The organism is Heyndrickxia acidicola, from assembly GCF_001636425.1.
GTDB classification, from domain to species: domain Bacteria; phylum Bacillota; class Bacilli; order Bacillales; family Bacillaceae_C; genus Bacillus_AE; species Bacillus_AE acidicola.
In genome coordinates this window covers 3,548,162-3,663,504 of the sequence record NZ_KV440953.1, presented here as the reverse complement: position 1 = coordinate 3,663,504, position 115,343 = coordinate 3,548,162, and the positions used below count along the sequence as shown (strand labels likewise).

General features: G+C 41.2%; 96 protein-coding genes, 10 tRNA genes, 3 rRNA genes, 2 pseudogenes, 2 riboswitches and 1 other annotated feature (1 of these 114 cut by a window edge). Of the genes and pseudogenes, 27 read left to right on the top strand and 84 right to left on the bottom strand.

The annotated features are described in order from the left end of the window. The 4 genes from A5N88_RS17165 to A5N88_RS17150 form a co-directional block, all read right to left on the bottom strand. A protein-coding gene (locus A5N88_RS17165) for a DUF4084 domain-containing protein (protein WP_066268193.1) crosses the window boundary here: on the bottom strand, positions 1-356 show its beginning. Its footprint begins 2,005 nt before the window's first position; the window shows 356 of its 2,361 coding nt (coding positions 1-356); the start codon lies at positions 354-356; its stop codon lies beyond the left edge, outside the window. A 578-nt stretch (positions 357-934) separates the two neighbouring features. Continuing rightward, the gene (locus A5N88_RS17160) at positions 935-1,393 is read right to left on the bottom strand and encodes a GNAT family N-acetyltransferase (protein WP_066268191.1); all 459 of its coding nucleotides are present in this window, start codon (positions 1,391-1,393) and stop codon (positions 935-937) included. Between the two features lie 141 nt (positions 1,394-1,534). Then, positions 1,535-2,185: a VC0807 family protein gene (locus A5N88_RS17155; protein WP_066268189.1), complete on the bottom strand. Its 651-nt coding sequence runs from the start codon at positions 2,183-2,185 to the stop codon at positions 1,535-1,537. A 261-nt stretch (positions 2,186-2,446) separates the two neighbouring features. After that, complete coding sequence (locus tag A5N88_RS17150) at positions 2,447-2,719, bottom strand: YbyB family protein (protein WP_066268188.1); 273 nt, start codon at positions 2,717-2,719, stop codon at positions 2,447-2,449. 212 nt (positions 2,720-2,931) lie between these two features. Here A5N88_RS17150 and A5N88_RS17145 point away from each other — a divergent pair, with 212 nt between their 5' ends. After that, entirely contained in the window at positions 2,932-3,420 is a 489-nt protein-coding gene (locus A5N88_RS17145) for a C40 family peptidase (protein ID WP_232317590.1), read from the top strand. Between the two features lie 904 nt (positions 3,421-4,324). Continuing rightward, entirely contained in the window at positions 4,325-4,819 is a 495-nt protein-coding gene (locus A5N88_RS17140) for a hypothetical protein (protein ID WP_066268187.1), read from the top strand. A 242-nt stretch (positions 4,820-5,061) separates the two neighbouring features. Here the strand turns inward: A5N88_RS17140 and A5N88_RS17135 are convergent, their stop codons facing one another. From A5N88_RS17135 to A5N88_RS17060, 16 genes are all read right to left on the bottom strand, one after another. Then, positions 5,062-6,684 (bottom strand): S53 family peptidase, encoded by a 1,623-nt coding sequence (locus tag A5N88_RS17135; RefSeq protein WP_066268186.1) that lies wholly within the window; start codon positions 6,682-6,684, stop codon positions 5,062-5,064. Positions 6,685-7,187: 503 nt separating this feature from the next. Next, complete coding sequence (locus tag A5N88_RS17130; protein WP_083953189.1) at positions 7,188-7,670, bottom strand: STAS domain-containing protein; 483 nt, start codon at positions 7,668-7,670, stop codon at positions 7,188-7,190. Positions 7,671-7,847: 177 nt separating this feature from the next. Beyond that, positions 7,848-8,105, bottom strand: a complete 258-nt coding sequence (locus tag A5N88_RS17125; protein ID WP_066268184.1) for a hypothetical protein — start codon at positions 8,103-8,105, stop codon at positions 7,848-7,850. 226 nt (positions 8,106-8,331) lie between these two features. Next, positions 8,332-9,405, bottom strand: a complete 1,074-nt coding sequence (gene fni, locus A5N88_RS17120; RefSeq protein ID WP_066268182.1) for a type 2 isopentenyl-diphosphate Delta-isomerase — start codon at positions 9,403-9,405, stop codon at positions 8,332-8,334. Positions 9,406-9,766: 361 nt separating this feature from the next. Next, positions 9,767-10,378, bottom strand: a complete 612-nt coding sequence (locus tag A5N88_RS17115) for a DUF5673 domain-containing protein (protein WP_066268180.1) — start codon at positions 10,376-10,378, stop codon at positions 9,767-9,769. Positions 10,379-10,740: 362 nt separating this feature from the next. After that, the gene (locus tag A5N88_RS17110) at positions 10,741-11,124 is read right to left on the bottom strand and encodes a YidH family protein (RefSeq protein WP_066268178.1); all 384 of its coding nucleotides are present in this window, start codon (positions 11,122-11,124) and stop codon (positions 10,741-10,743) included. A 94-nt stretch (positions 11,125-11,218) separates the two neighbouring features. Then, positions 11,219-12,115 (bottom strand): alkaline phosphatase family protein, encoded by an 897-nt coding sequence (locus tag A5N88_RS17105; RefSeq protein WP_232317589.1) that lies wholly within the window; start codon positions 12,113-12,115, stop codon positions 11,219-11,221. Between the two features lie 422 nt (positions 12,116-12,537). Beyond that, a complete protein-coding gene (locus A5N88_RS17100; RefSeq protein ID WP_083953188.1) occupies positions 12,538-13,485 on the bottom strand; it encodes an RnfABCDGE type electron transport complex subunit D in 948 nt (315 codons plus the stop codon). After that, positions 13,457-14,392 (bottom strand): FAD:protein FMN transferase, encoded by a 936-nt coding sequence (locus A5N88_RS17095; protein WP_066268176.1) that lies wholly within the window; start codon positions 14,390-14,392, stop codon positions 13,457-13,459. The genes A5N88_RS17100 and A5N88_RS17095 overlap by 29 nt, the downstream gene beginning before the upstream one ends. A 17-nt stretch (positions 14,393-14,409) precedes the next feature. Continuing rightward, positions 14,410-14,925: an FMN-binding protein gene (locus tag A5N88_RS17090; protein WP_066268175.1), complete on the bottom strand. Its 516-nt coding sequence runs from the start codon at positions 14,923-14,925 to the stop codon at positions 14,410-14,412. Between the two features lie 374 nt (positions 14,926-15,299). Further along, positions 15,300-16,565: a sensor histidine kinase gene (locus A5N88_RS17085; RefSeq protein ID WP_066268173.1), complete on the bottom strand. Its 1,266-nt coding sequence runs from the start codon at positions 16,563-16,565 to the stop codon at positions 15,300-15,302. Continuing rightward, complete coding sequence (locus tag A5N88_RS17080) at positions 16,558-17,244, bottom strand: response regulator transcription factor (protein WP_066268168.1); 687 nt, start codon at positions 17,242-17,244, stop codon at positions 16,558-16,560. The genes A5N88_RS17085 and A5N88_RS17080 overlap by 8 nt, the downstream gene beginning before the upstream one ends. A 478-nt stretch (positions 17,245-17,722) precedes the next feature. Further along, positions 17,723-19,159 (bottom strand): proline--tRNA ligase, encoded by a 1,437-nt coding sequence (gene proS, locus A5N88_RS17075; protein ID WP_066268166.1) that lies wholly within the window; start codon positions 19,157-19,159, stop codon positions 17,723-17,725. Between the two features lie 50 nt (positions 19,160-19,209). Continuing rightward, positions 19,210-19,434, bottom strand: a binding site (T-box leader). A 129-nt stretch (positions 19,435-19,563) separates the two neighbouring features. Next, positions 19,564-20,589, bottom strand: a complete 1,026-nt coding sequence (locus tag A5N88_RS17070; RefSeq protein ID WP_066268164.1) for an AI-2E family transporter — start codon at positions 20,587-20,589, stop codon at positions 19,564-19,566. 249 nt (positions 20,590-20,838) lie between these two features. Further along, complete coding sequence (locus tag A5N88_RS17065; protein WP_066268163.1) at positions 20,839-21,744, bottom strand: TIGR01777 family oxidoreductase; 906 nt, start codon at positions 21,742-21,744, stop codon at positions 20,839-20,841. 35 nt (positions 21,745-21,779) lie between these two features. After that, on the bottom strand, positions 21,780-22,238 hold the full coding sequence (locus A5N88_RS17060; RefSeq protein ID WP_066268161.1) for an SRPBCC family protein: 459 nt from the start codon (positions 22,236-22,238) through the stop codon (positions 21,780-21,782). Positions 22,239-22,581: 343 nt separating this feature from the next. Here A5N88_RS17060 and A5N88_RS17055 point away from each other — a divergent pair, with 343 nt between their 5' ends. Further along, positions 22,582-23,349 carry an SDR family oxidoreductase gene (locus A5N88_RS17055; RefSeq protein ID WP_066268159.1) on the top strand — a complete coding sequence of 256 codons (768 nt, stop codon included), beginning with the start codon at positions 22,582-22,584 and terminating at the stop codon, positions 23,347-23,349. A gap of 19 nt (positions 23,350-23,368) precedes the next feature. Next, entirely contained in the window at positions 23,369-23,944 is a 576-nt protein-coding gene (locus A5N88_RS17050) for a GNAT family N-acetyltransferase (protein ID WP_066268157.1), read from the top strand. Between the two features lie 128 nt (positions 23,945-24,072). On the opposite strand, the gene A5N88_RS17045 is transcribed toward A5N88_RS17050, so the two are convergent. The 3 genes from A5N88_RS17045 to A5N88_RS17035 all read right to left on the bottom strand — a co-directional run bounded on the left by A5N88_RS17045 (position 24,073) and on the right by A5N88_RS17035 (position 27,104). Next, positions 24,073-24,705, bottom strand: coding sequence for a YdeI/OmpD-associated family protein (locus A5N88_RS17045; RefSeq protein ID WP_083953187.1), 633 nt, complete (start codon positions 24,703-24,705; stop codon positions 24,073-24,075). 114 nt (positions 24,706-24,819) lie between these two features. After that, the gene (locus tag A5N88_RS17040) at positions 24,820-25,656 is read right to left on the bottom strand and encodes an STAS domain-containing protein (RefSeq protein WP_066268152.1); all 837 of its coding nucleotides are present in this window, start codon (positions 25,654-25,656) and stop codon (positions 24,820-24,822) included. A 629-nt stretch (positions 25,657-26,285) separates the two neighbouring features. Further along, on the bottom strand, positions 26,286-27,104 hold the full coding sequence (locus tag A5N88_RS17035; protein ID WP_066268151.1) for an alpha/beta hydrolase: 819 nt from the start codon (positions 27,102-27,104) through the stop codon (positions 26,286-26,288). A gap of 366 nt (positions 27,105-27,470) precedes the next feature. After that, a riboswitch (SAM riboswitch) is annotated at positions 27,471-27,582 on the bottom strand. A gap of 465 nt (positions 27,583-28,047) precedes the next feature. On the opposite strand from A5N88_RS17035, the gene A5N88_RS17030 reads away from it, so the two are divergent. Both A5N88_RS17030 and A5N88_RS17025 read left to right on the top strand, forming a co-directional pair. Then, the gene (locus tag A5N88_RS17030) at positions 28,048-28,629 is read left to right on the top strand and encodes a CBO0543 family protein (protein WP_083953186.1); all 582 of its coding nucleotides are present in this window, start codon (positions 28,048-28,050) and stop codon (positions 28,627-28,629) included. A gap of 511 nt (positions 28,630-29,140) precedes the next feature. After that, positions 29,141-29,536 (top strand): annotated as a pseudogene (locus tag A5N88_RS17025) (NAD(P)H-binding protein); the annotation flags it as partial. Positions 29,537-29,867: 331 nt separating this feature from the next. On the opposite strand, the gene A5N88_RS17020 reads toward A5N88_RS17025, so the two are convergent. Next, positions 29,868-31,097 (bottom strand): MDR family MFS transporter, encoded by a 1,230-nt coding sequence (locus A5N88_RS17020; protein WP_066270628.1) that lies wholly within the window; start codon positions 31,095-31,097, stop codon positions 29,868-29,870. Between the two features lie 239 nt (positions 31,098-31,336). On the opposite strand from A5N88_RS17020, the gene A5N88_RS17015 reads away from it, so the two are divergent. From A5N88_RS17015 to A5N88_RS17005, 3 genes are all read left to right on the top strand, one after another. Then, on the top strand, positions 31,337-32,470 hold the full coding sequence (locus tag A5N88_RS17015) for an NADH-dependent flavin oxidoreductase (RefSeq protein WP_066268149.1): 1,134 nt from the start codon (positions 31,337-31,339) through the stop codon (positions 32,468-32,470). A 169-nt stretch (positions 32,471-32,639) separates the two neighbouring features. Further along, positions 32,640-33,104 carry a YndM family protein gene (locus tag A5N88_RS17010; protein ID WP_066268147.1) on the top strand — a complete coding sequence of 155 codons (465 nt, stop codon included), beginning with the start codon at positions 32,640-32,642 and terminating at the stop codon, positions 33,102-33,104. A 1,000-nt stretch (positions 33,105-34,104) separates the two neighbouring features. Continuing rightward, on the top strand, positions 34,105-35,364 hold the full coding sequence (locus tag A5N88_RS17005) for an ATP-binding protein (RefSeq protein ID WP_066268145.1): 1,260 nt from the start codon (positions 34,105-34,107) through the stop codon (positions 35,362-35,364). Between the two features lie 116 nt (positions 35,365-35,480). Here the strand turns inward: A5N88_RS17005 and lepB are convergent, their stop codons facing one another. From lepB to helD, 4 genes are all read right to left on the bottom strand, one after another. Continuing rightward, positions 35,481-36,020: a signal peptidase I gene (lepB, locus tag A5N88_RS17000; protein WP_066268143.1), complete on the bottom strand. Its 540-nt coding sequence runs from the start codon at positions 36,018-36,020 to the stop codon at positions 35,481-35,483. Between the two features lie 137 nt (positions 36,021-36,157). After that, entirely contained in the window at positions 36,158-36,583 is a 426-nt protein-coding gene (gene fosB / locus A5N88_RS16995; RefSeq protein ID WP_066268139.1) for a metallothiol transferase FosB, read from the bottom strand. Between the two features lie 592 nt (positions 36,584-37,175). Further along, complete coding sequence (locus A5N88_RS16990) at positions 37,176-37,802, bottom strand: DUF975 family protein (RefSeq protein WP_066268137.1); 627 nt, start codon at positions 37,800-37,802, stop codon at positions 37,176-37,178. 591 nt (positions 37,803-38,393) lie between these two features. After that, complete coding sequence (gene helD / locus A5N88_RS16985) at positions 38,394-40,733, bottom strand: RNA polymerase recycling motor HelD (protein WP_066268135.1); 2,340 nt, start codon at positions 40,731-40,733, stop codon at positions 38,394-38,396. Between the two features lie 519 nt (positions 40,734-41,252). Here helD and A5N88_RS16980 point away from each other — a divergent pair. Then, complete coding sequence (locus tag A5N88_RS16980) at positions 41,253-42,152, top strand: cation diffusion facilitator family transporter (protein ID WP_066268133.1); 900 nt, start codon at positions 41,253-41,255, stop codon at positions 42,150-42,152. A gap of 266 nt (positions 42,153-42,418) precedes the next feature. Here the strand turns inward: A5N88_RS16980 and A5N88_RS16975 are convergent. The 4 genes and pseudogenes from A5N88_RS16975 to A5N88_RS16960 form a co-directional block, all read right to left on the bottom strand. Beyond that, positions 42,419-43,628 (bottom strand): annotated as a pseudogene (locus A5N88_RS16975) (ammonium transporter). Between the two features lie 224 nt (positions 43,629-43,852). Further along, complete coding sequence (locus tag A5N88_RS16970; RefSeq protein WP_198160311.1) at positions 43,853-44,425, bottom strand: ferric reductase-like transmembrane domain-containing protein; 573 nt, start codon at positions 44,423-44,425, stop codon at positions 43,853-43,855. A 23-nt stretch (positions 44,426-44,448) separates the two neighbouring features. Then, a complete protein-coding gene (locus A5N88_RS16965) occupies positions 44,449-44,760 on the bottom strand; it encodes a hypothetical protein (RefSeq protein WP_157090700.1) in 312 nt (103 codons plus the stop codon). A 240-nt stretch (positions 44,761-45,000) separates the two neighbouring features. Then, positions 45,001-45,939, bottom strand: coding sequence for an FAD:protein FMN transferase (locus A5N88_RS16960; protein ID WP_066268127.1), 939 nt, complete (start codon positions 45,937-45,939; stop codon positions 45,001-45,003). A gap of 248 nt (positions 45,940-46,187) precedes the next feature. Between A5N88_RS16960 and A5N88_RS16955 the strand changes: the two genes are divergently transcribed. Continuing rightward, positions 46,188-47,345, top strand: a complete 1,158-nt coding sequence (locus A5N88_RS16955; protein WP_066270626.1) for an iron-containing alcohol dehydrogenase — start codon at positions 46,188-46,190, stop codon at positions 47,343-47,345. A gap of 203 nt (positions 47,346-47,548) precedes the next feature. Further along, positions 47,549-48,142 carry a hypothetical protein gene (locus tag A5N88_RS16950; RefSeq protein ID WP_066268125.1) on the top strand — a complete coding sequence of 198 codons (594 nt, stop codon included), beginning with the start codon at positions 47,549-47,551 and terminating at the stop codon, positions 48,140-48,142. A gap of 128 nt (positions 48,143-48,270) precedes the next feature. On the opposite strand, the gene A5N88_RS16945 is transcribed toward A5N88_RS16950, so the two are convergent. Further along, positions 48,271-49,671 (bottom strand): amino acid permease, encoded by a 1,401-nt coding sequence (locus tag A5N88_RS16945; protein WP_066268122.1) that lies wholly within the window; start codon positions 49,669-49,671, stop codon positions 48,271-48,273. Between the two features lie 571 nt (positions 49,672-50,242). Continuing rightward, positions 50,243-50,716, bottom strand: coding sequence for an NUDIX hydrolase (locus A5N88_RS16940; protein ID WP_066268121.1), 474 nt, complete (start codon positions 50,714-50,716; stop codon positions 50,243-50,245). A 166-nt stretch (positions 50,717-50,882) separates the two neighbouring features. Between A5N88_RS16940 and A5N88_RS16935 the strand changes: the two genes are divergently transcribed. After that, positions 50,883-51,635 carry an MBL fold metallo-hydrolase gene (locus tag A5N88_RS16935; RefSeq protein WP_328006921.1) on the top strand — a complete coding sequence of 251 codons (753 nt, stop codon included), beginning with the start codon at positions 50,883-50,885 and terminating at the stop codon, positions 51,633-51,635. 289 nt (positions 51,636-51,924) lie between these two features. Continuing rightward, positions 51,925-53,451, top strand: coding sequence for an MDR family MFS transporter (locus A5N88_RS16930; protein WP_066268120.1), 1,527 nt, complete (start codon positions 51,925-51,927; stop codon positions 53,449-53,451). A 274-nt stretch (positions 53,452-53,725) separates the two neighbouring features. Here A5N88_RS16930 and A5N88_RS26300 read toward each other — a convergent pair whose 3' ends face one another. The 6 genes from A5N88_RS26300 to A5N88_RS16895 all read right to left on the bottom strand — a co-directional run bounded on the left by A5N88_RS26300 (position 53,726) and on the right by A5N88_RS16895 (position 62,937). Continuing rightward, positions 53,726-55,354: a sensor domain-containing diguanylate cyclase gene (locus tag A5N88_RS26300; protein WP_066270624.1), complete on the bottom strand. Its 1,629-nt coding sequence runs from the start codon at positions 55,352-55,354 to the stop codon at positions 53,726-53,728. A gap of 734 nt (positions 55,355-56,088) precedes the next feature. Continuing rightward, entirely contained in the window at positions 56,089-57,570 is a 1,482-nt protein-coding gene (locus tag A5N88_RS16915) for an amino acid permease (RefSeq protein ID WP_066268116.1), read from the bottom strand. 316 nt (positions 57,571-57,886) lie between these two features. Next, a complete protein-coding gene (gene bcaP / locus A5N88_RS16910; RefSeq protein WP_066268114.1) occupies positions 57,887-59,284 on the bottom strand; it encodes a branched-chain amino acid transporter BcaP in 1,398 nt (465 codons plus the stop codon). Positions 59,285-59,599: 315 nt separating this feature from the next. Further along, complete coding sequence (locus A5N88_RS16905) at positions 59,600-60,352, bottom strand: class I SAM-dependent methyltransferase (protein WP_198160310.1); 753 nt, start codon at positions 60,350-60,352, stop codon at positions 59,600-59,602. Positions 60,353-61,240: 888 nt separating this feature from the next. Beyond that, positions 61,241-62,050, bottom strand: a complete 810-nt coding sequence (locus tag A5N88_RS16900; RefSeq protein WP_066268112.1) for an ABC transporter permease subunit — start codon at positions 62,048-62,050, stop codon at positions 61,241-61,243. After that, the gene (locus A5N88_RS16895; protein WP_066268110.1) at positions 62,050-62,937 is read right to left on the bottom strand and encodes an ABC transporter ATP-binding protein; all 888 of its coding nucleotides are present in this window, start codon (positions 62,935-62,937) and stop codon (positions 62,050-62,052) included. Before A5N88_RS16895 ends, A5N88_RS16900 begins: the two co-directional genes overlap by 1 nt. A gap of 147 nt (positions 62,938-63,084) precedes the next feature. Here A5N88_RS16895 and A5N88_RS16890 point away from each other — a divergent pair, with 147 nt between their 5' ends. Then, entirely contained in the window at positions 63,085-63,681 is a 597-nt protein-coding gene (locus tag A5N88_RS16890) for a TetR/AcrR family transcriptional regulator (RefSeq protein WP_066268108.1), read from the top strand. A gap of 434 nt (positions 63,682-64,115) precedes the next feature. On the opposite strand, the gene A5N88_RS16885 is transcribed toward A5N88_RS16890, so the two are convergent. The 5 genes from A5N88_RS16885 to A5N88_RS16865 form a co-directional block, all read right to left on the bottom strand. Continuing rightward, complete coding sequence (locus A5N88_RS16885) at positions 64,116-65,171, bottom strand: ABC transporter substrate-binding protein (RefSeq protein ID WP_412733828.1); 1,056 nt, start codon at positions 65,169-65,171, stop codon at positions 64,116-64,118. A gap of 14 nt (positions 65,172-65,185) precedes the next feature. After that, entirely contained in the window at positions 65,186-65,992 is an 807-nt protein-coding gene (locus A5N88_RS16880) for an ABC transporter permease (protein ID WP_066268104.1), read from the bottom strand. Then, positions 65,989-66,804, bottom strand: a complete 816-nt coding sequence (locus tag A5N88_RS16875) for an ABC transporter permease (protein ID WP_066268102.1) — start codon at positions 66,802-66,804, stop codon at positions 65,989-65,991. Before A5N88_RS16875 ends, A5N88_RS16880 begins: the two co-directional genes overlap by 4 nt. Further along, positions 66,797-67,888: an ABC transporter ATP-binding protein gene (locus A5N88_RS16870; RefSeq protein WP_066268100.1), complete on the bottom strand. Its 1,092-nt coding sequence runs from the start codon at positions 67,886-67,888 to the stop codon at positions 66,797-66,799. The genes A5N88_RS16875 and A5N88_RS16870 overlap by 8 nt, the downstream gene beginning before the upstream one ends. Before the next feature lie 241 nt (positions 67,889-68,129). After that, complete coding sequence (locus tag A5N88_RS16865) at positions 68,130-68,672, bottom strand: helix-turn-helix domain-containing protein (RefSeq protein WP_066268099.1); 543 nt, start codon at positions 68,670-68,672, stop codon at positions 68,130-68,132. A gap of 349 nt (positions 68,673-69,021) precedes the next feature. After that, positions 69,022-69,213: riboswitch (Lysine riboswitch) on the top strand. Between the two features lie 135 nt (positions 69,214-69,348). Between A5N88_RS16865 and A5N88_RS16860 the strand changes: the two genes are divergently transcribed. Beyond that, complete coding sequence (locus A5N88_RS16860; protein WP_066270620.1) at positions 69,349-70,788, top strand: amino acid permease; 1,440 nt, start codon at positions 69,349-69,351, stop codon at positions 70,786-70,788. 275 nt (positions 70,789-71,063) lie between these two features. Here the strand turns inward: A5N88_RS16860 and A5N88_RS16855 are convergent, their stop codons facing one another. After that, entirely contained in the window at positions 71,064-71,483 is a 420-nt protein-coding gene (locus A5N88_RS16855; protein WP_328006922.1) for a GtrA family protein, read from the bottom strand. Then, complete coding sequence (locus A5N88_RS16850) at positions 71,480-72,487, bottom strand: glycosyltransferase family 2 protein (RefSeq protein ID WP_066268098.1); 1,008 nt, start codon at positions 72,485-72,487, stop codon at positions 71,480-71,482. The genes A5N88_RS16855 and A5N88_RS16850 overlap by 4 nt, the downstream gene beginning before the upstream one ends. Before the next feature lie 699 nt (positions 72,488-73,186). Between A5N88_RS16850 and A5N88_RS16845 the strand changes: the two genes are divergently transcribed. The 7 genes from A5N88_RS16845 to pabB all read left to right on the top strand — a co-directional run bounded on the left by A5N88_RS16845 (position 73,187) and on the right by pabB (position 80,234). Continuing rightward, complete coding sequence (locus tag A5N88_RS16845) at positions 73,187-73,732, top strand: RNA polymerase sigma factor (protein WP_066268096.1); 546 nt, start codon at positions 73,187-73,189, stop codon at positions 73,730-73,732. Then, on the top strand, positions 73,725-74,228 hold the full coding sequence (locus tag A5N88_RS16840) for an anti-sigma factor family protein (RefSeq protein WP_066268095.1): 504 nt from the start codon (positions 73,725-73,727) through the stop codon (positions 74,226-74,228). The genes A5N88_RS16845 and A5N88_RS16840 overlap by 8 nt, the downstream gene beginning before the upstream one ends. A 16-nt stretch (positions 74,229-74,244) precedes the next feature. Next, positions 74,245-75,093 carry a bactofilin family protein gene (locus A5N88_RS16835; protein ID WP_066268094.1) on the top strand — a complete coding sequence of 283 codons (849 nt, stop codon included), beginning with the start codon at positions 74,245-74,247 and terminating at the stop codon, positions 75,091-75,093. 229 nt (positions 75,094-75,322) lie between these two features. Then, positions 75,323-76,555, top strand: coding sequence for an MGDG synthase family glycosyltransferase (locus A5N88_RS16830; RefSeq protein WP_066268093.1), 1,233 nt, complete (start codon positions 75,323-75,325; stop codon positions 76,553-76,555). A 31-nt stretch (positions 76,556-76,586) separates the two neighbouring features. After that, positions 76,587-77,321, top strand: a complete 735-nt coding sequence (locus A5N88_RS16825; protein WP_328006923.1) for a polysaccharide deacetylase family protein — start codon at positions 76,587-76,589, stop codon at positions 77,319-77,321. Positions 77,322-77,851: 530 nt separating this feature from the next. After that, the gene (locus tag A5N88_RS16820; protein ID WP_066268091.1) at positions 77,852-78,457 is read left to right on the top strand and encodes an anthranilate synthase component II; all 606 of its coding nucleotides are present in this window, start codon (positions 77,852-77,854) and stop codon (positions 78,455-78,457) included. Positions 78,458-78,461: 4 nt separating this feature from the next. Next, positions 78,462-80,234, top strand: coding sequence for an aminodeoxychorismate synthase component I (gene pabB, locus A5N88_RS16815; protein ID WP_066268089.1), 1,773 nt, complete (start codon positions 78,462-78,464; stop codon positions 80,232-80,234). A gap of 253 nt (positions 80,235-80,487) precedes the next feature. Here the strand turns inward: pabB and A5N88_RS16810 are convergent, their stop codons facing one another. The 4 genes from A5N88_RS16810 to A5N88_RS16790 form a co-directional block, all read right to left on the bottom strand. Next, positions 80,488-80,859 carry a cyclic-phosphate processing receiver domain-containing protein gene (locus tag A5N88_RS16810; protein ID WP_066268088.1) on the bottom strand — a complete coding sequence of 124 codons (372 nt, stop codon included), beginning with the start codon at positions 80,857-80,859 and terminating at the stop codon, positions 80,488-80,490. Between the two features lie 322 nt (positions 80,860-81,181). Next, entirely contained in the window at positions 81,182-81,619 is a 438-nt protein-coding gene (locus A5N88_RS16800) for a GNAT family N-acetyltransferase (protein WP_198160309.1), read from the bottom strand. A 240-nt stretch (positions 81,620-81,859) separates the two neighbouring features. Then, the gene (gene galU / locus A5N88_RS16795; RefSeq protein WP_066268079.1) at positions 81,860-82,750 is read right to left on the bottom strand and encodes a UTP--glucose-1-phosphate uridylyltransferase GalU; all 891 of its coding nucleotides are present in this window, start codon (positions 82,748-82,750) and stop codon (positions 81,860-81,862) included. Positions 82,751-83,220: 470 nt separating this feature from the next. Next, positions 83,221-84,237 carry an NADP-dependent oxidoreductase gene (locus tag A5N88_RS16790; RefSeq protein ID WP_066268074.1) on the bottom strand — a complete coding sequence of 339 codons (1,017 nt, stop codon included), beginning with the start codon at positions 84,235-84,237 and terminating at the stop codon, positions 83,221-83,223. A 269-nt stretch (positions 84,238-84,506) separates the two neighbouring features. On the opposite strand from A5N88_RS16790, the gene A5N88_RS16785 reads away from it, so the two are divergent. Continuing rightward, positions 84,507-84,962: a PepSY-associated TM helix domain-containing protein gene (locus A5N88_RS16785; RefSeq protein WP_066268073.1), complete on the top strand. Its 456-nt coding sequence runs from the start codon at positions 84,507-84,509 to the stop codon at positions 84,960-84,962. A gap of 39 nt (positions 84,963-85,001) precedes the next feature. Here the strand turns inward: A5N88_RS16785 and A5N88_RS16780 are convergent, their stop codons facing one another. The 12 genes from A5N88_RS16780 to sigW form a co-directional block, all read right to left on the bottom strand. Next, on the bottom strand, positions 85,002-86,261 hold the full coding sequence (locus A5N88_RS16780; RefSeq protein ID WP_066268071.1) for a sensor histidine kinase: 1,260 nt from the start codon (positions 86,259-86,261) through the stop codon (positions 85,002-85,004). Positions 86,262-86,264: 3 nt separating this feature from the next. Beyond that, the gene (locus tag A5N88_RS16775) at positions 86,265-86,942 is read right to left on the bottom strand and encodes a response regulator transcription factor (protein WP_066268069.1); all 678 of its coding nucleotides are present in this window, start codon (positions 86,940-86,942) and stop codon (positions 86,265-86,267) included. A gap of 357 nt (positions 86,943-87,299) precedes the next feature. Then, positions 87,300-88,478, bottom strand: a complete 1,179-nt coding sequence (locus A5N88_RS16770; protein ID WP_367593434.1) for an ABC transporter permease — start codon at positions 88,476-88,478, stop codon at positions 87,300-87,302. Next, the gene (locus A5N88_RS16765) at positions 88,447-89,157 is read right to left on the bottom strand and encodes an ABC transporter ATP-binding protein (RefSeq protein WP_066268067.1); all 711 of its coding nucleotides are present in this window, start codon (positions 89,155-89,157) and stop codon (positions 88,447-88,449) included. The genes A5N88_RS16770 and A5N88_RS16765 overlap by 32 nt, the downstream gene beginning before the upstream one ends. 2 nt (positions 89,158-89,159) lie before the next feature. Next, complete coding sequence (locus tag A5N88_RS16760; protein WP_066268066.1) at positions 89,160-90,152, bottom strand: efflux RND transporter periplasmic adaptor subunit; 993 nt, start codon at positions 90,150-90,152, stop codon at positions 89,160-89,162. A gap of 626 nt (positions 90,153-90,778) precedes the next feature. Continuing rightward, positions 90,779-91,273, bottom strand: coding sequence for a GNAT family N-acetyltransferase (locus A5N88_RS16755; RefSeq protein WP_066268064.1), 495 nt, complete (start codon positions 91,271-91,273; stop codon positions 90,779-90,781). A gap of 235 nt (positions 91,274-91,508) precedes the next feature. Further along, on the bottom strand, positions 91,509-93,311 hold the full coding sequence (glmS, locus tag A5N88_RS16750; protein ID WP_066268062.1) for a glutamine--fructose-6-phosphate transaminase (isomerizing): 1,803 nt from the start codon (positions 93,309-93,311) through the stop codon (positions 91,509-91,511). 583 nt (positions 93,312-93,894) lie between these two features. After that, on the bottom strand, positions 93,895-95,244 hold the full coding sequence (glmM, locus tag A5N88_RS16745; protein WP_066268060.1) for a phosphoglucosamine mutase: 1,350 nt from the start codon (positions 95,242-95,244) through the stop codon (positions 93,895-93,897). 36 nt (positions 95,245-95,280) lie between these two features. Next, positions 95,281-96,528 carry a CdaR family protein gene (locus A5N88_RS16740; protein WP_066268058.1) on the bottom strand — a complete coding sequence of 416 codons (1,248 nt, stop codon included), beginning with the start codon at positions 96,526-96,528 and terminating at the stop codon, positions 95,281-95,283. Then, on the bottom strand, positions 96,521-97,342 hold the full coding sequence (cdaA, locus tag A5N88_RS16735) for a diadenylate cyclase CdaA (protein WP_066268056.1): 822 nt from the start codon (positions 97,340-97,342) through the stop codon (positions 96,521-96,523). Before cdaA ends, A5N88_RS16740 begins: the two co-directional genes overlap by 8 nt. A gap of 378 nt (positions 97,343-97,720) precedes the next feature. Further along, positions 97,721-98,335: an anti-sigma factor family protein gene (locus A5N88_RS16730; protein WP_232317588.1), complete on the bottom strand. Its 615-nt coding sequence runs from the start codon at positions 98,333-98,335 to the stop codon at positions 97,721-97,723. A 17-nt stretch (positions 98,336-98,352) separates the two neighbouring features. Continuing rightward, a complete protein-coding gene (gene sigW, locus A5N88_RS16725; protein ID WP_066268053.1) occupies positions 98,353-98,916 on the bottom strand; it encodes an RNA polymerase sigma factor SigW in 564 nt (187 codons plus the stop codon). Between the two features lie 206 nt (positions 98,917-99,122). On the opposite strand from sigW, the gene A5N88_RS24450 reads away from it, so the two are divergent. Beyond that, complete coding sequence (locus A5N88_RS24450; RefSeq protein WP_083953178.1) at positions 99,123-99,293, top strand: aspartyl-phosphate phosphatase Spo0E family protein; 171 nt, start codon at positions 99,123-99,125, stop codon at positions 99,291-99,293. Positions 99,294-99,536: 243 nt separating this feature from the next. On the opposite strand, the gene rocF is transcribed toward A5N88_RS24450, so the two are convergent. From rocF to A5N88_RS16650, 15 genes are all read right to left on the bottom strand, one after another. After that, a complete protein-coding gene (gene rocF / locus A5N88_RS16720; RefSeq protein ID WP_066268051.1) occupies positions 99,537-100,436 on the bottom strand; it encodes an arginase in 900 nt (299 codons plus the stop codon). Between the two features lie 280 nt (positions 100,437-100,716). Next, positions 100,717-100,789, bottom strand: a tRNA-Ala gene (locus tag A5N88_RS16715). Positions 100,790-100,794: 5 nt separating this feature from the next. After that, positions 100,795-100,869 (bottom strand) — tRNA-Gly (locus A5N88_RS16710). 22 nt (positions 100,870-100,891) lie between these two features. Further along, positions 100,892-100,964 (bottom strand) — tRNA-Lys (locus A5N88_RS16705). Between the two features lie 199 nt (positions 100,965-101,163). Then, positions 101,164-101,238 (bottom strand) — tRNA-Gln (locus A5N88_RS16700). A 73-nt stretch (positions 101,239-101,311) separates the two neighbouring features. Continuing rightward, a tRNA-Tyr gene (locus A5N88_RS16695) sits at positions 101,312-101,395 on the bottom strand. 9 nt (positions 101,396-101,404) lie between these two features. Beyond that, positions 101,405-101,480 (bottom strand) — tRNA-Thr (locus A5N88_RS16690). Positions 101,481-101,486: 6 nt separating this feature from the next. Continuing rightward, positions 101,487-101,562 (bottom strand) — tRNA-Val (locus tag A5N88_RS16685). A 22-nt stretch (positions 101,563-101,584) separates the two neighbouring features. Further along, a tRNA-Glu gene (locus tag A5N88_RS16680) sits at positions 101,585-101,659 on the bottom strand. A gap of 23 nt (positions 101,660-101,682) precedes the next feature. After that, positions 101,683-101,755: transfer RNA gene (locus A5N88_RS16675), tRNA-Thr, on the bottom strand. 1 nt (position 101,756) lies between these two features. After that, positions 101,757-101,831 (bottom strand) — tRNA-Asn (locus A5N88_RS16670). A gap of 8 nt (positions 101,832-101,839) precedes the next feature. After that, positions 101,840-101,956 (bottom strand): 5S ribosomal RNA (gene rrf, locus A5N88_RS16665). A 314-nt stretch (positions 101,957-102,270) separates the two neighbouring features. After that, positions 102,271-105,209: ribosomal RNA gene (locus tag A5N88_RS16660) — 23S ribosomal RNA — on the bottom strand. Between the two features lie 303 nt (positions 105,210-105,512). Next, positions 105,513-107,065, bottom strand: a 16S ribosomal RNA gene (locus A5N88_RS16655). The 16S, 23S and 5S rRNA genes sit together here with 10 tRNA genes alongside, the layout of an rRNA operon. Before the next feature lie 229 nt (positions 107,066-107,294). Beyond that, on the bottom strand, positions 107,295-107,522 hold the full coding sequence (locus A5N88_RS16650; RefSeq protein ID WP_066268049.1) for a hypothetical protein: 228 nt from the start codon (positions 107,520-107,522) through the stop codon (positions 107,295-107,297). Between the two features lie 133 nt (positions 107,523-107,655). Here A5N88_RS16650 and pdaB point away from each other — a divergent pair, with 133 nt between their 5' ends. Then, positions 107,656-108,405 (top strand): polysaccharide deacetylase family sporulation protein PdaB, encoded by a 750-nt coding sequence (gene pdaB / locus A5N88_RS16645; protein ID WP_066268046.1) that lies wholly within the window; start codon positions 107,656-107,658, stop codon positions 108,403-108,405. Positions 108,406-108,449: 44 nt separating this feature from the next. On the opposite strand, the gene gpmA is transcribed toward pdaB, so the two are convergent. Together gpmA and A5N88_RS16630 are read right to left on the bottom strand one after the other, a co-directional pair. Continuing rightward, positions 108,450-109,196, bottom strand: a complete 747-nt coding sequence (gene gpmA, locus A5N88_RS16640; RefSeq protein ID WP_066268045.1) for a 2,3-diphosphoglycerate-dependent phosphoglycerate mutase — start codon at positions 109,194-109,196, stop codon at positions 108,450-108,452. Between the two features lie 349 nt (positions 109,197-109,545). Beyond that, positions 109,546-110,214: a KinB-signaling pathway activation protein gene (locus tag A5N88_RS16630; protein ID WP_066268041.1), complete on the bottom strand. Its 669-nt coding sequence runs from the start codon at positions 110,212-110,214 to the stop codon at positions 109,546-109,548. Between the two features lie 192 nt (positions 110,215-110,406). On the opposite strand from A5N88_RS16630, the gene gerD reads away from it, so the two are divergent. Continuing rightward, positions 110,407-111,012: a spore germination lipoprotein GerD gene (gene gerD / locus A5N88_RS16625; RefSeq protein ID WP_066268039.1), complete on the top strand. Its 606-nt coding sequence runs from the start codon at positions 110,407-110,409 to the stop codon at positions 111,010-111,012. A 266-nt stretch (positions 111,013-111,278) separates the two neighbouring features. Here gerD and salA read toward each other — a convergent pair whose 3' ends face one another. The 4 genes from salA to A5N88_RS16600 form a co-directional block, all read right to left on the bottom strand. Next, positions 111,279-112,340 (bottom strand): iron-sulfur carrier protein/transcriptional regulator SalA, encoded by a 1,062-nt coding sequence (gene salA, locus A5N88_RS16620; RefSeq protein ID WP_066268031.1) that lies wholly within the window; start codon positions 112,338-112,340, stop codon positions 111,279-111,281. Positions 112,341-112,553: 213 nt separating this feature from the next. Further along, positions 112,554-113,264 (bottom strand): N-acetylmuramoyl-L-alanine amidase CwlD, encoded by a 711-nt coding sequence (cwlD, locus tag A5N88_RS16610; protein ID WP_066268027.1) that lies wholly within the window; start codon positions 113,262-113,264, stop codon positions 112,554-112,556. 66 nt (positions 113,265-113,330) lie between these two features. Continuing rightward, positions 113,331-113,774, bottom strand: a complete 444-nt coding sequence (locus A5N88_RS16605) for a YbaK family protein (RefSeq protein ID WP_066268026.1) — start codon at positions 113,772-113,774, stop codon at positions 113,331-113,333. 168 nt (positions 113,775-113,942) lie between these two features. Further along, on the bottom strand, positions 113,943-115,220 hold the full coding sequence (locus A5N88_RS16600; protein ID WP_232317587.1) for an ArnT family glycosyltransferase: 1,278 nt from the start codon (positions 115,218-115,220) through the stop codon (positions 113,943-113,945). Positions 115,221-115,343: the final 123 nt, after the last annotated feature.

Sequence of the window (115,343 nt, the reverse complement as noted above, 5' to 3'; positions counted from 1 at the left end):
ATCATAGCAGCAAAAAACAAAATGACTTCTGCTCCCCCAAAAACATGCGATGCCCCAAAACCGGGCGGTTCTATCTTTAAAAACCATTCATCCATATTCCAAACGGATTGGGCCAGGAAGAAACAAATACTTCCCATCCCAATCATCAGCCAAAAAACATGATCCTTTCGACTTTTTTTATATCCATTTCGAAAAATATAATAAGCGGAGATGACAGGGGCCGTAATTTGGAAAGTGTCCCCACCAGCCATCAGTATCCCATGCTTTCCCTTAAAATAGATAAGCCAGACGTAATAGAAAAGGATATGAATTGCCATTACGCTCAAGGCCTGCTTTTGTTCTTTATTTGCCTGCATCGTTTGACCTCAATTTTTATTTTCAGTGCTCTTAACAGTTTTAAAATGCTGCTCCCAATTCCTTGTTGGAGCAAGTGGAGAATTTCTCTCTTAATCTATCCTTTAAACAAACCCTCTCTATCTTTATCGGTACAAATTACCTATTTATAAGACGAATTTTACCTTTTTATTTCATTTGCCTCGGGCAGTTAGGGTCCCCCTTAACGCACTTTTCCCGCAGGAGTCTTGTGCCTTCTGCTTCAATCAACAAAGGGCGTGGCTTCTGTTGAGTTTTTTGTTTAGCTCTCTTTTTCCTGATCGCTGCATTCTTAAGTCAATATCTACATTGAGCATTTGCAAAGCTTTAGTTCTAATGGAATTCTGTAAGTTGAAGGAATTAAAAACAAGATGACGCATATTCCTAGAAAGGAGGTGTACAAAGTCGTACATAAATTTAAAAGCAGACGCAGTACGCGCATATCGCCACATCCTGGAATCCTTTAGGACCTTGTCTATGAGGGTGCATTTTTTATGAGAACGAATAGAAAAAAAGTCTCGTATAAGCTTGAAAGACTCAACGAGACTGCTTTAGAAAACCCTTATACGGATAGCTTCATCACTTCCTCTTCCCCCATTTTTTCACCGGTTTGAACAAAGCCAATGCTCCTATATAGACCTTTTGCCGTTTGATTATCCGGATGGACAGTCAGCTGAATGGCGCGGCACTGAGGAAATTGCTTCTGAATCCAATGAATCATTGCGTTGATTGCTGCTTTTCCATATCCTTTCCCCTGAAATCTGCGGTCAATCAAAAATCCATTCATCCAATACATATCGTCTGTCTGTTCTACAAACGCATGCATGATAAAGCCTGCCATTTGATTGCTTGCATAAACAGCAAACGGGAGATACTGCACATTCTCTCCATCCGGTTTTATATAAACCTTTGCTAGCGACACAGCGACAGAGGGGACAAACGGCTTTTGTTCTTCCAAAACTTCCAGCGACAATGCCTCTTCCCAGTTTTCTCTGGAGACAGGAACAAGACTAATTCCCATTGCTTTCACTCCTTTTATACAGTTTTTTACCATAGCTGTTGGTTTTCGTACAATCAGCAAGTCCGTATTTTGCTTGTCTTACGCCGTTTAAATCAGCGCAGAAATATTGTTGCTGCGAATAGAGACGCAATCAAATTAATACTAAGCCTTATTCGCTTCCTCTTTATTGAGAGCTGGGGGCGGGGGCTTTTGTTCGTTCAGCTTTTTCGAAATATAGATGAAGCCAAAAACGGCAAGTGCAGATATTCCCCAATTCAGAATTTGCTTTTCAATAATCCCCTTATTGAATGCGTCTGCTCCATACTCAGATACCAGCCACATCTTCAGAATGCCTCCCAAGAGCTCTCTTAAAATGAATAAAGAAGTAATCAGATTAAAGATTCGTAAGATCTCTTTCCTGTAAAAGAGCGGTTTCATTTTTTTACGATTATGTCCCTGCAGTTCAGTAAAATCGAGGCAGAAATACAGCACAATAGGCTTGTTTATGAATATAGTAAAACCAAAAAACACTCCCATGATGATAGAATAAACAGCCTCATTCCATAGCATTTGAGTGCCTGACCCGGCTGTCACATCAACCAGCGTCCCAATCACCAGATCTGTCACCATAAAAATACCGAAAATATTCATTTTCCGAACGGCAATAAACCGGTAAACCGTATAAAGAATACCTGGAATAGATGATACAAGCATTGCAGGATAATCTCCCAGCATGCTTCTGCATACATGCCAAATCACCAGTGGAAAAATCAAATAGCATATTATATCCGAAAGTACGATTTGCTTGTTCAAGACCCTGCCCCCCGCTCTCTCTTCCTAGATACAGGTATATTCAAACAAAGCTCTTTTCATCACTATACCATAATTTAGAAACTAAGAATCTGGCAATTAAATATTTTAACGCATTAACGCACAAAAGGGGTCAGACCCCTTTCGTGCGTTAATGCAATAAAAAAACAGTGCGATTCATGGCTCGAATCCACTGCTTTTTGACAATTTCAATCCCCGTATATTTTTGTATGAGTAGAACGGCTTATTAGAGCACGTCCCAGTTTAATTTTGTTGTTTTTCTTTATTATAGTAATGAACGCTATACTGGGCACCTTCATCGACCATTTTATTATCTGCTACATCCATTGGGTCAGGATGGCCGGCTTTGGTCATCGTGTTATTTGGATGTTTTTGTTTATTCATCCATGACTCTGCCCGTTTTTTCAAGTTATTAAATGTGATCATTGTTTTATGTCTGTTCTCTTTAGAAGAAAAATAAGAAATCCCTGCGACACCAAGCCCAGCTAAGACATATGCACTTTTTTTTGCCATCATTATCTTCCTCCTTGTCTTTACTAGATATATACCCGTTTTCATTATAAATACACTCTTTATTCATTACATTGTGATAACAAAGTGTTAACAATTAATCTTGAATGAGGATAAGAGATCTCGTTTTTAGAAAATTACAACTTTGGAATCTTCTGGATAATGCACACATAAATTGAAACGTATTAAACAGAACAAAGATAATAGGGGGAAAAGAGATGATGATTTTACAGGTAAGAAAAACAAAATCCTTCATTGCCATTGCTGCCATTTTTGCATTGGCTGCAGCTTTTTTGTATACTCCACTAGCCAAAGCCTCAGCATCAATTAACTATGGCGAAGAAGTAGGAGCCGTGTCTAAGCTGTATGAAGGAAAAACCTATCAATATGGTGGCACCAGCCCAAGCGGATTTGATGCAGGCGGCTTTACCCAATATATCTATAAAAAAGCAGCAACAAAGCTGTTTATTCCGCGCACTAGCGCAGATCAGTATAAAATAGGGAAAGCCGTCAGCCTCAAGAATTTAAAACAAGGCGATTTGGTCTTCTATGCAACTGGCCCAGTAAAAGGGAAGGTCTCCTTCGCAGCGATTTACTTGGGAGGAGGAAAATTCATTGGAGCTACTTCTAAAGGGGTAAAAACAGTGAACATGTCTGATAAATATTGGAAAGACCGCTATATTGGCGCTAAACACATCCTCAAATAAGGATTTAATCAAACGTTTAATTAAGGATGTTTTCGCATAGATTGTTGCTTTACGTACAAAGGATTATTCCGTGTGTTGTCTATCTTCGTGGCATCTTTTCGTATGTTTTTTACAAGTTTTATTACGGAATATATATTTAAAATGATATTTTCATGTCCAATAGAAACAAAGTTTACGAAAAGAGCCTTAATTAAAGCTTTTTACCGTGTATCACCATAAATCGGATCCGGCGGGATCCGATTTTTAATTAACCAGCCCTTATAAACATAAAAAAATACATACCTAAAACGGCATGCATTTAAATGTAAGAATGTATTAAAAAAGGAGGAATAAGCGTTGCTATTAAAATGGATCCTCTATCTCAGCCATTATTTGAAGATGGTTAGGTTAAGACGCTATAACCTCGCTTAAAAGCTCAATGTCTGTACATATTTCTCTTTTTATTCCAGGATCAGAACACTTCTCATAATCCCGGAATAATCGGCTTAATTCTTTCATTATAAGTAGATATTCGTAGGTGTCCATACAATTATGCACCTCATTTTCATATAACTTCTCCGAATAATTATTTACCCATTATAATCAAATATAACCTGCTTTTTGAAAAAATAATATCAAATAATACCATTTTGAGCGCCCTTGCTATAGCTGCCTTTACATCTGCGATATCTCATCGGACAATCGCAACAAAGTGAATCCTTTATTACTTTACTGCACAAAAGGAGTCTGACCCCTTTTGTGCAGTAAAGTATAGAAACATTCTCCCATTAGGGGTATGATGATATTAGGAAAATTGGTAAGGATATAAAATAACTAAAAATTAATGTTTTTGTGATAACCATACAAAGAAAGTTCACAAAATATACCGTTATATTTGCGGAATTACTTGAGAAGGATGAAAGTCATGAGAAAAATTTGTACAAGTGTGATTGCAGCAGCGTTAGCTATCGGTTTAGCTGGCTGCACAGGACAAAACGGAAAAACAAACACCCCTCCCCCTCAAGCGGAAGGAAAAAATACCAAAACAACAAGCACCTATCCTTTTCCTAAAAATCCCGTTCAAAAAGGAAAAGCCCAATTAATTTTAAGTAACCAAAATGGAGATACGTCGAGGAATAAAGCCGTTATTGTAGATGCAAAAAAGACAGACATTGTGGATCAGCTGGGAACCTATTACACAAACTTTGACGGCAGGCTCTTAACTTTCCTTTATATTAACCAAACCTTCGCATCAACCGAAGAAGTAACCGGAGATACTCAATCCTTCGTCAATCTATCGGGAGATGACTTGAAGCCGGGTACATATACCGTTACAGCTGTTCAATTCAAAGATAACGACCCTACCAGTACCGTTATCAATCTAACCCAGGCAAAATATAAAGTGGTTGATACCAAGTAGAAAGGTTTCAACGTTTAATTGGATAAATGTCTGACTGATTGAAAAAAAAAGACAAGTCTGCAGTCTCCTTGAGCCAGTTACTGGACAAAGAACCTTGCTCCTGCTAAACAGAAAGAGTCCCTCTTTACACTGAAGAGGGACTCTTTCTTTTAAATATTCTCTTGCACTCTTTTCGTCAGCACTTTGATGGTCTTTATTTAAAAGCTGACTTTTTCTTGTACTACTAAAATCCTTTAAAAGCATCACACTTCCGCAGGCTGCATCGCCTGCAAGGCTTGAAGGAGGTTTACTCCATTAGGGCTGCCCCAGCCTGTACATGCATCCCATCCTGGCCCGGAGGTATAAGAGCCGCTTCCGGATGTATCATTGTTTCCGCTTGTGATATCGCGGAAGCTTCCTCCCTTTTGCCCAATTTGATAGAGGGCCGGATTCAAAAAGCCTACTGGACGTCCAAGCTGCTGATTAAAAATGGCTACCAGACCTGCCCAAAGAGGGGCTACAGCGCTGGTCCCTCCAATAACAAAGGACTGGCCATCCACTAAGACTTCGTATCCTGTTACAGGATCTGCGTTTCCAGCAATATCTGGAACCCCGCGGCCTTTATTGCCGCCATTGCCTGCCAGCGCAGGAACACCGGCATTTGTTTGATAATCCGGAAGGCTGAATACAGTGCTGACACCCCCGCCTGTTGCACCATTATTCTGTTCATTCCAGACCACTTCACTTGAAATGGTTTGGCCAGATCCCTGCAGCTTAGTACCGCCGCAGGCTAAAACGTACGGGCTGGATGCTGGGAAATCAACATGAACCGAACCGTCGTTTACCCCGTCTGAGGATCCATTATCTCCTGCAGCACTGCAAATGGTGACCCCAAGAGCAGCGGCATCATGGAATGCCTGATTCATGGCCTGAATAGCCTGGCTGGTCCAATTAGCCTCCGCGGAACCCCAGCTGATGGAGATGACGGAAGGGTTATTTTTCTTATCATGGATAGCAGTTGTGATGGCATTTAAAAAACCAGCATCCGTATTAGGTGCAAAATATACAGCAATTTTTGCTCCAGGTGCCACAGCGGCAGCTACCTCAATATCCAGCATGACTTCTCCGTCTGCACCATTTGGATTTCCCTCCGGAGCATTTTTTCCTCCGTTCACGCTTACAGCGGTTACCTCAGGCATTGGCATACCAAGATTAGAAAAATACTGTTGTAAATCATTATCTGTATAGCCCCCGCCTAATTCAATAATGCCAATACATTGTCCGCTGCAGTCAACGTTTTGCGGAAAATTATAAAGCTCAGCAATTTGCACTGGCGTATAAGAGCTTCTTGAAGCTTGGCTGCGAGCGAAGTTTCCCGTCCTGGATTCACTCAGCACCCGAAAATGCGGCCTTGTTTGCGGGCGGTTATCCAGCCCCAGCACAGCAAGGACAATATCACTCAGTCCTTCAGGTACCTCAATTGGACCTGTACGTCCGCGGTATTTGAAATCTGGATGCTCATATTCTGAAAGCTCCACATTAAAAGCTTTGTTAAAATTTTCTACTGTTCCACAGAGCATAATAGTACCAGAAGCCGTATTTGTTTCTTTTACCTTCAAATTATATTCTCGGGCAAATTCTTCAACCCTTTTTACAGACTCGTCTTCAAGTCCATATTTTTGTTCAAATTCACTTCTGGACAGGTATTGTTGGGAGAATGGCCTTTCCGCCATATTTTTCATCATCTCAGTCAAGTCTTCATTCCCTGAGCTGCGACGGAGATAAACCGTTACAGTAATCTCATGATCCAGCATTGCTGGACCTGTTTTTTTCGCTTTCGGCAATGCAGACCTTTCACTTCCTGGAATCTGAATACGTTTAACCATAGAAGACAGCTCCTTTCTCCTCTTTATGCTATTTTACAACTCTCGCTATAAAAAACGCCAATTATTAACTGAATCATACCATTATTCAGTTATTTATACCTATAATTTTTATCTATATTTGGTAAATCTGTATGTCTCTCATATTAAATTATTCGTTCGAAGCCTGTCTGATTGGGAGATTGTTCTAATAAATGGAAATTATGTTTCAGCCACAGGACAGATTTCACATTAAACAAATGTTGATTTATAGGTACCAACCGTTCTTTTTCAAAAGGAATCATTTTCAGACCTCTTTCTATTATTTCCCATAGTGTAACAGACGAGGTAAAACATCCCTCAGCAAAAACACCCACAAGTCCTTTTGCAGGTGTTATTACTGTTTTTCGTTCAATGGACAATTCTGTACCTTGCCCATCGTCGCGGCATCATTTCGTCCATTATTTTAAGCATTTACATACTAAACTATTATTAATAGAAGCAATGTTTTTATAAAAAGAGCCTTGTTATATAATGCTCTCAAATTTTAAACCCTTTTGTTTCATTAAAAATTGAAGGGCTGACCGAAAACTCAGGAAAGTTTTCAGTTCACCAAGCACAGTCAGCTTAGATTTGACCAGGACCCGTGTAATAGAAGGTGAAAACCCGACAAAAATCACTTGAACACCCATTAACCCCAAGGAAGAAATCAATTTTTCAATATTCCTTCCCAGAACCTCTATTTCTCCGGCTTCCTTTTCCGTAATGGCAGTAAAATCAATAATGACCGTGCCGACTTGCTTTGTATGTACAGTATCCAGTATCTTTTGTACAATTATGTGAAATCTATCAGTTGACAATCGGCCAGTAATTGGAACCAAAATCGTATCTGGCACTACAGATGGAATAATGGGAGCGGATATGTCTTTAATAAGATGTTCATATTCGCTTATTTGTTCTTTAAGCTGTCTAATCTCTTCTCTCATCCATTCTAACTCACTCTTTATCATAGCCCCTAATAAGCTCCTCAATATTTTAAATACTATGTATGTCTTTAACATTATTCTATTAACCTATTTCCCACTCTTTTAAACCTTTCTTCAGAAATAATTCTCATTAGAGTTGATTCGGACCGGGAAAAAATAAAAAAACTTCCATATACAGAAACATATATGGAAGCAAATTTTTTACTTTATAAAAATTTCAATGAGATTCAATATAATGGCTGCAACAAGCATCAGGACTAAAAAACCAATGGCTCCAAGGCCAATACGGCGAATTTCCTTCGGCATCACAGGTGTCCCTGTTTTTTTAGAAAAAATTCCTTTCCGATTCAGTTTAAACTCCATATCTGTCATTGCATTTCCCATTTTCCTACCATACCCTTGCACCCTGTCAGCTTTATCAGGATGCCAAAAAATAGGTTCCGGTTCAGGATCAGGCATATTGTTACCCCCAATAAATTATGTTTTATAAATCTTTATTACATTGTATCCGCATATTAACATATAATGCAGATTTTTTAAAATTTTCATTGCATTAAATGTAAAGACTATGCTGGAAGCCTTTCTATTATACACCTTTTTCAAACGTTGTTAAAGGGACATGCGGTACTAATTTTATTCATATAAGACAATTTTTGTATTGCAGGTGAAATAAACCCCATCGAAATCAATTCAGGCTTCTCGAAGCGAGTATACCTGCATCCAATCCGCGGAGATCACACCACTCGCGAACATTCTTTGTCACAATGATTGGACATTTGGCGATGTGTTCCAAAGACTGTGCACCCTGCATTAGAAAAATCATCCTCAGATGCTCCTTCCATGCTTTCATTTCCTCTACTAAGCCTTCTGTGCCGCACTTATCTAAGACCCTCAAAAAAGCCCCTGCCACTCCGGCCGCCGATGCCCCCAGAGCCATCGATTTAACAGCATCCAGTGGATTTCGAATTCCTCCTGAAGCAAGAATCGTCATATCCTTCAGAAATGGCTGAGCCTCAAGCAGAGAAATAGGGGTTGATTGTCCCCAGCCCTTTAGATAGCTATAATCTCTTTTTTCCCGCCGCTCATTTTCAATATGAACAAAATTAGTTCCTCCTCCTCCGCCTACATCTACAAATTGAACGCCGCATGTTTTTAGCTGCTCCAGTGTTTCCCTGCACATGCCAAAACCGGTCTCCTTTATGATGACGGGGATGGAGGTTTTTTTTATAATGGTTTCTATTTTCTTAAGTATTCCTGAAAAATGCCTATCTCCCTCAGGCATCACAACCTCCTGCGGAACATTTAAGTGAATCTGAAGAGCATCTGCCTCTAGCATATCAATGGCTCTCAGGGCATAATCCAATGGTGCATCCGCTCCTACATTGCCAAAAATGACTCCATTCGGATTCTTCTTGCGGACAATCCTGTAAGTATCAGCTACCTTTTCATTGCGCAGGCCGGAATGCTGTGAACCAACAGCCATTGCAATGCCCGTTTCCTTTGCTGCTTCAGCCAAGGCAGCGTTGATGGCTCCTGTTTTCTCACTCCCGCCTGTCATGGCATTAATATATATCGGAAATGCTAATGTTAAATTGCCCAAACGAGTTCTTAAATCAACCTCTTCTTTATCCAACTCGGGAAGTGAACGGTGTACTAAATAGAGAGCATCAAAGTCCGATGGCTGCGTTTGATTTGTATTTAAAGCCAAGCGAACATGTTCATCCTTGCGCTTTTCACGTATTGATGGTTGTTCTTCCATAGCGCACTCCCCTACCTCAGCGATTCGTTAATTGTTTCACTCCACCGTTTGATGACTTGCTTAAAAATCCTGCCGTCCGTCTTTTATTACCATTACATCATGCTGTTTTCTTTTAATTTTTCCCCATTGCGCCATTCAAAAAGCATTGAAGATATTTCCTGTAAAAAGAGCAGCTGTTCAGATACTTAAAGCAGATATCTGTCTCTTATTGTCCGCTTGCTTTTAGCCGGGCATATTTCAAGGCTGACCAATCTGAATATTGGTTTATGATGCAATGAATAACAAACTTCCCTCTAATAGGATTGTAGTTGCTGTGGGACACAAGCAAAAGCGGCGATGATCGATTACGCCTCTTTTTTGATTAGTATGCGAAGGTATTATCAGCCTTCTTCTCTACTGTTTTTATGCCGTAATGTTCAAGGAGTGTTTCAATTTTAGCTTTTTGCTCCTCTGTTACAACAAGCACTCTAGTCATTTTTTTATCCTCATAGTTATTGAAATGCATGGTAAAACAGGTTTCTTCAGGACTTGTCTGTGTGTAGTGGGTATGATAAACACCAATATACTCGAATGTGCAGGAGCCTATAGCAGACCATTTAATAAAGCGGCGAAAGACGATTCCATCCTCCCTGATTTCAAAAGGCAAGTAATATGGAAGGATAATTAGTGACGGAATAACGGCAGCATAAAAGTCTGTCAGCTCAGGCACTCTTCCTGAAAGGCACAGGAACATCAACACTATACTGATTCCAACGCCAAAGACAAGAATAATCAGGAATAATCGCATTTTTCCTTGAGGGTACGTTTTTAGCCGCAACGGAAAATTATGGGGATCTTTTAACTGAATAGGTTTATCCGGATATAGTATTTTTCCTTTTTTAAGCTGCAGCATCCCCTGTTGGTAGAAAACAAAAAGATAATAAGCCAGCAGCGCTGCTGAAACGGCTAAACCAATTATAGACTCCCTGGACATCTTCAAGCGCCCCTTTGCCATTATGAATATCTATATCGTACCAGTTTAATGGAATAAATTATATGCAGTTAGAGATTTTTAGTACTCTGTTTATACTTTGCTGCTCTGAGAAGACTGAATGTATCTCCGCAGGCCTTTGCAAAAGAAAATTTCACACGTAATATAAGCTCCTAGGGCTCTCCAAACAGACTTACGGGCGAAAAATAAGATTTACGGGCGAATTAGGTAAATAGACCTAACCAAGACCACTATCTTACTTTACTACTTTACTCCACTAAAAGGGTCAGACCCCTTCTTCGCTTTACTGTATTAAAGCGATAACACCAATAAAAAAAACCTTCCCAGCAAGGAAGGTTAACGGGTTAATGGGCTGTTTCCCACACAAACAGGTAGTAGAAACCAAAGACCGCTATCACAAGGGCTGTTGAGACGGCGAGAAGTAAGACGAGCGTTTTCGAAAAGCGAATGGTTTGTTCATTAATGTCTATGCTTTTTTTGAAATAGCTGAACTTTGCCATTCCTACTATGATGACACCCAATACAAAAGAACAAATGCCAATAGCTTTTGCCAGGGTGCCCCCTCTCTCAAGCTGCACCCACTGAGCAGAAAAATGCAGATTTGACATTAAAAATCCAACCCCGACCAACGCAAGAGCAGTCCGGACCCATGCTAAAAAGGTGCGTTCATTCGCCAGATGCTGCTGTATATACTTTGAATCAATCGTTTTGCGTTCATCTTCATTCATTGTACTACCTCATTGATCCATTATTCTCAATCCAAAATCATTAGCCTAAGTCTTGTCTCTCCAACCATTTCAAGCCCTAAAAAAGGTAACATTATTAAGGCTTCCAGATTCCAAGAACAGGCGCTTCATATTGGCTGTTCTTTAATGCTGGCAATCCATACATGTCTTCTATGGTTCTGAGAATGGAGTATAAATTGTACTTTTGATCCGTTTTGCCCGATTTCACCATCTGTCCCGCAAAAATGGTCGGAATCTTATTTTCGGTACTGGAATGGTCATCTTCATCCCAGGTTAGGATGAAAAGGCTGTTGTTCTTATTGGCCCATTTAATATAAGGATCGATATTCGTTTTTAACCATTTATCCGCTTCTTCTATTGTTCCATTATGCATATCGTTGTTCAGGTTAGGAATCACAAAGGACACCGTTGGAAGCTTGGAATAATCGCTCGGGAACATGGAAAACGGCTTATTCACACTAGCCGGGAGATTGGTAAAGTTGACCCAGGGACTATGCTTCCGATAATACAATCCGGAACTGCAGCCTTTAAACCCAACGGTTGGAAGATCCTCAGAATAGCCTGCGAAGCTTTTGCCTGCCTTTGTTAGTTCCTCAGCCATATTCGGTGCATTAAAGGAATGTGGGCAGCTGTCGCTTGTTACGCCCTGTGTGCTTCCTGAAAACAAAGCGATATAATTTGGCTGGCTTGGGTGTGTAATCGCATGCATATTGGTGAAGTTCATTCCCATTTTAGCAAGCTTATTCATATAAGGGGCTTTGGAATTCCCTATAATCTCTTGATCCGAATGGTTTTCTTCCATTACGATGACAATGTGTTTAGGTACAGGCAGCGATTCCTTTTTTACATATTTCACTTTTTTCCCTGGTGCCATTACATTCTGCATGTCACGCCCTGGCATTAAGACAATAAATAGAACGGCTGCACAAAGTACGGCTACTACGACAACGTATATCCAATTTTTCCTTTTCACTGGTGGCCTCCTATAGTCGTCAGCATTAGTACAAGCTGCTTTTAGAATGAATATACTATAGATTTTCCCTATTCACTAGAGAACATAACCATTCTTTTAGCTTGCCCTGTTGATTTCCGATGCAGGCACTTGCTATCCACTGATGTTAGGGGAGCCCTGGGTATACGTTCAATTTATATGATTAAAAAATTTGCATTGAGTCTTTACAGATCATTTGCTTTGAAGATTTTAAAAAAGGAACCCTTTTTCCAAGTCCCTATAAAACCATTTAAACTGTGGATTCTCATTAAGCAAAGCATCCAGCATCACCAATTGACCTTCTTCCTTTAACACTGTTTCCTTCTCCAAAGCAAAACCCTCTTTTTAATAATTTATCATTAAAAAGAGGGTTTTATTGGAAATGAATGGATCCATATCCTTCGTTAGGCAAGCTGTTTTTGCTTTCTTAACTGGCCTGCCTTCTTCGCTTTCCACGCCTTCCAGCCGTTGGAGACAAGTAATCCAATAAACAAGTAGGATAAACCTCCAAAAAAGACATAGCAGCCTACACTTATAATGGCAGCAATCAAGCTGAAGATCACTTGATCCTTGTCTTTCCCGGGCGAGGTTGGAGGATCTGTCAGCATGAAAAATGCTAAGAATAGGGCCGAGTTAATAAATGGAGAAAGAAAGACCTCACTTACGTCCTTATAATGCGCTAAGCTAATGACTAAAAACAAACCAAGATACACTCCTAAGAATGTCAGTATCTGAGGGAACTTTTGAACCTTATTGGTTATGATAAACCCTCCAATAATGACGACAAAAGTAAACCACCATGGCTGCAGGGTGAGGCTTCCCCACCAGCTTTCATCACTTTGGAATAAAAGAAGAGCTAAAAATAAACCGAAGGCTGCCGGATTAAAAATAGGCTTTCTTCCCGTAACAAAAACGTGCTTTGAGATAAGCGCAAAAATTACAGCGGCAACGGTCTGATACCAGGGTACATCTGAGCCCAGCACCATTGCGATAATCAAACCGGTTAACACTGCCCCATCCGGAAAAATCCTCTTTCTTTTTTGATAAATTGAAACGCCCATATCTACTATAAGACCAGTGACGACTGCAATCACCATGTTTTTCAGCCCACCTGCGGGATCTGAATTCCACTCTCCCACAATCGCCAAAACTAACAGAATGCCAAGTAAATAACCTTTTGGGGACCTTCTAAAAATTTGTAACTGACTGGGCTTTTTCTTTTTTTCAGGCATCACCCTTGTTCTTCTACTTTCCGGATAGCCTGGTCCCATAGTGCGTGTAGTCCGTTCGCTTGAATTTGTACGCTGCCGGCTGATATTTCGCTCATTCGGATCCGCATGCTGCATAACCATATCTCTCCATTCCTTTTGTCATAATCAATTCGTTTTCAGATGTCATAAGGATTCCTTCCAGCCCATTTTCCTCCAATAACCTTAAGCCTTCCTGCGGGCCCATTATAAAAACGGCGGTAGAAAAGGCATCAGCAAGCATCGTAAAAGGGGCAATGACTGTACAGCTTGTCACACCTTTTACCGCTTCACTCGTATGAGGATGCAAAAGATGGTGAATTCCTTTTTCACTTATCCGCTCATAGTTTCCAGAAGTACAGACGGCAGAATCGGTTAATTCCACTGTACCAAGGAGCTCCGTCTTTTTATGCGGATGCTGAATCCCAACACGCCAAGGCACATCATTTTCATTTAATCCATGCACATAAAGATCGCCTCCAGCGTCTATCACAAAGCTCTCAACCCCCGCCAGTTCTTTCACCGCTAAATCGACTGCGAGCCCTTTTGCCACAGCTCCTAAATCGAGCACCATCGGTTTACTCAACGTGATGGAACGTTCCTTTTCATCCACTAAAATATCCCGGTAGTCGGCTGTGCCCTGTGCTTCAAACTGGATTTTTTCACCTGAGCGAAAATTTTTATTAAAGCCGGCCTTTTCAAGAGTCTGTCCAATAGAGGGATCGAATGCCCCGTCTGTAAGCTTTGCCATTTCCACCGCGAAGGCAAGGGCTTGAAAAAGAAGCTCGCTGGGTTTGACAGGAGTACCTACATGCATTGACAACTGCCTTAATTCACTGGCAGCGTCAAAACGGCTGCAGACTCTTTCTACATAGTAAAACTGCTGAAAAGCCTTTTGTATACATGCTTCCGCCTTTTTTTCAGGCTGCTCTGTTATCACTTTTATCGTAACGTACGTGTCCATATAGACTTCTGTCTTTTCGAATTTCTTCTTTTTTATGGGGCTAATCATTACGGTCACCTGCCTTTTTACACTTTAGCGGACTGCAATGCCTGTTCCACAGCAGTTTGAAAATCCTCAGAGCTTAATGTTGCACCTGAAACAATATCTACATTTTCGCTTTGTCTTGCAACCACCTGCTGAGGCAGTCCATCAATGCGGGCTTCTGAATAATGCGTATCACAGTTTGTAATGGCTACATTGGTGATTTTATCCTGTTTAATCGTCACTGCTACCGTTACCGAGCCAATCCGATTAGAAGCGGAACCTGTATACGTACCGTTTTTATATATTTTGGGGCTTTTGGCAGATTGAGGTTGCTTATGAATTAGGTGCTTGGGAGAGGGTGTTGTTCCTGTTGTCTTAATCTGCTGCTCTGCCGGCTTGCTATACTGTTGATGCTGAGTTAGCTGGTTAGAGACTGGCCCAGCTTCCTGGTTTACCGCTTTACTTTGCGCTTCCTGCGTTGTGACCAATCCTGTTATATAAATGGCACTAATAGCTGCAGAGCAGAGCCCTATCATTTTATTGCTCATCTTCGTCATGTTTAATGCCTCCAATAGTCCTTTGATTCTTCTATAATAAAAAGTATAAAAAGAGAACATTTGAATTTACTTAGAAGGGCAAAATTTTTTTACAAGCGGCGAACTCACTTTCATAAACAATGGCTGTTTTCGCATAAATTGTTGCTTTACGTATAAAAGGATTATTCCGTATGCTGTCTGTCTTCGTGGCATCTTTTCGTAAGTTAATAAAAGTTTTAATACTGAACCTGGGTTTATGCTCCTTTTTTGAGCCAAATAGCAATACAGTTTACGAAAAGAGCCTAAACAACAAACGAATGAGACAGGGACAAAAACTTTTTCATTTTATTCCTAAACGATAAAAAACTGCACCCAGCGTGGATACAGTTTTTCTATCATTCTTTACATATTGGAAAACTAATACTTACTTCCGTTCCTTCTCCCAGCTGGCTCTTGACCCGGACTTTTCCATCATGTGACTGGATAATCCATTGGGCAATCGCAAGCCCCAGACCGGAGCCTTCAAAATTTCGCGTTCTCGATTTGTCCCCGCGGTAAAACCGGTCAAAGATAAAAGGAAGCTCTTCCTTTGATATCCCTACTCCCGTATCGATGATTTCCACTCTTACCTGAGAGCCTTTTGCGGATGCCTGGACCGTGATCTTTCCTGCTTCTTTTGTATACTTCACTGCATTATCCAGCAAGATAACAAAAAGCTGGCGGATCCTTTCCTGGTCTCCTATGATTTCAAGAGGAGAAGCAATGGACGCATCCATCGCAATGTTCTTTAGCTTGGCCAATTCCTCAAATCCGTAAAATACTTTTGAAAGGATTTTATCAAGCCGGATCGGTTCGCGGTTTATTTCCATTTGATCACTATCCGATCTGGCAAGGGTCAAAAGGTTGGATATCAATTTGGTCATATAATTAATCTCTTGAATCGCTTCTGAGATGTTTTCACTTTCTTCCTCGATCGTACGGTTTGGATGGCGAAATAACCTCTCAAGGTTCAGCTTCATGACGGACAAAGGGGTCCTTAGCTCATGTGATGCGTCCCCGACAAACCGTGATTGCTTATTCCAGGCATTTTTAATAGGAATTAATGCCCTGTTCGCCAGATAGAAACCGGCTAAAATCGCCACTATGATACTCATGAGGCTTCCTACTGCAACCACCATTAATAGATGCCTCAGCAGCTCCTGTTCGCCATAAAGACTGTACACAAGCTGTACCTTCTCAATCGCTTCCTTTTTTCCTTTAATAGTGACATCATATTGTACCGGAATATTGACAAACCGATAAGAAGAACCCGCTTTTGTGATGGTGTGCAGACTCTCGCTGCCACTGACCTTCTCCAATAGCGGATAAACATTTCTGGGAACAAGCGTATGCTCCGGAAGCGTCATTTTTATTTTTTCATCCGTCCCCCAAAATAAATACTCAATTTGCCGGGTTCCTTCTGTTTCAGGATTCATCATGTTTTCAAAATGATGCTCCGGCTCGTTAAGAAGATGAGTCCGCACATCCAAAAGCTGTTTATCTACCTGAGAATATAAGTGATATCTCATATAAAAATATAAAGAAACACCAAAGCTATTTAAAATAATAAAAAAGACAATAGAGTTTAATACAACCAGCTTAATTCTTGTTTTTTCAAACATTTTGTCCCTCTGCTTTCACCATATATCCGACTCCGCGAATCGTGCGGATGATGGAATCGCACTTAAAAGCAGAAAGCTTCTTTCTTACGTAATGAATATATAAGTCAACAATGGCGTCACCCGTGTTGGACTCCAGCCCCCAAATACGGTCAAAAATCTGCTCCCTTGTCAACAGCTGTTCCCGATTTTGAATCATATAATGAAAGAGCTCATATTCTTTAATGGTCAGCTTTAAGTCTTGTTCGCCAATAAATGCCCGATGCTCTTGTGTATCCAGCACAATCGGTCCGTAATGTATTTTCCCTTCATTTCCCAGCTTGCCGGCACGGCGGAGCACTGAGCGGATTCTTGCCAGAAATTCCTGTGTATCAAAAGGTTTCACCAAATAATCATCTGCCCCGACATCCAGACCGCTTACTTTATCCTCTACACTATCCTTAGCGGTTAAAATGAGAGACGGTGTATAGAACCCGCTTTTGCGCAATTCTTTTATCAGTGCTAAACCATCCAGGCTCGGAAGCATAATATCAATGATCAGCAGATCGTAAATACCCGTTTTGGTCATTAAAAGGCCATCAAGGCCATCATCGGCAAGATCAATCGTATAGCCTTCGTCCTTGAGAATAGATGAAACAATCTTTTGAAGCGGAGCGTCATCTTCTACGAGTAATATATGCATCGATTTTCACCCTTTTCTTTGTAGCATTCCCAGAATTAAAAGTAGTGCAATCTTATTATATAAATTATTCTTTAGATTTCCCTTAGATTTTACACTGTTAACTAAGCTCTAAGAAAAAATTCGTCTTAAAAACAAATTTGATTGATGATTAAGGCTCTTTTCGTAAACTATGTTGCTATCTGACACAAAAAGTGATAAAAGTATTAAAACTTTTAAATAACTAACGAAAAGATGCCACGAAGATAGGCCACATACGGATAGATTCTTTATACGTAAAGCAACAATCTATTCGAATACAGCCATGGTTAATAAAGTAAAATAAAAACCACACAGAAGGCTCTCTCCCGTGCGGCTTCATTTTATTCTACACTGCCATTTCGCGGCCTATTTGGCAGGTTCTCGCTCTTTTTCTGCTCAAGTTTGTTGGTTCCTGATCCAGGAGATACACGCCTCAAAAATTTCCCGGTTGTCATTACCATTAATACGCTTTGGCCCAATAAACCAGCTCTTTCGCTTCGCCGCCGCAGCAAACGCAGGTGTCCGCCACTCTTTCCTGTTCAAATGGAATGCAGCGGGAGGTCGCACCGGTTTCATCTTTGATAAAATTCTCACAGGCCAAATCTCCACACCACATCGCTTTAATGAACCCCGGATTCTGTTCAAGCTCTTTTTTGAACTGCTCCATTGTAACAGCTGTTCTCGTTTTTGAAGCCTGCAGCTCTCGGGCTTTTTTCAATAGATTCTGTTGAATCTCCTCTAAAAGCTCTACTATCCTTGCTTCCAGTTCGTCCAGCCTTACCTGCACTTTCTCACCCGTATCCCTTCTGGCAAGGACGGCCTGCCCGTTCTCGATATCTTTTGGTCCGATTTCCAAACGCAGCGGGATGCCCTTCATTTCATACTCATTAAACTTCCAGCCCGGCATTTTATCACTGGCATCAATCCCAACTCTAGCCACTTTCTTCAGTTGGTCTCTTAGTTCGTATGCTTTATCCAGAACGCCTGGTTTATGCTGCGCAATTGGAACGATCATCACTTGAGTAGGGGCAATCCTTGGAGGGACCACTAAGCCGCGATTATCCCCATGCACCATAATTAAAGCGCCGATTAATCGTGTTGTGATGCCCCAGGAGGTTTGATGGACGTTCTGAAGCTCTCCATTACGATCTGTATATTGGATGCCGAACGCCTCAGCAAAGCCAGTGCCGAGATGATGGGAGGTACCGGTTTGAAGTGCCTTTCCATCATGCATAAGGCTTTCAATGGTATAAGTGAATTTTGCTCCTGCAAACTTCTCTTTTTCCGTCTTCTGCCCTTTCAATACTGGAATAGCCAGGTACTCTTCGCATACGCTGGCGTATACCTCAAGCATTTTCTTTGTTTCCTCGTGCGCATCTTCATCTGTGGCATGGCACGTGTGGCCCTCCTGCCATAGAAATTCAAGTGTACGTAAAAACGGTCTCGTCGTCTTTTCCCAGCGCACTACATTGCTCCATTGATTATAAAGCTTAGGGAGGTCACGGTAGGAATGAATAATGTTTGCATAATGCTCACAGAATAAAACCTCTGATGTTGGGCGGACGCACAAACGCTCCGTCAGTTCTTCGGATCCGCCATGTGTAACCCAAGCCACTTCAGGTGCAAAGCCCTCAATATGATCCTTTTCTTTTTGCAGAAGACTTTCAGGAATAAATAAAGGCAGATACACATTTTCGTGGCCTGTTTCCTTAATTTTCGCATCCAATACGTCCCGTACGTTTTCCCAAATCGCATATCCATGGGGCCTGATAATCATCGATCCTCTTACACTGGAGTAATCGACTAAATCAGCCTTCTTGACAACATCGGTATACCACTGTGCAAAATCCACATCCATGGAGGTTATTTCTTCTACAAACTTCTTAACATTTCCCATGCTCATCACCCTTTAATTATTTTTTGAACGCAAAAAAGCCCCCATCCCGTAAAAGGGACCGAGGCCTGGTGGTACCACCCTTATTTACAGCTTTGGCCATACGCCAAGCTATACACTCAAAACAGATAACGGAATGACCCGCTTGTATCTTAGTATTCGTCGATACAGAACTCAGAAGGCAGGTTCAAATGCGGTCTTTTGGAAATGTTTCACCAGGTCATTTCCTCTCTGAAAAAGACTTCAAGCATTTTACTGGTCCTCATCATTGTTTTTCCCATTCATTTAAATGTTAAGAATGAATATACAGCCGCTCATTCTTAAAGTCAAGGTCTTTTTTGAAAATTCCCCCTCAGCCTATAAAAGGTATTTCCGTGAACGAGGTACATTGTACTCCCGCATCCTGCCTACTTTTCTGTTCGATCTTTATGGTCCACCACTGGAACCTCCAAAATATCCAGCAGGAAGACAAAAACTGGAATGCCCAGTATCAGTCCCCATATGCCAAAAAACTCTTCTGAAAACAACAAAACAATAAAGGTATAAAAAACCGGCAAGTTGGTTTTAGAAGACATCAGCTTAGGATTTAATACATAAGACTCAATGGCATGCACGATGATAATGATAATTCCGACGTACAGGACCTTAATAAGCCCGCCAATACTGAAGGCGATTAAACCAAGAGGTATGAAGGAAATAATAACCCCCGCCACTGGAATAAAGCCAAGAAATAAAATCATGATGGCTAAGCCAAAAAGCTGCGGAAAGCCCAGTATCCAAAGACCGATAGTAGTCAGCACACAGTTGTTAATGGCAATGATCACCTGTGCTTCAATTACTTTTCCGAACGTTCCAGTAAACTTCTGGGCAAAGTATTCAATCTCTTCATAAAATGGCCCCAGCTTGCTTTGGCGAAATTTATGGGTAAAGCGAATGATCCTTGTCTTTTCAAGGAGGAAAAACAAGCTGAGAATAATAGCCATAAATAGCTGCAGCCCGAATTTACTTATATCTGTAAAATATTTAACAATGTAAGTAGCATACTGTTCTAAGTAATTGGTAATCTGCTTTTTTTCCACTGCACTGACGACATAGTTTAAGACAGGATTGCTTTGAGGCTTTGTATAAAAAGCGATTAACTGCTTAACAAGCTCAGTAATCTCTGTCACAATCACAGGTGAATATTCAACAATCCCAAAGATTAGCAGCCCGAATATCAGGATATATAAAACTGGCACCGTAATTTTTCTGTTTATCGGCACTCTTTTTGATATAGATTTTTCAAGCCGGTTCATTAAATACGTAAAGATAAAGGTTAACAAAAGTAGATTCATCATGCTTCGCAATAGATATAGAATCAGAACTAAGACTGCCAAAATGATAAACCGGTTAAACCCTTTTCTTAAAAATATACTTCTAATTCTTTCTTCCATTAAACCTCCCCCTATCTTTCACACTCTCAATCTATCTGCCTTTTCTACTTTTTATGCAGAAATCGCTTCACCCCTGCCGATTATTCACTTCATTCCCATTTCTTCCTTTCTTTATTCCTGCAGGACAGCATTTTATAAGGAAACTGTTAATAAAGTGATCATATCACGATTAATTGAGGCTTAGAATACTTTATTTCGGAAAATCCTGGGTTTTTACGACCCTTGTTGCTGCGAACCTGCCAGGATTGTCTATGAACCATTCAAAATACTTTTAAGAGCAGGCATTAATTCTGGATATTGGAAGCTGTAACCTGTTTCAACTGCCTTCTTTGGCAGCACCTGCTGGCCTCCCAGCAGCATGTCACTCATTTCACCCAGAACGATTTTCAAAGCAAATTCGGGCACCGGGAGCCAATGCGGCCGATGGAGAACGGAAGCAACGGTTTTACCAAATTTCTTCATTCTAGCCGGATGCGGTGCCGTTGCATTTAACGGACCTTCTAGCGCTTTGGTTTGAATCGCATGGTGAATAATTCCTGCAACATCCTCTACATGGATCCAGGAAAGCCACTGCCTGCCTGACCCAATTGTACCGCCTATCCCCCACTTATATGGCAGCACCATTAAAGGAAGCGCCCCATCATGCCCAAGGACGACCCCGAACCGTGTGAATACCGTTCTTACACCTTTTTTTGCTGCACGTCCAGCCTCTGCCTCCCATTTCCTCGCGACACTAGCTAAAAAGTCATCCGCATGCGGGGTGGATTCCTCCGTAAAACATGCCGTTTCGCTCATCCCATAATACCCAACAGCAGATGCATTGACGAGCACTTGCGGCTTTTGCTCCATCTTCTCTAAAATCCTGATAATCTCCCCCGTCACCTTCATACGGCTTGAAATAATTTTTCGCTTCTTCTCTTTTGTCCATCTCCCATTAATAGATTCGCCTGCCAGATTGACGATGGCCTCGATCCCCTGCAATTCTTTTTCAGGCGAACTGTATTCCTTTAGCCATCCAACAGCCCTAATGCTGTTTGTTGTTTTAATTTTACCGGGATTTCTTGTTAAAACATAAATCTCATGGCCTTCCTTTACCAGCTTCTCCTGCAATACACGCCCAATAAATCCAGTTCCGCCCGCAATAGCGATTTTCACTACCTATCCCGCCCTTCCTTCACTAATTATCACTATCAACCAAATAGTTCAACAAGCTTTTTCCTGCGATATTGAAAAGTTTCCTTTAGTTTTTTATGTACAATTAAACGGTGTACAGCTCTTCCCGCCCAACCAAGTGGCATCGCATATTGCAAAAAGTCCTCTACGATAACCGAATTCTCTTCCGCAGGTGTAAAAATATGCTGATGGCGCCAGTATTTATACGGCCCCTTAATCTGCTCGTCAATGAAAGATTTCGCTGCCTTTATCTCTTTCATCTCAGCCGTCCAGTTTAATGGAATACCGAAAAGCGGACTCATTCTATAAGAAATCTGCATTCCTTCATACATGGCACCCAAAGAAGATTTGCTTATGCTCATATACATGGAGGGCGGTGTGATAACAGCAAGATTTTTCGGATCAGAGAAAAATTCCCACGCAATTTCGACTGTAATCGGTAAAATTTGTTTCACATGAAACGTATAGAGTTTCACCTAACCACCTCATATTTTGCTTTTTCCAGGCTCTGTTATTCTTGCCTGTTGTTTTCGCTGCAGGCACCCGCTTTCAGAAGTCTTGCCCTTGCCGCTCCAATCATTGTCGATGTAAATTCAAACATGCTTTTTAAAAGAGCCTTATTTAGAACCTGTTTTAATTCCTACTTCCTTTTCTTTTACCCTGAAACAGAGCTCTTAATGCCTAAGTGTTTTCTTTCATAAACATCATTAAAGATAGATTATCAAATTTTAATTCTCCTGATTCTTTTTAAGTGGAATTTAATCCAAAAAAGGATATGATACTGCTTGAAAGATTCACGAATGGAATGGAGGAAAAGAGATGAACATGTCTGGAAATACTATTTTGATTACTGGAGGGGCCTCTGGTATCGGCCTTGCATTTGCTGAGCGCTTTTTACAGGCTGGCAATGAAGTTATTATTGCAGGGAGAAGAAAGGAAAAACTGGAGGAAGCAAAAGAAAAATCCCCTAAGCTTCATACAAAGGCATGCGTTGTTTCCTCCGAATTGGAGCGAAAAGCTCTTTTTGAATGGGTAACAAATCAATTTCCAGAAACCAATGTGCTTGTAAATAATGCTGGCATCCAGCAGCGAGTAAATCTCTTAAACATTGAACATGACTGGGACTATTATAAAAAGGAAATAGAGATTAACATAGACGGCCCTATTCATCTATCTATGTTGTTCATTCCCCATTTACGAAAAAAAGAGACCGCAGCCATTATCAATGTTTCTTCTGGCCTGGCTTTAAGTCCTGGTGCCTGGGTGCCGGTTTACAGTTCAACAAAGGCTGCAGTTCATTCCTTTACTGCCTCTATGAGACATCAGCTTGCTGATACAAGCATTGAAGTCATCGAGGTATTTCCACCTGCCGTTAATACCGATTTAGGAGGAGTTGGCTTACATACATTTGGTGCCCCGCTCGATGATTTTGCCGATGGCATTTTTAAAGGATTGTATAAAGGTGAAGAAGAAATTGGGTATGGCGATTCCGAGAAAAGGCTGCATGCTTCCCAGGGTGAACTCAAACAAGGGACAAAATTGGCCTGGGAAGGATACTTAAGCCGAAACCCTGATTTTTTAAAATAACCTAAAAGAGGGCTTGAGGATGGAAAAGGATGTAAGGCTAGAAGCCATTCCAGAACTGGAAACACCGCGCTTTTTGCTTCGAGGCATGCGTTTACTTGATGCACAGAGCTTGCTTGTGTTTATGAGTGACCATGACACCATGAAATACTTGACTCCGCACCCTGTTCAAGGGTTAGAGGGGATGAAAAAAATGATTGCCAAAAGCCTCAGCCAATTTGAACAGCAGAAGGAAATCCCATGGGTAATTATAGATAAAAAAACAGAAGAAGTCATCGGCATGTTCCGATTCCATAAACTTCACTTCTGGCACCGCAAAGCTGAATTGGAGGCAGTCCTTCGCAAAGATTTTCAGCAAAAAGGAGCCATGACCGAGATCTTTAAAGAAGTACTTTCATTCGGCTTCCAAACCCTTGGACTTAACCGCATTGTCGGAGATATTTTTGCAGACAACATAGGCTCGAGACGACTCCTTGAGAAATATGGATTTCATAAAGATGGCACTCTCCGCCAGACCGATTTTGATGGAGAGCGCTACCACGATACCATTGTATATTCCTTGCTCCATTCCGAGTTCTGCAAAATTGAAAATAAATAAAAGCCCCTCCTTGGAGCATATGTAAAATCGGCAACGAAAATGGCGTGACAGCTGACACCAGCTTTGACACGCCATTTTTTTGGTTTATACCGTTTTTAGAACTAAAGCAATTGTACAAGCAGAATATACTAATCATTTAGTCCCTTTCCATTGAGAATTTGCTGCATACATTTATCTATTCTTGACTCCCTCGTTTTTGATTGTTTGGGTGCTGAAAAATAAAGAATGTATGCTCTTTGCCGTCCTGGCGTCAAAGCATTAAAAGCTGTATTCAAGGCAGGTATTTCATCTAATTTCTTTTGAAGCTCTGCAGGAATTGGCTCTGGATTCTTTTTAATATCCGGTTTAGCACCGGATTTCTCCACTTCAATGGCTTCACAAATATAGGCTTTCAAGATTGATTCCATCTCGATTATCTCTCGGACATTGGTAAACCGTATCTGGCGCCCCGCCTGTGTATTCTCTCCAGGTTTAACTAGAATACGATGGGCATCCTTTAACAAGGAACCTTTGATAAAGCTAATAGCACAATATTCCTTAAATGCACTCATTAGAACGATGTTTCGTTTCTGATATGTGTAACAAGGCTGAGACCACTTCAATTCTTCAGTCAGTCCACAGTCTAGAAGGATTATTCTCAATTTCTTCAATTCTTCCTGCCAACTATGGACTTTACAGGTAGGGGTTCCTCCCAGAGGGCAGCGCATACATCCCTCAGTGAAATAGGCATCAATCTTAGGATTCATGTTTTTATTTGTCACCTATACATCCCATCTTTCCCACTCATCGGACCATTTTTATAAATAAGTTCTGTTAATTTTCTATGTTGAAAAGTGCTCGTTTTTTTGCTCATTTGTAACCTTTCAGCAGACGCATTATCCCCTATTGGCAGTTAACGCACGTGATAAATTGGATTCGATGGAGATGTTTTCAAAAGACAGCCCCAGCTGAACAGCCGTTGACGCAATTTCAGGCCTGATCCCGGAAAGAGTAGATTTCACACCAATTAAGTTCAGCGCTTCTATTAGCTGAAAAATTTGATGAGCCACCATTGTATCCACCATCACCACACCTGATAAATCAATAAACAATCGTGTGACTCCTTTTTCAGCACATTGCTCCAGTGTATTTTCCAGCACAAGCTTGGCACGTGCCGTATCAATATCTCCCACCAGAGGAAGCAGCGCTCTATTATTGTCCAGTTTGATAACCGGTGAGCTCAATTCATAAATCATTTCCTGCTGGGCTCTCAGCAGTTCTGTTGAATAATTGTAGGTTTCTTCCGTTGTTTGAATAATGACCTGATCAAAGGCTCTAATGATAACGTTTATCCAAGCTCTTACCCGCTCAGGTTCATAGACGTCTTTTTTCATTTCTGCAAATTGGTCGATAAAATCAAGATACTGTGTCCTAACTCTCATAAATTCACTTATAATAGAATGAACAGGCGTATTTAAATGCTGGCTGTCGCGGGAAACCGTGTAAATCCATTTTTCAAAATCCTTAAAAAAGCTTTGCTCATCTTCAACAAATACCTTGCAAAGATGAAGATGAAATTCATAGTTTTGCCTTTTCAGTGTTTTAATTACCTCCGGATCTGTTGCACTGTATACTCCGCCAAGGTTCACCTTATCGAGGGAATTAAACCAATCTTCCGTAAGCTGCTCCGCTTTTCCTAATAAAAAATGGTATAACTCTTGGTTTCTATGCATTATTTTATCCCCATTCTTATCTTTGGTTTAGATCTCTAACGTATATATAACTCTTTTATCGAGACTGCTTTCGTCCGAAAAGTATTCATATTATAAGAAGTATACAGAAAGGTGTTATGCCTAAGCTATTTGCATTGATTATTGCTTCCCGTATAATGAATAAACCCATATATTGTCTGTCTTCGCTTCAATAGCAGCAAAATTTAAGGAACCTCACATCCAGGCACCAAAGTGCAAAAAAAGAACGATCCTGTCTATTAGCTCAAGCTTGACTAGTATTTCATTTTTCAAGCTTTTGACAAATGACAGTTTCGATTATATTATATTTCATTCCCTTCATAGGTACTAGTTTAATCCTTGAATACCAGGCTCAGTTCATTTTAGCGGTTTTAACCTGCACCAGGATTCAGGTGGGACGATAATATTTCAGCCGCCTTTAAAATCGGGATGCTCCCTTGCCGCGCCTTTTTTAGCGGGAATCTGCTTTTCCCTTCATTTCAGCATGGGACCATATCAACATAGAGCTTTAGCTGAGCCTAATCATACTATTTAACTGTAAGTTTTATACCCCTTATCACAGGATCTAAAAAGCACCCTGCCTCAAAGAGCAGGACGCTTGAATTATTTGTTTAATTGGGGATCTCTGCATTTTCGTTTTGCTTTTCCGTTTTAAAAAGCCAAGAGAGCGTATGGCGGACCAGCTCCTCTTTCTCACCGCAGGAGGAGTAGGTGTGCCCTGCACCTTGTATGAAGTAGCTTTCACACATTCCTTTTTGTCGTGAACAAAACTTCTTGTCATACTCTTCACTGTAAGCAGATGGGATTTCATCATCCGCTGTCCCATGGATGATAAAAACATCTCCTTTATAGGCTGAAGCCTTTAATAAAGGCTGATAGGGTATCATGGAATCAAAAAAGTCTTTTGTAAAGCTGTACCCCAAATAATCCAGGGAAGCTTTACCCTCTGCCTGAAAACTTCTGTATGCCTTTTCTCCAACAATGCTGACAATATCTTCAAAGGGGTTTCCCACTGCAGACCACAAAATCAGCCTGCTAATATTCCCATCCAACACTGCTGTATAGAGGGCAATCGCGCCGCCCAGGCTATGTCCAAGCAATATGACATTCGCGCTGTCAATGTACTCAAGCTGCCTTCCGAATGCTATGGCCTGCCGGGTTTGCTGAATAAACTCGTCAAAATACGTGCGCCCATACTCTCCTTCACTTTCTCCACAGCCTGAATAATCAAATCGAAGTACAGCATACTCTTTCTCCGCAAGCCTTCTTGCCGCATTAACAAACAGGCGATGCACCCCCTGCCTGCTCCCCGTAAAGCCATGACATATAATGATAAGCGGAAAACGGCTTGTATTGCTTAGTGACTCAGGATAATGGACAGTAGCTGCTAATCCCTTCTCCTGCCATTCAATCATAACTTGCTGTTCCATTCTGCCACCTCCATTTTTAAAACCCATATATCCAATAAACTTAGTTGGTATTACAAGAAAAGTTCAAACTCCTTGCCCTCAGTACTGGAGCTAGACAAAGACACTATTGGTTAACTGTTAAGCAGTTTATAATTACGTTAGGCTGTTTTCGCATAGATTGTTGCTTTACGTAAGGATTATCCCGTTTGTTGTCTGTCTTCGTGGCATCTTTTCGTAAGCTCTTTATAACTTTTAATACTAACATATATTTACAATGATATTTTTGTTTCCAATAGCAACAAAGTTTACGAAAAGAGCCTTACCTAAACATAAAATAAACCCCTCTACAGTTTCGAAGAGGGGTTTTCAACATATGGAAATCCGCTCTTCCTATCTATCAGGCTTTTCTTGCCTGCTGGATGTGGCACAGTGCTTTAATACATAAAGTCTGCTGCCGAGGTTTCCAAGGGCCAAATCCCTCCACCTCTCTTGATAAGAAGTACCATTAAATTAACTTTAAAACTATCATGAGCTCTTTCGTTTGTCAATTTCTTTGTTTTTGGCTGTTTTGGCATATATTATTGCTCTTCGCAAAAGTCTTAAATCCTGTGTTAAATGAGTCTTCGCGGCATCTTTTCGTAAGCAATTCACAGGTTTACTACTTAGGCTGTGAAATTCATAATTTTTTTGTGTTATATAAAAACAAAGTTTACGAAAAGAGCCTTGCCAATCTTGAAAACTCCTTAAAAAAAGCTGTGTCCGCTGTTTGGCTTCGCATTCTGCTTAAAACGGTGCGGCACCAAGGTGGATCACTTTTGCAAAGTCTCTGTTAAACTTGCCTGTTGATTTCACCTGCAGGCACTCGCTTTCCGCGGACGGTTTAGATTTGAATCAAATAATTGGTACATGAAATCCGCTTCATCTGTGCAAAATAAATAGAAATACAAAATGAGCGGGTGTATCCGTGAGCTTTTATCTGGACGTGCAAACAGCTACCTATACCAATATACAAGAAACCCGGCAGCAGCTTAATGATCTGCTGTATGCCCGTTGGCTTCAGCACGATCTTTATTCACCTGCCTGGTGGTTTCTTTTCGCTTCAATGGTTACTCCCTATTTCATTTGGTGGAAGCTTGTGGATAAGAGCCATTTCTTTGAGCTGTTCTCTTATGGGCTGTTATCCGGAACTGTTGCGGTTGTTCTGGATATCGTGGGAGTTAATCTTTTATGGTGGGGGTACCCGGTAAAGCTATTTTATTTTTTCACCCCTCTGCTTCCAGCGGATCTTGGAATCATTCCGGTCTCATCCATGCTTTTGTATCAATATTGCAAATCCTGGTACGCCTTCTTTTTATCCGTTGTCATATGGGCTTCGGTTTTTTCATTCATTGTAGAACCTCTTTTCATCCACTTTGGGTTATTCTCAATGGATCATTGGAAACATATCTATTCGTACATGGATTTCATCCTTTTTGGCATGTCCATTAAGCTTACATTCTGGCTGATTTGTGAACAGGTTAAAAAGAAAATAGGTAAGACTTTATAACAACATACTGGACAAGATAGATTTTTTTATGGTGCTCTCTGTTAAAAATCCCAGTTGATTTAACACCCATATTGATTGAGTGACAATGAACAGGCAGGACAAACAACGCTCCGCATATCTGAGTAAAACCATTGTTCATTTGAATTCAACGTTGATTGCAGCGGAAATCACCTAGCAGGATTAACAGTGACTAACTCCAGCGCTTATCAGCTATGAGGAAGGTGCTTGCGCTATTTGCTAATCCATCTCAAACCATTGCGAATGGCGATAGGTTATGAAACTTTCACATTCGCAATCATACTCTCATATCAGCCTTGTGTAAGAGTAAATTTTTTCATGATCATTTGCTGAAAGTCCCCTTCGATTCCCCCCATTCTCTTCCTGTCCTAAAGATCGCCTGAACGTTTGGTAGACAGATACAAGGGTAGAATAACTGGTATCATTTCAAAAAGGAGTGTTTCTATGAAAGTTTTAGTAGCATGCAGGCTCCGGCTCCAAAACCGGCCCTGAGAAAACCATCTCAGTGGATCAGGAGGGAGCAAAACGATTAATAGATGCAGGTAAAAAAGCAAATATCCAGCATTTTGTAATGCTTAGCTCAGTGGGAGCCGATTACCCCAGAGGGCCGCTTGAGCAATATCTGGAAGCAAAGCGGAATGCAGATGAACACTTAAAATCCAGCGGCATTCCATACACGATTATTCGGCCTGGTTCCTTAAGCTTTGATGAGCCGACAGGAAAAATCGAGCTATCCTCTCACTTCGAGAGCACAAAAGGAAGATCCATTCCCAGAAAGGATGTCGCTAACACCATCGTTGCATCCCTGAATCATGAAAAAACGCTCAACAAGACCTTCGAAATTCTCTCTGGCGACGTGGAGATTGAAAAAGCATTGGATCAGCTTTAATTGCAGGCGGCTCGGAAGCCGCGGCCTCCCTGACAAAATAAGCCAGCTCTTCTTTTAGAAAGGCTCTTTTCGTAAACTTTGTTGCTATATAACACCAAAAAATGAAATTCACAGGCTCTGTAGTAAACCTGTGAATTGCTTACGAAAAGATGCCACGAAGACTCACTTTACACGAATTTAACACTTTTGCGAAAAGCAACAATCTATGCGAAAACAGCCTTTAGAAAAGAGCCGGCTTATTTTCAATCTGTTACCTTAAAATCTGTTACCCACTTAGTCATTCTGCGTCCTGATCTTCTACTTAGATTCCAACGTTGCTTTCTGGAGCCGCCTACCCCTTCACACTGCTTTCGTTTAAAGCTGCACCAGGGACAGCCTGGCCTGATTGAAGCCTATTGCCCGCTATAAAGAAAAAACTGCTGGCCCCCACCAGAAAAGCCATTATGCAAAAAAGCCAATGTCCATGAACACTTCTAAGCAGAAAACCTCCCATTAACGGTCCGGCTGAATTTCCGATAGAACGGAATTGAGCAGCCCCGAAATAGGTTCCTCTAAGCGCTTCTGGAGCAATTTGGTCGATGAACACACTTGTCGAAGGGAACAAAAATATCTCACCGATCGTGACAATCAGCATGGAAGTGATAAAGCCTGCCCACCCAAGCGATAGTCCAAATCCAATATAACCTGCTGTAAAAAAAGCACTGCCCAGCACCATCACATGCAGCACCTTCCACTTTTCAACGAGCCGGCTAAGAGGAATCTGCAGTACAACAACTGACACAGCATTAACTGATAGAAGGACAGAATACAGCACAACTCCATCCTTTAAAATCTGGCCCAGGTGCTGAGGAAGAGAAGAATCGTTCTGAGAATATCCGATATTGACCAAAATCCCCCCCAAGATGAAAAGGCGCAAAGCCTTATCCCTTCCGATAATTTGGAAAGCCTCTTTCATCGCTGTTCTGCCTTTTGCTGAAGCGGTGTTTCTGACTTTATATTTGCTAAGCAACATGGCAATGGCTATTCCATACATCAAATAAGATGCACTGGTAATCTCGAATGTCAATCCTGCTGATTTCATTCCAAAATAGGCTCCAAGCAGCGGCCCGGCTGCCGCACCAATATTAATGGCTGTATATCGCATGGAAAATACACGCAGACGCAAATCCTTTTCAGTAACATCTGCCATAAGAGCCTGGCTTGCCGGTTCAAAAAAGGATCTGCATATTCCGTTTAATGCATTTAATAGAAAGAAGACAAGCGGACTGCTTGCAAAAGCAAATCCAAGAAAGACAAACGTCCATACAAAAATGGATGAAAGCATGACAACCTTCCTTCCATATCGATCCGATAAGTTGCCGCCAAAAAAACCTCCAATCGTTCCCATTAAAGGGCCTACTCCAATAATAGCCCCTATCAAAACAGGGTTGATGCCTTCTGAACGGGATAAGTGCAGGGCCAAAAATGGCATAGCCATATAGCTTGCCCCCCGTGCAAATACCGTTCCTAAAAGCAAGGCCCAAACAATTGGATGAAATGCTCTTATATTTATTTTTTTCATAATAATCCCCCGCTCTTTCTGACCCTCTGTTCTTGTCATTTACGTCACAACCTAACTATACAGAAAAAAGATATATAAGAAAATTAGATATTATTTAATTAAAAAGATAAGTCTGACTTATACTCAACCTCCACATACAATTACCCCTAAGCAGATAATTTTCCTTTTGGGTTATTTCAATGGATAATATAATTGTTTTTCCGCATCATAAACTAAATCTTCCACAAAGGAGTATTAAAATGAAAAAAGAGCTAACTGCTTTATTTGAACCGCTTTCCTTAAAAAGCGGTGTACAACTAAACAACCGTGTCGTAATGGCCCCTATGACTCACTTCCTTTCCAATGATGATGGCACCATTTCCAATGATGAGTTGCGTTACTATGCACATCGGGCAGAAGGACCTGGCATGATCATTACAGCTTGTGCCAATGTAACACCAAACGGCAAAGCCTTTCCAGGACAACCGGGAGCGGATCGTGATGAGACCATCAGCGGAATGAGAGAACTAGTATCCACCCTCAAATCCCACGGTGCCAAAGCCGTACTTCAAATCCATCATGGCGGCCGTGCCTGCCCTCCTGACCTTGTTCCTAACCATGACGTAGTCGCACCAAGCGCATCCACTACAGAAGGCGGTATTGAAGTTCGCGAATTAAGCACTGATGAAGTGGAAGGTTTGATAAAGGCATTTGGCGAGGCAACCCGACGGGCAATCGAAGCCGGATTTGATGGTGTTGAAATCCATGGTGCCAATGGTTATCTGATTCAGCAGTTCTTCTCTGCCCATACAAATAAAAGAAATGACCGTTTTGGCGGAAGCATCGAAAACCGCTTAGCCTTCCCTTTAGCTATCGTGGATGAAGTGAAAAAGGTCGTTGCAGAGCATGCTAAGTCCCCATTCCTAGTTGGATATAGACTTTCTCCTGAAGAACCTGAAGCCGAAGGAATTACAATGGAGGATACATTTGGTCTTCTTGATGCTTTAACAGAAAAAAACCTTGATTATATTCATATTTCTCTAATGGAATTTTGGTCTAAGCCGCGCAGAGGGACAGAGGATACAAGAAGCCGTATTGAAATTATTTTAGACAGAATCGCCGGACGTGTACCCGTAATCGGTGTGGGGTCTATCTATTCTGCTGAGGATGCAGCGAAAGCTATGACTTCCGGCGTTCCTCTTCTGGCGCTTGCACGCGAACTGATCATTGAACCGCATTGGGTTCAGAAAGTCAAAGAAGGAAAAGAAGAGGAAATCCAAACAGTACTGCATAAAGATGACCAGGAACGACTTGTCATTCCAAACGGGCTGTGGAATGCCATTGTGAATACACCTGGATGGTTTCCCTTCGCAGATGAATCCCAAAACAGATAGATAACTGTATTCTCTTTTAATGGTTTCCTCAGTTACTGAATAGGGCCTCACTTTGAAGGAAACTGCCTTAAAATAAACAATCAGTTCCAAAATAGAAGAAAATATTCACTCAGATGTATGAACTCTCCCTTTTTTACTCAAACTGATTAGAAAAGGGAGGTTATACAAAATGAGACATGTAACTGTTTTAATCATTAAATTTATAGCGTGTACCATTGCGTTTGGAATCGGATTAGACTTGTTTTTTGATGCCGATTATGTAGATATTCTATCCTTTAGCTTGACTGTAACGGTAGCTTCCTATTTGCTTGGAGAGCTTATTGTACTAAAGCACTTCAACAGTAAAGCGGCAGCCATTGCCGATTTTCTTCTGGCCTATATGAGCGTTTGGATATTTGGAAGCATTTTACTGACCAATTACATGCAGATTGCATGGGGCAGCATTATTTCAGCAGTCATTATTACTGGAGCAGAAGTATTGGTTCACCGCTATCTTACCAGCACCGATTCAGCTTATGAATCCAGCCGGACCCCTGCCGCAGGTTTTAACCCGGGAATGGCCTATATCACTGAATTTGCGGAAGACGAGGAATTACCAGATAAGAAGGACCTTAAGAAGGATCCTAAAGAATAATTGGGTGTACCGCTCCGCCTTTAAAAGACTGGCATTCACCCTATTTAAACCGCTTAGCAGCCCAATGGCATGGCAGCGGTTTTTTATTTGCTGTTGGTTTTGGCTCACTTTTTAAAGGCTACCCTAAAAATATCTTTATTTCGAGTTCGAGGCATCAAGCCAAACCGACCTACGGTAATAATAAATGCAATATCGTTAAGAGGTTTCATGCGCCATGATGCGAATCGAGTAGCATGGTGGTCTCTCAAAAATTCTATATTGGAAACTGCTCGTTTTTTAGCTCATTTTACAGTAAAGAAAGGAAGCAAAAGCAAACTTGTTTGCTTTTGCTTCCTTTCTTTACTGTAACCTTTCAGCTGAGCTGAAAGGCGTGTGAAACGGTAGTTTCACACGAATGAGCTAAAAAACAATAGAGTCCCATTAACAAAATGTAATATATTACAACCTATTTACATACCGACAGTCGGTTTATGCAATAAGAATAATTAATACCACCGTCAACATTCTTCGTTTTGATGTTCAACATTATCTTTAACTCTCTCGCAAAAAGACAAATTAAAATGAGTAGAGCTAATAAGGAATAAAGAGAATGATGAAAGGGAAATCAAGCAGTATAAGGCTGCTTGATTTTTATTTTCCGCCAGGATCTCGTTTTTAGCAAACCACTACTCACCGCATAGCCGCGAAACCTTCGCAGACTAGAAAATAACGATTCCGCTATGTCACGCACTTTGCTGCTTCTGTCCTATATGAAAGCTGACAATACTTCTATACTTTCATAAAGGTAAAATCTAGCTTATAATGGAGAAAAAAAGATATTAAGAATTAGGGGATTTTTCCCTTTTTAAAACCACGAAAAGATACCACGAAGACAGGCAGTGTACGGAATTATTCTTTGTACGTAAAGCAACAATTTATGCGAAAACAGCATTTAAAAACTGCCAAGTTGAATTGGTTCCAAATACGACTTTCTTATATAGGGGGATTCCAGAAGATTTATATGATCAAGGAGATATTATTTCAAGTTATTGTTATTATTTTTCCATTACTTTTTCATCACTCTTATATTAAGAAAAAAATCAGCAATATCTTCGCTCAGCGTTTCATTACAGCTGCTGTCTGTTCAATTGTTATTGTCATTTGCATGACCTATCCGGTAGTTATAGGAAAAGGCGGAATTTACGATTTGCGGTCTATCCCTTGGATGCTTTCCATTATGTATGGAGGTGGCTGGGTAGGAATTGCGACAACCATTGTGTTGTGTTCCTTTCGTTATTGGCTCGGCGGTATCGGTATGTACACCGTTTTCATTGTCTATCCACTTACAGCCGTTTTTTTACTATTAACAAACAACTATTTTATTAGGGTAAATCTCGTCAAAAAAATTCAATACGGCATTGCCGTTTCCAGCTTTAATATAGTAGCAATCATTTGTTTAAGCTACGTCTTTATTCCCGATATGAGCTATCAAAGCCTGCCTTTCTTTATTTTCCTGGCTTTTCTCACGGTGCTTACCCTTTGGTGCTATATTTGGATCCGAGAATACATTGATGAACATGATCGTCTTCACCTTGAAGTTCAACGTACGGAAAAAATCCACATTGTTGGGCAGCTGGCGGCAAGCGTGGCACATGAAGTACGCAATCCGCTTACTACCGTAAAAGGGTTCCTGCAGATGCTCAGCCAGGACTCTCATTTATCGTCCGAGCATAAATATTATGTCTCCATCTCCTTAGAGGAAATCAACCGTGCTAATAGCATCATTCAGGATTATCTATCCCTGGCAAAGACAGATGTCCATATCGAGAGGCTGAATATCGCAGAAGAAATACTATTCATCCAGAAATCGGTCAGTTTTTATGCCGCTTTGCACAACGTTCTTCTTAACTTCCATCACCCCGCTTTTAAATTATTCGTAAAAGGCAATCGGGAAAAATTTCGACAGGTGCTGTTAAATCTTATTAAAAACAGTGTAGAAGCAATACAGCAAAAAGGAAAAGGCAAAATTAATGTACGGATATTGAAAAAAGACAAACAAGCTGTCATTGAGATTGAAGATGATGGGATTGGAATGAGCCCTGAGGAATTACAAAGGCTCGGACTGCCCTTTTATTCTACAAAAGAATCTGGAACGGGACTTGGCACAATGGTAAGCTATAAAATTATTGAGTCAATGCACGGGGAAATAAAGGTCATAAGCAAAAAAGGGAAAGGAACCTGCTTTTCCATTCTCCTTCCCCTTGAACCAGGCAGCGAGTAAACTGGCCCCTTAAACAGCGCTCTTTCACTTTAGATAGGATAGGCGGCTTCAACAAAGCAAAAAATAAAAAGGGTTTCTCTTTAATAATAGGAGAACCCTTTTTTTCACTCGATTATTTATTTAGGTTCGCCCACTTCATTTAAAGGCCAGAACCTGAGCTCCACTTTCCCAATAACAGATTTCATCGGAACAAAGCCAAAATAACGGCTGTCATTACTAATTAAACGGTTATCCCCCAAAACGAAGAGATCTCCTTTTGGCACAGTCGTTTTACCCGTCAATTCCTTAAGAGTAAAATCACCTGTCAGTTTCTGCATAGGTGCAAGTTTCTCTCTATTTTTCTTTAAATACGGCTCTGTATAAGCCTTGCCATTAATATAAAGAACGTCATTCTTCATTTCGACTTTATCTCCAGGCATTCCAATAACTCGTTTCACATAATTTTCATTTGCATCCGGAGCATGGAAGACTATTTTATCAAAATGATGGATATCGCCCAGCCTGCTAACAATAATCCGATTTCCATTCTGCAGATTTGGCAACATTGAATCACCTTCGACCACACTCGGAACAAAAATGAACTGTCGAATAATAACGAATATGACCAAGGCTATCAAAATGGATTTAATCCATGAAAGAACTTCTTTTTTATTCACTTAAAATGTTCCTCCTCTTTTCCATGCAATCTACTAATCATCATATCATGAAAGTCTTACCATATCCACTTTGTTTGGGGGTTCACACTTATCAGAAAGCAAAAAGGATCACCTTTATAGAAGGATATGAGCTGTCATTACTCATAAAATTTCATGTGGGGTTTCTTCTGCTTGTAATACTCCATTCTTTCATTCAGGGAGCCAGTATGAAATTCAAATTTATGGCCGTCGGGATCAGTAAAGTAGATTGATTTCCTGTCAAGTACATCCCTTTCTCTACCTTTCAGAATAGTTACCTTTAAAGAAACCAGTTTTTTAACCATTTCATCGTGATCTTCTTCTTTCAAATCAAACGCAATATGCGTATACGAATGATTGATTTCCTTCCTCGGAATTTCTTTTTCCTCGTTTAATGCCAGCCAGAGACCATGCATGTCAAAATAAGCGGTCGATCTTCCTTTCACTAAAAGCTTTGCATTAAAAACATTTTTGTAAAACGCAATCGAACGTTCCAAATCGGAAACCGAAAACAGAAGATGATTAATACTCCCTTTCCAATCCATTTCTCTCCCTCTTTCATATACGGTTGTTTTCGCATAGAGTATTGCTTTACAAACAAATAGATCATTTCGCAGGTTTTCTGTCTTCTTGGCATCTTTTCGTAAGCTATTCACAAGTTTTAATACAGAACCTAATTTTCAATCCTCTTTTTTGGTCATAGCTACAGAGTTTACGATAAGAGCCCTCACAAAAAGATGCCTTACAGGAAGAAAGTCCCTAGCCAAAGCCTATATGATGAAGAAAGTATTTTAATAATCTATGCTGATTTTACACCTATAGATTGAGCGGAAATGAACTAGCGTGATGAACAGAGTGCTACCCCATACCTAAGTAAGAGCCTGGAGTAAGAACTGAATCCAAAGTTGATTGAAGCGAAAGGCACGAGACTCCTGCGGGAAAAGCTGGCATAGGGAGACACCGCAGGAGCTTGCGACGAGGAGGCTCCCGGACGCCCCGCGGAAAGCGAGTGCCTGCAGCGGAAATCAACTAGCAGGTTGAAGGGAGCCTATCGGCTAGCAGATTTTTACGTCTCCTCCCTGCGATAAACCCCTAATACAAAAACAACCCAGCCATTCTGCCGGATTGCCGTCCTTCTTAGTATACTTCTGAATTCTTAATTTTTATATAAAAAACACCCAATGATGTCTTAACATATGGAACTAACCAAATAAGCCCGATTCCCAGTGTCAGCAAACTTAATATAAACCACCCTATGAAGCTGAGAATAAGCAAAAAATACGTCCACTTATGCCCCTTCATGATTCTTCTGCTTTCCGTAATCAACTGATTCGGGGTGTAATCAGGATGGTCTTTATACAGATAATAGGATTGTGAATAAGCAATACTTTTAATGATACCCGGTACGATCAACAGCAAATACCACAGGAATGAATAAATATAAACTAACAGATAAAGCCCAAGCGACTTCAGATAATCCTTGAACTCGGCAGACGGACTGAAAATTTGTTCAAACGATGCAGACCCGCTTCTTGCCAAATATAAAAAGGACCATGTGCATCCAATCGTAAGGGGAGACAATAAAATCGAAACAAAAAAGTTGAATAACTGCCCTTGCGTAGAATCGTTTCCTCCGATGAATTGTTCAATCGCAAATGGCACTCCTTCGCTAAGGACATACGTAAGAAGTGCAACAAGTATTGCCGGCCCCCAATTACCGCGCAATATCTGCCTTGCCTCCCGTTTTATAATTTTAATCTGCATGATAGCATCTCCCTTTCCTTTCACTAATTAAAGAGAAAAACTTATCGAAAATCATGGGTGCACAGGAGAGCTTCTACTTATACCCTTAACCATGTTTACTCTTGCATTCTTCTCATATATTTACAGAGTAAACGATTATGCCCAATTTGTCATTTACTATCATAATGTTGTAGTAACTGTCGAAACAACAAAAGCGCAAGGGGCCTGCTTATCGGCGAAAAGCATATGTCAAGTCGGCTGAAGGTTTGCTATTTAACCTTCTAGACGGCCGGGCTTAAGACTCGAGATGATGGTTAGGAGGTTTGGTTTCTAACCTTCCGACTGTAGCTGAACAAGAAAAATATCCACATGATAAGCATTTTATCATTCCCTAACAAAAAAGCAGCGTCCCCATAGAGACACCACTTTCTCTCATTTTTGATTAGGCTCTTTTCGAATTTTATTGCTATTGGACTCGAAAAATGATTAAAAACTCAGGTTCCGTATTAAATTTTTTTAACAGCTTACAGAAAGATGCCGTGAAGACAGACAATCAATATACGGAATGATCCTTTGTACGTAATGCAACAAACTAAGTAAAAAAGCCTTTGACTAATACTGCCGCAGCTCGTAGTACTCTTCTGGTACATCATCTAGTAAATGTGTCGGCCTTCCCACACTTATGACATACAGGTGATGCATAGCCCTTGTACACATGGTATATAAAAGCGTTCTCTCCGATTCTTCAGTGTACCTCTCCTTCGAGGCATTCAATATCATCACATGATCGAATTCCAGGCCTTTTGCAAGATAAGAAGGAAGAAGAATAATACCTTCTGTTAACTCGGTATTTTTTTCACCCATTAAGGTAATTTCCAGCTTCTCACTCAAATAATTGTATGCTTCTTCGCATTCCTTCATTGATTTTCCGATTATCGCAACCGAACGGCTTTCTTTTGCCAGCTCTTTTGCTTGTTTGGCAATCAGCTCGATTTGTGACGCTTTGTCTGGCACAACAGCCACAATAGGCAGGTCGCCATCTCGTTCAAACAGCTCGATTTCCTCTCCTCCCTTTAAGATTTCTTTTGTAAATCTCGTAATCGGAAGTGTGGAACGATAGCTTTTTTTCAAACGGACTATCTCTGCCCGTTCCTCCCCCATCAATTTCACAATGGAGTCGAGAAGATTCTGTTGGCCAAACCCGTATATCGTCTGGTTAATATCTCCAAGCATTGTAAATTTGCTGAAAGGAAACAAAAACTTAAGATAGGCTAACTGAGCTTCGGAATAATCTTGAATTTCATCAATAAAAACATGCTTCATGGATGTTTGTGATCTTTTTCCTGTAATTAAATCTCCAAGAAAAAGGAAAGGAACGAGATCCTCCATGTAAATCCGCTTTTTCTGCATATATTCTTCCGTATGTTTTATAATTCTGCTCCATTCTTCTGTTTTAAAAGAAAGGAGAGGTTGGTCCATGAAATCAGGAACCTTCTTTAAGAAATCCATGTATTGAGATTTAAGATTTATAAAGCGATAGCGTTTTACCATTCTTTTCAAACGGGCAAAGTGCTGATTCACAATTTCCTTTGCAAGAAACCCTTTCTCTTTATCAAAGGAATCAAAGCGGATACCTTCTTTTTTACTTCCCTTTTGTGAATGGCGGTACGCCTTTAAGTAGTCTTCGCGGTCTAAAAGCTCCATTTCTGCTTCAACCCATTCAGATTTCTCCTGCTCCTTCGCTAACACAGCCAACTTTCTCAATATCTCTTTTGCCACAAGGTTCATCCGGTTTGGCATCGAGTAGGAACTTCCATAAGAATAAAACAGCTCCGCAATCGTTTCCTTCCCAATAAGCGTCTCTCCTCGAAAACGAATGTCCCTGAACATAAGTCCATCGTTCATTACGTTTTCTGCGTAGGACTGAACGGCATTGAAAAAGCTTTTGCTTCCTTTTAATCTGATTGCCTCTTTTCTCCACACTGCTTCAGCCAATTCGTCATTCACCCTATTTTCGAACTGCTCAAACAAGCTTTCCACCTCAAATGCGGGACCAAGACGGGACTGTGCGTAATCAAGAAAAGTGGTTTGCTGCATATTGTTTTCCCCAAGTTCGGGAAGGACCTTTGAAATGTAACTATTAAACAGCTTGTTAGGGGAAAATAAAATAATCTGTTCTGCCTGCAAAGAATCCCTGAAATGGTAAAGCAGAAAAGCAATTCTTTGCAGAGCAGCAGATGTTTTGCCGCTTCCGGCTGCACCTTGAACAAAAAGCAGATTGCTTTTGGCGTCTCTTATGATTCTGTTCTGTTCTTCTTGAATGGTTGATACGATGTTTTTCATATAGGTGTTTGCTTTCTCCCCAAGCATTTCCTGGAGCATCTCATCCCCAATTGTCATGCCTGTATCAAACATCGCTTCGATTTTTCCGCTCCTGATCAAGAACTGTCTTTTAAGCGTCATTTCTCCTTCCCTGAATCCATCAGGTGTTTGATATGAAACAGGCCCCGGTACGCCGTCATAATAAATACTTGATATGGGAGCACGCCAATCATACACAAGATGCTCATCCTTTTCATTGATGAACGAGGCAATCCCTATATAGATTTTTTCTAGAGGTTCGTCCGCTTCTTGAAAATCAATCCTTGCAAAATAAGGGGAATAGGCAAGCCTTCGAAGAGTCTTTACATTCTCCTCAGCATGTCCGTAGCTTCTTTCCCGCTCAGAAAGCAGCTCTGCCTGCTGGCGTATACTTGTATGGGTTTCTGCCACATCGTCAGGCTCATCAAGGTTCACCGTCACATCTTCCCAAAAGTTTTTTCTAATTTCAGTGGCTTCTGCTTTTACCAGCTCTACACTGGCCTTTAAATTCTCTTCCTTTCTCTTTACCTTATCGACGGTGTCGTCCACTCTTTTCTGCTCTTCTATCCATTCATCATGATGAATATCCATAAGAACCCTCCTTAAAGAAACAAAATAGTTGACACCCAGCGTTATTTATGTTAATGTTATATTAGATAAATATATACTTCATTTCACGAACAGTGTCACTCACCTATTTTACCACATCTGCATTCATTCTTCTACCTACAACTCATTATTAACCCCTTGACGCTTTACATACCTTACTTCCCACTTAAATCAATACTCTAAATGTTATGCTTTTTAAGACTATCTTTTGCATAGGTTACTAATTTATGTTTAAGTACAGCTGTTTTTTTCCAAATACCCCTAGATTTAATTGAATGCTCCTATATGATAAGAGCGTTTTTTTTACACACCAATTTTCTATTTTATCCGCCAAAATAAAAACCTTTTTTGCCCGCGCGAAACATTTTTTATTCCCCCTAAGACAATTTCAGTTTCACCAATAGTATTGATAAGTTTAAATTACTTGCTCTAGACCCACACTAATTGGGAATGCTACTATTAAAAAGCACTCATTTTATATAGCATTTAGAGGTGGAATAAATGGAAATAAACCGGGAGTCCATCGCAAAAAGAGTTGCATGGATCAGCGTATGGAGCAACATAGCCCTAACATTAGGAAAAGTCATTCTCGGCTCCTACGGACATAGTGACGCAGTTTTCGCAGACGGGATACACTCAGCGGCTGATGTATTCGCATCTGTCATTGTTGTGCTTGTCATTAAACTGGCAAATAAACCAGCAGACGAGGACCACCCTTACGGACACGGAAAAGCGGAGGTAATTGTATCAGGTATAGTAGGACTTTTACTCTTACTCGTCTCATTATACGTTGTGTACGAGGCTGTTATGGGAATCTTCCATCCGCTTGAAGCACCGACACTTCTCGCCATGTGGGTTGCCTTATTCTCCTTCGTTGCCAAAAAACTTCTTTATAATTACTCTATGAAAGTAGCCAAAAACTATAACAGCAAAGCAATTGAAGCCATCGCATTCGACCACAAAGCAGATATTGTCGCTTCCATCGCAGCAGCCCTCGGGGTTGTCTTATCCATTCTAGGAAGCAAGCTTCATGTCGTTTTCTTATTATATGGAGATAAGCTTGCCAGTATTTTTGTCGCTTACCTTATTTTTAATATCGCAAAAGAGCTTCTATCCAATTCCTTTAACATCTTAATGGAAAGCAACATCGATAACGAACTGATCGAAGAGTTTTCTTCCACCATCTCTTCCTTCCCCGAAGTAAGGCGCATTGACCGCATTCGGGCAAGAGAGCATGGCAATTACATATTGGTCGATATCCGCATTTCGATTGATTATTTTAAAACCATCAAAGAAGGGCATGATTTGGGCCGAAATATCAAGGATGCCCTTATGAAGGAAAACGATCATATCCAGGAGGTTCTGATTCACCTAAATCCCTATTATCCGGATTCCGATTAATCGAAAGCATGACATACAGAAGTACAAACAAGGCTAATGTTTGCAGTCGTATTTCGGAACAAAAACCTGTCCCAACTCGGGGACAGGTTTTTTATTACTTATAAGAGCCACAGAGCCACTGCAATTTAACACTTCACTGCACTAAAGGGGTCAGACCCCTTTAACGCTTTACCATACAAAAGAAATCTACTACTCCCCATTCACTAAAAAAGAGCCTCTTTGCCAATCAGCAAAGCGGCTCACCGTGCACCCCCAAAAATTACCCATTAATCCTGATAAGCTCTCTCCCCATGCAAGATTAAATCCAATCCTACCTTTTCATCCTCTTCATTTACCCTCATCGGCACAAAGACATTTACCACTTTCACCAAAATAAACGTTGCTACACTAACAAAAACTGCCGTAGCCACTATGGCAATAAGCTGTTTTACAAGCAAGCCCGGGTCACCATAAAACAAACCATTCGCTCCTCCCGAATTAACGGAAGTAGTAGCAAAAAGCCCTGTAGCAATCCCTCCCCACGCCCCTCCGATTCCATGTAAACCGAACGCATCGAGAGTATCGTCATATCCAAACCTTGTTTTAAGATACGTTGCACCCCACAAGCAAATGGCCCCTCCAAGAAAACCTATAATCACAGCAGAAAGCGGAGTAACAAATCCACAAGCAGGCGTAATGGCTACAAGCCCGGCAATCGCACCAGACACAGCCCCTACAAGACTCGGTCTTTTTTTAACTACCCACTCAAAAAGTACCCAGCCAATAATCCCGGCTGCCGCCGCTGTATTGGTATTCACAAAAGCCGTCATTGCTACCGAATTCAGCGTTAAAGCACTCCCTACATTAAATCCGTACCAGCCGAACCAGATGAGCGCCCCTCCTATAACCGTCAGCGTTAAATTATGCTGGTGAGATTCTTCCAAATCCTTGCGTTTTCCAAGCATAATAGCCATTACAAGAGCCGTTACCCCTGACGATATATGAACAACATTCCCACCGGCAAAATCCAGTGTCCCCAAATTTCGAAGCCAACCGCCTACACCCCAAACCCAATGGGCAACAGGAGAATAAACCAATAAAGACCAAAGAACAATAAATAGCAGATAGGCCGAAAACCTCATCCTCTCAACGAAGCCTCCCGAAATAATGGCTACCGTTAAAACCGCAAAGGTCAACTGGAACATCATAAATAAATTATGCGGGACAGTGGAGCTGTAATCCGCATTCGGATGAAACCCAACCCCATTAAGTCCCAGCCAATTCAACCCTCCAATAAATGCATTGCCCTTCGTCGAAAAAGCAAGGGAATAACCCGCAGCAATCCACAAAATCGATACAACTGCTATAGCACCAAAGCTATACATTGCTGTACTCAAAACATTTTTCCGTCGGACAAGCCCCCCCATAAAAAAGCGCAATTCCCGGTGTCATCACCCAAACTATCACGGTGGATATAAACATAAATACCGAATCCATCTTTCGTCCCCCTTTTTATGTGAATTTTAATTACATACATTTGTTATATTTTCTATCCTATTATGAAAATACAGTATATTCTATAAACATGTTAGTTTTTCTCACATAATTATTTTTTCCTATAGGCTTTCCATCATTTCACCATAATGTCCAAAGCAGCTGGCAGGAACCAATAAAAAAAGCCAACGACTATTCGCTGACTTGTTCATTCCATCTCATCATAATCATCTTCTTGCTCTCATTCCCATTTCATTCGTTTTCCGCTGACCTCTGTCCATTGCCTTAACCACGAAAAGAAGAACGATAATAGCAGCTGAGGCACCATACACCCACGCTCCCCATCGGGTTGAGCTGTCGGTTCCGATAAAAACTCCATGAAACAACATCAATATCCACGATGGAAACACCCACAAATGAATCCATTTCCAAGTAGATTTTTTCATTTTGGTTATTAAAACATCCGAGGTAAACAGGACTATTACAAAAATGAAAAAGGCAATTGTACCCAACGCAGAAGCCACTGTTTGGTAGCGGGCTGCAAAAGGAACAATAATCTCCAGAATTGTATAAGGCTGATAATGATCGATCAGCAAGACGAGTACATGCCCTAATACCGAAAAAAGTCCTGCCCAGCTTGCAGACATATGGATGAGGTTGAAAAAGCCTTTTTTCTTCTTAAAGACCGACATCCTGCTTAGTATTCCAAAAGCTAATGACATGGAAAAGAAAAAGTATCCCAGAAAGCCTAAAAGCCTAATAATATGCCATGTATCAAATAGCTGAAGGTATTGGGACACATTCAATCCTCTTATCGCTGCTATCATGACCTTCCCGACTGCCTATCAGTAAATCCATTTTGATTAAAATTCTGGCTGCCCTGAGATGGATCAAAGTTCCATTCCGATCCGCCGTCTTGGCCTGCACTGTTGTCACTGTTATTGCTGAACTGGCTATCGCGGCCGGAAAAACCATATGACGCATTATTCTGGTCTTGGTTTTGCTGCTGTTCCTGCTGAGCCCCCGTTTGATTGGCATTTGCCGTTTGAACAGGACTAAATTGACTTAAAACAAAAGCAGAAAAGGCTACACCCGCTGTGCCTACAATCCATTTTGCTTTTTTATTTTGTTTCAATTTATCACACCTCTTGTTTCTCTTATTTTTAAAGGACTTTATTAATATTGCCTGTTGATTTCCGCTGCAGGTAGCTTTTCCTCGCCGCATGCTGCTGCAGGGTCTCTCCTAACACGTCCCCGCAGGAGTCTCGTCCACTCAAATCAACAATGTGATCAGTTTAATAACGGGCTTTAAAAGAGACAAAGACAGTGCCGTGTATTTCCTGCAGGTTGATTTTCACTGCAGCACTCGCCCCCCTTAATGAAAAGCTGATCCCCTGCCAGTTCTTAATTTAGTATTATTTTTTCCTTTATTCCTTGGCACCAATTCTCCATTCGCTTTCAACAATAAGTAATGGACATCAGGCATCTCGTTCTTAAACCATTGTTCTCTTTCTTCTTCCTTTAACAAGAAACACATTTTTGCCGCAACCTCCGCTTCTGCACAATTGGACGCTACCGCTGTTGCTTGTACAATATCAGAATCAAGGACTTTTCCCGTCCGCCCATCAAGCAAATGGTGCTTTTGTTCTTGTTCTGTGCCCTGTGTCCAGCTTCGATACACCCGATTGGAGGTTGCAATACTTGCATTTTTAAAAGTAAACACCCCAGCCTGCCTGCTGCTGTCCCAAGCATCGGAAACACCAATCTTCCATTGTTTTTCCCCATCAGACCAGACTGCCATATCGCCGCCGCCATCTACAAGCCCGTAAACCGCGCCGTGCTCCTGAAGCCACTTTGCAGCCCCTTGCACTGCGTATCCCTTGCCGATACCCCCAAGATCAATCTGCCTCTCTGTTTTTTTGACAACAGTAAAGTCTTCTTTAAATACGTACGGGTTCTCTTCGACAATAAAGGATTCAAGAACTGAGCTTTCCGATGAGGAAAATGGAAAACTCCGGTTATATCCCTGCTGCTCCAATGCTTTTTTTAAATAAGGAGAAAATCGATCTTGTGTTTTAATTCGATACTGATCCGCTGTTCTTAAAACATCATACAAAGGAGGAGAGAGCACAAGTTCTGTTCCTATCGGCGCCCGGTTTAACTGATCAAGCTCATTATTGTTCCTGAACCTTGACCATTCCGCATCTACATAGCGAAGCCAATGATCAACCTGCTCCTCCCAGCCAGGAGTTGTTTGATCTGATACTTCAATATAAAATTCAGTATTCATAAGCTCTGCAGTATAGCTCCCCATTTTTGTCTGCCTCCTAGCCGCCAAGCAGGTTTATTTCCTGATTATAGGATATAGCCCAAAAATTAAATAAGGCTTAAAGCATCTTAAATGATTCCAAAAAGAAGTTGTGCTAAAATTACTCGTTGTACAAATAATAATGTGGAATTGCCCATTTTAACGGGAGCATTATTATTTTTCACAAGAAACCAGCATGCAGATGCTGGGTGCTTACTGTAAAAATCAAAAAACTTATGGAAGAAGGTTTTAAAATGAATTCATTTGTTTTTCATAATCCTACTGAATTGATTTTCGGAAAAGGCCAGCTTGAGAAACTAGGCGACAAAATTGATCAGCTAGGCAATAAGTTTTTGCTCGTTTATGGTGGCGGCAGCATCAAAAAGTCAGGATTATATGACAAACTGCAAGCCATTTTCAACGAAAAAAACGCTGAAGTTGTTGAGCTTTCCGGCGTAGAACCAAATCCTCGTTTGACTACTGTCCAAAAAGGGATTGATCTTATTCACGAAAACGGCCTTGAATGGATTCTGGCTGTTGGCGGAGGAAGCGTTATTGATGCTGCTAAAGCCATGGCAGGCGGAGCTAAATATGATGGAAACGTGTGGGATTTTTATGAAAGAAAAGCTGTTGTAAAGGATGCACTTCCACTCGGTACTGTACTGACTCTTTCTGCAACTGGCTCTGAAATGAACCGCGGTTCTGTTGTAACAAACTGGGAAACGCAGCAAAAGCATGGGGCAGGTATGACTTTTCCAACCTTCTCTATTTTAGATCCGGAAAATACTTTCTCTGTTCCTAAAGACCAAACCATTTACGGAATTTCCGATACATTATCTCATGTGTTTGAGCAATATTTTACCCATACACCTGAAGTGCCTCTTACAACTGGTTTAGCTGAAACAATCATTAAAACCGTTGTAAACAATGCCGAAAAAGCAATCAACAATCCAGAAGACTATGATGCACGCGCTAATTTAATGCTAAGCTCTACAATGGCATTAAATGGCCTTTTGGCAATGGGTGTGGAGACCGACTGGGCTACCCACTCCATTGAGCACGCAGTCAGTGCTGTTTATGACATTCCACATGGCGGCGGCCTTGCGATTATCTTCCCGAACTGGATGAAATATGTGTACAAAGAAGATGTATCCCGCTTTAAACGCTTTGCTGTTGAAGCATGGGATGTAGATCCTGAAGGCAAATCGGATGAAGAAATTGCTTTAGAGGGGATTCAAGCCGTTCGTTCCTTCTTTGACCGTATCGGTGCTCCAAGCCGTTTAGCTGACTACAACATTGGTGACGACAAGCTGGATGTAATGGCGAAAAAAGCACTTCCATTCGGTCCTATCGGCAACTTCAAAAAGCTTAGCGAAGACGATGTACGCGAAATCCTTCGTATGAGCCTTTAATTTCAATTTATATACAAAAAGCTGGTCCTAATTATAGGGCCAGCTTTTTGTGTTTTATCCTACTAATGAACCTGTACCATCCATTTATTCTCTCTTTGCCGGTACTATGGTTTCGTTTTTTGAAAATTCCTTCAGCACTCCCTATAAAATCGATATATGCCCCGAAAATTATATTGAAATAAAAGAACAAGGAGATGAAGTAAATGAAAAAAACAGTATTAAAAGCTGCGGGCTGTGCATTAGCTTTAGGGTTAATCGCTGCACCTTCAATCAATGCTTCTGCATCAACACACGTACATAAGGATGAGACTTGTCAACACATTACAAAAGTAAAAGATATTCATTATATTTCAAAAAAGCTGAACGAAAAAGAAGCTACAAAAGTAGAAGCTAAAAAGCTGGATGTTTTTCTAACTAACAAAGTTAGCATGGAAAATAAAAAGGTACAGGCTCTTACTAAAAAAGTCGATGCTTTTTACGCTAAACCTGAAACCAAAAAAGCTGAAATGGGTGTATACAAAAGCACGCTCGGAAAACTAATGGCTTACAGTCACCAGCTTACAAGCATTCAAAAACAATTAAACGCTGTAACGAAAAAGGATGAAGCAGCTACTGTTACATTGAATAGCGTTACTGCTAAAATGACTTCCCTACAGGATGCTATCAAGTCAGAAATCAAAAAAGTTCAGGATCTTCACAAGCATTTCAAACCTGCACTGAAGAAATTCGAAGATCATAAAAACAAAAACGATCACGATAAAGATTACAACAAAAAAGAAGAGTCACAAGATAACTAATTAACTACACTTTCTTCACTAAACTTTATATAGGCTAGGCTAGGGCCATATAAGCAAAAAACCGGCAGATTTCCTGCCGGTTTTTTTTGCTCTGTATGTTTGTTCTGTTGCTTTATACGAAAAAAGCATTAAATCTTCATTTGTTCTTTTTCTCTCATAATAAAAGGATATAAGATCAACCCAACAACGAACAGGCCAATACCCAAAAAGAAGGTCTTCATATCACTGGTCCCTGTTTTAATGACCCAAATAGAGTAAATCAACGCAAGCACTGTAATAATCCCATCCAGCGCACGGGAACCTTTAATTTGGTCATAGGTTTCTCCTGTGATCACAAGCTTTAATTGATAAACCGCTGAAACCAGGTATGGAATCAGATAGGCGAGTGTTGCAACCACAATAACAAAGTTATAAGCTGTGGAAATGGTTCCGGATATGGTAGAAAATAAAAACAGCTGCGTCATCACATTGGTGATTGTTAATGAATTTTTGGGACTGCCATTCTTGTTTGTTTTTGCAAAGAACTTCGGAAATAATCCTGTTTTAGCCGCCTGATACGGAACCTCAGAGCTTACCACAATCCAGCCGACAGTTGAACCAAATAAAGAAATAAGAGCAAGAATGGCCAGAATATAGGCCCCATTTGAACCAACAACTTCTTTCAGGGCATCCACTAACGGTTTTTGTGAATTCATTAATTGATGCTGGGTAAGTGCACCCATTGTCAGCAGGGTAATACCGATATAAATTAAAATGGAAATGATGAGACCAAGAATCGTTGCTTTCTTTACATCCCCCTGCGATTTGGCACGGTTCGAAAGCATAACAGCTGATTCAATACCGATGAATGCCCAAAGTGTCGCAATAGCTGCTGCATTCACCTGGCCTCCCAATAGCACATGGTGGCCTTTTGCATTTATATAATCATTTGCATTTCCAAAGTTAGCCGCATTAAAAACAAAAACAACAACTACCACAAAAAGCGTAAAACCAATGACTTTTGCTACTGTGGCAAGTAAATTCAAGCTGCCAGCTGCATTAAAGCTTTTTGCCAAAATCCATTGAATCCCCCAGAGCATAACCGTACACACCATAAACGTAATAAATTTGCCGATCTCAAGCTGAAAAGAACCTAACGTAATAAGCACTTTTGTACTTTGCATAACCGGAAAGAACGTAGACAAATAACCCGCAAATGAAATAATAACAGATGCTGTAGCAGACCAGTTTGCTGCCCAGTAGCCCCATGCCATGCTGTACCCTGCCACTTTACCTGATTTGGCAGAAGGCATTAAGGCCTGTGCGTAGCTTTGCGGGCCTGCCTTTAATTCAGGCTTCCGAACAGACAGATTCCCGAACACAAGGGCAATCATGAAAACACCCAGACCTGTAGCAATCCATGCAAGTGTTGATCCCCATGGACTCGAAACCTGAGCCAGATTTGCCGGCAGCATAAAAATTCCGCCTCCAACCATATTTCCAATGACGAAGGTTGTGAGAATCCACAATCCCCATTTTTTGTTGTTCATGATGACTTCACCTTTCTATCAAAACCCTAAGGATATATTTTAAGTATGTGCTGTTTAATATAAATCTATCATACTAAAATCCTTTAGTTTAGTAAAGTGGTAAATTGATGAAGTGATGAAATGTCGTCTTGCTAGGAAGACTCCTTCGTGAAAAAACTAGGGATTATGCAATTGTAATTGTACTGCCAAGCGGCTTATTTGGAGTACAAGAGTTGAACGGTTCGGGCGCAGTGAAGGACTTTTTATGGGGATTTTTCCGTTGATTTGACTTTCATCATCCTTATGAAGGACGGTTCTCTGATTTTTTCTCCGCAATATGTCCTTCATCACCCTTATGAAGGACGGTTCTCTGATTTTTTCTCCGCAATATTCCTTCGTCAACTCTATGAAGCATAAACTAAGCACCTCACCTGACCAAAAACCTAAGTTCCACAGCAAATCCTTTACTCCACTAAAGGGGTCAGACCCCTTCTTCGCTTTAAAGCACTAAACCATATTAGCCCGCCAATGCTGCACACTCCCCCCAAAAAAACACCAGCCTGATTAGCTAGCGGCCGGTGCAATGTTTCTTTTATTTGTCAATGTATGCTGCATTCATTTCACTATCTTCCTGCCATCCAAAGCTGTCAAACGTTCGATTTTGCTGATAGTTTTGTATAGCTCTTCTAATGTAAGGGATCGTATTTTCAGGAAGTTCTTCAAGAGGAAACCAATTTAGCTCATCGCATTTTTCCGGTTCTTTATTCGTCAACTCTCCTGACCATCTTTCCACCGTTACAAAGAAATCTATTCTTTCTTCCTTTGATTTTCGATGCATGGTTTGAATGACATGGACATCTTCCTTTTGAATGATCATCCCCGCTTCCTCATAGGCCTCTCGGCATGCCGCCTCTGCAACCTCTTCATTCCCGTCCAAATGCCCGGCCACCACGCTATAATTACCATCCTCATAGCCAGTATTGTACCGTCTTAGCAGTAAAATTTCATTTTTTTCATTTAATATAAAAAGATGCACCGCTGCCACAAACTTAAACCTTTCTCCCATCTCTCTTCCCCCTGCTCCACTACCATTTTACATTTCACTTCATTAATACTTTACAAGGTAAAATAGTTGTACAATAGCCTCATTTTATATTAATGTAACAAATAGAGGCTACCCTGCCTAGCATTTAAAATATGAAAAGGGAGGTGTGCTGAAGCGATTTTAAGCTTTGGCAAAAACCATGAAAATTAAAAACGGAATCGAAGCTCTTGAACTCTCCATGAATGTAATGGGAAACGTAAGCAAAATTTGCCCCACTTTACTTTGGGATGAAAACGAAGCAATTTTAGTAGATACAGGAACCCCTGGACTGCTGCCAGCCATTCGTGAAGCCTTTGAAGAAGCAGGTGTACCCTTCCATAAGCTAAGCAAGGTCATCCTTACCCATCAGGATTTTGACCATATTGGAAGCCTTCCGGAGCTTTTAAAAGAATTCGACGGCCCTATTGAGGTATTGGCACATAAAGAAGACAAGCCATACATTGAAGGGGATAAGCCATTTATTAAAATGAACAAAGAAATGATGCTCAAAAGAATCGAAGCACTACCTACTGAGCAGCGTGAACAATTCCTTTCCATGCTGGAGATGGATATCACTTCAAAGGTGGATACAACTGTTGAAGATGGACAATACCTTCCATACGGAGGAGGAATTACCGTTATTTTCACCCCTGGCCATACACCTGGACATATCAGCTTATATCACCATGACAGCAAAACCCTCATTACCGGGGATGCAATCGTAGCGGATAACGGAAAGCTTCTAGGTCCAAATCCTCCTGTTACACCGGATTTAAACCAGGCTTACGAGTCTCTTAAAAAATTTACTTCCCATGATATTGAAACGGTCATTTGCTATCACGGCGGAGTATGCACCGACAATATAAAAGAACAGCTGGAAAAGCTTGCAGAAAGTAAATAATGCTTTCAAAAGGAGAGAGGATGCATTGGCCTCTCTCCTTTTCTTTCTTTTTAACTATACGAGCGAAACAAAATGCTCACAAACAACGTTTGATTGATTTCTGAAAGTTGGCACGACGACTAAAAGAAATCTCAATTATCCACATGTACGAAACGAAAGAAGTTATGCTAAGACCGCCTGATTTAAATTGTAAACGAGTATGGGCTGCCGTATAATTACTTGGGAGTACTGAAATTATTTCTTATTTTTGTATTTATTTTACTTTTAAAAAAGAGAAAGGGGAAATCAAATGCTTGATAAAAAAAGCAACATTAAATTGGTGGTCGCCGGGCTCCTGCTCGGGATTTTCATGGCAGCCATCGATAATACCATTGTGGCCACAGCAATGGGGACCATCGTGTCAAAGCTTGGCGGCATTGATCAGTTTGTTTGGGTAACCTCTGCCTATATGGTTGCATCCATGGCCGGGATGCCAATTTTCGGAAAGCTTTCAGATATGTACGGCAGAAAGCGATTCTTTGTATTTGGCTTATGTGTCTTCCTGATTGGTTCAGCTCTGTGCGGACTTGCTAACAGCATCGTCCAGCTTAGTATTTTCCGGGCTATCCAGGGAATTGGCGGAGGCGCTCTTATGCCGATTGCGTTCACCATTATTTTTGATGTCTTCCCTCCGGAAAACCGTGGAAAAATGACAGGTCTGCTTGGTGCTGTTTTTGGAGCATCCAGTGTAATCGGGCCATTGCTCGGTTCTTATATAACAGAATATATCAGCTGGCACTGGGTCTTCTATATTAATGTGCCAATCGGCATTGTTTCATTTCTGCTTGTATTTCGTAATTACAAGGAATCCCTCCAGCATTCGAAACAGCAAATTGACTGGGGAGGCGCCATCACCCTGGTTATCTCGGTTATCAGCCTAATGTTTGCTTTAGAGCTGGGCGGTGATAAGTATGCATGGAATTCCGTTCAGATTATCGGACTTTTTGTGATTTTCGCCGTTTTTTTGGTTACCTTCTTTATTTTGGAGAAATATGCAAAAGAACCAATTCTTCCTTTGTGGCTCTTTAAACGCCGGCTATTTGCCTCATCGCAGATTCTTGCCTTTTTGTATGGCGGCACCTTTATTATTTTAACCGTGTATATACCTATATTTGTTCAAGCCGTTTATGGCGGAGCTGCAACAAACGCAGGCCTCATTTTAACACCGATGATGCTGGGATCTGTTGCCGGAAGTGCCTCAGGCGGTATTTTCCAAACCAAAACAAGCTACAGAAATTTAATGATTATCTCTGTCATTGCTTATTTTATCGGAATGTACTCGTTAAGCACTTTAACACCTGATACGGCAAGAATTCTTTTGACCCTTTTCATGATTATTGTGGGATATGGGATGGGATTTTCCTTTTCCCTGCTTCCAACTGCCTCTATCCATAATCTTGAACCGCGGTTCCGCGGGATTGCCAACTCCACCAATGCGTTTCTCCGTACATTGGGAATGACGCTGGGTGTCACGATCTTTGGCTCCATTCAAAATAAGCTTTTGACCAGCAAGCTGAAGGATGCCTTTGCAGGAATGCAAAATAACGGACAATTCCATATGGATCAAAACAGTTTAAGAAACCTGTTCCAATCAAGTGAACGTTCAAAAATACCTGGTTTCATATTAGATAAAATTGTGAATGCGATGTCTTCATCCATTACACATATCTTCCTCTACGCGCTTATTCCAATCGTTATCGCTGCAATAACAGTTGCTGTTATGGGAAATGCACGAGTTAAAACAGCGCAAAAACAAAAAAACAACGCACAGGCGTAACCTTATTAGAAAAGCGCAGGCTTCTCGTTCATCGGCGTACGGATTTCAGAGTTTTCGACTGAGATAAAGGAAACTAGATGTTAATTTATCTTAGTGAGGGGACGAAAAAATCCGCTAGCCGATAGGCGCTGGGTCTAAACAGAGACTACCATTAATAAAACATTTTATACTTATCCTTTTAAAAAAAGGCAGGCAGCACACGGATCTGTACCATGTGCAGGCCTGCCTTTTTTGCTAAGCATTCTTTTAAGCTTTGAATAAATTTTTTTACTGGTCAGGATGGATAGAACGAAATCGTATTTTTTCCGCCGATTTTAGAATAATAGAGTGCCTTATCTGCGAGCTGTAAGACAGCGTCCGGATCATCCCCATGCTCAGGCCATGATGCCCAACCAATGCTGCACCCTATTTTGATGCTTTCGCCATTAATCATAAAGGGTGTATTAATCGCATGAATGATTCTGCTGCCCATGAATCTTCCCTTTGTTTTGGCTTCCTCTTTTTTGGATGAAGTAAGAATAACGAACTCGTCTCCGCCAAGCCGGGCGACAAATTCTCCTTCGAGAAGGCAGGCGGCAAGTCTGTTTCCAACCTCTTTTAAAAGCAAATCACCCATATGGTGGCCAAACCCATCGTTTACTCCTTTAAAGCCATCCAGGTCCAGGAATAAAAAGTCCAGAGTATCGGTCTCCCGGTTAATTCCCTGGATCCTCTGATCTATTTGCAAATAAAGAGAAATGCGGTTTGGCAGCCCCGTTAGTGCATCGTGGTAAGCAATATCCTCCATTTTTCCGAGCCTCGTTTCCGTATGATCAAGGGAAGAAACAAGCTCCCTGAGAGATAAGGACAAGATTTCTAAATCCTTTATGCCGCTGAACGACGGGATTGCCACCTTTTCTCCATTTTTAAGCCGATTCGCAGCTTGAGAGATGTTTTTTAACGGATTAGAGATTTTACTCGCCATGAACCAACCGATTACGGCAAAAATAAGCGCCAATATGGCACCTGCAAGCATAATGTAATGCTGTAAATCTGCTGCCGGCTTAAAGGCTACGCTGGACGGCTGCCTGACAATCACTGACCAGCCAAGGCCGGGATAATTTAAATAGCCTTTCTCAAAAGCAAAGCCAGTAAGATAACTCTTTCCATCCGGCCATTTCTCTACAAGCCAGCTGTTGGTTCTTTTTTTAGCCATTTGTACACTTTTTAAGTGCAGAGGTTTGCCGACCAAGTCCATTGGACCCAGCAAAACAGTATCATCTTTTGAGCTAATGATGAGGATATCTGCATCCTCCTTCTTTTTCTTTAAAGAATCCAAAACGGTCTGCTTAATTTCTTTCGCCCAGGACCAGCTTAAATGAGCAGCCAGTACGCCCGTAAACTGCCCGTCCCTCCCCTTAATCGGTGTACTGATATCAACGAATTGCAGGGGCACTCCTGTTGGGTTGGGCAGCAGCTTTGCCAGCAGAACAGCATTATGGACATCACCAATATAGGGCTTTTTGAGAGCCTTCATAAAAACCGGCCTGCTTGAAATGCTTTTACCGACAAGTATTCCATTTGTCGCCGCCTGAACAACCCCTTTTGAATTCGTAACGCCTACCCAGGAAAAAGAAGGGATACTTTGGTGAAGCTGGTTCAGCAGTCTTTGCCCTTCAGCTTTACTGTTTGGTTCCTTGAAGGCATTTAGCTGGCTGAGAACGTTAATTTCTCCAAACCGTGACCACATAAAGGAATCCAGCTTATCCGACATCTCATAGGATACCTCAGCGAGCGAATCCCCCACATTCCCTTTTAAAATTTGAACAGCTTTTTGGCTAATAATCGTACTTAAGAAAGCAGAAAGCAAAATAATTAAAGCGGCAATCATCACTGACGTTATGGTTTGCAATTTAACCGACACGAATGTAACTCCTTTATTTTCAGAGCTGTTAAACACAGCTTCTATTTCACTTTTGAATTCAGGATGCAATTGAAACAATTGCCCAGCCCAATTGTATATTATAAAGGAGAACCGTCGCTTTTTTACCATTTCAGTCAAAAAAATTTTCCATAACTTCCTAAATTCCTATATAAATCACAAATCTTGTCAAAAATAGCATGCCTCTAAAATAGTATCTTTTAGTTATGACGTTTTCGCTTCGATTGTTGCTTTACAGGGAAGGGATAAATCTGTATGTTGCCCATCTTCCCAGCATCATTATGTAAGCATTTCACAAGGACAATACTTAAAACTCAAGAAGGAGAAGATTTTTTAATAACGAGAATGAAGGATAATGCGCGAAACAAAGTAAGCGAAACGTCCTTCATTACGCCGATGAAGGACTTTACTCAGATAATAAGAGAGCGAAACGTCCTTCATAACGCCGATGAAGACCTTAACTCAGATAAAAGGAGACGGAAACGTCCTTCATTACACCGATGAAAGACTTTACGAAGATAAAAAGTAAACGAAATGTCCTTCATTACAAGGATGGAGGACAAACCGCGAAACATTTTTACAACTTTTAATACAGCTTGGTATCTGCATTTGTTTCAAATAACAACAAAGGTTACGAAAAAAGCCTGGTTCATCGGACAAAAGCTGAAAACAGCCTAAATAGAGCGGAATCATCACGATTCCGCTCTTACTTTTGGTTATTTTTCCTCTTTAGCTTCCTCTTCAAAGCCAAAGTCACATTCCTTTAATGGAATGACTTTTGTCTTTTTAATCAGTTTGTATCCAAACCACATAACGAGGAATAAGGGGATACCCAGGTAGGATGCAATAACATCGCTCCACTTGATGGAGCCACTCAGAAATGCCTGGTAGTTTTGAGCTAATAAGACAATCAAACAGACAATGAAAGCAAAGATTGGTCCGAATGGATACCATTTTGCCCTGTATGGGAGCCTGTCTACGGAATGGCCCTGTGCCACAAAAGCCCGTCTAAATCGATAATGGCTCGCTGAGATCCCCAGCCAGAATATAAAACCGGTAATTCCAGATGCATTCAGCAGCCAAATATAGATGGCTCCATCACCGAAAATAGAGGCAAGAAAAGCCAGTGCACCGACCAATGTTGTGACGATTAATGCCGCAACAGGAATGCCTCTTTTGTTTACATTCCCTAAAATTTTGGGTGCCTGCCCCTGCTTCGCCATTGCGTACAGAATTCTGGTAGATGCATAAAGGCTGGAATTTCCTGCAGACAGCACAGCCGTTAAAATTACGGCATTCATTGCGGATGCTGCAAAAGCAAGACCTGCTTGTTTAAAAACCAGCGTGAAAGGGCTCACCATAATGTCATTACTTTTAAGTGAACTTGTTGTGTACGGAATAATCAAACCAATGATAAAGATGGCCAACACATAGAATAGCAGGATACGCCAAAATATGCTTCTTGTGGCTTTTGGTACATTTTTTTGAGGATTTTCACTTTCCCCAGCAGCCACCCCGACAATCTCTGTTCCCTGGAAGGAGAAACCCGCTGTGATAAAAACACCAAGAATGGTCAGGAAACCTCCATTAAAAGGAGCATTCTTATACGTAAAGTTTTTAAATCCAATGGCATGCCCGCCCATGATTCCAAAGATCATCAAGATGCCGACGATAATAAAAATGATGATGGTCGCCACTTTAATAAATGAAAACCAGTACTCGCCTTCCCCATATCCTTTTACTGACAGGATATTCAACCCAAAAATTAGCAGGAGAAAAAGTCCGCTCCATATCCAAGATGGACTATGCGGAAACCAAAACTTCATTACCAGCGTGGAGGCGGATAATTCTGTTGCCAGGGTGATAGCCCAGCTATACCAATAATTCCATCCAAGTGCAAAACCAAGGGAAGGATCTACAAATCGTGTGGCATAGGTACTGAATGCGCCGCTCGTCGGCATGAACGCTGCTAGTTCACCCAGGCTTGTCATGATAAAATAGACCATGATTCCGATAATGATATAGGCAAGCAAAGCCCCGCCTGGACCCGCTGTATAAATAGCAGCACCGCTTCCCAAAAACAGCCCTGTACCAATGGCACCGCCAAGTGAAATCATCATTAGATGTCTTGGCTTTAGTCCTCTCTTTAAGTCTTCATCCTCTACTTTATTTGAAGTCAATACGGGTTCTTCTTTCATTTCCACACCCCAAATCCTATACATTTTAAGGAGACACATTTCATCAAGGTTATTTTGGTTTCAAGTGTTGCTTTCCAAAGCAATTAACTTTTGCAAACTATGCAAAAGATTGTATACTGAACCTTTCATTAAAAAGCATCCCATAATCAGCTTTAGCTTAATAACTAAGTTATTAACTACATTCCCAAACAACCTGTTTTATAAACCCCTGTGTGTTTTTTCCTATAGCCAAAAGACCCCCTCTCAAGGAAAGAAAAAGAACGGCAGTTGAACAGGATCACCTTCTTGCTTGTACTCCTACTGCCGTTCTTACATCTTATTTTTCTTTTGTGTTTAATATGCTATGCCTTTTCCCGTAAAAAAAGTAAATAAGAAAGCCGACAACAATCCAGATCACAAAGACTTTCCAGGTCATAGCAGGCAGGCTGGTAGCTAAATAGATACAAAACACTGCACATAACGCCGGAAGAACTGGAACAAACGGAACCTTGAATGCCCGGTTTAATGAAGGATGCGTTTTTCTAAGAATAATGACCCCTATTGAAATCAACGTAAAAGCTGCCAGTGTTCCGATATTGACCAGTTCAGCCAGTGTTTTTAAGTTTACAAAACCAGCAATGACTGCTGCCACCAAACCTGTCACCCAGGTATTGACATAAGGAGTCTTATGCTTTGGATGAACTGACGAAAGGAATTTTGGAAGCAATCCGTCACGGCTCATAGCATAGGAAATCCGTACTTGTCCATATCCCATTACGATAAGGACTGTGGTCATTCCTGCAATGGCCCCCAGCGAAATAAACCCGGCCATACGATCTAGACCTACATATCGAAGAGCAAATGATACCGGATCATCGACGCCTAGATGCTGATAAGGAACCATTCCGGTCAGCACCAGTGTCACCAGCATATATAAAATCGTACAAATAAATAAAGAAGCAATAATGCCAATCGGAACACTTTTTTGAGGATTTTTCACTTCTTCTGCAGCAGTTGATACAGCATCAAACCCCAGATAAGCAAAAAAGACTGTTGCAGCTCCTCCTATGATGCCGGAATAGCCAAAAGGCAGAAAAGGCGTCCAGTGAGCCGGCTTTACATAGCCCACACCAATCGCAATAAATGCGATAATGACCACGAGCTTAACGATAACCATAATATTATTCACCCTGGCACTTTCCTTGACACCCTTAGAAAGCAAAGCAGTGACAAGAAAAATAATGATCATGGCTGGCAAATTGACCATTCCGCCTCCTCCGGCACCAGGCGCTGAAGTGAGTGCTTTCGGAATGTGTATCCCAAAACCTGAAATAAAAGATTGAAAATATGCGGACCATCCTGTCGCCACGGCAGATACAGCCAATAAGTATTCCAGCATAAGATCCCAGCCAATCAGAAAGGCGAAGACCTCTCCCAGTGTAGCATAGGCATACGTATACACGCTCCCGGACACAGGAATGCTTGAAGAAAACTCAGCATAACAAAGTGCAGCAAGACCACATGCTATCCCTGCTAGTATAAAGGATATGATTAAAGCAGGACCGGCAGTTGTAGCAGCCACTAACCCAGTTAAAACAAAGATACCTGTCCCTATTATGGCCCCAACTCCCAAAAGGGTTAGATCAAAGGTGCCTAAAGAACGCTTTAAGCCATTTTTGCTGCTCTGCCCAAGCATATCTGAAATAGACTTTTTTCTTAATAATGTGTTTTTCATGCTGTTCACCCAAATCTATTTTCTATTGTTGTTATTATTGAAGGCTTTTTGGTAAGCTTTTGTTTTTCATAAAAAAATTGCTGTGAACACGAAAAAGACCCAATTCATACCAACAATTATATGAAAAAAGCCTTCTCAGAAGAATGTAACAAGTATATTATCAGAATTTTGAGAAGTCAATGAATATAATATACATAACCGTAATAATATGGGTTTTATTTCAATATTTTTACTATGTACCGGCTTTCCGAAGGTTTTCGGAAAAAAATAAAGTAACTAGAGTCCCTTCTTCAGGGAAAAAGGGACCCCAAATCGTTATATTTTTCGTGCGACGATCATGATTTCCATGTCATCTGCTTCCAAGGATTTTTCACTAAATTCACCTGCAGTGCATCCATAGGCATCTATGACTTCAAATCCTATGTCTTCCAGTAAGAGTGCCAGTTCACGGTAAGTAAAAGCAGTCGTAAAAATATCTACCTGTTTTTCCTCGCCATTCGGACTTTTTACTGTTTCTGTATCCTTTATCGTACATGTATAGGCATTGAATACTTCAAAGGATGTAAGATTTCTGACAAGATTAAAAGCATTGATAACGGTAAGGACAAAAAGGCCACCCGTAACAAGAGCTCCGTTTATACCTCTTAATACATCACGATGGCTCTCAAGGCTTCCCGCAAGCCCAAAAGCTCCTTCACAAAGACAAATGGCTCCATTAAACGTTTTATCTAATTGCAAAGAACGGGCGTCCATCTTAATAAATTTGGCATTTAACTTTTCCTTTGCTGCCTGTTCCTCCGCAAATCGGACGAACTCAGAGGAAATATCAACTCCGGTAACATCGAAACCTCTTCTGGCAAGCTCCAAACTATGTCTGCCTGGTCCACAGCCAACATCGAGAATGGCAGAACCGGGTTTAAGCCTCATTCGTTCTATTAAAAATTCTACTTCCTGAAGTGTTCCTTTTGTAAACCCATATTGAAGATAACCTTCTCCTCCTATATAGTTTCCAATTTCCTCATAATAATTTCCTCTATACTCATTGTTTTGTTCTCTTTGATCTTTCAACTGATAAATCCTCCCTATCTGTATGGAAGCTCGAGACGAATACTTCCAAACAGTTTTTTGTTGATTACTCCAGTTCATGCACTATTGTTCTGTATTCTCTTTCTTTTCTTGCATTCCTTTCTTTTACATTTGTATTTTAAAGGCACTCTCCCATATCACGTCTTATCCCGCAGAAGTTTATGCCTTTCACTCCAATCAACCTTTGAATTAAATCTAAATTGGGATTGTACGTAGATATAGGCTGCGTTCTGTTCATCCTGCTGGGTTGATTTCCGCTTCAGGCACTCGCTTTCCGCGGGCGCCGGGAGCCTCCTCGTCGCAGGCTCCTGCCGGGTCTCCCTAAGCCTGCTTTTCCCGCAGGAGTCTCGTGCCTTCCGCTTCATTCAACATTGAGTTTAATTCTATTTTGGGCCTTCACATTGACATTGGCTAGGCTCCAATCCTTCCTGCTGGTTGATTTGATTTCAAACATGGGGGAAATCAAGATTAGGGGGGCCTGCCCTGATCATCCTGCTGGTTGACTTACGCTTCAGGCACTCCTTTTTGCGGGAAGGATCTTCCTGGCTTCTACAGAGTCTACTTGGAAAATATATAAATAAGAAAAAGAAGCCGAAGACCCAAATATAGGTTCTCAGCTTCTTTATTGTCTGCACGATGCTTTTATCTTGACCTGCTTCTAACCTTGCAGGGTGTCCTTAACTCACTTTTCAAAGCAGGAGTCTCGGATTTATATCACTGAGCATTAAGAGAATCGATACTATATTATATTTTGTTTTCGGTATTGCCACGACCTCTCCTGTATATAAAAATACTTGTGAATTGGCACTGGCCTTTTCGCCATTTGGATGGCATTGTTAAGGCTTGCCATTATACATTCGCTATTCCGCTTTATAATGGCAAATCTCTTTTCTTAAAAATATAAAGAGCAATGCTATACAGAAGAACACCCGCAATGGCTAATCCAATTGCTGATGGCCAGATATTTACGCCTCCTCTGGCAATATCTGAAGGGTGAAAGCAGGTGAAGATCGTCAGGCTCTTGATCCAACTCAATCGGTCGCTCAGTTTTGCTGCTAAATCAAGAGCAAAAAAGATAATGGTCAGCAATCCGGAAAGCGTTAAGGCCCGTTTCTCATCGTTAAACAGACATGAAAATAAAAAAGAATAGCCTGTAATGACAAAGAAAAGCAGAAAGCCCATGAGATTGATGGTCACAAAACGAGAAACGCTCAGGTTTCCGCCCTTTATCATCCAGGCTGCCCCAGCTAAGCCGGCTATCGTTGTAAATAGAACAATCATCAATAACCCAAATACCAGCAGTATGGCTTGAGTTCCTGCCACCTTCACCCGTGAATTGGGTGTAGAGAGCAGATAGGCCATTGAACCTCGGTCTATAAACCTGGCAATGAGCTGTGAAGACGTCATGACACTATAAATCATTAAAATAATAATGAACAAAAGGCCATAATACTCTCCAGCCAAGAAGCCGCTTAAATTCCCAGCCATTCCTCCTTGAAGCCCAAACGCACTTAGGTAGTTTGAAGGCATTTGCTTCAAAACTTGATTCAGCGCATCTGAATGAGCTACAGATGGGTATATCCAAATAATTAGAATAACGTAGAATGCAGCACCAAAGGCATAACTGAAAATATTCTTTCCAGTTGTCTTTAACATCGCTATTAAAAGAGCTGAACTCATTATCCTTTCGCCTCTCTTTCATAATAATGCATAAAAACTTCTTCAAGAGACTGTGAATGAATGTCCAGATTGTTGACCTGGCAATGGGATAGGACCTTAATGAAGCGATCATAATCACCCTGCACAGCAACCTTTAACCGCAAAGGCTCTGACTCGATTACGGTGAAGCCGGCCGACCGAATGCTCTCCGCTTCCTCCCGGGAACTTACTGTTACATCAAAAAGCTTTCTCTGCATAGTCTGCATATGGCGTACCTTCTCCACAGCTACCAGTTTTCCTTCCTTAATCATTCCGACACGGTCACAGGTCCGTTCAATTTCCCCAAACATATGGGAGGACATTAAAATGGTTTTTCCTTTTGCTTTTTCTTCCAGAATTAAATCTATAAAAATATTTTGCATTAAAGGATCAAGCCCTGAAGTCGGCTCATCTAAAATAAGAATTTCGGGATCATGCATAAAAGCAGCGACAATGCCTACTTTCTGCTTCATGCCTTTGGACATTTTCCGTATGGGGGTTTTTACATCAAATTGAAAACGTTCAATTAACTGTTCCCGTTTTGTGAAATCCTTTAATCCCCTCATTCCTGAAAGCAAATCAAGGAATTGCTTTCCATTCATTCCCTCAACAAATGCAATTTCCCCGGGTAGATACCCAACTACCTTTTGTATAGCCGGACTTTCTTTCCAAGCATCCTTCCCATTGATAGCAGCGTTTCCTGAGCCAGGCTTCATAAATCCCATTAAATGGCGGATAGTAGTTGATTTTCCGGCACCATTTGGTCCTAAAAAACCAAAAACCTCCCCTTCCTGCACTTCAAAGGAGACATCAAAAATCCCCTTTCCATTTGGGAATGCTTTCGTTAGATGTGCGACTTGAATTCCCATTTCCCAATCCCCTTTTTAAATGTTTTGAATAAAAATAGTTTATTGAGTTCATAATAAGGGATACCAATGAGAATATCAACAAGTTTTGAACTGTTTTAATTGTTTTTATTCAAATCATTTTGTATCCTTGTTTTAGAGGTGAATACAATGGACGGATATCAACGGAGGACAGAACGTAAGAAAGAGATGATTAAACAGGCGGCACTTAATCTTTTTTCTTCCTATGGCGCAGATAAAGTCAGCGTGGCAGAAATCAGTAAGAAAGCAAATGTTTCCCCCGTAACCATTTATAATTATTTTGGCAGTAAAGACGAACTGCTAAGGGCTGTATTAGTCGATTATATGGATAAATCATTTGAAGAATACCGTGAATTAATTTATTCGGACCGCCCTTTTTCTGAAAAAATAGAGCAGGTTATCTTCCGCAAAACCGAAACGGCAAAGGAGCTGAGCCCGGAGTTTCTTCAATCACTGACTGACCCGGGCATCCAGGCGCTTTTTGAAGAGTACACGAATGAAAAAAGCATGCCACTTGCCATGGAACTGATTGATCAAGGAAAAAAACAAGGCTATATTAATCCAAAGCTGACAACAGAAGCCATTCTTTTTTACATTCACATTTTCACTGAGACAACTCAAAAAAAAGAGGGCTTAGGATTGCTTAGCAAAGATGCCCTCATTGATTTGGTAGAGTTATTTTTTTACGGGCTTATGGGATCGGCTCAATTACAAAGAGAACAATAAAAAAAGATGCTGCCACAAAAGGTCCAATGATATCAGGCGACCTTGGATACAGCATCTTTTTTCCTGCTCGTTGATTTCCGCGGAAATCAACTTTGATTTAAAATGAACATTGGGTATTACTCCTATATGCGTAACCCTGTTTGTCCTGCCTGTTCACTTCCATTAGTCAATATAAGGGTTAGATCAACATCGATTTTTTCAGTGGCCACCCTCATAAGTTCTTTCTTCCATATCGATAAGGCAATTATGATTACCATAGGTCGGTTGGGCTTGATTGTTGAACTCGTATAAAGTGATTTTCAGGGTATCCTAGTCTAAAACTATAAAAAAAGCCCCCTACCTTTTCCCCTTTTTTATTCAGTAGTAAAAAAGGGTGACTCCATTCAGCGGCATAGTCCCGCTTTTTGAGTCACCCTCTCTTTCATTGCTGTAAGCTATTTTCCGTACATTTTAAATTCAAGATAAAGCTCATTATAGTGAGCAAGCATTTTCTTTCCAAGATCTTTGTACACTTCAAGATTCTTATTGGCACCAAGGTCAGGATAAAAGCGTTTATCTCCTGAAACGCTTTTCGGAAGGTACTTCAACGCAGCCTGATTAGGCGTTGAATAACCGACGTACTCCGCGTTCTGGGCAGCATTCTTAGGATCCAGCATAAAATTCATGAATTTCTCGGCACCTTTTATATTCCGGGCTGTTTTTGGAATAACCATATTATCAAACCAGAGGTTGGATCCCTCTTTTGGCACAACATAGTTCAGCTTATCGTTTTGGCTCATGATTTCTGATGCGTCGCCGGACCATACAACACCGATTGCCGCTTCTTGATTGGCCAGCAGCATCTTGATTTCATCCCCAACGATCGCTTTTACATTCGGGGTCAGCGAATCCAGTTTTTTCTTTGCCTGCTGCAGATGGGCTTCATTCGTATCGTTCAAGGAATAATGAAGACTGTTTAAGCCCATTCCCATTACTTCCCTGGCACCATCTACAAGCAGCACCTGATTGCGCAGATTCTTATCCCAAAGATCATTCCAGCTCGTAATCTTTTTTCCTCCCAGCATACTGGAATTATACACAATTCCGACGGTTCCCCAGAAATACGGAACAGAATATTGGTTATGAGGATCAAATGATAAATTTAAATAATATGGATTAATATATTTTAAATTTGGAAGCTCAGAGTGATCAATCGGCAGCAGCAGGTGGTCGTGTTTCATTTTATCAACGGCATATTCTGACGGAACTGCCACATCAAAAGTAGTACCTCCCTGCGCTATTTTTGTCATCATCGCTTCATTGGAATCAAAGGTTTGATAAATAACATGAATTCCTGTTTGTTTTTCAAATTTTGATACGAGATCGGGATCAATGTAGTCACCCCAGTTATAAACAGTAATGGTGTTTTTGGATGAGGCGCCCTGTGTAGCATTTAACCGTGAAGCTACGTACATTAAGCCAAATGCAACGATCACGATAACGGCCAGCATTCGAATCAACTGTTTCACTTTCCTGCCCCCCATCCTTTCACACGATTATTGTTTCGCTGATTGATATAGTAATAGCCGATAACCAAGATGATAGTGAATAAAAAGATCAGCGTTGACAACGCGTTAATAGATAATGAAATTCCCTGGCGTGCACGGGAATAAATCTCAACAGACAAAGTAGAAAAACCATTTCCTGTTACAAAAAACGTAACGGAAAAGTCATCTAATGAATACGTTAAGGCCATAAAAAAACCTGCCATTATGCCCGGAGTGATATAAGGAATAACAACCTTGGAAAGGACTTCCCACCTGCTCGCTCCAAGATCGCGGGCTGCATCAATCAACGTTACGCTCATTTCCTGGAGCTTTGGCAGTACCATGATCACCACGATCGGTACACTGAATGCTATATGCGAAATCAGCACGGAGCCCGCTCCAAGCTTCATTCCAATTGTTGTAAATAGTATCAAGAAGGATGCTCCAATAATGACATCTGGACTTACCAGCAACACATTATTTAAGGATAGCAGAGCGTTCTTGGTTTTATTGCTTTTAACATTTCGGATCGCAAGCGCTCCAAATACACCCAGAATGGTCGAAATAGAAGCGGATAAGAGTGCAATAATCAGGGTGTAGAGAACGATGACAATCAGGCGTGTGTCATGGAATACATCCTTATACCATTTAAACGTAAAGCCTTTAAACGCATGCATGGTTTCTCCGCTATTAAAGGAATAGTACATCAAGTAAAAAATAGGGGCATATAAAATAACGAACACAACCACCAGATAGAGGTTTGAGAGTTTGTGTTTATTTTTCATAGGCTCTTCCCTCTCTTCCTGCCGCCCGTTACAATCATGATGATAACCATGGCAATAATTAAAAAGACGGCTATCGTCGAGCCCATTCCCCAGTCCTGTGTAACAAGGAAATGTTCTTCAATGGCTGTACCAAGCGTAATGACCCGGTTACCTGCAATCAATCTTGTCAGCATGAACAAAGATAATGCTGGAATGAAAACAGCCTGGCAGCCAGACTTCACTCCATCCAACGTTAATGGAAAAATGACACGCAGAAAGGTTTTCCATGGAGAGGCCCCTAAATCCCTTGCCGCTGATATGAGGGAAGGGTTTAATTCTTCCAATGCATTAAATATAGGCATAATCATAAACGGAATAAAAATATAAACAGATACGAATATAAAACTGAAATCGGTAAACAAAATTTGCTGTTTCCCTATGCCAATTAGGCTTAAAAAGGCATTAGCCGCTCCATACGTCCCGAATATTCCTAAAAAGGCATACGCCTTTAATAACAGATTAATCCAGGTCGGTAAAATAATTAACAAAAGCCAGAGCTGCTTGTGCTTTGTCTTCGTCAATAAGTATGCTGCAGGATAAGCAATAATCAGGGTGAAGGCCATGATTAAAAAAGCATACCAAAAAGAGCTAAGGGTCATTTGCATATAAACAGGCGTGAAGAATTTCCGGTAATTATCAAGGGTAAGGTGGCCCTCAATATCAAAAAAAGAATAATAAACAATAAGCAGGATAGGTGTAACGACAAATAATAAGATCCATAAGACATACGGAATAAGATAAATATTGCGTGATTTGCTTGTTAATTTATCCATTGTAAGCTTCCAGACGTTTATCAAATTCTTCTTCTGTTTCACCAAAGCGCATGACATGAATGGCCTCCGGCTCAAAATCTAAACCTATCTCTGAATTTACTTCTGCCTTTTTCGTTGAATGGACCAGCCACTCGTTGCCTGATTGATCATAACAGCAAATTTCATAGTGAACACCCCTGAAAAGCTGAGAATCTACACGTACCTGAAGCTTTCCATTTTCCGGGCGTGTAATTTCAAGATCCTCAGGACGGATAACAATTTCAACAGGCTCATTGGAATGAAGCCCTTTATCGACACATTCAAACTGCTTATTGGCAAATTCCACCTTAAAATCTTCAATCATCTTGCCTTCTACAATATTGGATTCCCCGATAAAATCCGCCACAAATCGATTAATCGGTTCGTCATAGATATCCGTAGGCGTCCCGCTTTGCTGAATTCTTCCTTTATTAATAACAAAAATTTCATCAGACATCGCCAGCGCTTCTTCCTGGTCATGTGTAACAAAGATAAAGGTGATGCCAAGGCGGCGCTGAAGCTCACGAAGCTCATACTGCATTTCAGTACGAAGCTTTAAATCAAGAGCTGACAAGGGCTCATCCAAAAGAATGACTTCAGGCTCGTTCACAATCGCTCTGGCAATTGCCACACGCTGCCTTTGTCCGCCTGACATTTCATTAATTTCTCTTTCTTCATATCCCGAAAGATTCACAAAACGCAGGGCTTCCTGCACCTTGGTTTTGATTTCTGCATTTTTCAGCTTTTTAATTCGTAAGCCAAAGGCAACATTCTCAAATACATTCAAATGCGGAAACAATGCATAATCCTGAAATACAGTATTCACCTGCCGTTTGTTTGCAGGCACATGGTTTACGATATTTCCATTTAGATAGATATCGCCAGCGCTCGGTTCTGTAAACCCTGCAATTAAACGTAAAATGGTTGTTTTGCCGCAGCCTGATGGACCAAGAAGAGTATAGAATTTCCCCCGTTCAATCTCAAAGCTTACGTTATCCAATACTGCAGGATCCTGGTCATATTGCTTGGTCACCTGCTCAAATCGAATAATAGTATTATCACTCATATGACATAATAGCCTCCCTTTTATCTATAAATTGTTCATTTTTTACATTTCTAAAATCTTACTGTTTCCATCTTGTCTGCTTGGCTGTATTTATCTGCCGATTGTCTCTCATCTTAGCTTTTTTTCTTAAATAAGACTGACAGAAAACGCAACGATCCAGTGTGGCAAATGAAATAATCTATGCAAAACAGCCCTTATCAAAGGCTGAAGGTGAAGCCACACAGCTGCTTTTGGCTGCACTCTACAAATAAGAATCGGTCGCCACTAATAACAAGACGGACGGACCATCATAGTCATTAATAAATTGATGGCGGTCTGATGCAGAAAAGTAAATGGCTTCCCCTTTTTTCGCATAATAACGCCGGGTTCCAAGCTGGATGGCTATCTCACCCTCTAATATGTAGGCAAAGGTTTCTGAAAGAGAAGGTTCAAACTTTTTAAACTCTCCCTGTTTATCAAAAGTGAGGAGAATTGGTTCCATTTCTTTTTCATTGGACTCCGGAACCAGCCATTTTATTCCGTATCCTTTTTCATCATCCACATATGACGTTCTATCTTCTTCCTTATAAATGACCTTCTGTACTCTTTCCTCTTCATCGAAAAATTCTTTTGGAGGACAGCCCAGTACTTCCAGAACATTAAAAAGTGTATCGATAGAAGGGGAACTTAGATCACGTTCCAATTGAGAAATATACCCTTTACTTAAATCTGTTCTTTCTCCAAGCTCTTCTTGAGTTAAGCCTTTTTTCAGGCGAAGATTTTTTATTTTTTGGCCAATCTGCATACTTACTTCCCTCTTTTGTTTACATTTACTAAACAAAAAATAACAATTGTTTTGTGAGTGTAAACTTTAAGTTTACTATTGCTCAATCATTATACAATAAGTACATAGAAATGCCATTGTTTTTTATGTAAATGGCACTGTTAACATTCTAACTGGAAACCTGCTCGCTTTTAGCTCATTTTCAACTTAGCTGGAAGGCGTGTGAAACGTCTGAATGACATAAATGAGCTAAAAACCAACAAAGTTTACGAATTTCAATTTCAAATAACCAATAAAAAACAGTTGGAATTCAACAAAATTTCCTTTATAATGACACATGACTAATTTAATAGAAAAATCCTCATCAAACCGGTGAGGTAGAGGTCGCAGCTTTTATGAGTAGGACGGACGAGATGAAGAGATGATCTATGACTCCGCTTGAAAGGAAAGGCTGCCGAAGTCTATTTGCCATCTCTTGGCACATAGGCTGGGGCTGTCTCCTAATAGGAACAGAACTGTCACGTTTGTTTTAACCGAACAAACGTGTTGAGCTATCTTTCGGAAGGTATGATGCGGGTGTAATAGAGCTGCCGTCGACGTTCATCGACGGCATTTTTTATTCCCCACTCCTTCCAAACTACCAAAAGGAGTGTATACAGTGCAGTCATTACAACAAGAACAACCCAAAGCGGAAGATATAAATACTACACCATCTTCTCAGAAATTAAGGCGAAGCTTGAAATCGCGCCATTTAACCATGATTTCTCTAGGAGGAACCATCGGGACGGGCCTTTTCCTTGCCAGTGGCGGAGCCATTCATACAGCTGGCCCCGGCGGTGCCCTTGTCGCCTATATACTAATTGGAATTATGGTTTATTTTCTTATGACGAGCCTCGCAGAAATGGCGGCCTATATGCCGGTATCAGGTTCTTTTAGTACGTATGCAGCCAAGTTTGTCGACCCTTCATTGGGCTTTGCATTGGGCTGGAACTATTGGTATAACTGGGCTATTACCATAGCAGCAGAATTAAGTGCCGTTACACTGATTATGAAATTCTGGTTTCCTGATACTCCGTCCTATATCTGGAGTGCAATTTGCCTTATCATCATGTTTCTTATCAACTATTTATCCGTTAAAGGCTTTGGAGAAGCTGAATTCTGGTTTTCTCTTATAAAGGTTGTGACCGTCATCATCTTTGTTATTACTGGTTTCCTCATGATTTTTGGAATTATGGGCGGAAAACCAGTTGGATTGAAAAACCTGACGATTGGGGATGCTCCATTCCACGGAGGTTTTATGGCGCTCCTTGGTATATTCATGGCAGCCGGTTTCTCTTTCCAAGGGACTGAACTTCTGGGTGTAGCCGCAGGAGAAAGTGATAATCCTGAAAAAAATATTCCACGTGCTGTTAAACAGGTATTTTGGCGAATTCTCTTATTCTATGTCTTAGCTATTTTAGTAATTGGCTTGTTAATTCCTTATACAAACCAAAGCCTTTCCAATGGAGCAGTTACAATGAGTCCATTTACCTTGGTTTTCAATAAAGCAGGTATAGCTTTTGCTGCTTCTGTTATGAATGCGATAATCCTGACGTCCGTATTATCAGCCGGCAACTCAGGGATGTATGCTTCAACAAGAATGCTCTGGGATCTTGCCCAGGCAGGACATGCTCCTAAGTTTCTCGGCAAATTAAATAAAAAAGGTGTCCCTGTAAATGCATTAATTATAACAGCACTTGTCGGAACCCTTGCCTTTTTGGCTTCCTTATTCGGAGATGGCGTTGTTTATAATTGGCTCCTAAATGCTTCAGGAATGTCCGGATTTATTGCTTGGCTGGGAATTGCTATCAGTCATTACCGCTTCCGCAAGGCCTATGTTGCACAGGGGCGGGACCTTAATGATCTTCCCTACAGAGCAAAGTGGTTCCCATTTGGCCCTATCTTTGCCTTTATCCTTTGTGCAGTTGTCATTATTGGCCAGGATTATCCTGCTTTTATAGGCGGTAAGGTTGACTGGAACGGGGTCTTCGTATCCTATATCGGTCTGCCATTGTTCATTATCGTATGGCTTGGCTATAAATTTACTAAAAAAACCAAAGTAATTCCTCTTGAACAATGTGAGTTTATTGAAAGATAGAAAAGCGTAAGCGCCTTGCTCATCGGCGTACGGATTTTGCAGGCTCCGACTGAGATAAAGGATACACAGCGAGGAACGAGAGGATGTTGACTTATCGTAGGGAGGAGACGAAAAAATCCGCTAGACGATAGGCGCTGGATCCAGACAGTGACTACATTGGTTAATTGATTACTTTACTTCATAAAAATGGGCTCTGTTAAAAAACAATAGAGTTCTTTAACAAAGCTAATAAAAAAGACAATCCAACGAATGGATTGTCTTTTTTACTTTTCTTGCTACACACTTTCTCCTACTGGTTCCTTAAATACAAAGGCCTTCTGCCCAATGTAATTGGCAATGGTATAGATGCCGGTACCAAATAAAATGGCCGCATCAGTTGCCAAGCCTGACGGGAAACCGGGAATTAAAGAGAATACCCATAAGGATAGCTGTCTTCCTAAGTAATAGGATAGGAAGTAACAAATTAATATAACCGTTAAGAAGCGGATCATGCTTTTTCCGACTGGAGCGCTGCTTTTAAAGGTAAAGGCACGGTTTAATGCGTAGCTGACGCAGGCGCCAATCGCATTTCCAGTAAAAGTTGCCACCCAGTAAGTCAAACCGAATAAATGAAGAAAGAGATACATGGCAGAGAGTCCGACAGCGGTATTTAACAGACCGACAATAATAAAACGCACAAAAGAATGACGAATCATTTTACTCTTGTGACAGTATCCGCTTTAGAAACGGCCTTTCTCTGGATAAAAGCATTTGAAAAAGTGTCAGTCTCAATTCCATACCGCGGCCTTTGCTTTGTTTCTTGATAGATCTTTCCAATGTATTCTCCTATTAATCCAATACTCATTAGCATTAACCCTCCAAGGAACCATACAGAGATAATGAGAGAAGCCCATCCAATAGCTGCGTGCCCCATAACCTTCACAAGGATGGCATATATCCCTGCAATACTACTGCTGATGAAGGAAAGGAATCCGATAAGTGTAATCCAGCGAATAGGGGCAATACTAAAAGAAGTTATTCCTTCAAAGGCAAAGGCAAGCATTTTTTTGAGCGGATATTTTGATATTCCCGCAAATCGTTCTTTTCTGGCATAATATACTTCTGTTGTTTTCAGGCCGATAAGTGTAACAACACCGCGCAAGAAAAGGTTCTGTTCACTATAACGACTTAATTCCTCAAGCGCCCGTTTGCTCATCAAACGATAATCTGCGTGGTTGTATACAAGGTTTACGCCCATTTTCTTCATAAAGCGGTAATAGCCCTGTGCGGTCACCCTTTTAAAGAATGTGTCCGATTCCCTGTTATCCCGGACACCATATACTATGTCATATCCCTCGTGAAACTTAATCATAAATTCTCGAATGACAGATATATCATCCTGAAGATCTGCATCAATCGAAATGACACAATCTGAAAATCCCATAGCTGTTTCAAGTCCCGCTAAAAGCGCTTTTTGATGTCCAGCATTGCGTGCAAGCTTTATGCCCGTAACAAATCCATTTTTTTGGCTCAATTCTTCAATAATTGCCCATGTCTGGTCCCTGCTGCCGTCATCTATGAATAACAATTTGCTTTCTTCAGATGCTAGGTTTTCTTCTATTAATGAATTCATCACAGCGGTTAACTGTTTGGCTGTTTCGTGAAGCACCTCTTCTTCGTTATAGCATGGAACGGCAATTGTGAGTAATGGCTGATTCATATTACTCCTCCTAAACCTGAAATAAATTAATTTTGTCAGAATAGATAGCTTAATACCTGCAATAAGCCAAAAAACTTTTTCTTGTATGTAAATGACTCGTCGACTTGTTTACAGGTTCATTCATCGTTCTTGTTTTCCATAACCATAAGCGGGCATCATTGATATGCCCATACCACTTATAATAAACTGTCTTTATGAAGGAATTATTAAAATTCCGCATTTTCTTTTAGGAATAGTATACCATTAAAATAATTTACCCAAAAAAAGCTATATTAAATATATTCTTACAGGAAAAAATAACAATATACGTACTGACGGAAACTTATTTTAAAAAGGTTGTTTTCGCATTGATTGTTATTTTTACATACAAAGAATAAATCCGTGTTTTTTCGTCATTACTTTTTCTGTAAGCTATTCACAGGTTTTATCCTAAATTAAGGTATTTTAATTCTTCAATATATCAAATAACATAATAGCTTACGAAATAAGCTTTTAAAAACAGACTGGCGGTTACTTTTACATGTATTTTTTTTGCTTTCCTGAACAAAAAGACTTTCCGCTCTGTCCTTTTATTAAAGGAATCCAGCATTCATATTCATATTGTCTCTTTCCCGAACCACATGAATATTGGCCGCTGGTCCTTTCCAAACTAAGAAGAGAATAGTTGGTCATGGGTGGTTGCCATAGGGAGTTGAAAATGTGGATTTGGAATTAAACCGGCTTATAAAAGAAGCGAAAAATGGCAATCAAGAAGCTTTTTCAACGCTGGTAACAAAATATAAAGGACATGTTTTTCGCCATGCCTATGCCGTGCTCAACAACCATCAGGATGCTGAGGACGTTGCTCAGGAGGCATTCGTAAAAGCATTTTTATCCTTAAAGAAGCTGGATAATGAATTCGCTTTTGTTTCCTGGCTGACCCGAATTGTATCGAATCTCTGTTACGATAAGCTGAAAAAAGCCAAAAATATTAAGATGATTGATTCGGATGAAGAAAAACAAGAGCATCTGTTAAATAACCGATCTACTCGAGATCCAGCTGATTTACGCTTGATTATAAGAGAAGCCATGCAGACTTTATCTGCTGAGCATCGGACCGTCCTTGTCCTGAGGGATATCCAGGGCTATTCCTACGAAGAAATTGCAGATATTGTAAACATTCCTTTAGGAACCGTTAAATCACGGATTAATTCGGCAAGGGCCGCTTTAAAAAAGGAGCTTTCAAGAGGTGATGAAAATGGGTAAGCATGTCAAAGATTATCTTTCTGAATATGTAGACGGCGAGTTGCAGGAAGAGACTCGCCAGCTCGTTGAAAGTCATATGGAGGGGTGTGCAGAATGTGCACAGGAGCTTCGAGAGCTAACACAATTAAAAACACTTTTTTTTCAGGCATATGAAAATGTTAATATTCCAGGATTGGAATTTGAGCAGTCCGTTTTAAGCAAAATTAATGGCAATGCTGGCATGGGGTTTGCTGCACACAGAATCAATTGGCTTTTCATTTTGCTTGGCGGAATTTTCTTTCTCTCCCTTTCCGCCATATTGGGACCCGTTATATACCTTGTAGTCAAATTTGCTACAGCCATCTTCAAAGTGAGTATGAGCCTCCTTCATGCCCTTGCTGGATTGGTTTCAGCCATTCCATTTCTGCTTGAGGCTTTCTTATTCACAACCATAATCATTTTAGGTATTTCCTTTTTTTCGGTACGGTACCTGTTGAAAACAAAAACAATAGGGTAAGGGGATTAGTTAGGCTATGAGAGGAATAAAGCTTGTTCTACTCAGTCTTGCGTTCTTGCTCACTGCTTCATTTATTTTAGTTAAGCCGGCTTGGGCAGATGCGAGGAATATTTTTAATCAAAAAGAGACCATTGTCCCGGAGGATCAGAATGTAGAAAACCTTGTTGTGCTTGGAGATAACGCTACGATCAATGGACGTGTAAGAGTCTCAGTTGTTGTTATAAACGGAAACTTAAAAATTAATAAAACAGCAGATATTACGGGGCCTGTCCTCGTCATTGGAGGCAATGTCGAGCAGGAAAAAGGCGCTCATGTCAGTGAACAAATCATCTCTGTAAATATGAACCATCAAACGCAGGATAGTTTTATTTTGGGCGGTATGCTATTCTTAGGATATTGGATTTTAAAACTTGCCGGAAGCATCGTCATAGTCGCCATCACTGTATTAGCCGGTTTGTTAGCCAGAAAACGGCTTCGGGCAGCTGAAGAAAAACGAAACCTGTTTATAAACCCGGGCAGAGTGATTGTTACTGGTTTAATGGCAAGTTTGGCAATAGGAGCTTTAAGCTTTTTTCTAACCATTGTCGTAATTGGTATACCCGTGGTCATTTTAATGCTGCTGGGTGTCATGGCAGCCTTTATTGCCGGAATGGTTCTCCTAAGTGCAGAAATGGGGAAACGGATCAGCTGGGTGGATGGAAAATCCAATTGGCTTGTGGAATTAACAGGCTCTGCCCTGATTGTGTCGGCTTTTAACTTTCCTTTAATCGGTTGGGTCATCTTTTTAATTGTCTTATGGTTCTCCCTTGGATTCAGTATCACATGGGTATATAACCGCTTTTTCAATCGAAAAAAGGCAGAATAGCCCGCCGTTTCGATTCTTGTTCTTGATGAAAACAGCTTATGAATTCTTAAGAAAACTTAAAAAAGCTTATAGGCTCTTGCTTATAAGCTTTTATTTTTTAGTATAATAGATAAAGCAAATATGCTTGGAAGTAATTGAACTTTTTATTTTATAGATCTGTCCTTTAAAAAGATGCACAACTGGAGACTATAATAAATGAATTAAACCCATTTATAGAGGAGTAACCATTATGAAACAAAGCAGGAAAAAGAAAATGCTTATTCTGTCAGGCACTTTCGGAAATGGCCATCAGCAGGTAGCAAAAGCAATTAGTGATGCCTCTCCTTTGTGTATCCCTGATGCAGAGCCAATCGTTGTGGACGTTTTTGAGTGGCTTCATCCATACTTGAATACATTAAGCCGTTATGCCTATATGAAAAGCATTCAAACATTCCCTAAGCTTTATGGATACTTGTATCAAAAAACGCGCTATCATAATTCTTTTTCGATGAAAATGAATCATGTCCTCACTTCTGGAGCCAGAAAGTTATTTGAGCTTTTGAAAGAGCTTCAGCCTTCTATCGTCGTAAGCACCTTTCCATTTGCTGCAGCGATGATTGCAAAGTTAAAAGAGGATCATTTAACCGATATACCCAGCATAACCGTTATAACGGATCACACTGACCACAGCTTCTGGATCTATCCCTATACAGATTGCTACCTTGTAGGATCCCAATGGGTCAAAAACCAGATTGTCCAGTCAGGTGTGGAGGCATCGAAAATAAGGGTAACCGGCATACCGGTTCATCCTAAATTCCAAAAGTCCTTTCGGCAAAAGGAATTGCGCGCAAAGTATCAACTTAAAGAAAACCTTCCAACCATTCTTGTTATGGGCGGAGGGGATGGATTAATTGGAGAGGGACTGTTATCACCTCATGCCCTTGATTCGATACCTGAACCGCTGCAGTTCATCGTTGTATGCGGACGCAATAAGCGTCTTGCAGAGCAGCTGAGGAATCAGGTCGTCTCAACCAAACATTCCATTACCGTAATTGGCTTTACTGAATATGTCCATGAATTAATGGCCATCTCAGACTTAATTATCACAAAGCCCGGAGGAGTCACAACTGCTGAAGCAGCGGCAATGGAGCTGCCAATTCTTTTATACAAGCCCCTTCCTGGCCAGGAACAGGACAACGCTGCTTATCTTACGGAAAAAGGAGCAGCAGTAGAAGCAGCCAGCATAAAAGAATTATTACACCATATTCACAGATTAGTTTCTGATACATTTTGTTTAAAGGATATGAAGAAAAAAGTCGGGATCTTAGGAAATAAAGCAGCCGTTTTTCAAGCTTTAACCATTATTAACCAATGCATGGTGAACCGTCCTTTTTTTATTTCCGAACTTTTAAAGCAGGATTACAAATGGGAGCATTACAACCCTCCCAAAAAAGTGGTATCCTATAACCGCAGCCAGCTATAACTAAACGGGAAAGGAACATAGGAGAATGCTGATGCTATTATTAATTCTTATCTTTATCCTCATTCTTATCCTTGGATACACCGTTCTCCCCTATCTGTTAACATCCTTGTTCGGGTATGGTGTGTTTCGCAAAGGATCCCAAAGCTCTTATATCGCCTTGACCTTTGATGACGGACCGGATAGACACTATACACCTCAGCTATTAGATCTCTTAAAAAAGCACCAGGTCAAGGCTACCTTTTTTGTGGTTGGAAAAAAGGCAGCAAACCATCCGGATTTGATATGGAGAATGCACCAGGAAGGACATTTAATTGGTCTTCATAATTATGTCCACAGATCAAATTGGACCATGTCACCATGGCGAATCAAGCGTGATTTAGATCGGTCCGCTGATATTGTAGAGAAAATAACAGGCTGCCGTCCGATTTACTATCGCCCGCCCTGGGGCCTCTTGGCTGTTTTTGATTTCTTTCTCTTAAAACGATATAACATTATCCTGTGGTCTTTGATGACAGGAGATTGGCGGAGCAAAGGCGGAAGCGCAAAAATTAAAAACGGTATCCTGAACCATGTGAAAAACGGAGACGTTATTTTATTGCACGATAGCGGTGAAACGTGGGGAGCCAATCTTGATGCCCCCTCCTACACCATTGAGGCATTGAAGGATGTGCTTGCGGAGCTGCCTAAACGCGGGTTCTCTTACCAAAGAATCGACGAGATGATGAACGGCACAACTGAACACATGCTCCATAAAAAAAGAGGCTGAAAAGAAAATTATCAGCCTCTTTTTTGCGTTAAAGCACAAAAGGGGTCAGACCCCTTTAGCACACTAAAGCGTTTTTGGTATGATGATTGGATTTATCAGATGATGAGAGTATATTGTTCTTCATAAGCAGGATGATCGACTTTTGTCAGAGACAAATTTCGAGTAACGTCCTTCATTGGCTTGATGAAGGACTTTTGCCAGGGATAAATTTCGAGTAACGTCCCTCATTGGCTTGATGAAGGACTTTTACCAGGGATAAATTTCAAGAAGCGTCCTTCATTGGCTTGATGAAGGACTTTTGCCACCAAAAAACTCAGAGAATCGTCCCTCAGATGGATAAAGAAGAGCCCCCTGCTCCAAAGCCTTATAATTTTAGAAAGAAAACCTCTTTCATGCCTATGCTTTCCCCTCTATTCCCACTATATTGCATTTCAAGCATGTAATTCTAATTTTTTTCTATGTAAAAAACCATACAAGGACAATATAATTAAGATAAATACCCGACTATCGGTTGCTGAAAGGAACTTGATATGCTTCTAGTCATTGATAACTACGATTCATTTACATATAATCTCGTTCAGTATATAAAGCAGCTTGGAATTGATGTAACGGTTGCCAGAAATGACGTACTGACGATACAAGACATAGTAGAACGAAAACCCGATGCCATTTTGATTTCTCCGGGACCGGGCAATCCAAGTGAGGCAGGCATATCATTAGAAGCCATACATGCTTTTTATAATAAGCTGCCTATCCTCGGGATTTGTTTGGGGCATCAAACCATCGCTCAGGCGTTCGGGGGATCGATCATCAAAGCCATAAAGCCTATGCATGGAAAGGTCTCCACTATTCAGCACGATGGCAAATCCTCTTTTCAGGGAATTCCTTCGCCTTTTCGTGTGGCCAGGTATCACTCATTAGTAGTGGATTCCGGCAAAGTTCCGGATTGCCTTGAGGTTACAGCGCTTAGTGAGAACGGAGAGATAATGGGCATCCGCCACCGGGAGTATCCAGTAGAAGGCCTGCAATTTCACCCCGAAGCAATAATGACCGAACACGGGCTAAAGCTTTTGGAGAATTTTTTCAAGGCTCATCTGTCTGCATCCCTACATCATCAGCTTATTGGACAGGAGTGAAAACATGAAGAACACCAAAGACCAGTCAGACCCTTTTCTATTTTTTGAGTTTGCAGATGCGAATGGAGACATCCATCCTCGTCATTTTAAAAACCCTGTACAAGTTATTTCCACCTATGAAGTAAATGAAGTGACCGATTGTTTAGAAAAAGTTCAGCAAGCGGTTGACCAGGGATTTTATGCCGCCGGCTATCTTTCCTATGAAGCAGCCCCTGCATTTGATCCTGCCTTTATAGTCCATACGAATGCCAAAATGCCTCTTCTGTGGTTTGGCATCTTTACCGAATCTTCAACTGAAAAACCTATGATTAATGAACACAGCGGCCAATTTAACGTATCCAGCTGGGAGCCTCTTACTAAGAAAGCAGCCTATAGCGAGGGAATCGACCGAATCAAAGCTGCCATTGAAAATGGGGATACCTATCAGGTCAATTACACTCTGCGTCTGCAGGCAGACTTTACTGGAGACTCATTTTCCTTTTATCAGCAGCTGTCCCATGCCCAGGACTCCAACTATAGCGCTTACCTTCACTTGGACGGATATGATATTTTGTCCGCCTCCCCTGAGCTCTTTTTTCGGTGGGACAAAGACAAGATCGTGACAAGGCCTATGAAAGGAACAATCAAGCGAGGACTCACGGCGGAACAGGACAGGCAGAATAAACAAATATTAAGAGAATCAATAAAGGATCAGGCAGAAAATGTGATGATTGTAGATCTGCTGAGAAATGATTTGGGGTCTTTTGCTGTGCCTGGATCAGTAAAGGCTGTTTCCCTATTTGATATTGAAAGCTATCCAACCGTTTTGCAGATGACTTCATCCGTTGCGGCTAAAACGCCTCAACATACTCGCCTTCTTGATTTGTTCACAGCTCTATTTCCATGCGGCTCCATTACGGGTGCACCCAAGGTCAGTACAATGAAGACGATTTCAGAATTGGAGGATACTCCCCGGGAAGTTTATTGCGGTGCCATTGGATTTATCACTCCAAAAAACGAAGCTGTTTTCAATGTGCCGATTCGAACCGTAGTGGTCGACCATGAAACAGGAAAAGCAACGTATGGCGTGGGCGGCGGAGTCACATGGGATTCATCTGCTGAAGGAGAATACAATGAAATATTAACAAAAGCCTCCCTTCTAACAGCTGAGCGTCCTGTATTTGATCTGCTTGAAAGCCTCCGTTTGGAAAACGGCAGCTACTATTTATTGAACAGGCATGTGGATAGACTGCTTGAATCAGCCGAATATTTTAATTTTGAGGTTTCTAAAAAAGAGCTTCTTGAAAGTCTGGATGAGTTTGCTGAAAAAAACAGGACCGGTATTCATAAAGTTCGCTTATTGTTGAAGAAAAATGGTGCACTTTCTATTATGGCGTCTCCTTTGACACAACTTCCGAAAGAGCCGCGGGTAATACTTGCTGAAACGCCAATTTCTTCAGAGAATGTCTTTTTCTATCATAAAACCACCCAAAGAAAAGGCTATGAATCCCACCATTCAGGATCTCCCAATATCTTTGATGTATTGCTTTGGAATGAAAAAGGTGAGCTGACGGAATTCACCATTGGAAATGCGGTTTTTGAAATAGACGGAGAATTATGGACCCCTCCTGTCTCCTGCGGTTTACTTTCCGGTACCATGCGAGAGGACCTGCTTGCTGAGGGCAAGATCCAAGAAAGAATCATTTTGAAAAAAGAATTGCAGCATTGCACAAGAATTTGGCTAATCAACAGTGTTAGAAATTGGGTGCCTGTTACATTTCACCATCAAGCAACGTAAGGGGAACAAAGCGCAAGTGCCTTGCTCATCGGTGTACGAACTAGTTCTTCGACTGAGATAAAGGAAGCTAGATGTTGACTTATCGCAGGCAGGACACGTAGAGGCTAGACAAGAAAAATATTCACATTAATTTCCTAAACGAAAATAAAGTCCTCAATGACCAGCCGGAACGTTTGCTGAGTTACTGAGGACTATTTTTAATATCACACATCAAAGTGTAAAAAGATAAATTGTGTAATTTGAACAGGGAAGTTTACATGGTTTCTTTGTAAAATTGCAGGTATCCTGGGGGAAAGTAATGAAGAGGTAATGCCCTTATCGACACTTCTATGGAGCGAGGCATCAATAAATTCATCTGGGCCTGTTTTAAATAGTTATACATGGCTTTTGCACCTACAAAGTTAGCGGAATGAATCGTTATGCGGTTTGCAAATAATTTTTGTTTGACCATTTTTTGTACAAGCATATAACCATTTCTCGTTTTACTTAATAAATCATGGTCTAAGGACAGATGTTCAATCTCATAATTTTGGAGGATTTTTATACATTCATCCATTGTTTGGACTAGCACATATCCCTCTGGTTCTCTTCGATAGTCATCTAAAAAAACACTTATTTTATCCAATTTTTGCCCTCCCTTACAATAGGGAGTGACTAAAAAAAGTCAATTAAGCCCTACATATTTCAACTACCTTTATTTTAACACAAAAGTCCGTTTCAATTTATCTAATTTACAAAAAAAGATAAAAAATATTTTTTTTCCAATAATTAAATATATTTCTTTTAGGTAGATTTCTTCCTGGAACAGCATTGTTAATTCAATAAATGCAGAAATTTTTACTATACAAGAAGCCGGCAATTCCTTATTAAAAAGATACTGCCGACAGTCTAAGATTCCGGTATGAAATCTTACTATGTTTATACACAAATTTACGATTCTCTTAAAACTAAAAATGTTTGACCATTAAAACCTGAAGACCTTTTACTTTGTGATTAAAGGTTTCTCCCGTTTCATGGAATCCTAAATGCTGATAATATGGCAGATTTGAAGCTCTTGTCTTACACCAAAGAGTATCCATTTCATTTTGAGCCAGCAGATTTTCCCCAAAAAGGATGAGAGTTTGGCCTCTTAGTTCATTGCGATGATCCGGATCTATGGCCAGACCCTTTAAGCGGTACATCTTTTTCCCCTTCAGTTTTGAGTTGTACTCCTTATAAAAGGATGCCACTCCTACAAGCACTCCCTTGGCATACGCACCCACATGAATGGTTTCCTTGCTTTCATCTCCAGCATACTTACACTCTTCTAATGCTGAATTAGGTAAAATAACTTTCTGGCGAAGCAAAATCGCTTCTGATAAATATATTTTTTTTAGTTCGAACACGTACATTTGCCTCCTGTCCTAGCATAGAAACATTAGGAATATTTTAAAAGAGGAATGGATAGATGTAAAGCAACAGAGTGTGAAAAATAAAGAGAGGAATTCATCTATGAATGAAAAACCCGGCAATCTGCATAAGACAGAAATAAACTGCCCTCCAAATTTGTTTGGAGGTACAGTTTATTTTAGTGGTTCTTTTATTGTCTATGAGTTAGAGTCAATTCCTAACCCTTAACGTTGGCCTTACCTATTATTTGAAACATTCTCTTTTGAAAGGATTTCACCCATTCTTTGCAGCAGAGGTTGCTTCAATTCGCTGTTTTTCAAGGCAAAATCAAGCGTAGTTAAAATAAATCCAAGCTTGTCTCCTACATCATAACGGGTACCCTCGAAATCATAAGCAAACACCTTCTCAAGCTTATTTAACTCTTGGATAGCATCCGTAAGCTGAATTTCTCCTCCTGCACCTGTTTCTTGATTCTCCAATATATTGAAAATCTCGGGAGTAAGGACATATCTTCCCATAATGGCCAGATTTGAAGGCGCATCTTCAACAGCAGGCTTTTCAACAAAGTTTCCAACCTCATAGGATCGGCCGTCCTGGCTAACAGGGTCAACAATCCCATAACGGTTTGTCTCTTCGCGGGGAACTGTTTTTACCCCCACAACAGAAGAACCTGTTTCTTCATAAACATTCATCAGCTGCTTTGTTGCTGGAATATCGGAAACGACGATATCATCACCTAACAGCACTGCAAACGGTTCGTCACCAATGAACTTCCTTGCACTCCAAACCGCATGCCCCAATCCCTTCGGTTCCTTTTGCCTGATATAATGAATATCTGCCATCTCAGAAGATTTCCTTACGCTTTCCAGTACATCAAGTTTATCTTTTGAAAGTAGGTTTTGCTCCAGCTCTACAGCATAATCAAAATGATCCTCTATAGCTCGTTTTCCTTTTCCGGTTACAATAATAATATCTTCAATGCCGGACCGGACCGCTTCCTCGACTATATACTGGATTGTGGGGGTATCAACGATTGGCAGCATTTCTTTAGGCATTGCCTTGGTTGCAGGCAAAAATCGTGTTCCCAAACCTGCTGCCGGTATTATCGCTTTTCTTACTTTTTTCATCATTGTCTCTCCTTTAGCTGTTTTATACTAACAATCTGAACTTCCCCGCTTTTCCGTTCCTTATCTGCCTTATTCGATAAGATTATACCCAATAGCAGGCCTTTTCTATGTAAGATTTAGAACAGGAAGTTTTTATTCCTTTATTAATAGGCTTTCAAAAGGCTGGAAAAATGCATTTATTGGGCTTTGGCTGTTTTCGCATAGATTGTTGCTTTGCGTACAAAGGATCATTCCGTATGTTGCCTTTAAGGCATTTTTTTGTAAGCTATTACTATTCAACCTGAGGTTTTTCATCACTTTGTGTATCAAGTAGCGATTAAGATTACGAAAAGAGCCTGGGCTTTTCCTTATCATATAAAATGACTTCTTAATACTTCGGTTGGTTCTGTAAAAAAAGCGCCTGTTCAGTAAAAAAGTTTAACCTTTAAAAAAAGCAAACCCTTCTTTCCTAAGAGTTTGCTTTTACAAGTCTATTCGATTTCGCCGGCTACCTTTACAAGCTGCTTGCCAAGGTTCGCGCCTTTAAATAAATCCAGGAACGCATCAATTGTTTGGTCAAAGCCTTCTGTAATGGTTTCTTCATATTTCAGTTTTCCTTCTTGCAGCCAGCGTCCAAGATCGGCTGCTCCCTCTTTAAAGCGGCTGGAATAATCTCCGACTGTGAAACCTTTCATCAATGAGCTTGTTTTAATCAAGGCTGTTTGAACACGAGGACCTACATCAGCCTCTACTTTATTATAGGCAGAAATCGCTCCGCAAACCGGTATACGTGCCTGGCGGTTTAAAAGCGGGAAGACTGCATCGGAAATTTCTCCGCCAACATTGTCAAAATAGACATCTATGCCGTTAGGGCAAGCTTTCTTCAATGCAGCAGGAACATCTTCTGTTTTGTAATTAATGGCTTCATCGAATCCCAGCTCATCGGTCAAATAACGGATTTTTTCTTCTGAACCAGCTATCCCTACGACATGCGCACCTTTAATTTTGGCGATTTGTCCAACCGCGGAGCCAACTGCTCCAGCTGCACCAGAAACGACTACGGTTTCTCCTTCTTTGGGCTGACCAATATCAAGCAGCCCAAAATAGGCAGTCAAGCCTGTCAGCCCAAGAATACTTAAATACGCTGTCACTGGTGCAAGATTGGGATCAATCTTTCTTACTTCTTTTTCTTTTGCAAGAGTATACTCCTGCCAGCCCAACATACCAATTACATAATCTCCTTTTGAAAAATGTTCAGACTTCGATTCTGCAATTTGGCCAACTACGCCGCTTGTTATCACTTCATTCAGTTCAAATGGTGCAACATAGGATTTAGTATTCTGCATGCGTCCGCGTAAATACGGATCCACACTGATATATAGCGTCTTAACCAGTACTTCTCCTTCCGAAGGGCTTGGTACAGATGCCTCTGTAAACTCAAAATCTTCCATCACAGGAGTCCCTAACGGGCGTTTTTTCAATTTAATTTGTTTTTGAGTTTCTGCCATACATCATCCTCCTCCAATTCAAAAAATTTCAACACTTAATATTCTTTACTCTATCATTCTCCTTCTCATGAGGTCAAAAAATACGTCCTCCTAAAGGTTAAGCAAAAATTAAGCGTGATGCTCCATAATCAAGTTATTAAGTAACTGGCTATGTTAAAGGACATTTCAGCTCATTTGTGTAAAATGGCCGTTTTACGAATGGGCTAAGAACGAGCAGGGATCACCATAGATATTTAACAGATCCAAGTAAACAAAAGGAGATTGAGAAATTGAAAAAAGTAAGAAGAGTCCACTTTTGGATCGGAGTTATTGCTTCCATATTTTTATTTGTAGAATCGTTATCTGGTATTATCATGTACTTTGACGGAAATGACAGAGGAGGCCATACGGGCGCACGGGCATTTCAAATGCAAGGCCAATTTCAAAATGGGCAGGGGTCATCAAATTCCGGCAATACAAATGTAAGCCAAAACAGCCAAAGCGGATTTTCCGGCAATGGACAGGGAGGTTTCCGAAATGGGTCGTTTAGAAGAGGGAATTTTGGTCCACAAGGAGGAGCAGGCTCTTTTAGCCAAACGATCAGGCAGCTGCATTCTGGCATAATTGGGTTAATTGCAGGAATAGGAATGCTATTATTAACCGGTACAGGCCTTGTAATGGCAATTATTCTTGGACAGGCAAAAAGAAATCACAAAAAACGGAATCTGGATACTAAAATCTCCTGATTACGAGATAAGCAAATAAAATAAGAAGCGGATCTTATGTTAAGATCCGCTTCTTTTATTCCATATAGCTGATTCACCTTGTTTTCGTTTTGAAAACTGAATTTCGAATCTGGTTCCTTTCCCCGGCTCGCTATCTACCTTGAATTTTCCTGAATGCTTTTCCACAATCCATTGGGCAATAGATAACCCTAAGCCAAGGCTGTCGTTTTTCGTTCTTGATTTGCTAACCTGATAAAAACGATCAAATATTTTCGAAAGATCTTCTTCCTTAATGCCAATTCCATTATCCTCTACCTCTAATCCAATATGATGTTTCGTTTGAAAGCAGGAAAGCTTTATTTCACCGTTCTCTCCAGTATATTTCATAGCATTATCAAGAAGGATAATTAAAAGCTGATGTATGCGATCCTTATCTCCATAAAAAGTGATAGGGGGAGCAGAAGTAACAGAAATGGTTTTGTTTTGGAACATGGCTACCTCAGAAAAATGCTCTGCGATTTCATTTAGCAGCTCGTCTAGGTAGAATTCTTTTTTGTCCATCTCTATAATGTTGGAATCAGACCTTGCAAGAGTAAGCAGGTTGCCAACAAGCCGGGACAGGCGGCGGCATTCTTTTAAAACCACGGATATATCAGGCAGCTTATCCTGAATGGTTGCCATAGGGTCCTGAATTAAAATTTCTGCCCTTGTTTGAATGACAGAAAGAGGCGTTCTTAGCTCATGAGACGCATCTGATACGAATTGCTGCTGTTTATTCCATGATCTCTGTATAGGCTTTAACGCTCTATCCGCCAGTAAAAAGCCGGCTAACACGGATAGTAAAATCCCGGCTCCGCAGCCCACCAGCAAAATAATCAGAAGCGTGTTAAGCATTGCTGCCTCTGCATCTATTGAACGAATAAATTCAACTTTAACGGAATTCCCTTGAAATAACGCATTGACTGTGATGGTTCTAAAATGGTAGGGTCCCGCTTTTACATCGTCCAGCGTGTTTAAATTATGAGGAATAAAGTTTTTGGAATACTTGCTTAAAAGCAGCTGATCAGGATAGGGCAATGAATCAAAATTCACTAAATTGTTTTTATTGTCCCAAATTAAAAGGGATAAATTACGGTTTTCCAAATGCCCTCTAAAACCAGGCCTGGACGTCTCCTGAATCGATTGCAGCAGGGAATCGTCCACTTGGTGGTACGTATGGGTCCGAACGTATCCATATACAATACTGCCCAAAATTCCAAGCACCAAAATGAACACAATTGAATTAACAAGGGTGAGCTTCAATCTCGTCTTTTGAAACATAGATTACTCCTTCGGTTCTTTTAAGATATACCCGATTCCCCGAACGTTTTGAATATCCTTGTGATACCCATACGGCTCAAATTTCTTTCGTAAATGGTAGATGTAAACCTCTACAATTCCTACCGTCGTATCAGATTCAAATCCCCAAATACGATCATATATTTGTTCTCTTGTTAAAATTTTTCCGCTGTTTTGTATCAAGTATTCCAGTAGCTCGTACTGTTTAATAGTCAGCTTTAATGGGATGTCGTTGATCATAATCTCACGTTCTTTTCCAAAAAGCTCTATACCGCGATATCGTATGGTGTGATCAACCGTTAAATTCCCGCTTCTTCTTAAAAGAGCACGGATCCGCGCCTTCAATTCAGGTGCCTGGAAGGGTTTGACCAGATAATCGTCTCCCCCGATTTCAAGACCATTTACGCGGTCTTCCAAGGAGTCTTTTGCCGTTACAAATAAAACAGGTGTACCGACCCGCTCTTCCCTAACCTTTTTTAAAATATCAAAACCATTCATATCCGGAAGCATAACGTCCAAAAGGATGACATCATAAATATCTTGAAGAGCCATGAACAGCCCCTCTTCTCCATCAGTCGCTGTATCTATTTCATATTCGTCTTCTAGGATCTGGCACATTGAACCTAAAAGAGCTTCATTATCTTCTACAATTAAGATTCTCATGTTCATTCCTCCATTTTTTCCTATAATACCACAACAAAAGCGCAAGCGCCTGCTTATCGGCGTACGGATTCCGTAGTCTCCGACTGAGATAAAGGAAACACAGCGAGGTACGAGCTGATGTTGACTTATCGTACGGAGGAGACGGAGAAATCCATACGCCGATAGGCGCTGGAGCTAGGCAAAGACTGCATTGATTAATTCATTTATTAATAAAAATTTTATACTTCCTTATCCTAAAATAAAAGTGATTGCGCAGTCCCGCAATCACTTTTTGTTAAAGAAAAGCGAAAGGCAGCCAATCAGCGACGTAAAACTGATGGAATCTGCTGATCAGAAGCCGCCGCTCTCTCTCTGCTTTTATTCAAACCTTAGCGCCTGAATTGGGTGAAGTTTGGATGCTTTATTAGCAGGAAATACTCCGAAAACTACTCCTACCACAAGTGAAAACCCAAAGGCAATAAATGTAAACGGAGGCGAGAAGGTTACGCTCGTATTGGTGATAACCGCATATATTTTAATGGCAATAAAGCCTACTCCTACTCCAATTATTCCCCCAAGACCACTCAGAACAATCGATTCAATTAAAAATTGCATAAGAATGTCCTTGCGTTTGGCTCCAATGGCTTTGCGAATTCCGATTTCCTTCGTTCTTTCAGAAACAGAGACAAACATGATGTTCATAATTCCTATACCGCCGACTAAAAGCGAAATACTTGCAATTCCTCCAAGCAGCATTGTCATAGTCTTCGAGACAGAACTCATGGTATCTAATACATCCTGCTGGTTGGTCACACTGTAGCTATCTGTATTATTATGAAATAACGGCATCAAGGAACGTTCTAATTCATTTTGGACAAATGTCAGGACATTTGCATTTTGTGCCTGTACATAGACAGATTGAATGTCTGTTGTTCCCAGAACCCTTTGTGCCGTTGACAGGGGAACAATGATTACACTGTCACCGCTTTGGCCGATCGAGCTTCCTTTTGATTCAAGAACCCCTACGACCTTATAGGAGTTTCCGTTGAGCTGCACTTCCTTCCCTACCGGATTATCCGCACCAAATAAGGTCGTTGCCGTATCGGAACCCAGCACAGCGATTTTCTCTCTGTATTCATTATCAATATCTGCTAAAAACCTTCCGTTTGCTACCTTCGTATCACGGATGTTTTGATAGGATTCTGTAGTACCAATCAAACTGACCTGAGTGGAGGTTTTTCCATTTACCGCAGTAATTCTGCCGTTAACAGCAGGTGCTGCATCCTTCACCCCATATAATTTTTTGAATGAATCTACATCACTTTCTTTCAGCTGACCTTCTGACGTATCCATTACATTCACAGATAAGAGATTCGTACCTAAGCTATTAATTTGCTGTGCAACAGATTGTGTAGAAGACTGTCCGATGGAAACGAGAGCAATAACGGATGAAACTCCGATGATAATTCCCAGCATCGTAAGCACTGCTCTTAGCTTTGAGCTTCTAATATTTTTTAATGCCAGCTTAATAGAGGGAAGCAGCTTCAATTGAATCACCTCCATACTCGAAGAGCTTTCCATCTCTGATCTGCACGATTCTTTTTGCCTGCTTTGCGACATCCAAATCATGCGTAATGAGAACAATGGTATGGCCTAATTCATTCAAGCCCTTCATAACGTTCATAATCTCACTGCTGGTCTTGCTATCTAACGCACCTGTAGGCTCATCCGCTAAAAGAATTGCCGGATTGCATACAAGTGCTCTTGCAATGGCCACCCTTTGCTGCTGACCGCCTGAGAGCTGTGTAGGAAGATGGGCAGCCCTTTCCTCAAGCCCCACTTTTTGAAGGCATTCCTGTGCTCTCTTGCGGCGCTCGTTTGTCCCAACCCCCTGGTAAATAAGTGGTAATTCAACGTTTTCCAGTGCCGTCAGCTTTGATAAAAGATTAAAGTTTTGAAAAATAAAGCCTATTTTTTGGTTGCGTATGGCAGCCAGTTGGTTATCATTCATCTTCCCGACATTCTGCTGCTCAAGCATATATTCTCCTGACTCCGCCTTATCAAGGCAGCCGATCATATTCATTAAAGTTGATTTGCCCGAGCCTGAAGGGCCAATTATGGCAAGAAATTCACCGTGCTCGATCTCAAGAGAAACACGATGGAGAGCTGTAACAGTCTCTCCGCCCAAGGTATAGGTCTTAACAAGATTACGAATGGAAATAATGGATTCAGCCATGGTTAGTTTCCACCTCCGTGGTTTCCGCCACCGTATCCGCCGCCGTATCCACCGCCGTTTCCTCCGCCGTATCCGCCGCCGCTGTGCATTCCTCCCATTCCTCCGCCGTACATGCCAAATCCGCCGCCCATTCCGAATCTGCTTCCATTTGCAGATCCATTAGTAGAGCTTCTCGCTATTGAAGGAAGCATTACCTGTTCACCTAATGTTAACCCACTAGTAATTTCAACATTACTGTCATTATGGACGCCCGTTTTAACCATTTGAGTTCCTCTGGAATTTGCTCCCGAAACGATAACAAATTTTTGATTTCCATTCGTATGGACAGCTTCGACTGGTACATACAGAACATTTTTCTTGCTCGCAGTTAAAATATCTGCTTCTGTGGTCATTCCAATTTTAATGGATTTTGGATCTGAAATACTCACTACCACATCAAAAGTGGAAACACCATTTGAGACATTACCTTCTTGTGCCACGCTTGTAACCTTGCCTGTAAAAGATTGATCAGGATATGCATTTATCTTAATTGTAGCTGTTTGGCCTGTTTGTACTTGAGGGATATCGAGCTCATCTACTTTGATTGTCGTCTGTAAATTATTGTAATCTGTAATATGAGCGACAACAGAACCCGGATTCAACCGCTGGCCGCTTATAGCCGTTAAGGATGTAATGGTTCCTGATATCGGTGCAGTAATTGGATCGCTGCCATCTGTAAAAGTAACCAGATCCTCGCCTTTCTTCACCGTTTCATTATTTGAAACAAGTATCTCGTCCACTTGGCCTGATGATCCGGATGTTACATCTTCACTGTTCGCAGATTCAACATCACCTGACCCGCTGACAGTTACATCTATATTCCCTTTTTGGACTGCTGCGGTTTGCGTAATAGTAGTGCTAGCCGCTTGTGTATTCTGCTTTGCTTTAACGAAGTACCAATAGCCCCCGCCGACTAATAAGACAATAATAATAATAGCTGTTACCCAATTTTTCACTATGCTTTCCTCTCTTCCATATATTCTCTCGACTGCAGCCTTCTTTGCCTGCTCTTCATCATCCGATCAGATTGGCAAGCTGCTTTGGGATAAGCTTATTATGGAGAGATTTTCTTAATTTTCCCTTAAGGATATTGCGGAAGAACTATTTTTTTAACTAAATGAAGGCCTATAACAAAATTTTTTGCTAATACTCGGGTGGCGCTTTTTCGCGTTAAAGCAAAGAAGGGGTCTGACCCCTTCTTTGCTTTAACGCACTAAAACACTCCACTATCCTCTATTAAATACGAGGCTGTCCCAAATGGTTCAATGAAATCAAAGTGACCTTGGCTACAGCAACTATTTTTGCTTGTTGGTTTCCACTACAAGCATTTCTTTTCGCTTTAATCAATCTTTAAGTTGAATCCAAATTGGGATTGTACATAGACATAACCAGCGTTCTGATCGTCCTGCCTGTTCTTTTCTGCCAAAATTAATTTATATCAGAGACACCTTGCTATTATTCGCACCAATTGTTCTTCTCCCTTTTTCCTCTTTCTATCCAAAAATAAAAAAGAGGCTACTCAAAAGGCCGCTTATAACCGCATTTTGAGTCACCCTCTGGGCAAATAATTCGTCTTTTTTTATTAAACTTTCTTGCCTAAAATCAGAAGATCTCTTTCTATACCGTCAAGCTCGGCTACATTAGGCAGATGCCCCCACTTCTCAAAACCATGACGGTAAAATAAACGAAGGCTTGGTTCATTGTGTCCAAAAATAAAGGCTAATAGATTTTTAATTTTCAGTTCCGGGCATGAATCCATCACTTTTTCCAGCATAAATTTGCCCATTCCCTTGCCCCTGAAATTCTGGTGAAAATAAATACTCACTTCCGCTGTAGCCTCATATGCCGGCCTTCCATAAAAGGATTGAAAGCTGACCCAACCAGTAATCAGGCCGTCACATTCTATTACCCATAATGGCCGTCTATCAGGGGAATGCTCATGAAACCACCCCAGCCTGCTCTCCACTGTAACCGGCTCGATATCTGCAGTGACTAAACGGCTTGGTATTGTCGAATTATATATATCCACAATCACAGGTAAATCATTTAAGGCTGCATCACGTACATGTATATTCATCATTTTTCTTTCCTATCTTTTTTAAGCTTTTGTTTTTCTCTCTTTTCATTATAAGCGCTAATAAGCTTTCATTAAATGCTTCTCAAAAATAAATATTTTAACCCATTTTTTCTATAATCCTTTTTATAAAGCAAAGTTCAATTGTAAGTTTTTCGGTTATTTTTATATAAAATAACCCCTTTAGACATCACAGTCTAAAAGGGGAAAAAGCGTACATTATTTTAGTATATTTATTTTATTCCACCGTTACACTCTTCGCAAGGTTACGCGGCTTATCAACATCGCAATCGCGGTGCAGAGCAGCATAATACGCGATAAGCTGTAAAGGAATAACAGAGACAAGGGGTGTCAATAATTCATGAACCTCAGGGATCACAAAACGGTCTCCCTCTGTGTCGAGGCCTTTCATGGAAATAATACATGGATAAGCGCCGCGGGCAGCAACCTCTTTAACATTTCCGCGAATGCTCCAGTTTACGTTAGCTTGAGTAGCTAATGCAATGACTGGTGTGCCTTCTTCAATTAAAGCAATAGTTCCATGCTTTAATTCTCCTCCAGCAAAGCCTTCAGCCTGAATATAAGAAATCTCTTTCAGCTTTAAAGCTCCTTCAAGACCAACATAATGGTCAATGGAACGGCCGATAAAGAAACAATTGCGCGTAACCGTTAAATATTCACGGGCAATTTTCTCCATTTCTTCTTTGGAATCGCAAAGAACTTCAATGGCATTGGCAACAATCCCAAGCTCGTGAACAAGGTCAAGGCTTTGTGCAATACCGCGAGATTTAGCAGACACATTTGCCAATATGCTTAGAACAGCAATCTGGGCAGTGTATGCTTTTGTAGAAGCAACCGCAATCTCAGGGCCGGCATGAAGCAGCAAAGTATAATCCGCTTCACGGGATAAAGTGGATCCTGGAACGTTTGTAATGGTAAGGGACTTGTAGCCAAGCTCCTTCACCTTAACAAGAACTGCACGGCTGTCAGCTGTTTCACCGCTTTGTGAGATAAAGACAAACAATGGTTTTTCAGAAAGAAGCGGCATATTATATCCAAACTCACTGGATACATGCACCTCAACAGGAACCTTAGCCATATTTTCAATTAGCTGCTTGCCTACTAACCCAGCATGGTAGCTTGTTCCGGCCGCAATAATATAAACCCGGTCTGATTCATTCAATGCATTAACAATATCGGAATCCACGGTCAGTTCACCGTTAATATCCTGGTATGCCTGAACAATCTTGCGGATAACAAGGGGCTGTTCATCAATTTCTTTAAGCATATAATGAGGGTATGTTCCTTTTTCAATATCACTTGCATCAATATGGGCAGTGTATGGATTGCGTGCAACAATTTCACCCTGCATATTTTTGATAGTAACATTGTCTTTCGTCACGATAACCATTTCTTTATCCATAAGCTCAACATATTGATCTGTTACTTGGAGCATAGCCATTGCATCACTTGCTACAACATTAAACGTATCACCAACGCCTACTAAAAGCGGACTTTTGTTTTTTGCTACATAAATGATGTCGCTGTTCTCTGCATCAAGAAGAGCAAGAGCATAGGAACCTGTCAGCAATGTGAGAGTTTTATGGAAAGCACCTTCTACATCCATGCCTTCTTGTACGAACTTCTCAATAAGCTGAACAATAATTTCCGTATCGGTTTCACTTTTAAGCTCTACACCTTGAAGATATTCTTGTTGAAGTAGTGAATAGTTTTCAATGACTCCATTATGAACCAATGTAAAACGGCCGGAGTTGCTTTGGTGCGGGTGGGCATTTTCCTTGCTTGGAACTCCATGAGTAGCCCAGCGTGTGTGGCCGATCCCGATATTTGCTGCAACTTCCTGATCAACGATTTGGCGAAGCTCCGCAATACGTCCTTTTTCTTTAAAAACATGAACTCCGTCTTCGTTTTTCACTGCGATCCCAGCAGAATCGTATCCTCTATACTCAAGCTTTTCCAGACCTTTTAATAAAATTTCCTTTGAATCCTGGTTTCCAATATAACCTACAATACCGCACATAGTTCTTCTCTTCCTCCCTGAAAAAGGGGGCAAGAGTACCGGGGGCACCCCTGCCCCCCTCATCTCTAAATTAGTTTTTGGTTTCATTCAAACAAAAATTTTTCGTGTTTTCTCTCACGTTTCTTTTTCCTTTGTCCATCCAGTCACCTGCATGTTTTAAGAAAAAGACTTCGACTGTGTGGGCAGCCGGGAGGTATCCGCCGAAATACTCGATAGTCCTCCACCTCGTCAACTAATCACCTCAGCGTCCGATGAATAGTTCTGGCGCTTTAGAAAAAAATCTTGGTAACCCTCTAATCTCCTTTCTTTTTTATATGAGAAAACACAACAATCATACACTATTTTTCGCCACGATGTCAAACCTCCTTTATCCTTCTAATCTGAAATGGAAATTGTTTTTTTCATAGTGACTAGGTAAACGGCTTCTTTACCTAAATGTATGCTGTATTATAAATGGCTCTGTGATTGATGATTTCCGCTGCTGCAGGCACTCGCTTTCCGCGGGCGGCAAGAGTCTCGAGCCTTATAAATAAAAAATATGCATAAGGGGATGAATTGGTTCCCCTTATGCATTGATTTCCATTTATTCCTTCAGTCCCATTTCTTCTTTAACCACAAGAGCAATTCTTTCTACATACTCATTGCATGCTTCAACTGTAGGCGCCTCAGCCATTACCCTGACTAAAGGCTCAGTACCTGAAGGTCTTACAAGTATTCTTCCGTTTCCGGCCATTTCCTGTTCTACCTGTTCAATTACCGCTTTTACTTTTTCATTGCTTGTTACAGAATGCTTATCTGTCACTCTTATATTTACCAGCTTCTGAGGATATTTCTTCATTTCTTTAGCCAGTTCAGACAGAGGTTTTTTCGTAGCTTTCATAATATTGACTAGCTGTAATCCTGTTAATAGGCCGTCGCCCGTTGTATTATAGTCAAGGAAAATAATGTGTCCGGATTGTTCCCCTCCAAGATTATATTGGTTCTCCTTCATAGCTTCCACTACATAGCGATCCCCTACAGCTGTCTCGACAACCTTAATTCCCAGGTCCTTCATTCCCTTATGGAAACCAAGATTGCTCATTACTGTTGCTACAACTGTTGATTGCTTAAGGCGTCCTTCTTCTTTTAAATATTTGGCACAAATAAACATGATTTGGTCGCCATCAACAATTTCCCCATTTTCATCAATGGCAATAATTCTGTCGCCATCCCCGTCAAAGGCCAAGCCTACATCTGCACCTTTTTCCTTTAAAAAGGCAGCCAGGCTTTTCGGATGTGTTGATCCCACACCTTCGTTAATATTTAAGCCATTTGGCGATGCTCCCATTGTTGAAAGATCGGCATCCAAATCGGCAAATAAATAGGTAGCTAAAGAAGAGGTAGCTCCATTGGCACAATCCAAAGCAATATGGATGCCGGAGAAATCTTCATCAACTGTTTGTTTTAGGAATTGTAAATACTTTTGCCCGCCTTCAAAATAGTCGCTTACTACTCCCAGATGCTCTCCAACTGGTCTAGGCAGAGAGTCATTTTCCATTTCCAGCAATTCCTCAATCTCTGCTTCCTGATCATCGGAAAGCTTATATCCGTCCGACCCGAAAAACTTAATCCCGTTATCTGCAACCGGATTATGAGAAGCAGAAATCATGACACCTGCCTGTGCCCCTAAAGCTTTTGTTAAGAAGGCAACACCGGGAGTCGAAATCACACCAAGCCTCATGACTTCTACACCAATAGACAGCAAGCCGGAAACAAGGGCCCCTTCAAGCATATGCCCTGAAATCCTCGTATCGCGGCCAATCAGAACTTTTGGACGCTCTGCATGCTTCGTTAATACATATCCTCCGTATCTGCCAAGCTTAAATGCTAACTCTGGCGTTAATTCAGCATTAGCTACTCCTCTGACTCCATCTGTACCAAAATATTTACCCATCTAAAATTTCTCTCCTTCTTCTATCGGTTCAAGCAATTAAGTATTGCTGCTTTGCTGATTGTCTTTTAAAGTGACTTTTACGCTTTGTGTTGAAACTTTCCAATCAACTTTATTTGGTCCCTTGACTTCCACATTAACTGTATGATCACCTGGATCTAAGCCGCTTAAGTCTACAAATACCTGAAAATCACTGGATGAAAGATTTTGCACATCCCCGCTTTTTCCGCTGGCAGTCAAGTCTATTTTCCCATTAGGGGGAGTTATAAACTGTACAGTATCTGTTGACGGCAGCCCTTCTGTATCAATACTCAGGTTTGAAAAGGTTTTGTGTTCCGCTTTATCTTCTGTTTCTACATGTACGGTAACAGTACCCTCGCTTAATTTGTTAACGCCATCCGGCGGCGAAAGCGGAACACTGATATCCTGGCTTTTGGTTATTTTACTGATATCGACATTTACAGGTAAAGCATCTATATCTTTCAGAACATCGCTTCTCCCGTATATTTTTATGGTCTTAGGTGTTGTGGTGATACTTTTTATTGCTATATTTGAGCTTTCCTGCCCGACCGGATTTACAGTTATAGGCACCGTTTTACTTGGATTGTCTACGGGAACGGTTATCTGGACTGTATCAGGCTCAACATTCACATCAAGCTTGTTTAAATTTTTATCAAGCACCTGGACTTCTGCATCCCGGGTAAAGCTTGAGTTGATCTCACCATCCAAATCTATCGATGCTTTCACATAACTAATTTGGCTGATCACATCTTTCCCGCCGGTAATCGTAACCGTTTGGGGATCGACTGATGGAGTTTTGGCTTCATACCCGTCTGCAAGAAGATGCTGATTAAACTCCGGCTCGACCTTATAGTTCACAGAAACCTTTTCCTGAACGGAAACGTCGACATAAGCCGGATTAATTTTTGCATTTAATTTAGTAGAAAGATCTTTTGTTTTAAGTTTCACTCGCTGGGTGCCGATTTTAGCGTTCCTTAAATCAAGATATACGCTGAAATCTCGGACAGCCTTTGTATTTTGAACAATACTCTTTGGACCAGAAATGGTAACATCAACTTTCTTTGGAGCCCCATAGACAACAAGATTGGACGTATCATAGTATATTTCAACCGGCACGCCCTGTACCGTTTCCTGATCACTATTTTGCGCAAATCCAATATCACGGTTAGAACCGCTAAGTTCGTTATTAACAGATGTAAACAATAAAATAGCCAGGACTAATGCAATTGCCCGTATGAACCAGGGACTATCCATCCATTTATCCATGCTTCTTCACCCTCCAATTCCATTTCGATGAAGAGGCTTGCTTATTAGAGTGAATCAATTCTAATTCCAATAGTTCTTTAAACTCATCCAATTTAACATCCCTGTGTAGCTCTCCATTTTTAGTTAATGAAATAGCTCCGGTTTCTTCAGAGACCACAACTGTTAAACTGTCCGTAACCTCACTGATTCCCATTGCTGCCCGATGTCGGGTTCCAAGCTCTTTAGATATAAAAGGACTTTCCGAAAGAGGCAGATAACAGGCTGCAGCAGCCACACGGTTTTTTTGTAAAATAACGGCACCATCGTGCAAGGGTGTATTGGGAATAAAAATATTAATCAGAAGCTCCGAAGTAATAACTGAGTTTAACGGAATACCCGTTTCTATGTAATCACTCATTCCGGTTCCCAATTCGATTGAAATAAGGGCACCGATTCTCCGTTTTGCCATGTAGCTTGTTGCTTTGACAATGGCTTCTATTACTCTTGCCTGTTCATTGTCTTCCTGCATATTCGCCCTTGAGAAGAATCTGCCTCTTCCCAATTGCTCCAATGCCCTTCGCAGCTCTGGCTGGAAGATAATAATAATAGCCAGGAAGCCCCAAGTAAGAGCTTGCTCCATCATCCAGCTTAAAGTATGGAATCCAAGAAACTCACTTAATGACCGTACAATGATAATGACAAAAATGCCCTTTAACAGCTGTACAGCCTTTGTTCCCCGGATCACCATGATTAGTTTATATATAACAAACCAAACAAGAAGTATATCAACGATATTTGAAAGATAATCCATGATGGTAAAGTCCGACAAACTCATTTTCCATCCTCCATTATTCTATATCAAAGCACGAATTCGCTTTATTTTTAAGCTCTATTACTCTTATCTGTTGATTTCCGCTTTCATCATCATATGATTAAAAATAACATTGAGCTTTATCAGAGCCTATTTTAAAAAGCTTTCTTTATTAGCGGTTTGACCTTTTCTTGCATAATAATCCTAGCAGAAGAAGCTTTTTGCCTGTGTTTGATGATTATACTAAAAAGCCCGCAGAAGGTCTATTTACTTAGTATCTATTCTATAAAAGATAGAGCTTTTTTATAGTATACCATATTTTTTAAAACCAAAACGAAAGGGAACCCCATATGTGTTCCCCTCATCAAATTTATGCTATTTCGTTTAATTTATGCTTAAAGCCTATTGAAATAGATGGACGAGGCTTTTTCCAAATCCCTTTATCTTAAACCAAATCCAATCGTATACCTGGTTTATAACCTCTATATTCCCTGACACATTGCGGGCAGAAGCCATATACTGCTTCCCATTAATGACCGTCACATCTCCCTCTACTTTCCCCTCTACCCGTACGTTACCATTTTTCACAACCAGGTCACCCTTAATTACATCACCCTTTGGAACGATAACAGTATGGTTTTTGACAAGCAGATGAGGGTTTTTAGTAAAGGAAAACTCCTGCTGGTCATGCCAATTTGAGAACACGCTTCCTGCCATTAGAACAATAAATAAAACGGCCGCAGACATTATTGGATGGTTCCTCAGCCAGCGTTGGAACTTCATTTTCTTTTTCTCTTGCGGGAGCCTTGCCATTACCGCAGCTGTAAATCCCTCCGGTGCAGAAATTATCCCAGCACTTTTTATAAAAGCATCTGTTTTCTTTAATTCCTGAAAATGCTTCTGGCAGCTTTGGCAAGACTGAATATGCTTTTTCAATTCCTCTTCACGGTCTTTAGATAGTTCTCCGTTTAGATAATCGTGCATATAGAGAATCATTTCTTCCGAACAAGCGCTCAATTTTGTTCTCATCCTCTCTATAATTTTCGAAGCTGCTTTCTCAAAGCTTCACGGCCCCTGTGAATTCTCGTTTTAACGGTCCCAAGAGGCATATCGAGTATTTCACTAATTTCATTTAATGATAAATCCTCTAAATACTTTAAAATAATAACGGAACGATATTTTTCGGGCAAGGCTGAAATCTCCTTTTGGACGATTTCTTGGAGCTCCATTCCCTCAACCTCTGATTCAGGGGATATACCGCTTGCTGCAATTTGTGAATACATATCTAAGCCTTCCGTTCCGGGAACTTCAGCATCCAAATAATAATCAGGTTTCTTCTTTCGAATACGGTCTATGCATAAATTTGTAGCAATTCGATATAACCATGTAGAAAAATTTCTATCCTGATTAAAGCTGGAAATATTCACATATGCGCGCAGAAATGCTTCTTGTGCTATATCCTCTGCTTCGTGGCGGTTTCCCAACATACGAAAACAGATTTGAAAAACTTTATCTTTATATATCTCAACAATCTCGCCAAAAGCGTTCTGGTCGCCTTTTAAGACTTGTTTGATTCTTTTTGTAACCAGTGTTTCCATTTAGTTATACCCCCGCCCTCATGCGGCATTTATTTTTACGTATGAAAAACATAAAGGTTTCAAAATAATTTCTTCTTAATAATACCAAATAATGGGCAATTAGGGGTTTATTATTTGATAAAATGGTTATATACATAATAATTGGAAAAATAGTTGATTGATTTGAGGTATTTAAGAAGCTAATTTTATTGGAAAGAGGGATAAAGATGCTGTCTACGAAGAAAGAGCTAATGCAAAGAATAGAAGAAAGACGTCATGCAATGATTCAACTTGCATTAACCTCCTCTTTTATTGATGAACGCGTAGTGAAGATCAGTGATGATCTTGACAGACTGATCCATACATATCACACATTAACCATTGTTGAAAAACATTAAAATATATAATTTTAAAATAATAATGTCCATTCGATTGAAGATGAATTTTTCCAATCGAATGGACATCGTTTATTTTAGAGGGGTTTTGTCTAGCTCCAGCGCCTATCGGCTAGCGGATTTCTACGTCTCCTCCCTACGATAAGTCAACATCAGCTCGTGAACGGCCTCTCTGTGTTTCCTTTATCTCAGTCGATGACTATGAAATCCGTACGCCGATGAGCAAGGCGCTTCCGCTTTTCGTTTTTAAAGCAGTTTCTCACCAAATAACGAGCCCATTAATTTAACAGCTACAACAGCCGTCCTGTTTCTTTCATCCAAAATAGGGTTTACCTCTACAAAGTCTGCAGATGTAATGATATCTGCTTCAGCAAGCATTTCCATCGCTAAATGGCTTTCACGATAACTGATTCCGCCGATTACCGGTGTTCCAACGCCTGGTGCATCAGCAGGATCAAGTCCATCTAAATCCAGAGATAAGTGGACCCCATCTGTCCTATCTTTTAAATACTCTATTGTTTCTTCTATTACTCTTGTCATTCCTAACCGATCAATTTCGTGCATAGTATATACTTTAATGCCCCGCGCTTTTATTAACTCTCTTTCACCGGCATCTAAGTCTCTGGCACCAATAATAACGATATTTTCAGGTTTTACTTTTGGACTATAGTTCAGCACATTGGTTAAAGCTGGATGTCCAATTCCAAGACTTGCTGCAAGCGGCATACCATGAATATTTCCAGATGGTGAAGTTTCCGGAGTATTTAAATCACCATGTGCATCATACCAGATTACCCCAAGTTTTTTATAGTTCTTAGCTATTCCTGCAAGTGAGCCAATTGCAACACTATGGTCCCCGCCTAAAATGAGAGGAAACTCACCGCTTTTCACAATGGAGTCCACTTTCTCACCAAGAGTTTCACTTGCATCTGCAACCGCTTTCAAATTACGTAAATTAATTTTTGGATCTTCTAAATATTCAGCCTTGCCTATTTCTATATCGTTATAATCTGTTACCTTATATCCGAGGCCTTCCAAATATTCTGAAACTCCTGCATAACGCATAGCATTTGGCCCCATATTAACTCCTGGATTTCTTTGCCCAAGGTCCATAGGAACTCCCACGATAGTAATTTTACTTTTCATAATTGTACCCCCTATTCTGCTATAATTCTATTGTATACGTCAAAATCAAATGACTCAACCGTGCATAATTACGTATAAACATACCATCACACCGTCATGAAACACTTAAAATTAAGCATATATAATTCCAAAATAAGTAAAATTATTCATATTATATACAAAATTTAACCATTACACCTGGTATGTTCCACGCTGGATAAGAGAGCAGCGTATTAAATTGTTACTTAACTTCAATTAAAAACAAAAAATCTTAAGTCCAATGGACTTAAGATTTTTTGTATGGAGCCTAGCGGGATCGAACCGCTGACCTCCTGCGTGCAAAGCAGGCGCTCTCCCAGCTGAGCTAAGGCCCCAGATATGGAGCGGAAGACGGGATTCGAACCCGCGACCCCCACCTTGGCAAGGTGGTGTTCTACCACTGAACTACTTCCGCACTTGTCAACAAGCTAAAAAAGTGAGCCATGAAGGACTCGAACCTTCGACCCTCTGATTAAAAGTCAGATGCTCTACCAACTGAGCTAATGGCTCATATATTTTGATAACTAATTTGATGATTGTTTTACGAACTCTGTAAGCATCTACGACGTCCCAATCTCAGGAGGTTTCGCAAGATGAAGCTCGATTGGTACGCTGGTGAGAATTCAATGGAGTATATTCTCTGTGCTCTACCGACTGAGCTAATGGCTCATAACTATGTATCTTCAAACAGTAATTGTAAATGAAAGAATGGCTGGGCTAGCTGGATTCGAACCAACGAATGACGGAGTCAAAGTCCGTTGCCTTACCGCTTGGCTATAGCCCAATATATGGTGAGTTGTTGTTTCAAATAAAAAAGACATTTTTATGATGTCCAGTTGAGTTTCATATGAAAGAAATGGTGGAGGGGGACGGATTCGAACCGCCGAACCCGAAGGAGCGGATTTACAGTCCGCCGCGTTTAGCCACTTCGCTACCCCTCCGAATAACGCTGGTGCCGGCCAGAGGACTTGAACCCCCAACCTACTGATTACAAGTCAGTTGCTCTACCAATTGAGCTAGGCCGGCTAATAATGGTGGAGGATGACGGGTTCGAACCGCCGACCCCCTGCTTGTAAGGCAGGTGCTCTCCCAGCTGAGCTAATCCTCCATTATTATTGTATATTTTTTTATGGTGACCCGTACGGGATTCGAACCCGTGTTACCGCCGTGAAAGGGCGGTGTCTTAACCGCTTGACCAACGGGCCAATCTAGATGTTTTTTAAAGGTAAGCTTCCAATCGGGCTCGAACCGATGACCTCTTCCTTACCATGGAAGTGCTCTACCTGCTGAGCTATGGAAGCGTGGCTCCGCAGGTAGGACTCGAACCTACGACCGATCGGTTAACAGCCGATAGCTCTACCACTGAGCTACTGCGGAATAATCAAATCCGGCAATGTCCTACTCTCACAGGGGGACAGCCCCCAACTACCATCGGCGCTGAGAAGCTTAACTTCCGTGTTCGGGATGGGAACGGGTGTGACCTTCTCGCCATAATTACCGGATCTTCAATTTGCCCTTCAACCTCTGCATAAGCAATTCTTTATCGGACAAGTATTATTATACCAGAAATTCATTTTTTTTCAAGAGGTTTTTAAAAACTTTTTTAAAAGTTTTTGTTCCCTCAAAACTAGATAAAGAAGTAAGTAAAACGTTGAATCGTCTTTTATATTGTCCAGCTACAGTGGAAGGTTAAAAAGCAAACCTTCCTACTCCTAGTTCCTCGAGGTCATAATCTGTATTGCTCTGTGGCAAAAGGCACCACGCCGCAATCCATCTTATGCTTGTCGGAACTGAACAGTCGCTTTCGCTTTTCTATTTGGTTAAGTCCTCGATCGATTAGTATCCGTCAGCTCCATGTGTCACCACACTTCCACCTCGAACCTATCAACCTGATCATCTTTCAGGGATCTTACTAGCTTGCGCTATGGGAAATCTCATCTTGAGGGGGGCTTCATGCTTAGATGCTTTCAGCACTTATCCCTTCCGCACATAGCTACCCAGCGATGCCTTTGGCAAGACAACTGGTACACCAGCGGTGCGTCCAGCCCGGTCCTCTCGTACTAAGGACAGCTCCTCTCAAATTTCCTACGCCCACGACGGATAGGGACCGAACTGTCTCACGACGTTCTGAACCCAGCTCGCGTACCGCTTTAATGGGCGAACAGCCCAACCCTTGGGACCGACTACAGCCCCAGGATGCGATGAGCCGACATCGAGGTGCCAAACCTCCCCGTCGATGTGGACTCTTGGGGGAGATAAGCCTGTTATCCCCGGGGTAGCTTGTATCCGTTGAGCGATGGCCCTTCCATGCGGAACCACCGGATCACTTAGACCGGCTTTCGTCCCTGCTCGACTTGTAGGTCTCGCAGTCAAGCTCCCTTGTGCCTTTACACTCTGCGAATGATTTCCAACCATTCTGAGGGATCCTTTGGGCGCCTCCGTTACTCTTTAGGAGGCGGCCGCCCCAGTCAAACTGCCTGCCTGACACTGTCTCCCACCCCGATCAGGGGTGCGGGTTAGAATTTCAATACAACCAGGGTAGTATCCCACCGACGCCTCCACCGAAGCTGGCGCTCCGGCTTCAAAGGCGCCTACCTATCCTGTACAAGTTGTACCAAAATTCAATATCAAGCTGCAGTACAGCTCCACGGGGTCTTTCCGTCCTGTCGCGGGTAACCTGCATCTTCACAGGTACTATAATTTCACCGAGTCTCTCGTTGAGCCAGTGCCCAGATCGTTACGCCTTTCGTGCGGGTCAGAACTTACCTGACAAGGAATTTCGCTACCTTAGGACCGTTATAGTTACGGCCGCCGTTTACTGGGGCTTCAGTTCAGAGCTTCGCTTTTAGCTAACCCCTCTCCTTAACCTTCCAGCACCGGGCAGGCGTCAGCCCCTATACTTCGCCTTGCGGCTTCGCAGAGACCTGTGTTTTTGCTAAACAGTCGCCTGGGCCTATTCACTGCGGCTCTCTCGGGCTTGCACCCTACCAGAGCACCCCTTCTCCCGAAGTTACGGGGTCATTTTGCCGAGTTCCTTAACGAGAGTTCTCTCGCTCACCTTAGGATTCTCTCCTCGCCTACCTGTGTCGGTTTGCGGTACGGGCACCTTTTTCCTCGCTAGAGGCTTTTCTTGGCAGTGTGGAATCAGGAACTTCGGTACTATATTTCCCTCGCCATCACAGCTCCGCTTTAATGATAAGGATTTGCCTCATCATCAGCCTAACTGCTTGGACACGGCAATCCAGCGCCGTGCTTACCCTATCCTCCTGCGTCCCCCCATCACTCAAACGGAAAAGAGGTGGTACAGGAATATCAACCTGTTGTCCATCGCCTACGCCTTTCGGCCTCGGCTTAGGTCCCGACTAACCCTGAGCGGACGAGCCTTCCTCAGGAAACCTTAGGCATTCGGTGGAAGGGATTCTCACCCTTCTTTCGCTACTCATACCGGCATTCTCACTTCTAAGCGCTCCACCAGTCCTTACGGTCTAGCTTCAACGCCCTTAGAACGCTCTCCTACCACTGACACCTACGGTGTCAATCCACAGCTTCGGTGATACGTTTAGCCCCGGTACATTTTCGGCGCAGAGTCACTCGACCAGTGAGCTATTACGCACTCTTTAAATGGTGGCTGCTTCTAAGCCAACATCCTGGTTGTCTAAGCAACTCCACATCCTTTTCCACTTAACGTATACTTTGGGACCTTAGCTGGTGGTCTGGGCTGTTTCCCTTTTGACCATGGATCTTATCACTCACAGTCTGACTCCCAAGAATAAGTATTTGGCATTCGGAGTTTGTCTGAATTCGGTAACCCGATGAGGGCCCCTAGTCCAAACAGTGCTCTACCTCCAATACTCTTCTCTTGAGGCTAGCCCTAAAGCTATTTCGGAGAGAACCAGCTATCTCCAGGTTCGATTGGAATTTCTCCGCTACCCACACCTCATCCCCGCACTTTTCAACGTGCGTGGGTTCGGGCCTCCAGTAAGTGTTACCTTACCTTCACCCTGGACATGGGTAGATCACCTGGTTTCGGGTCTACGACCTCATACTCATTCGCCCTATTCAGACTCGCTTTCGCTGCGGCTCCGCCTTATCAGCTTAACCTTGCATGAAATCGTAACTCGCCGGTTCATTCTACAAAAGGCACGCCATTACCCTGCATAAATGCATAGGGCTTTGACTACTTGTAGGCACACGGTTTCAGGATCTCTTTCACTCCCCTTCCGGGGTGCTTTTCACCTTTCCCTCACGGTACTGGTTCACTATCGGTCACTAGGGAGTATTTAGCCTTGGGAGATGGTCCTCCCAGCTTCCGACGGGATTTCACGTGTCCCGCCGTACTCAGGATACACTCAAGAGGGAACGAAGTTTCAACTACAGGGTTGTTACCTTCTTTGACGGGCCTTTCCAGACCTCTTCATTTACCTCGTTCCTTTGTAACTCCGTATAGAGTGTCCTACAACCCCAAGAGGCAAGCCTCTTGGTTTGGGCTAATTCCGTTTCGCTCGCCGCTACTCAGGAAATCGCAATTGCTTTCTCTTCCTCCGGGTACTTAGATGTTTCAGTTCCCCGGGTCTGCCTTCAGTACCCTATGTATTCAGGTAAAGATACTACCCCATTACGGGCAGTGGGTTTCCCCATTCGGAAATCTCCGGATCAAAGCTTACTTACAGCTCCCCGAAGCATATCGGTGTTAGTACCGTCCTTCATCGGCTCCTAGTGCCAAGGCATCCACCGTGCGCCCTTACTAACTTAACCTATAAAAGGTTTTTACTACTAAAATGGAAAAAATCCATAAAGTGGCGATTCTCGGTTATTTGCTTGGTTATTCTCAATATCTAGTTTTCAAGGAACAATACTCAAACGAATGATCAACTTCGAATCTCTTCGTCAGCTTCACTCACTCTCATCCTCACGTATTGTCATACGTTCCGGTGATCGCTCGTTCGCTTCCTCGACCTTCTTGCTGCTGATTCGTTTGATGGTTTTGAGAGATAGTTCCCTCAAAACTAAACAAAAACAGAAACGTCTTTTTATGAAGCGAAGCTTCATTTTCCTTAGAAAGGAGGTGATCCAGCCGCACCTTCCGATACGGCTACCTTGTTACGACTTCACCCCAATCATCTGTCCCACCTTCGGCGGCTGGCTCCAAAAGGTTACCTCACCGACTTCGGGTGTTACAAACTCTCGTGGTGTGACGGGCGGTGTGTACAAGGCCCGGGAACGTATTCACCGCGGCATGCTGATCCGCGATTACTAGCGATTCCGGCTTCATGTAGGCGAGTTGCAGCCTACAATCCGAACTGAGAATGGTTTTATGGGATTGGCTAAACCTCGCGGTCTTGCAGCCCTTTGTACCATCCATTGTAGCACGTGTGTAGCCCAGGTCATAAGGGGCATGATGATTTGACGTCATCCCCACCTTCCTCCGGTTTGTCACCGGCAGTCACCCTAGAGTGCCCAACTGAATGCTGGCAACTAAGGTCAAGGGTTGCGCTCGTTGCGGGACTTAACCCAACATCTCACGACACGAGCTGACGACAACCATGCACCACCTGTCACTCTGTCCCCCGAAGGGGAAAGCCCTATCTCTAGGGTTGTCAGAGGATGTCAAGACCTGGTAAGGTTCTTCGCGTTGCTTCGAATTAAACCACATGCTCCACCGCTTGTGCGGGCCCCCGTCAATTCCTTTGAGTTTCAGCCTTGCGGCCGTACTCCCCAGGCGGAGTGCTTAATGCGTTAGCTGCAGCACTAAAGGGCGGAAACCCTCTAACACTTAGCACTCATCGTTTACGGCGTGGACTACCAGGGTATCTAATCCTGTTCGCTCCCCACGCTTTCGCGCCTCAGCGTCAGTTACAGACCAGAGAGTCGCCTTCGCCACTGGTGTTCCTCCACATATCTACGCATTTCACCGCTACACGTGGAATTCCACTCTCCTCTTCTGCACTCAAGTCTCCCAGTTTCCAATGACCCTCCACGGTTGAGCCGTGGGCTTTCACATCAGACTTAAGAAACCGCCTGCGCGCGCTTTACGCCCAATAATTCCGGACAACGCTTGCCACCTACGTATTACCGCGGCTGCTGGCACGTAGTTAGCCGTGGCTTTCTGGTTAGGTACCGTCAAGGTACCGCCCTATTCGAACGGTACTTGTTCTTCCCTAACAACAGAGTTTTACGATCCGAAAACCTTCATCACTCACGCGGCGTTGCTCCGTCAGACTTTCGTCCATTGCGGAAGATTCCCTACTGCTGCCTCCCGTAGGAGTCTGGGCCGTGTCTCAGTCCCAGTGTGGCCGATCACCCTCTCAGGTCGGCTACGCATCGTTGCCTTGGTGAGCCGTTACCTCACCAACTAGCTAATGCGCCGCGGGTCCATCTGTAAGTGATAGCCGAAGCCATCTTTCAATATTCCTCCATGCGGAGGAAGAAGTTATCCGGTATTAGCCCCGGTTTCCCGGAGTTATCCCAGTCTTACAGGCAGGTTACCCACGTGTTACTCACCCGTCCGCCGCTAACCAAAAGGGAGCAAGCTCCCAATTGATTCGCTCGACTTGCATGTATTAGGCACGCCGCCAGCGTTCGTCCTGAGCCAGGATCAAACTCTCCAAAAAAGAGTTGATATAGCTCTTAAAGTTGTTGTCTATAAAAGACAAAGAATTAACGTTGACGTTTTGTTTCGTTCAGTTTTCAAGGAACAACTTTCTTATATTATCATTCATTTGAAATATGGTCAAATATTTTTTTTATAAGAATCATCTATTGCTTAAATGACAAAAAATAATATATCAGGAATTTTTAACATGGTCAATACTTTTTTCTCTCCCTGTGCCTAATTTATTCTTACATTTTCTCCTTTTTATTTTTTGAGATGATATAGTTGACGCATTCATTTTGCGGTGCAATTCGCTGGAACAAAGAAAAAAGAATTTTATACCTTTCCTTCATTGCTCTTTTCACAACATGATCAATTCTAGGTTCTTCTAAATCATATAATATTTCATCCATCTCTCTTTTCAGCAAATATTGTATTTCTAATTTTTCTCTCTCATGAATTAAAAGACCCAGCACCCTTTTCACCCTTTCTTTGTTGTACCACTAGTTGTTTCCAATAAACGCCAAATTATAAACCTAAAATAATTTGGACATATTTATTTATTTCACATGCATAAACTAGAAGGAACTTGTCTATAGGGGGATTTATATGAATTTCTTTATGATATTGAATGGGCGTAAACTAAAACAATACCTCATGGTAGTGGTCATTTCATTATTCACAGCCATCTTTTTTTACTCGGAAACCACTGCACAAACACCTGTATTTTCCTCACAAGATGGACCTAAGGCTGTCTTCAAAGGAGAAAAGGGAATCGCTCTTACATTTAATATAGGATGGGGGGATGAGAAAGCAGGACCTATATTAAATACCCTCGAGAAGGAAGGAGTAAAGTCAGCAACATTCTTTCTTTCAGGTGCCTGGGCGGAAAGACATCCTGAAATTGTAGAGAGAATTGCAAAGCAAGGATATGAAATCGGAAATTTGGGTTATGCATATGAGGATTACACCGAGCTTGATCAATCTAAAATTAGACAGGATGTTTTAAAAGCACAAGAGGTTTTCAAAAAAATGAATATTAAAACGGCTAAACTACTCCGCTCTCCAACCGGACACTTTGATAGCAAAACCCTGAAAGTAGCTGAGCAGTTAGGTTATACCGTTGTACATTGGAGCATTAATTCGGAGGACTGGACAAATCCGGGTGTAAAACAAATTGTTAAAAACGCATCAAAAGCTAATAATGGCGATATTATCTTATTCCATGCCTCTGACTCGGCAAAACAAACAAAAAAAGCGCTGCCGGCAATTATTAATGATTTACGGAGTAAAGGAAGGTTTATTAATGTAACTGATATGATTGCAAATGGCAAAGTTAAGACGACTCTTATACAATGAGGAAATTTTTAAAGAGGGAAGTGCAGGAAACAAGCACTTCTCTTTTATTTTGGCGAATGAATGATGTGCCTTGGTATATTTTCTTGCGGGATTGGTCCTTCTATCCCTAAATAGTAATGTCTTATAGGCACAAGATTGTCATTTAGTTCATAAACAAGCGGTGTACCTGTAGGAATATTTAAACTGGCTATCCCGTCTCCTGGTATTTGGTCCAGATACTTTATTAAGGCCCGAAGCGTATTGCCATGGGCCGAGATAATCACCTTTTGACCTTGCAGTATAGCAGGTGCAATTTTTTCATGCCAATAGGAGACAACCCTTTTTTCAGTGTCTGAAAGGTTTTCAGTCAGCGGGAATTCTCCTTTTTTCAGGCTTTTGTATTTAGGATCATCCGCTTCATATCGTTCGTCATCAGGGGTGAGTGCAGGAGGCCTTACATCAACAGACCTTCTCCATAAATGAACCTGCTCTTCTCCATATTTCTCTATCGTTTCCTGCTTGTTGAGTCCCTGAAGAGCTCCATAATGCCTTTCATTCAGTTTCCAGCACTTAAATACCGGGATCCACATCAAGTCCATTTCATGCAAAACAAGCCATAATGTTCGAATGGATCTTTTTAATACTGATGTATAAGCAAGATCGAAGCAATAACCGTTTTGTGCTAGAATCTTGCCTGCTTTTCTAGCCTCCTCAAGGCCATTATCCGATAGATCGACATCCGTCCATCCTGTAAATTTATTCTCTAAATTCCACAGACTTTGTCCGTGGCGAATCAGAACTATTTTCTTCATCTCAAAACCCCTCCGTTAAAGATTGGTATAACCCCGAAATCTCTTTCCTATACCATTTCTTTTTCTGCATGGTGTTAAACCCTAACGCTCTTTTCGAAAGGCTCTTTTAGTAAATTTTTGTATTTGTTTAATTTATTCTAGGATACAAAGGGTTAAAGCTTGCACACTAAATTACATAAGATTAGGGGAGACCCCTTGGGAGCTTTCGACGATGAGGCTCCGCTACCGCCCACGGAAAGCGAGTGCCTTCAGCGGAAATCAACAAGCAAGATACGAAAACTTATAGTCAATGCTAAAACAACCAACCCTAAACATAAAAAGCCATTGAGAATGCAATGGCTTTTAAAGATTACTTATGAACAGGGTTTTCACCGGATTGTTTAACGGAATAACGTAATTTTGACAGCGCCCTTTCTTCCTCCGAGCGCTTTAAAAATTTTGCCAGTATCAGCATTTGATACCCATTGCAAAGTAATAAAGGCAAAGTCATCAGCTCAACCCAGCTGCTCTTATTAACCCTTAGCACAGGTACCAGTTCAACTATAGTAAAAACAATCATAAAAAAAAGGGCAGGAATAAATGTATGATTCTTGGACTGCTTATATTTCAGCGTAGAGACAATCAAACCAGCCGCAACAATGAAAGCAGGCAAAATCAAATAAGAGGAAATGGCTGCTTGAGCATGACCGAAGTACTCAAATCGAAAGTACACCAGGTCAAATAACGCAAAAAGAATAAAGACAATCTGAATGGCATTCCAAAGAGCAAGGGAACGGGAGATGCCTAATCCAAATTGATGAATCGTTAAATAGGCAAAATACCCTACCTGGCTAATCAGACTGAAAATGAACCCGACACCAACCAGCCATACAAAGGATAACACAGCAGATAAAATTTTCCCTTGGGCAATATAAGGCGCAAATTCGTGCCAGCGCAAAATATAACCCAACACCCCCGTTGTAAGTCCACCCATCACCAACGTAGTTAAAAAGAATTTCACTAAGTTTCGGCTAGTCAAAATAGGCTCCTCCATTTTGTCTATGTAATTAATCCACCACTTAAAGAATTTGACTCTTTTTACTATTCACACTTTAATTGTACCAACCATGTATTGAAAAATCTAGAACTTCCTTAACAGATGCATATTAGCCCTGCATTCCTCACATATTAACTATACGTACACTGCAACAAAAGGAGAGGAGGCTTTCATATGAAAAAAAAGTCAGCACTGCTCCTGTTCACCCTTGTTTTCATATTGTCAGCCTGTGCCGGCGCTTCTAGCTCAGGCCAGCCAATGGATTATGACCAGACAAAAAAAATGATGGTCGATATTCTTAAAACAGATGATGGAAAAAAAGCCATTAAGGATATAATGACTGACAGTCAATTGAAACAGGAATTGATTATGGATCAAGCAGTTGTTACTGATACCATTAAAAATACATTAACATCCGAAAAAGGCACTGAATTTTGGAAAAAGGCATTCAACGACCCTAAATTCAGCGAGGCCATGGCCAAAGGAATGAAGACAGAAAATGAAGCGCTTTTGAAGAAGCTAATGAAGGATCCTGATTACCAAAAAATGATGCTGGATATTCTTAAGGACCCTGACTATCAGAAAACGATGGCCAGTTTATTAAAAAGCAAAGATTATCGACAATATCTCCAGAGCTCGATTCTTGAAACTGTTGACAGTCCGTTGTTTAAAACAAAGCTGGAGGATGCCATTTCAAAATCGGCAAAAAAACCTAGCGAAGAACAAGGAAAGACCCAAAGCACACAAGGCGGCGGCCAAGGCGGACCAAGCGGCGGATAAAATGGTAATGCATTTAAAAAAGTAGATGCGCCTTGCTCATCGGCGAATGAATTTCAGTCTTGACTGAGATAAAGAAAACTATATATTTTGATTTATCGCAGGGAGGAGACACAGAAAATCCGATGGGCTAAAAATTCAATAAAAAACTTTATTCTTTCTTTTAAAAAAAGCTGGTGCTTCAATCACACCAGCTTTCATTTTGCCCTTATAACTTTTTACAGAATTCATGTCTGCTGTTTTAATCATTCTTTTAGGCCAAATAAATTTTATCGATTGGCTAATAAATCAACGACTTTACCAGCGATATCTCCGTATATTTTACCCAGCTTATGATCTGCCCCGTAGATAGAAGGGGCAAAGTCATTTTCATCCCAATCTGGCTGCTGCAATGGAAGCTGTCCGAGTAATACGGTCTGAAGCTCTTCAGATAATCTCTTTCCTCCGCCTTGTCCAAAAACATACTCTTTTTCCTGCGTCAATTCACTTTCAAAATAAGACATATTTTCGATAACACCCAAAATAGTATGTTCTGTCCTTAAAGCCATAGCCCCTGCACGTGCTGCAACAAATGCTGCCGTTGGATGAGGAGTAGTGACAATGATTTCGTTGCATTTTGGAAGCATGCTGTGAACGTCCAGGGCTACATCACCTGTTCCAGGAGGTAAATCCAGGAGAAGATAATCCAGTTCTCCCCACTCTACATCCGAGAAGAAATTATTCAGCATTTTCCCAAGCATAGGGCCTCGCCAAATAACAGGTGCATTATCCTCTACAAAGAAGCCCATTGAAATCACTTTTACACCCATCCGCTCAACAGGAATAATTTTTTCTCCTCTTACAATGGGCCTTTGTGTAATCCCCATCATATCCGGAACACTAAAGCCGTATATATCCGCATCAACAAGGCCAACTTTTTTTCCAAGACGCGCAAGAGCCACTGCAAGGTTTACAGATACGGTTGATTTTCCAACCCCGCCCTTTCCGCTTGCAATCGCTAAAAATTTTGTTTTGCTGTCAGGAGATAAAAGGCTTTCCCCCTGCTGCTTCGGTTCAGAACCGCGGAATTTCTGAAGCACCTCGTCAGGAAGTTCAGCAAATCGAATTCCTACTGTATTGGCTCCGGCATTTTTCAATATATTAACAATGTTTGTTTGCATTTGAAGCTGTTCCCCAGTGCCTGTTTTGGCAATGGCTATTTTCACACTTACATGTTCTTTCTCCGGTTTTAATTTAATCTCAACAATTCCATTCGTTTCTTCTAACGTTTTATGTAGGAAAGGATCCTGCAATCCTTTTAGCAAATTCAATACCTTCTGTTCAGTTAACATGTATGTACACCATCCCTTTTGCAAGTATTCGTTTACAACTGATTTCAGTATATACCATATTTCCTGCTACCACACGCAATTTGCTAAATACCCTAACCATTCTGAAAGACGAAATCTATAGAAAAGAAAGAAAGCAGAAGGAGAATTTACGTGAACAAAATAAAACAGCACCGCAGGAAGATTTTATCTTCTCCCTCCCGCAGTGCCTGCTGTTTATTTAATGCTTTTTTCATCTGTAAAATATCGAGTGATTCCATGGGAAATCGATGCTGCTACTTTCTCCTGATATCTCACCGACATCAGATTTTTTCTTTCCTCTTGATTGGATAAGAATCCAATTTCCACTAAAGCTCCAGGCTTTTTAGCATTTTTTAATATATAAACATTTTGAAGTACTTTCGCTGTTCTATCGGTATTCTCCAGATTTCGTATTAATTCGTCCTGTATAAACGTTGCTGCCCGCTTATTCTCCGGAAAATAAGGAGTGAAAAAGGTTTGGGCTCCTTTCCATTGCGGTCCTGGAATGGAGTTCAAATGAATGCTGATAAATAAATCTGCCTTGGAAGAATTAATCATTTTCAGTCTTTTTTGCAAATCCTCAACCTTTCTTCTGCTATAGCCTCTTGTTTTCGGATCTGCCAAGTCTTTGTCCGTTTCCCTCGTCATAAGGACAATTGCACCTTGCTCCTGCAAATAATCCCGTACTTTAAAGGCAACTGATAATGCGATATGCTTTTCAAGCGCCTCCTGATCGCCGGCGCCTCCATCAGGCCCTCCATGACCAGGATCCAAATAAATAACCTTGCCTGAAAGCGGCAGGCTCCAGGAACGCCAGGTATCTTTATGGAAAAATTGAAATTGGAGAATTAAAAAAAGAAGGAGTACTCCTAAAACAAAACTAAACACTTTTATCTTTTGTTTCATCTTTCCTTGTCCCCCCTAGTCCTACAACAAATCTTATGGGACAAGGAAGGGGTTTAGAACCGAAAATTAATGAAGTCTGAGCTTTCTTCTCTTCTCAGCCTGGCGGTATCCCTCTAACCACCATTTATCTACAAACTGTTCACATGCAAAAAATAAGGATTCCTGAATGAAATTTTGTTCCCCAAACGTCCAATAAAGCCAAAAATTAAACAAGGTATCTGTTAGGTGTTTGAATTCCTTCTCGCACCTTTTTTTTATCACATCAATTGGCTCGCCATAATGCCCGAAACGGGAATATTGTGCACCTAAAATGAATGCTTCAATGGCCACATCATAACATCCTTCTTCAATGCCTTGCTCCAGCCAAACTCCCCCTTCAATTCGCTGGGAACCAAAATGCTCCTGAACACTTTTTTTCAAGCTCTGGATGGAGAGTTCACGCAAAAGGCTTCTCTCATATTTCATTTGCCTTTCTCTGCGCTTGGCTGACAATGTTGTTATAACATTCATAAGTCATTCCTCCTACCTGTATTTTTCAACCTTTCCCCTGTTCTAATACCATCCCTCTGCGATTAAAACATTACCAATTCAGGACAATATCAGCAGTAAGAAAAAACAAATACAGCGAAAATGGAATGCATCTGGTTTTGGGCTTAGCCTAAGCAAAATATTTGCATACTAATTCAGCCGATTGATGAGTTTATCCTGTATATACTGTTTAAAACCGTAAACTCCATACCCCGCTAATAAAAATAGAACAGGAAGGATATCAAAACGATACCTCGTTTGAATTTCAATAACCAGGTGAACGGCAGCATAGCCCGCAGCAAAAATACAAAGCAATGGTAATAGTTTATTTTCTTTTTTCATTAATAGCACATTCCCTATGATAAGCAGACAGGACACGATGTACATGAGCCGCTCATAGATCACTAAGCTTAGCTGAAGAATGGGCTGCTTTAGTCCACGGAAGGCCCAGTATGGTCCGGCATCCGGCTTGCCCCAAAAGGCTTTGAACTTATTTCCAAACAAACGGATAACCCCTTTTCTATCTTTTAACCTTTCTTGTACAAGAGTCTTTTCAGCCTGATTGCGGGCTTGACCAACCTTAAACTGGTTTACATATCTTTGATCTTCAGCATTCCAGGTCCCGTTAGAATGAGCGTTGAGTCCAAGTGTAAATTTCCAATACGGCTCCTGATTGGAGAGCGGTTTAACAGATAGGCCTGTTTGAAGGAAGCCAAAGCTGATAAGCTGTTGAAAGATAATATAAACCAGCAATACTCCAGCAAGCCTTTTTATATAATATATGCTCTCTTTTTTTCTAAAAGGGAGAATCATGTATATAAAAACAAATACACCCATTCCCAATAAAAAAAAGCTCCCCAGCGGTCTCATCATATTTCCCATTCCTAAAGCTAACCCGATCCATAACCAGATGTACTTTTCAGACAGTCCTTTTCCAATTAAAAAATATATGCCCAGAATAAACATAAAAGTGGAAATGTATTGATTAGTTAAAACAGAACAATAAAGGACATTCGGAATATAGAGAGTGTAAAGCAAGGCAGCCACCCGGGCACTGCATTCATTTAACCCTTTTCTGGCGATCAAGTAGATGAGAACAGTCGTGCCCATACTAAAAAACACATTAAAGAGCTTTAACATAAAAAGTTGGTTCCCAAAAAGATTAAGCAGAAGTGCTTCATAATAAGTAAACCCCAGCTGATAAACCCAGCTGGAATAATAGGGGCTATGCAAAAAAGTGAAATCTCCCCTTACCGCTTTAAGAGCACTTCTGTACATAACCCCGAAGTCGGAAGCAGGAGGTGTCTTCTCCATCATAATCCACACAATTCTCATCCCAAACCCCACTGCCAGAAGAATAATAAGAAAGGACTTAGCAGATAAAAAACGGTTCACAAGATAAGAGAAAATGGCTATAAGGACAGCCATAATGAAGATTCCTCCTATCAAAATGAACTTTGCAGAAGCATTCACTTTTATATCCATAAATGAGTAATAAGATATAAAAAGAAACATAAGAGCTGTAACCACACACAAAATCCTTGAAGCCAG

Bases quoted from the DNA above. Each gene is read 5' to 3' on its own strand.
- A5N88_RS17160 (WP_066268191.1), bottom strand. From the start codon at position 1,393: ATGGGAATTAGTCTTGTTCCTGTCTCCAGAGAAAACTGGGAAGAGGCA.
- A5N88_RS17150 (WP_066268188.1), bottom strand. From the start codon at position 2,719: ATGATGGCAAAAAAAAGTGCATATGTCTTAGCTGGGCTTGGTGTCGCA.
- A5N88_RS17145 (WP_232317590.1), top strand. From the start codon at position 2,932: ATGATGATTTTACAGGTAAGAAAAACAAAATCCTTCATTGCCATTGCT.
- A5N88_RS17140 (WP_066268187.1), top strand. From the start codon at position 4,325: ATGAGAAAAATTTGTACAAGTGTGATTGCAGCAGCGTTAGCTATCGGT.
- A5N88_RS17135 (WP_066268186.1), bottom strand. From the start codon at position 6,684: ATGGTTAAACGTATTCAGATTCCAGGAAGTGAAAGGTCTGCATTGCCG.
- A5N88_RS17130 (WP_083953189.1), bottom strand. From the start codon at position 7,670: ATGATAAAGAGTGAGTTAGAATGGATGAGAGAAGAGATTAGACAGCTT.
- A5N88_RS17125 (WP_066268184.1), bottom strand. From the start codon at position 8,105: ATGCCTGATCCTGAACCGGAACCTATTTTTTGGCATCCTGATAAAGCT.
- fni (WP_066268182.1), bottom strand. From the start codon at position 9,405: ATGGAAGAACAACCATCAATACGTGAAAAGCGCAAGGATGAACATGTT.
- A5N88_RS17115 (WP_066268180.1), bottom strand. From the start codon at position 10,378: ATGTCCAGGGAGTCTATAATTGGTTTAGCCGTTTCAGCAGCGCTGCTG.
- A5N88_RS17110 (WP_066268178.1), bottom strand. From the start codon at position 11,124: ATGAATGAAGATGAACGCAAAACGATTGATTCAAAGTATATACAGCAG.
- A5N88_RS17100 (WP_083953188.1), bottom strand. From the start codon at position 13,485: ATGGTTATGCAGCATGCGGATCCGAATGAGCGAAATATCAGCCGGCAG.
- A5N88_RS17095 (WP_066268176.1), bottom strand. From the start codon at position 14,392: ATGATTAGCCCCATAAAAAAGAAGAAATTCGAAAAGACAGAAGTCTAT.
- A5N88_RS17090 (WP_066268175.1), bottom strand. From the start codon at position 14,925: ATGACGAAGATGAGCAATAAAATGATAGGGCTCTGCTCTGCAGCTATT.
- A5N88_RS17085 (WP_066268173.1), bottom strand. From the start codon at position 16,565: ATGTTTGAAAAAACAAGAATTAAGCTGGTTGTATTAAACTCTATTGTC.
- A5N88_RS17080 (WP_066268168.1), bottom strand. From the start codon at position 17,244: ATGCATATATTACTCGTAGAAGATGACGCTCCGCTTCAAAAGATTGTT.
- proS (WP_066268166.1), bottom strand. From the start codon at position 19,159: ATGGGAAATGTTAAGAAGTTTGTAGAAGAAATAACCTCCATGGATGTG.
- A5N88_RS17070 (WP_066268164.1), bottom strand. From the start codon at position 20,589: ATGGAAGAAAGAATTAGAAGTATATTTTTAAGAAAAGGGTTTAACCGG.
- A5N88_RS17055 (WP_066268159.1), top strand. From the start codon at position 22,582: ATGAACATGTCTGGAAATACTATTTTGATTACTGGAGGGGCCTCTGGT.
- A5N88_RS17050 (WP_066268157.1), top strand. From the start codon at position 23,369: ATGGAAAAGGATGTAAGGCTAGAAGCCATTCCAGAACTGGAAACACCG.
- A5N88_RS17040 (WP_066268152.1), bottom strand. From the start codon at position 25,656: ATGCATAGAAACCAAGAGTTATACCATTTTTTATTAGGAAAAGCGGAG.
- A5N88_RS17035 (WP_066268151.1), bottom strand. From the start codon at position 27,104: ATGGAACAGCAAGTTATGATTGAATGGCAGGAGAAGGGATTAGCAGCT.
- A5N88_RS17020 (WP_066270628.1), bottom strand. From the start codon at position 31,097: ATGAAAAAAATAAATATAAGAGCATTTCATCCAATTGTTTGGGCCTTG.
- A5N88_RS17015 (WP_066268149.1), top strand. From the start codon at position 31,337: ATGAAAAAAGAGCTAACTGCTTTATTTGAACCGCTTTCCTTAAAAAGC.
- A5N88_RS17010 (WP_066268147.1), top strand. From the start codon at position 32,640: ATGAGACATGTAACTGTTTTAATCATTAAATTTATAGCGTGTACCATT.
- A5N88_RS17005 (WP_066268145.1), top strand. From the start codon at position 34,105: ATGATCAAGGAGATATTATTTCAAGTTATTGTTATTATTTTTCCATTA.
- fosB (WP_066268139.1), bottom strand. From the start codon at position 36,583: ATGGATTGGAAAGGGAGTATTAATCATCTTCTGTTTTCGGTTTCCGAT.
- A5N88_RS16990 (WP_066268137.1), bottom strand. From the start codon at position 37,802: ATGCAGATTAAAATTATAAAACGGGAGGCAAGGCAGATATTGCGCGGT.
- helD (WP_066268135.1), bottom strand. From the start codon at position 40,733: ATGGATATTCATCATGATGAATGGATAGAAGAGCAGAAAAGAGTGGAC.
- A5N88_RS16980 (WP_066268133.1), top strand. From the start codon at position 41,253: ATGGAAATAAACCGGGAGTCCATCGCAAAAAGAGTTGCATGGATCAGC.
- A5N88_RS16960 (WP_066268127.1), bottom strand. From the start codon at position 45,939: ATGGGGAGCTATACTGCAGAGCTTATGAATACTGAATTTTATATTGAA.
- A5N88_RS16955 (WP_066270626.1), top strand. From the start codon at position 46,188: ATGAATTCATTTGTTTTTCATAATCCTACTGAATTGATTTTCGGAAAA.
- A5N88_RS16950 (WP_066268125.1), top strand. From the start codon at position 47,549: ATGAAAAAAACAGTATTAAAAGCTGCGGGCTGTGCATTAGCTTTAGGG.
- A5N88_RS16945 (WP_066268122.1), bottom strand. From the start codon at position 49,671: ATGAACAACAAAAAATGGGGATTGTGGATTCTCACAACCTTCGTCATT.
- A5N88_RS16940 (WP_066268121.1), bottom strand. From the start codon at position 50,716: ATGGGAGAAAGGTTTAAGTTTGTGGCAGCGGTGCATCTTTTTATATTA.
- A5N88_RS16930 (WP_066268120.1), top strand. From the start codon at position 51,925: ATGCTTGATAAAAAAAGCAACATTAAATTGGTGGTCGCCGGGCTCCTG.
- A5N88_RS16915 (WP_066268116.1), bottom strand. From the start codon at position 57,570: ATGAAAGAAGAACCCGTATTGACTTCAAATAAAGTAGAGGATGAAGAC.
- bcaP (WP_066268114.1), bottom strand. From the start codon at position 59,284: ATGAAAAACACATTATTAAGAAAAAAGTCTATTTCAGATATGCTTGGG.
- A5N88_RS16900 (WP_066268112.1), bottom strand. From the start codon at position 62,050: ATGAGTTCAGCTCTTTTAATAGCGATGTTAAAGACAACTGGAAAGAAT.
- A5N88_RS16895 (WP_066268110.1), bottom strand. From the start codon at position 62,937: ATGGGAATTCAAGTCGCACATCTAACGAAAGCATTCCCAAATGGAAAG.
- A5N88_RS16890 (WP_066268108.1), top strand. From the start codon at position 63,085: ATGGACGGATATCAACGGAGGACAGAACGTAAGAAAGAGATGATTAAA.
- A5N88_RS16885 (WP_412733828.1), bottom strand. From the start codon at position 65,171: ATGCTGGCCGTTATCGTGATCGTTGCATTTGGCTTAATGTACGTAGCT.
- A5N88_RS16880 (WP_066268104.1), bottom strand. From the start codon at position 65,992: ATGAAAAATAAACACAAACTCTCAAACCTCTATCTGGTGGTTGTGTTC.
- A5N88_RS16875 (WP_066268102.1), bottom strand. From the start codon at position 66,804: ATGGATAAATTAACAAGCAAATCACGCAATATTTATCTTATTCCGTAT.
- A5N88_RS16870 (WP_066268100.1), bottom strand. From the start codon at position 67,888: ATGAGTGATAATACTATTATTCGATTTGAGCAGGTGACCAAGCAATAT.
- A5N88_RS16865 (WP_066268099.1), bottom strand. From the start codon at position 68,672: ATGCAGATTGGCCAAAAAATAAAAAATCTTCGCCTGAAAAAAGGCTTA.
- A5N88_RS16855 (WP_328006922.1), bottom strand. From the start codon at position 71,483: ATGATTCGTCATTCTTTTGTGCGTTTTATTATTGTCGGTCTGTTAAAT.
- A5N88_RS16850 (WP_066268098.1), bottom strand. From the start codon at position 72,487: ATGAATCAGCCATTACTCACAATTGCCGTTCCATGCTATAACGAAGAA.
- A5N88_RS16840 (WP_066268095.1), top strand. From the start codon at position 73,725: ATGGGTAAGCATGTCAAAGATTATCTTTCTGAATATGTAGACGGCGAG.
- A5N88_RS16835 (WP_066268094.1), top strand. From the start codon at position 74,245: ATGAGAGGAATAAAGCTTGTTCTACTCAGTCTTGCGTTCTTGCTCACT.
- A5N88_RS16830 (WP_066268093.1), top strand. From the start codon at position 75,323: ATGAAACAAAGCAGGAAAAAGAAAATGCTTATTCTGTCAGGCACTTTC.
- A5N88_RS16825 (WP_328006923.1), top strand. From the start codon at position 76,587: ATGCTATTATTAATTCTTATCTTTATCCTCATTCTTATCCTTGGATAC.
- A5N88_RS16820 (WP_066268091.1), top strand. From the start codon at position 77,852: ATGCTTCTAGTCATTGATAACTACGATTCATTTACATATAATCTCGTT.
- pabB (WP_066268089.1), top strand. From the start codon at position 78,462: ATGAAGAACACCAAAGACCAGTCAGACCCTTTTCTATTTTTTGAGTTT.
- galU (WP_066268079.1), bottom strand. From the start codon at position 82,750: ATGAAAAAAGTAAGAAAAGCGATAATACCGGCAGCAGGTTTGGGAACA.
- A5N88_RS16790 (WP_066268074.1), bottom strand. From the start codon at position 84,237: ATGGCAGAAACTCAAAAACAAATTAAATTGAAAAAACGCCCGTTAGGG.
- A5N88_RS16780 (WP_066268071.1), bottom strand. From the start codon at position 86,261: ATGTTTCAAAAGACGAGATTGAAGCTCACCCTTGTTAATTCAATTGTG.
- A5N88_RS16775 (WP_066268069.1), bottom strand. From the start codon at position 86,942: ATGAGAATCTTAATTGTAGAAGATAATGAAGCTCTTTTAGGTTCAATG.
- A5N88_RS16765 (WP_066268067.1), bottom strand. From the start codon at position 89,157: ATGGCTGAATCCATTATTTCCATTCGTAATCTTGTTAAGACCTATACC.
- A5N88_RS16755 (WP_066268064.1), bottom strand. From the start codon at position 91,273: ATGAATATACATGTACGTGATGCAGCCTTAAATGATTTACCTGTGATT.
- glmS (WP_066268062.1), bottom strand. From the start codon at position 93,311: ATGTGCGGTATTGTAGGTTATATTGGAAACCAGGATTCAAAGGAAATT.
- glmM (WP_066268060.1), bottom strand. From the start codon at position 95,244: ATGGGTAAATATTTTGGTACAGATGGAGTCAGAGGAGTAGCTAATGCT.
- A5N88_RS16740 (WP_066268058.1), bottom strand. From the start codon at position 96,528: ATGGATAAATGGATGGATAGTCCCTGGTTCATACGGGCAATTGCATTA.
- cdaA (WP_066268056.1), bottom strand. From the start codon at position 97,342: ATGAGTTTGTCGGACTTTACCATCATGGATTATCTTTCAAATATCGTT.
- sigW (WP_066268053.1), bottom strand. From the start codon at position 98,916: ATGGAAACACTGGTTACAAAAAGAATCAAACAAGTCTTAAAAGGCGAC.
- A5N88_RS24450 (WP_083953178.1), top strand. From the start codon at position 99,123: ATGCTGTCTACGAAGAAAGAGCTAATGCAAAGAATAGAAGAAAGACGT.
- rocF (WP_066268051.1), bottom strand. From the start codon at position 100,436: ATGAAAAGTAAAATTACTATCGTGGGAGTTCCTATGGACCTTGGGCAA.
- pdaB (WP_066268046.1), top strand. From the start codon at position 107,656: ATGAATTTCTTTATGATATTGAATGGGCGTAAACTAAAACAATACCTC.
- gpmA (WP_066268045.1), bottom strand. From the start codon at position 109,196: ATGAAGAAAATAGTTCTGATTCGCCACGGACAAAGTCTGTGGAATTTA.
- gerD (WP_066268039.1), top strand. From the start codon at position 110,407: ATGAAAAAAAAGTCAGCACTGCTCCTGTTCACCCTTGTTTTCATATTG.
- salA (WP_066268031.1), bottom strand. From the start codon at position 112,340: ATGTTAACTGAACAGAAGGTATTGAATTTGCTAAAAGGATTGCAGGAT.
- cwlD (WP_066268027.1), bottom strand. From the start codon at position 113,264: ATGAAACAAAAGATAAAAGTGTTTAGTTTTGTTTTAGGAGTACTCCTT.
- A5N88_RS16605 (WP_066268026.1), bottom strand. From the start codon at position 113,774: ATGAATGTTATAACAACATTGTCAGCCAAGCGCAGAGAAAGGCAAATG.
- A5N88_RS16600 (WP_232317587.1), bottom strand. From the start codon at position 115,220: ATGGCTGTCCTTATAGCCATTTTCTCTTATCTTGTGAACCGTTTTTTA.